The organism is Pseudomonas sp. Ag1 (genome assembly GCF_000278565.1).
Taxonomy (GTDB): Bacteria; Pseudomonadota; Gammaproteobacteria; order Pseudomonadales; family Pseudomonadaceae; genus Aquipseudomonas.
This window is the reverse complement of record NZ_AKVH01000104.1, coordinates 113,647-201,310: the sequence shown is the minus strand read 5'-3', so window position 1 is coordinate 201,310 and position 87,664 is coordinate 113,647. Positions and strand designations below refer to the sequence as shown.

The 87,664-nt window shown below is 62.2% G+C and carries 83 protein-coding genes (1 of these 83 cut by a window edge); 34 read left to right on the top strand and 49 right to left on the bottom strand.

Translation table 11 applies throughout. The features are described 5' to 3' along the window. Positions 1-208 precede the first annotated feature (208 nt). Complete coding sequence (locus tag A462_RS11365; RefSeq protein ID WP_008436636.1) at positions 209-1,450, top strand: MFS transporter; 1,242 nt, start codon at positions 209-211, stop codon at positions 1,448-1,450. On the opposite strand, the gene A462_RS11370 is transcribed toward A462_RS11365, so the two are convergent. From A462_RS11370 to A462_RS11385, 4 genes are all read right to left on the bottom strand, one after another. Then, positions 1,447-3,630 (bottom strand): xanthine dehydrogenase family protein molybdopterin-binding subunit, encoded by a 2,184-nt coding sequence (locus tag A462_RS11370; RefSeq protein WP_008436635.1) that lies wholly within the window; start codon positions 3,628-3,630, stop codon positions 1,447-1,449. The genes A462_RS11365 and A462_RS11370 overlap by 4 nt on opposite strands. Beyond that, on the bottom strand, positions 3,627-4,616 hold the full coding sequence (locus A462_RS11375) for an FAD binding domain-containing protein (protein WP_008436634.1): 990 nt from the start codon (positions 4,614-4,616) through the stop codon (positions 3,627-3,629). Before A462_RS11375 ends, A462_RS11370 begins: the two co-directional genes overlap by 4 nt. Further along, positions 4,613-5,137 carry a (2Fe-2S)-binding protein gene (locus tag A462_RS11380; RefSeq protein ID WP_008436633.1) on the bottom strand — a complete coding sequence of 175 codons (525 nt, stop codon included), beginning with the start codon at positions 5,135-5,137 and terminating at the stop codon, positions 4,613-4,615. Before A462_RS11380 ends, A462_RS11375 begins: the two co-directional genes overlap by 4 nt. Positions 5,138-5,243: 106 nt before the next feature. Further along, on the bottom strand, positions 5,244-5,696 hold the full coding sequence (locus tag A462_RS11385) for a DUF4879 domain-containing protein (RefSeq protein WP_008436632.1): 453 nt from the start codon (positions 5,694-5,696) through the stop codon (positions 5,244-5,246). 200 nt (positions 5,697-5,896) lie between these two features. Between A462_RS11385 and A462_RS11390 the strand changes: the two genes are divergently transcribed. After that, positions 5,897-7,192 (top strand): NCS2 family permease, encoded by a 1,296-nt coding sequence (locus A462_RS11390; RefSeq protein ID WP_003215557.1) that lies wholly within the window; start codon positions 5,897-5,899, stop codon positions 7,190-7,192. Beyond that, positions 7,189-8,268 (top strand): tRNA (uridine(54)-C5)-methyltransferase TrmA, encoded by a 1,080-nt coding sequence (gene trmA, locus A462_RS11395; RefSeq protein ID WP_003215555.1) that lies wholly within the window; start codon positions 7,189-7,191, stop codon positions 8,266-8,268. Before A462_RS11390 ends, trmA begins: the two co-directional genes overlap by 4 nt. A gap of 163 nt (positions 8,269-8,431) precedes the next feature. On the opposite strand, the gene A462_RS11400 is transcribed toward trmA, so the two are convergent. The 7 genes from A462_RS11400 to A462_RS11430 all read right to left on the bottom strand — a co-directional run bounded on the left by A462_RS11400 (position 8,432) and on the right by A462_RS11430 (position 18,192). Next, positions 8,432-9,760: a TolC family outer membrane protein gene (locus tag A462_RS11400; protein ID WP_032899520.1), complete on the bottom strand. Its 1,329-nt coding sequence runs from the start codon at positions 9,758-9,760 to the stop codon at positions 8,432-8,434. Then, a complete protein-coding gene (locus A462_RS11405; protein WP_003215553.1) occupies positions 9,757-11,088 on the bottom strand; it encodes an HlyD family type I secretion periplasmic adaptor subunit in 1,332 nt (443 codons plus the stop codon). The genes A462_RS11400 and A462_RS11405 overlap by 4 nt, the downstream gene beginning before the upstream one ends. Then, on the bottom strand, positions 11,085-12,827 hold the full coding sequence (locus tag A462_RS11410; RefSeq protein ID WP_008436620.1) for a type I secretion system permease/ATPase: 1,743 nt from the start codon (positions 12,825-12,827) through the stop codon (positions 11,085-11,087). The genes A462_RS11405 and A462_RS11410 overlap by 4 nt, the downstream gene beginning before the upstream one ends. Positions 12,828-13,003: 176 nt before the next feature. Continuing rightward, positions 13,004-13,624, bottom strand: coding sequence for a heme acquisition protein HasA (locus A462_RS11415; RefSeq protein WP_003215551.1), 621 nt, complete (start codon positions 13,622-13,624; stop codon positions 13,004-13,006). A gap of 108 nt (positions 13,625-13,732) precedes the next feature. Next, the gene (locus A462_RS11420) at positions 13,733-16,483 is read right to left on the bottom strand and encodes a TonB-dependent receptor (RefSeq protein ID WP_008436619.1); all 2,751 of its coding nucleotides are present in this window, start codon (positions 16,481-16,483) and stop codon (positions 13,733-13,735) included. 134 nt (positions 16,484-16,617) lie between these two features. Continuing rightward, positions 16,618-17,607 (bottom strand): FecR family protein, encoded by a 990-nt coding sequence (locus A462_RS11425; RefSeq protein ID WP_008436618.1) that lies wholly within the window; start codon positions 17,605-17,607, stop codon positions 16,618-16,620. A 63-nt stretch (positions 17,608-17,670) separates the two neighbouring features. Next, the gene (locus A462_RS11430) at positions 17,671-18,192 is read right to left on the bottom strand and encodes an RNA polymerase sigma factor (RefSeq protein WP_003215543.1); all 522 of its coding nucleotides are present in this window, start codon (positions 18,190-18,192) and stop codon (positions 17,671-17,673) included. Between the two features lie 205 nt (positions 18,193-18,397). Here A462_RS11430 and aroQ point away from each other — a divergent pair, with 205 nt between their 5' ends. Both aroQ and A462_RS11440 read left to right on the top strand, forming a co-directional pair. After that, complete coding sequence (aroQ, locus tag A462_RS11435; protein ID WP_003215541.1) at positions 18,398-18,838, top strand: type II 3-dehydroquinate dehydratase; 441 nt, start codon at positions 18,398-18,400, stop codon at positions 18,836-18,838. Beyond that, positions 18,835-19,701: a shikimate dehydrogenase gene (locus A462_RS11440; protein WP_177325578.1), complete on the top strand. Its 867-nt coding sequence runs from the start codon at positions 18,835-18,837 to the stop codon at positions 19,699-19,701. The genes aroQ and A462_RS11440 overlap by 4 nt, the downstream gene beginning before the upstream one ends. A gap of 122 nt (positions 19,702-19,823) precedes the next feature. Here A462_RS11440 and A462_RS11445 read toward each other — a convergent pair whose 3' ends face one another. Then, positions 19,824-20,489 carry a TetR/AcrR family transcriptional regulator gene (locus tag A462_RS11445; RefSeq protein ID WP_003215538.1) on the bottom strand — a complete coding sequence of 222 codons (666 nt, stop codon included), beginning with the start codon at positions 20,487-20,489 and terminating at the stop codon, positions 19,824-19,826. A 71-nt stretch (positions 20,490-20,560) separates the two neighbouring features. Next, complete coding sequence (gene quiC / locus A462_RS11450) at positions 20,561-22,459, bottom strand: 3-dehydroshikimate dehydratase QuiC (RefSeq protein WP_008436616.1); 1,899 nt, start codon at positions 22,457-22,459, stop codon at positions 20,561-20,563. Between the two features lie 254 nt (positions 22,460-22,713). Between quiC and A462_RS11455 the strand changes: the two genes are divergently transcribed. Beyond that, positions 22,714-24,048 (top strand): MFS transporter, encoded by a 1,335-nt coding sequence (locus tag A462_RS11455; RefSeq protein WP_008436614.1) that lies wholly within the window; start codon positions 22,714-22,716, stop codon positions 24,046-24,048. 5 nt (positions 24,049-24,053) lie between these two features. Here the strand turns inward: A462_RS11455 and A462_RS11460 are convergent, their stop codons facing one another. After that, on the bottom strand, positions 24,054-24,932 hold the full coding sequence (locus A462_RS11460; RefSeq protein WP_003215531.1) for a DMT family transporter: 879 nt from the start codon (positions 24,930-24,932) through the stop codon (positions 24,054-24,056). A 186-nt stretch (positions 24,933-25,118) separates the two neighbouring features. Here A462_RS11460 and A462_RS11465 point away from each other — a divergent pair, with 186 nt between their 5' ends. The 3 genes from A462_RS11465 (at position 25,119) to A462_RS11475 (ending at position 27,519) form a co-directional block, all read left to right on the top strand. Continuing rightward, positions 25,119-25,535 carry a hypothetical protein gene (locus A462_RS11465; RefSeq protein ID WP_008436613.1) on the top strand — a complete coding sequence of 139 codons (417 nt, stop codon included), beginning with the start codon at positions 25,119-25,121 and terminating at the stop codon, positions 25,533-25,535. Between the two features lie 115 nt (positions 25,536-25,650). Next, on the top strand, positions 25,651-26,541 hold the full coding sequence (gene ypfJ / locus A462_RS11470) for a KPN_02809 family neutral zinc metallopeptidase (protein WP_003215526.1): 891 nt from the start codon (positions 25,651-25,653) through the stop codon (positions 26,539-26,541). Further along, the gene (locus tag A462_RS11475; RefSeq protein WP_008436612.1) at positions 26,542-27,519 is read left to right on the top strand and encodes a hypothetical protein; all 978 of its coding nucleotides are present in this window, start codon (positions 26,542-26,544) and stop codon (positions 27,517-27,519) included. A 134-nt stretch (positions 27,520-27,653) separates the two neighbouring features. On the opposite strand, the gene A462_RS11480 is transcribed toward A462_RS11475, so the two are convergent. Genes A462_RS11480 through A462_RS11490 form a run of 3 tightly spaced genes read right to left on the bottom strand, consistent with a single transcriptional unit; the run spans position 27,654 to position 29,718 of the window. Then, the gene (locus A462_RS11480; protein WP_008436611.1) at positions 27,654-28,241 is read right to left on the bottom strand and encodes an HAD family hydrolase; all 588 of its coding nucleotides are present in this window, start codon (positions 28,239-28,241) and stop codon (positions 27,654-27,656) included. After that, positions 28,238-29,107 (bottom strand): acyl-CoA thioesterase II, encoded by an 870-nt coding sequence (gene tesB / locus A462_RS11485; RefSeq protein WP_003215520.1) that lies wholly within the window; start codon positions 29,105-29,107, stop codon positions 28,238-28,240. The genes A462_RS11480 and tesB overlap by 4 nt, the downstream gene beginning before the upstream one ends. Before the next feature lie 41 nt (positions 29,108-29,148). After that, positions 29,149-29,718 carry a GNAT family N-acetyltransferase gene (locus A462_RS11490; RefSeq protein WP_003215518.1) on the bottom strand — a complete coding sequence of 190 codons (570 nt, stop codon included), beginning with the start codon at positions 29,716-29,718 and terminating at the stop codon, positions 29,149-29,151. A 76-nt stretch (positions 29,719-29,794) separates the two neighbouring features. Here A462_RS11490 and A462_RS11495 point away from each other — a divergent pair, with 76 nt between their 5' ends. Together A462_RS11495 and A462_RS11500 are read left to right on the top strand one after the other, a co-directional pair. After that, positions 29,795-30,715, top strand: coding sequence for a histone deacetylase family protein (locus A462_RS11495; protein ID WP_008436610.1), 921 nt, complete (start codon positions 29,795-29,797; stop codon positions 30,713-30,715). A gap of 172 nt (positions 30,716-30,887) precedes the next feature. Beyond that, on the top strand, positions 30,888-32,132 hold the full coding sequence (locus A462_RS11500; protein WP_008436609.1) for a TIGR03862 family flavoprotein: 1,245 nt from the start codon (positions 30,888-30,890) through the stop codon (positions 32,130-32,132). A gap of 43 nt (positions 32,133-32,175) precedes the next feature. On the opposite strand, the gene A462_RS11505 is transcribed toward A462_RS11500, so the two are convergent. The 3 genes from A462_RS11505 to yedA form a co-directional block, all read right to left on the bottom strand. Beyond that, positions 32,176-32,703 (bottom strand): hypothetical protein, encoded by a 528-nt coding sequence (locus A462_RS11505; protein WP_238544249.1) that lies wholly within the window; start codon positions 32,701-32,703, stop codon positions 32,176-32,178. A 132-nt stretch (positions 32,704-32,835) separates the two neighbouring features. Then, a complete protein-coding gene (locus tag A462_RS11510) occupies positions 32,836-34,173 on the bottom strand; it encodes a DEAD/DEAH box helicase (RefSeq protein ID WP_003215511.1) in 1,338 nt (445 codons plus the stop codon). A gap of 48 nt (positions 34,174-34,221) precedes the next feature. After that, positions 34,222-35,118, bottom strand: a complete 897-nt coding sequence (gene yedA, locus A462_RS11515) for a drug/metabolite exporter YedA (protein WP_008436601.1) — start codon at positions 35,116-35,118, stop codon at positions 34,222-34,224. Positions 35,119-35,278: 160 nt separating this feature from the next. On the opposite strand from yedA, the gene A462_RS11520 reads away from it, so the two are divergent. Next, a complete protein-coding gene (locus A462_RS11520; RefSeq protein WP_003215506.1) occupies positions 35,279-35,740 on the top strand; it encodes an Lrp/AsnC family transcriptional regulator in 462 nt (153 codons plus the stop codon). Between the two features lie 409 nt (positions 35,741-36,149). Here A462_RS11520 and A462_RS11525 read toward each other — a convergent pair whose 3' ends face one another. From A462_RS11525 to A462_RS11535, 3 genes are all read right to left on the bottom strand, one after another. Beyond that, the gene (locus A462_RS11525) at positions 36,150-36,761 is read right to left on the bottom strand and encodes a 3'-5' exonuclease (protein ID WP_008436599.1); all 612 of its coding nucleotides are present in this window, start codon (positions 36,759-36,761) and stop codon (positions 36,150-36,152) included. A gap of 24 nt (positions 36,762-36,785) precedes the next feature. Continuing rightward, complete coding sequence (locus A462_RS11530; protein ID WP_003215502.1) at positions 36,786-37,262, bottom strand: NYN domain-containing protein; 477 nt, start codon at positions 37,260-37,262, stop codon at positions 36,786-36,788. Between the two features lie 129 nt (positions 37,263-37,391). Then, positions 37,392-38,162, bottom strand: a complete 771-nt coding sequence (locus A462_RS11535; RefSeq protein WP_008436594.1) for a DUF2076 domain-containing protein — start codon at positions 38,160-38,162, stop codon at positions 37,392-37,394. Positions 38,163-38,341: 179 nt separating this feature from the next. Here A462_RS11535 and A462_RS11540 point away from each other — a divergent pair, with 179 nt between their 5' ends. Both A462_RS11540 and A462_RS11545 read left to right on the top strand, forming a co-directional pair. Continuing rightward, positions 38,342-39,001, top strand: a complete 660-nt coding sequence (locus tag A462_RS11540) for a YciC family protein (protein ID WP_003215498.1) — start codon at positions 38,342-38,344, stop codon at positions 38,999-39,001. A 40-nt stretch (positions 39,002-39,041) separates the two neighbouring features. Next, positions 39,042-40,130, top strand: coding sequence for an endonuclease/exonuclease/phosphatase family protein (locus tag A462_RS11545; RefSeq protein WP_008436593.1), 1,089 nt, complete (start codon positions 39,042-39,044; stop codon positions 40,128-40,130). Positions 40,131-40,268: 138 nt separating this feature from the next. On the opposite strand, the gene hrpB is transcribed toward A462_RS11545, so the two are convergent. Further along, positions 40,269-42,776 (bottom strand): ATP-dependent helicase HrpB, encoded by a 2,508-nt coding sequence (gene hrpB / locus A462_RS11550; protein ID WP_008436592.1) that lies wholly within the window; start codon positions 42,774-42,776, stop codon positions 40,269-40,271. A 250-nt stretch (positions 42,777-43,026) separates the two neighbouring features. Between hrpB and A462_RS11555 the strand changes: the two genes are divergently transcribed. Together A462_RS11555 and A462_RS11560 are read left to right on the top strand one after the other, a co-directional pair. Further along, a complete protein-coding gene (locus tag A462_RS11555) occupies positions 43,027-43,446 on the top strand; it encodes a hypothetical protein (RefSeq protein WP_008436591.1) in 420 nt (139 codons plus the stop codon). A 15-nt stretch (positions 43,447-43,461) separates the two neighbouring features. Further along, positions 43,462-44,355, top strand: a complete 894-nt coding sequence (locus A462_RS11560; RefSeq protein WP_008436590.1) for a cation diffusion facilitator family transporter — start codon at positions 43,462-43,464, stop codon at positions 44,353-44,355. Here A462_RS11560 and A462_RS11565 read toward each other — a convergent pair. After that, positions 44,352-45,479, bottom strand: coding sequence for a DUF6515 family protein (locus A462_RS11565; RefSeq protein WP_008436589.1), 1,128 nt, complete (start codon positions 45,477-45,479; stop codon positions 44,352-44,354). The genes A462_RS11560 and A462_RS11565 overlap by 4 nt on opposite strands. A 414-nt stretch (positions 45,480-45,893) precedes the next feature. Between A462_RS11565 and A462_RS11570 the strand changes: the two genes are divergently transcribed. Together A462_RS11570 and A462_RS11575 are read left to right on the top strand one after the other, a co-directional pair. Next, entirely contained in the window at positions 45,894-46,373 is a 480-nt protein-coding gene (locus A462_RS11570; protein WP_003194418.1) for an Lrp/AsnC family transcriptional regulator, read from the top strand. A gap of 228 nt (positions 46,374-46,601) precedes the next feature. Further along, complete coding sequence (locus A462_RS11575; protein WP_026077819.1) at positions 46,602-46,811, top strand: DUF2788 domain-containing protein; 210 nt, start codon at positions 46,602-46,604, stop codon at positions 46,809-46,811. Here A462_RS11575 and A462_RS11580 read toward each other — a convergent pair. The 4 genes from A462_RS11580 to A462_RS11595 form a co-directional block, all read right to left on the bottom strand. Next, a complete protein-coding gene (locus A462_RS11580; RefSeq protein ID WP_003215483.1) occupies positions 46,806-47,447 on the bottom strand; it encodes a pseudouridine synthase in 642 nt (213 codons plus the stop codon). The two genes, A462_RS11575 and A462_RS11580, sit on opposite strands and share 6 nt — an antisense overlap. 71 nt (positions 47,448-47,518) lie before the next feature. Then, complete coding sequence (gene amn, locus A462_RS11585; RefSeq protein WP_172834544.1) at positions 47,519-49,018, bottom strand: AMP nucleosidase; 1,500 nt, start codon at positions 49,016-49,018, stop codon at positions 47,519-47,521. 170 nt (positions 49,019-49,188) lie between these two features. Beyond that, on the bottom strand, positions 49,189-50,841 hold the full coding sequence (locus tag A462_RS11590; protein ID WP_008436588.1) for an acyl-CoA dehydrogenase family protein: 1,653 nt from the start codon (positions 50,839-50,841) through the stop codon (positions 49,189-49,191). A gap of 88 nt (positions 50,842-50,929) precedes the next feature. After that, the gene (locus tag A462_RS11595) at positions 50,930-53,308 is read right to left on the bottom strand and encodes a hybrid sensor histidine kinase/response regulator (RefSeq protein WP_008436587.1); all 2,379 of its coding nucleotides are present in this window, start codon (positions 53,306-53,308) and stop codon (positions 50,930-50,932) included. 286 nt (positions 53,309-53,594) lie between these two features. Between A462_RS11595 and A462_RS11600 the strand changes: the two genes are divergently transcribed. From A462_RS11600 to A462_RS11615, 4 genes are all read left to right on the top strand, one after another. Then, a complete protein-coding gene (locus A462_RS11600; protein ID WP_003215474.1) occupies positions 53,595-54,392 on the top strand; it encodes a hydroxymethylpyrimidine/phosphomethylpyrimidine kinase in 798 nt (265 codons plus the stop codon). An 18-nt stretch (positions 54,393-54,410) separates the two neighbouring features. Continuing rightward, positions 54,411-55,034: a thiamine phosphate synthase gene (gene thiE, locus A462_RS11605; protein ID WP_008436586.1), complete on the top strand. Its 624-nt coding sequence runs from the start codon at positions 54,411-54,413 to the stop codon at positions 55,032-55,034. Between the two features lie 17 nt (positions 55,035-55,051). Next, complete coding sequence (gene hemL / locus A462_RS11610; RefSeq protein ID WP_003215470.1) at positions 55,052-56,335, top strand: glutamate-1-semialdehyde 2,1-aminomutase; 1,284 nt, start codon at positions 55,052-55,054, stop codon at positions 56,333-56,335. Positions 56,336-56,560: 225 nt separating this feature from the next. Next, entirely contained in the window at positions 56,561-57,115 is a 555-nt protein-coding gene (locus A462_RS11615) for a tetratricopeptide repeat protein (protein WP_008436585.1), read from the top strand. A 129-nt stretch (positions 57,116-57,244) separates the two neighbouring features. Here the strand turns inward: A462_RS11615 and A462_RS11620 are convergent, their stop codons facing one another. Then, positions 57,245-57,571, bottom strand: coding sequence for a DUF1820 family protein (locus tag A462_RS11620; RefSeq protein WP_003215457.1), 327 nt, complete (start codon positions 57,569-57,571; stop codon positions 57,245-57,247). Positions 57,572-57,703: 132 nt separating this feature from the next. On the opposite strand from A462_RS11620, the gene miaB reads away from it, so the two are divergent. The 5 genes from miaB (at position 57,704) to lnt (ending at position 63,114) form a co-directional block, all read left to right on the top strand. Further along, positions 57,704-59,029: a tRNA (N6-isopentenyl adenosine(37)-C2)-methylthiotransferase MiaB gene (gene miaB / locus A462_RS11625; protein ID WP_008436584.1), complete on the top strand. Its 1,326-nt coding sequence runs from the start codon at positions 57,704-57,706 to the stop codon at positions 59,027-59,029. Between the two features lie 218 nt (positions 59,030-59,247). After that, positions 59,248-60,249 (top strand): PhoH family protein, encoded by a 1,002-nt coding sequence (locus tag A462_RS11630; protein ID WP_003215453.1) that lies wholly within the window; start codon positions 59,248-59,250, stop codon positions 60,247-60,249. Then, positions 60,242-60,715 carry an rRNA maturation RNase YbeY gene (gene ybeY / locus A462_RS11635; protein WP_003215452.1) on the top strand — a complete coding sequence of 158 codons (474 nt, stop codon included), beginning with the start codon at positions 60,242-60,244 and terminating at the stop codon, positions 60,713-60,715. Before A462_RS11630 ends, ybeY begins: the two co-directional genes overlap by 8 nt. A gap of 27 nt (positions 60,716-60,742) precedes the next feature. Then, positions 60,743-61,582 (top strand): HlyC/CorC family transporter, encoded by an 840-nt coding sequence (locus A462_RS11640; protein WP_003215451.1) that lies wholly within the window; start codon positions 60,743-60,745, stop codon positions 61,580-61,582. A gap of 8 nt (positions 61,583-61,590) precedes the next feature. Further along, positions 61,591-63,114 carry an apolipoprotein N-acyltransferase gene (gene lnt, locus A462_RS11645; protein ID WP_008436579.1) on the top strand — a complete coding sequence of 508 codons (1,524 nt, stop codon included), beginning with the start codon at positions 61,591-61,593 and terminating at the stop codon, positions 63,112-63,114. A gap of 123 nt (positions 63,115-63,237) precedes the next feature. Here lnt and A462_RS11650 read toward each other — a convergent pair whose 3' ends face one another. Next, entirely contained in the window at positions 63,238-63,999 is a 762-nt protein-coding gene (locus A462_RS11650; RefSeq protein ID WP_008436576.1) for a YdcF family protein, read from the bottom strand. A 103-nt stretch (positions 64,000-64,102) separates the two neighbouring features. Beyond that, positions 64,103-64,420: a hypothetical protein gene (locus A462_RS11655; protein WP_008436575.1), complete on the bottom strand. Its 318-nt coding sequence runs from the start codon at positions 64,418-64,420 to the stop codon at positions 64,103-64,105. 261 nt (positions 64,421-64,681) lie between these two features. Here A462_RS11655 and leuS point away from each other — a divergent pair, with 261 nt between their 5' ends. The 5 genes from leuS to A462_RS11680 all read left to right on the top strand — a co-directional run bounded on the left by leuS (position 64,682) and on the right by A462_RS11680 (position 70,697). Further along, a complete protein-coding gene (leuS, locus tag A462_RS11660; protein ID WP_008436573.1) occupies positions 64,682-67,288 on the top strand; it encodes a leucine--tRNA ligase in 2,607 nt (868 codons plus the stop codon). Positions 67,289-67,378: 90 nt separating this feature from the next. After that, positions 67,379-67,984 (top strand): LPS-assembly lipoprotein LptE, encoded by a 606-nt coding sequence (locus A462_RS11665; protein ID WP_008436571.1) that lies wholly within the window; start codon positions 67,379-67,381, stop codon positions 67,982-67,984. Between the two features lie 39 nt (positions 67,985-68,023). Further along, on the top strand, positions 68,024-69,061 hold the full coding sequence (gene holA / locus A462_RS11670) for a DNA polymerase III subunit delta (RefSeq protein WP_008436560.1): 1,038 nt from the start codon (positions 68,024-68,026) through the stop codon (positions 69,059-69,061). An 84-nt stretch (positions 69,062-69,145) separates the two neighbouring features. Beyond that, the gene (gene arfA, locus A462_RS11675) at positions 69,146-69,310 is read left to right on the top strand and encodes an alternative ribosome rescue factor ArfA (protein ID WP_003176285.1); all 165 of its coding nucleotides are present in this window, start codon (positions 69,146-69,148) and stop codon (positions 69,308-69,310) included. A gap of 61 nt (positions 69,311-69,371) precedes the next feature. Next, the gene (locus tag A462_RS11680; protein WP_003215443.1) at positions 69,372-70,697 is read left to right on the top strand and encodes a lytic murein transglycosylase; all 1,326 of its coding nucleotides are present in this window, start codon (positions 69,372-69,374) and stop codon (positions 70,695-70,697) included. A gap of 133 nt (positions 70,698-70,830) precedes the next feature. On the opposite strand, the gene A462_RS11685 is transcribed toward A462_RS11680, so the two are convergent. The 13 genes from A462_RS11685 to A462_RS11745 all read right to left on the bottom strand — a co-directional run bounded on the left by A462_RS11685 (position 70,831) and on the right by A462_RS11745 (position 83,400). Beyond that, positions 70,831-71,766, bottom strand: a complete 936-nt coding sequence (locus A462_RS11685) for a S66 peptidase family protein (RefSeq protein ID WP_008436546.1) — start codon at positions 71,764-71,766, stop codon at positions 70,831-70,833. 233 nt (positions 71,767-71,999) lie between these two features. Next, a complete protein-coding gene (gene lipA, locus A462_RS11690; protein ID WP_003215441.1) occupies positions 72,000-73,019 on the bottom strand; it encodes a lipoyl synthase in 1,020 nt (339 codons plus the stop codon). A 2-nt stretch (positions 73,020-73,021) separates the two neighbouring features. After that, entirely contained in the window at positions 73,022-73,669 is a 648-nt protein-coding gene (lipB, locus tag A462_RS11695; protein WP_003215439.1) for a lipoyl(octanoyl) transferase LipB, read from the bottom strand. Beyond that, positions 73,669-73,944 (bottom strand): DUF493 domain-containing protein, encoded by a 276-nt coding sequence (locus tag A462_RS11700; RefSeq protein ID WP_003215438.1) that lies wholly within the window; start codon positions 73,942-73,944, stop codon positions 73,669-73,671. Before A462_RS11700 ends, lipB begins: the two co-directional genes overlap by 1 nt. Positions 73,945-74,028: 84 nt before the next feature. Further along, complete coding sequence (locus A462_RS11705; protein ID WP_003215437.1) at positions 74,029-75,186, bottom strand: D-alanyl-D-alanine carboxypeptidase family protein; 1,158 nt, start codon at positions 75,184-75,186, stop codon at positions 74,029-74,031. Positions 75,187-75,371: 185 nt separating this feature from the next. Continuing rightward, a complete protein-coding gene (locus A462_RS11710; protein ID WP_003215436.1) occupies positions 75,372-76,370 on the bottom strand; it encodes a septal ring lytic transglycosylase RlpA family protein in 999 nt (332 codons plus the stop codon). Continuing rightward, positions 76,370-77,383, bottom strand: coding sequence for a lytic murein transglycosylase B (mltB, locus tag A462_RS11715; RefSeq protein WP_003215435.1), 1,014 nt, complete (start codon positions 77,381-77,383; stop codon positions 76,370-76,372). The genes A462_RS11710 and mltB overlap by 1 nt, the downstream gene beginning before the upstream one ends. Before the next feature lie 17 nt (positions 77,384-77,400). Further along, positions 77,401-78,504: a rod shape-determining protein RodA gene (gene rodA / locus A462_RS11720; RefSeq protein WP_050442794.1), complete on the bottom strand. Its 1,104-nt coding sequence runs from the start codon at positions 78,502-78,504 to the stop codon at positions 77,401-77,403. A 31-nt stretch (positions 78,505-78,535) separates the two neighbouring features. Continuing rightward, complete coding sequence (gene mrdA, locus A462_RS11725) at positions 78,536-80,434, bottom strand: penicillin-binding protein 2 (RefSeq protein WP_003215433.1); 1,899 nt, start codon at positions 80,432-80,434, stop codon at positions 78,536-78,538. Between the two features lie 15 nt (positions 80,435-80,449). Then, the gene (rlmH, locus tag A462_RS11730; RefSeq protein WP_003185785.1) at positions 80,450-80,917 is read right to left on the bottom strand and encodes a 23S rRNA (pseudouridine(1915)-N(3))-methyltransferase RlmH; all 468 of its coding nucleotides are present in this window, start codon (positions 80,915-80,917) and stop codon (positions 80,450-80,452) included. A gap of 9 nt (positions 80,918-80,926) precedes the next feature. Further along, on the bottom strand, positions 80,927-81,421 hold the full coding sequence (gene rsfS, locus A462_RS11735; RefSeq protein WP_003215432.1) for a ribosome silencing factor: 495 nt from the start codon (positions 81,419-81,421) through the stop codon (positions 80,927-80,929). A 69-nt stretch (positions 81,422-81,490) separates the two neighbouring features. Beyond that, the gene (gene nadD / locus A462_RS11740) at positions 81,491-82,135 is read right to left on the bottom strand and encodes a nicotinate-nucleotide adenylyltransferase (RefSeq protein WP_003215431.1); all 645 of its coding nucleotides are present in this window, start codon (positions 82,133-82,135) and stop codon (positions 81,491-81,493) included. Then, a complete protein-coding gene (locus tag A462_RS11745; RefSeq protein ID WP_008436545.1) occupies positions 82,135-83,400 on the bottom strand; it encodes a glutamate-5-semialdehyde dehydrogenase in 1,266 nt (421 codons plus the stop codon). The genes nadD and A462_RS11745 overlap by 1 nt, the downstream gene beginning before the upstream one ends. Positions 83,401-83,576: 176 nt before the next feature. Here A462_RS11745 and A462_RS11750 point away from each other — a divergent pair, with 176 nt between their 5' ends. Both A462_RS11750 and A462_RS11755 read left to right on the top strand, forming a co-directional pair. Further along, positions 83,577-84,260, top strand: a complete 684-nt coding sequence (locus A462_RS11750; protein ID WP_008436544.1) for a DNA-3-methyladenine glycosylase — start codon at positions 83,577-83,579, stop codon at positions 84,258-84,260. A gap of 113 nt (positions 84,261-84,373) precedes the next feature. Then, positions 84,374-85,690: a bifunctional DedA family/phosphatase PAP2 family protein gene (locus A462_RS11755; protein ID WP_003215428.1), complete on the top strand. Its 1,317-nt coding sequence runs from the start codon at positions 84,374-84,376 to the stop codon at positions 85,688-85,690. On the opposite strand, the gene A462_RS11760 is transcribed toward A462_RS11755, so the two are convergent. From A462_RS11760 to A462_RS11775, 4 genes are all read right to left on the bottom strand, one after another. Beyond that, positions 85,687-85,893 (bottom strand): hypothetical protein, encoded by a 207-nt coding sequence (locus A462_RS11760; RefSeq protein ID WP_003215427.1) that lies wholly within the window; start codon positions 85,891-85,893, stop codon positions 85,687-85,689. The genes A462_RS11755 and A462_RS11760 overlap by 4 nt on opposite strands. Positions 85,894-86,005: 112 nt before the next feature. Beyond that, positions 86,006-86,596 carry an LON peptidase substrate-binding domain-containing protein gene (locus A462_RS11765; RefSeq protein WP_003215426.1) on the bottom strand — a complete coding sequence of 197 codons (591 nt, stop codon included), beginning with the start codon at positions 86,594-86,596 and terminating at the stop codon, positions 86,006-86,008. Between the two features lie 21 nt (positions 86,597-86,617). Further along, the gene (locus tag A462_RS11770) at positions 86,618-87,334 is read right to left on the bottom strand and encodes an LrgB family protein (protein ID WP_003215425.1); all 717 of its coding nucleotides are present in this window, start codon (positions 87,332-87,334) and stop codon (positions 86,618-86,620) included. Further along, positions 87,331-87,664, bottom strand: the 3' portion of a protein-coding gene (locus A462_RS11775; protein WP_008436537.1) for a CidA/LrgA family protein. The gene runs 29 nt beyond the window's last position; 334 of the gene's 363 nt are visible here — the last part of the coding sequence; its start codon lies beyond the right edge, outside the window; it ends in the stop codon at positions 87,331-87,333. Before A462_RS11775 ends, A462_RS11770 begins: the two co-directional genes overlap by 4 nt.

Sequence of the window (87,664 nt, the reverse complement as noted above, 5' to 3'; positions counted from 1 at the left end):
GTGGTGGGGCAAAGACCTTTTGGTTACTTTTGGGGCGTTTGCCAAAAGTGACCCGCTGTAAGAGCGGAACCATAAGTGGCCGTTACCGAAGAAACGGATATGTACTCAGCCAGACTGAACATATCTCATACCCCCCAACCCACCACGCAACTATTGGTTACAAGTTGGTGATAACCTCACCGTTCCCCCACCCAGACCCGTCTCCCCGATGCCCAGTGAACCCGCGCTGCTGTTACGTCACCACCGCCCTTTCATCGCGTTCTGGCTGGCGCGGATCTTTACCGCCAGCGGTTTCCAGATGCTCACCGTGGCCATCGGCTGGAACCTCTACCAACTGACCGGCAACGTGCTGGACCTGGGTTTGGTCGGCCTGGTGGAGTTCGTACCGCGGGTACTGTTCATGCTGCACACCGGCCATGTGGCCGACCGCTATGAACGGCGCAAGGTCGCAGCCATCTGCCAGACCGTTCAAGCGTTGATCGCGCTATCCCTGGCAATCGGCGGACTGACCGGCAATGTCACCCGCGAGATGATTTTTATCCTGGCATTCCTGCTGGGCGCAGCCCGCTCGTTTGAAATGCCCACCACCCAGGCCCTGCTGCCGAGCATCGTGCCCACTGCACTGTTTCCCCGCGCCGTGGCGTCGTCGCAGTCGGCGCAGCAATTGGCCACCATCGTGGCGCCGGCGCTGGGCGGTCTGCTGTACGCCTTTGGCAGTGTCTGGGTGTACGGCCCCACGGTGGTGCTGTACCTGATCGCCTGCGTGTTGACCCTCAACCTGCCCGCGCGCCAGACGCCGCTGAACAAGGCCAAGGCGACCATGGATTCGTTGCTGGCCGGGATTCGTTTTATCCGCAGTCGGCCGGACATCCTTGGCGCGATTTCCCTGGACCTGTTCGCCGTATTGCTGGGCGGCGCCACGGCCTTGCTGCCGGTGTTCGCCAAGGACATTTTGCTGACCGGGCCGTGGGGCCTTGGGCTGCTGCGCTCGGCGCCAGCGGTCGGGGCGTTGTTGATGTCGTTGTGGCTGGCGCGGTTTGCCGTCGACCGGCATGTGGGGCGGATCATGTTTACGGCGGTCGGGGTGTTTGGCGTAGCCACCATCGCGTTCGGCCTGTCGACCTCGTTCTGGTTCTCCCTGGCGGTGCTGGTGGTACTGGGCGCAGCGGACATGATCAGCATGGTGATCCGCGCCTCGTTCGTGCAACTGGAAACCCCGGACGAAATGCGCGGCCGGGTAAGCGCGGTCAACGGGCTGTTTATCGGCGCGTCGAATCAGTTGGGCGAGTTCGAGTCCGGGATCACCGCCTACTGGTTCGGCACCGTGCCCGCCGTGGTCATGGGCGGCATCGGCACGCTGGTGGTGACCGGGGTCTGGATCAAACTGTTCCCGACCCTGGCCAACCGCGACCGCATGCATGTGCCGGTGGAAGAACCCGCCAAGGTTTAGAAGACCTTGTCGAGGGTGACGGGAAAGTCCCGCACCCGCTTGCCGGTGGCGTGATACACCGCGTTGGCCACCGCCGCCGCAACCCCGACTATCCCGATCTCGCCGACGCCCTTGGAACCAAGGGCGTTGACGATCTCGTCGTGTTCTTCGACAAACAGCACATCTATCTCGCCGATATCCGCGTTTACCGGAATGTGGTATTCGGCCAGGCTGTGGTTCATGGAGCGACCCAATGCGTGATCGACCTGGGTCTCCTCATGCAACGCCATGCCGATGCCCCAGACCACACCGCCGAGAATCTGGCTACGGGCCATCTTCGGATTGACCACCCGCCCGGCCGCAATCGCACTGACCACCCGGCTGACCTTGATGGTGCCCAGGTCCTCATCCACCCGCACTTCGACAAACACCGCCGAATGCGTGGCAGAGGCATAGCCTTCGCGCTGTTTGCCCGGCTCGCAATCCACCTGCACTTCCAGCGCCTGCTCGCCGCTGTCTTGCACCAATTGCGCCAGGGAGATGCGCTGGTCACCGGCGTGCATCTGGCCGTTCTCAAACCGCGCCGACTCAGCGTCTTTGAACGCCGGGTACGTCTTGCGCGCAATGTCCAACAGCTTGGCGTTCAACGCTTCACAGGCCTGTTGCACCGCGCTGCCCACCGACGACACGGTAAACGAGCCGCCCTGCAACGGCGCCGTCGGCAGCGATGAATCCCCCAGCAGGAACGTCACATCGCCTACCGGCACGCCGCTGGCCTGGGCGGCGATCTGCGCCATGACCGTGTAAGTGCCGGTGCCGATATCGGTGGTGGCACTGCTGACCGTGAGCTTGCCGAGGTGGTCGATGCGTGCCTTGGCGCTCGCCTTCATTTGCAGGGCCTCCCACACGCCACCGGCCATGCCCCAACCGATCAGTTGGCGACCATCGCGCATGCTTCGCGGCTCCGGGTTGCGCTGGCTCCAGCCAAAACGCTCGGCACCTTCGCTGTAGCATTCGCGCAACGCTTTGCTGGACCAGGGCTTGTCTTCGTTCTGATTGCGCTCGGCATAGTTGATCAGCCGCAATTGCACCGGGTCGATGCCCAGGGCGCAGGCCAGTTCATCCATCGCGCATTCCAGGCCGATCACCCCCAGCGCTGCGCCGGGGGCGCGCATGTCCAGCGGTGTGAACACGTCCAGCGGCACCAGCTTGTAGGTCAGCAGCACGTTATCGCAGTGATAAAGCATGCCGCTCCATTCCACCACGTGTTCGCTGAAGTCCTCGAAGCGCGAGGTCTGGCCGATGGCGGTGTGGCCCAGGGCAAGCAAGCGGCCATTGGCGGCAGCACCCAGTTGCAGGCGCTGCAAGGTGCGCGGGCGATAACCGAAGGTGAACATCTGCTGGCGCGTGAGGGTGACGCGCACCGAACGCTTCAGGGCCAGCGATGCCATCACTGCCAGCGGCAACTGGTACTGCGGGCGCAGACCGGAACCAAAGGCGCCGCCGACGAACGCGGCGAAGATCCGCACCTGGCTTTTATCCAGGCCGAAGACTTTCTGCACATAGGCCTGGCAGTTCTGCGGGCCCTGGGTCTTGTCGTGGATATGCAGGGTGCCGTCCGGCTGATACAGCACGGTACTGGCGTGGGGTTCCATGGGGTTATGGTGTTCGATGGGCGTGCTGTAGTGCAGGTCCAGGCTCGTGGCGGCGCCGGTCCATTCGGCCTGGAAGTTGCCGCGCGGCTTGGGCGGTGTTTGCGGCGACGGGTGCGCCTGCTCCTGCAAGGCCAGCAGATCGGTCTCGGCAGGCTCGGCGGCGTATTCGATCTGCACCAGGGAACCGGCGTGGCGCGCCAGCTCCAAGTTGTCGGCAATCACCAATGCCAACGGCTGGCCGCTGTAGAGCACGCGGTCGTTGTACAGCGGGCGAAACGGCGAGCCGTCGGCAGCATCGGCATCGGCGTAGCTGTCGTCGTAGCTGGCCAGTTTCGGGCGGTTGAGGTGATCAAGCACCATCACCACACCGGGCAGCGCCAGGGCTTGGGACGCATCAATGCGGATGACCCGGCCCTTGGCGATGTTGCTCGACACCACGCTGCCGTGCAGCAAGCCATCCTCGGGAAACTCACCGGCATAGCGCGCTTGCCCGGTGACCTTGAGCAGACCGTCGACCCGGTCCAACGGTTTGCCGATTGCGCTCATGACGTGGCTCCTGCAACAGCGGCATCGCTCAGGGCGCGAATGATCGCGCGGCGTGCCAGTTTGATCTTGAAGCCGTTGTGCTCCAGCGGCTCGGCGTCTAGGAGCAGGGTTTCGGCGGCAGTGCTGAAAGTTTCGCGGCTGACGGACTGGCCGATCAGCGCGGCTTCCACCGCGCGATCACGCCATGGCTTGTGGGCGACGCCGCCCAGGGCCAGGCGGGCGTCGACGATCACATCGCCATCCAGCTCCAGCGCCGCCGCGACGGATACCAGGGCGAAGGCGTAGGAAGCCCGGTCACGGATTTTAAGATAGTGACTGTGGGCAGCCAGGTGGTCGGCAGGCAACTCGATGGCGGTGATCAGTTCGTCGTCGGCCAACTGGTTATCCCGCTGGGGTGCATCGCCCGGCAGCCGGTGAAAGTCGGCGAACTCGATGACCCGCGCACCACCCCGGCCCTGCACATGCACCCGCGCATCCAGGGCGGCCAGGGCCACGCACATGTCCGAAGGATGGGTGGCGACGCACTGGTCGCTGGCGCCGAGGATCGCGTGGATGCGGTTCAAACCGACCCGCGCCGGGCAGCCACTGCCGGGCTCGCGTTTATTGCAGGGCACGGCGGCGTCATAGAAGTAGTAGCAACGGGTGCGTTGCAGCAGGTTGCCGCCGGTACTGGCCATATTGCGCAATTGCGGCGAGGCGCCGGCGAGGATGGCCTGGGACAGCAGCGGGTAACGTTCCTCGATCAGCGGGTGCCAGGCCAGGTCGGCGTTGCTCACCAGGGCACCGATCATCAAGCCGCCCTCGGGAGTTTCTTCCACGTCGCGAAGTGGCAGCCCGGTGATATCAATCAGGTGCTCCGGGCGGCTGATGTTCTCTTTCATCAGGTCCAGCAGGTTGGTGCCACCGGCGATAAACCGCGACGCCGGGCTGACCAGGTGCACCGCCTCCTGCACGTCGGCCGGCTTGCTGTAATGGAAGGGATTCATTGCTCACCTCCCTGCACGCGGCACGCCGGCAAGGCTTCTTCGATGGCATCGCGGATGTTGTTGTAGGCGCCGCAGCGGCACAGGTTGCCGCTCATCAGTTCCTGGATCTGCGCGGTGTCGTGGGCGCGGCCTTCACGGGCCAGGCCCACCGCCGAGCAGATTTGCCCCGGCGTGCAGTAGCCACACTGGAAGGCATCGTGCTTGATAAAGGCCTGTTGCATCGGGTGCAGGTCTTCGCCCGAGGCCAGGCCTTCGATGGTGGTCAAATCGGCACCGTCACACATCACCGCCAGGGTCAGGCAGGCGTTCACCCGCTTACCGTTGAGCAACACGGTGCAGGCGCCGCACTGGCCGTGGTCGCAGCCCTTCTTGGTGCCCGTCAGGTCCAGTTGCTCGCGCAGCAGGTCCAGCAGGGTGGTCCAGGGCAATACATCCAGTTGGATGGGGTCCCGATTGAGGGTCAGGCGTATCGGATGACTGACGAACGGCTTGGCCGCCGCGCCATTGGGAGTTGCGCTCATAAACACCTCACGGATTGGTGTGCAATCGCGGCGTTCAGAAAAGTCGCCGTCTTAGCGGTCCGACTTCCGGAGTTTATGAGCGTTCAAGGCAATTGATGGGTGGCGATCAGCGAATGCCGAGGGTGGTGACCAACTGGTTGCGCGGTGGGTTGATCGAGGTGTTGCTGTACTGGAACGTGCCGCCGGCTTCGACATTATCCAGCTGGAACGTATAGATGTAGCCCATCAACGTTCCCGCGCCGCTGCATGGCTGGCTGATGGAACCCACCTGGCAGATGGCGGTGGTGCTGATACGGGGCACCGACGCGCCGTCGAAAAATGCCTGTGGGCTGTTGCCCAGGCCGACTTCCATCACGTACACCAGTGTCTGCCCGCGGTGCGTGCACATCTGGGTGCTGTCGGCCCGCTCGGGAATGGTTTCAGTGCACTTCGCCGACTGAACCTTGAATACCCGCACCTCGCTCAACGCCGGTGCAGGCGCGCCCCACGCCGGTGCCGCACCGAGCCACAGGCCGATGCAACCGAACAGAGCTAGACTCCAGGCGCTGGCTTTTTTCATGCTGTCGATGACCCTGTAATAAACGTCGGCGCAGTATGCCTCAAGGCCATGATCAAGCCTATGCGCCACTGGCCCTCGGCTGCTGGTATGATGCGCCGCTTTTTCCGATCCTCTCTGGAACCACAGGCGCTTGGCGCAGTTTGTGCTTTGACTTAGAGGTCAACAAATAACGACGCAAAATAGCGTCACAGGGAGCAGGCATGCTGGAAAAGCTGTTTCAACTCAAGGCACACAACACGAATGTGCGCACCGAGATTCTCGCGGGCGTCACCACCTTCCTGGCCATGGCCTACATCCTGTTCGTCAACCCGAGCATTCTCGGCGAGACCGGCATGGACAAGGGCGCGGTCTTTGTCGCGACCTGCCTCGCGGCGGCCATCGGTTCCACCGTGATGGGCCTGATCGCCAACTACCCGATTGCCCTGGCACCGGGCATGGGCCTCAACGCATTCTTCACCTACACCGTGGTCCTGCACATGGGCCACACCTGGCAAGTGGCGCTGGGTGCGGTGTTCATCTCGGCGGTGCTGTTCTTCCTGCTGTCGATCTTCCGCATCCGCGAATGGATCATCAACAGCATCCCGCTGCCCCTGCGCTCGGCGATTGCGGCGGGTATCGGCCTGTTCCTGGCGCTGATCGCCCTGCACAACGCCGGCATCGTGGTCAGCAACCCGGCCACCATGGTGGGCCTGGGCGACCTGAAACAACCCGCGCCGATCCTCGCCACCCTCGGCTTCGCGCTGATCGTTGCGCTGGAAGCCCTGAAAGTGCGCGGCGCGGTATTGATCGGCATCCTGGTGGTGACCATCGCCTCCATCGTGCTGGGCTTCACCCCGTTCGGCGGCGTGATGTCGATGCCACCTTCGCTGGCCCCGACCTTCCTGCAACTGGACATCAAAGGCGCCCTGGACATCGGCCTGGTGAGCGTGATTTTCGCGTTCCTGTTCGTCGACCTGTTCGACAACTCCGGCACCCTGATCGGCGTCGCCAAGCGCGCGGGTCTCATGGGCAAGGACGGCCACATGCCGAAAATGGGCCGTGCGCTGATCGCTGACAGTACGGCGGCCATGGCCGGCTCGCTGCTGGGCACCTCGACCACCACCAGCTACATCGAATCGGCGGCGGGCGTGAGCGCCGGTGGCCGTACCGGTTTGACCGCCGTCGTGGTCGCGATCCTGTTCCTGCTGGCGCTGTTCTTTTCGCCACTGGCGGCCAGCGTCCCGGCCTTCGCCACCGCACCGGCGCTGCTGTTCGTCGCCGTACTGATGACCTCGGGCCTGGCCGAAATCGACTGGGACGACATCACCGTCGCCGCACCGGTGGTGATCACCGCCCTGGCGATGCCATTCACTTATTCCATCGCCAACGGCATTGCCTTCGGTTTCATCGCCTGGACCGCCATCAAGCTGCTTTCGGGCCGCTACCGTGAGCTGAACCCGGCGCTGGTGATCCTGTCGATTCTGTTTGTGATCAAGCTGGGCTGGTTCAACGCATGACTTTTGACGCCGCAAGCTACACCGTTCAACTGGAAGAAAAGGTCACGCGCCTGCGTGACCTGCTGGCGCCGTTCGACGCGCCAGAGCCTCAGGTTTTCGACTCGCCGTTGCAGAACTTCCGCCTGCGGGCGGAGTTCCGCCTGTGGCGCGAAGAGGGTCAGCGCCACTACGCAATGTTCTCCCAGGACGACAAGCGCACACCGATCCTCATTGAAGAGTTTCCGATTGCCAGCCTGCGCATCAACCAGTTGATGCCGCAACTCAAGGCCGCCTGGCAAGCCAGCGCCGCCCTGAGCCACAAGCTGTTCCAGGTGGAGTTCCTCACCACCCTGGCCGGCGACGCGATGATCACCCTGTGCTATCACCGCCCGCTGGACGAGCATTGGCATACGGCGGCGAACAAGCTGGCGGCAGACCTGAACGTCAGCATCATCGGGCGTTCCAAGGGCAAGCGCGATGTGATCGGCCGCGATTACGTGGTCGAGAAACTCGACGTTGGCGGTCGCACCTTCAGCTATCGCCAGCCTGAAGGCGCGTTCACCCAGCCCAACGGCACGGTGAACCAGAAGATGCTCAACTGGGCATTCGAAGCCCTGGGCGATCGCAGTGACGACTTGCTGGAGCTGTACTGCGGCAACGGCAACTTCACCCTGCCCCTGGCCACTCGCGTGCGCAAAGTGCTGGCCACCGAGATCAGCAAGACTTCGGTGAACGCGGCGCTGAGCAACCTCGATGAAAACGCGGTGGATAACGTCACCCTGGTGCGTTTGTCTGCCGAAGAGCTGACCGAGGCCTTGAATGAAGTGCGGCCGTTCCGCCGCCTGCACGGCATCGACCTCAAGAGCTACGAGTTTGGCAGCGTGTTCGTCGACCCGCCGCGTGCCGGCATGGACCCGGACACCTGCGAGCTGACCCGGCGCTTCGAGAACATCCTGTACATCTCCTGCAACCCGGAGACGTTGGCGGCGAACATTGCGCAACTGCATGACACGCACCGGATTACCCAGTGCGCGATGTTTGACCAGTTCCCGTGGACGCACCACATGGAATCGGGTGTGTTGCTGACCCGGCGTTAAATCCCCAGCACTGCAAAGATCAAAATGTGGGAGCCGTCGAGCTTTAGCGAGGCCGCGATGGCGGTGGGTCAGACAGAAAAATGTCATCAGTCCCGCCGCCATCGCAGCCTCGCCAAGGCTCGACAGCTCCCACAGTGGATCGGTGTGTTAGCCGATATAGCCATCATGCCGATGGCTGGAAATATCCCGCCAACGCCCGCAGATCCTGCTCGTTGAGCAACCCTGCAAAATACTTCAGTTGTATCCGCGCCAGCAGATACGCATGCCGCGCATCCGCCAGGTCGCGGCGTGCCGTGAACAGTTGCTGCTCGGCATCCAGCACATCGAGGTTGACGCGCTCGCCACCGGTCACGCTTTTCTTCGTCGCCGTCACCAGGGCGGTGGCCGAGCTGACCGCCATTTCATACGCCCGCACTTTGGCCGCGCCGCTGGTGTTGAGGTTGAATTGCTTGCGCAGTTCGATCAGCGTCCTGGCGGTCTGCGCGTCCAGTTCATATTGGGCCTGGGACAGTTGATTGGCGGCCTGACGGGTTGACGCCGACACCGAGCCACCGGCGAACAGCGGCAGGCTGACCTGGATGCCGACGCTGTTGGTGTCGTACTTCTGGTTGTAGCTGCTTTCCGAATCCGAGCTGGTCTGGCGGCTGCTCGCATACAGGCTGACCTTGGGCATGTGCCCGGCGCGCTTGCGCTCCACTTCGTATTCGGCGACGTCCAGCGCGTGGTGCTGGGATTTGAGCTCCGGGTTGTTGGCCATCGCTATTTCCCGCCAGGTCTCGAAACGGTTGGGCTCCAGCGGCGGGATCTCGAACTGGCGAGTCAGCGGCGCCAACTCGTCTATCTGCAACGGCTGGCCCACAATCGCTTCCAGCTCGCGCAAGGCTGCGTCCTGGGTGTCCAGGGATTCGATCTCTTCGGCCTGGGCCAGGCTCAGGCGTGCCTGGGTTTCCAGCACATCGGTGCGGGTGCCCTCGCCGCCCTTGAGCAGCCGTTCATTGAGTTGCAGGCGCTCGGCATACGCGCGTTTCTGGGCGCGGCTCAGCTCGATCCGCTCCTGGGCCAGCAACGCCTGGCTGTAGGCGCTCAACACCCGCACGGCCAGTTCCTGGCTCTTGCTGCGAAAGCGTTCATCGGCAAACAGCGCCTGCGCTGCACCCTGGCGATAGCGCGCATAGGCTTCGTAATCGAGCAGCGGTTGTTGCAGGGTCAGGGTCGAGGCATAGCTGCGGTAATCGCGGTCGCTGGTGACGTTGCCCACCGCCGTCGACTGGGTGACTTCGGACTCATTGCGCGAGTTGCTGTAGCTCCAGGACAGGTTCGGCAACAGCCCGGCGCGGCCGATGATGCGGTTTTCCTCGCCGGCCTCGCGCTCCTGGATTGCCGCCTGAAACGTCGGGTCGTTGCGCAGGGCCAAGTCATAGGCGTCGAGCAATCCCAGCGCCTGAACCGATCCACTGCAGGCACAACACAGACCGAATAACAGCGCCTTCATTCTTCCACCAACGCCATGTGAGTCCGATCCAGCAAGGGTTTGAACAGGTAGTTGAGCATCGAGCGCTCACCGGTTTTGACGAACGCTTCCACCGGCATGCCCGGGCGAATCTGCAAGCCGTCGAGCTGGCGCATGCCAGCTGCACTGACCTGGGCGCGCAAGGTGTAATACGGCTCATCGGTGCGCTCGTCGACCTGACGGTCGGCCGACACCAGCGTCACTTCACCGGCAATGCGTGGGGTGGTGCTCTGGTTGAACGCCGAGAACAGCAACTCCACCGGCAAGCCCGGGTGCACCTTGTCGACCATCTGCACCGGCACCCGCGCTTCCACCAGCAGTGGTTCGCCCTGGGGCACGATGTCCATCAGCGCCTGGCCGGGCTTGATCACGCCGCCTTCGGTGTACACCTCCAGCCCCACCACCACGCCAGCCGCCGGCGCGCGCACCAGGCTGTTGGCCAGTTCGAATTCGGCCGAGGCCAACCGGTTGCGCAAGTCGTCGCTGCGGGTGCGGGTTTCGGCCAGTTGGCCGCGCAGGTCTTTCTGGAAGTCTTCGCCGAGCTGGCGGATGCGCAGGCGCAGTTCAAGGACTTGCCGTTGCAACTGGCCGATGCGGCCGAAATCCTCGGCAATCGCACCGTCGAGCTGGGCATACAGCCGTTCATTTTCCAGCAGCCGATTGCGCGGAATGTAGCCGTCCCGCGCCAGCTCGCGCAGGCCTTGCAGTTGTTCATTCATCGCGGTGCGTTGCAGCACTTTGCTGGCCTGGGATTCCCGGGTGCCGCGCAATTGTGCCTCGGCCCCGGCGATGGTTTCCCGCAGGCCTTGCTGCTCCGTGGCCAGGGCCTGGGCGCGACTGCTGAACAGTTGCCGTTGCAGGCTCAAGGTGGCGGCGGCCTCAGGCTCGTTCAGCAGTTCGGGACCGAAGACGATGGCCGACAAGCCTTCGCTCTCGGCACTCAAGCGCGCTTCGCTGGCCCGGGACGCAATGAACTGGCTGCGCAAAGACTGCATCTGCCCGCGCAACGGGGTTTCCTTCAGGCGGATCAATACCTGGCCGGCGCTCACCACCTCGCCATCGCGCACCTCGATCCGCTCGACGATCCCGCCCGCGGGGTGCTGCACCGTCTTGCGGTGCCCCGACACCATGACCTTGCCGGACACCGCCACGCCCTTGTCCAACGGTGCCAGCGCGGCCCAGCCCAGGAACCCGGCAAACCCGCCGAGCACCAGCAACCAGCCCAGGCGCGCGTATTTTTTATCGTCCAGCGCCAGCACGTTGTTCACCGGCGGCACGCTGTTGTCCGTCACAAGCACAGGTCGGCTCATGCTTTTTTTCCTTCACCGAGGCGGTAGCTCATGCTCATCGCCGACACCGGTTTGGGCGGCGCGGCCGCCGGTTTCTGCGTGGCCTCCAGCACCCGCGCCGTGGGCCCGAACGCCTGCAACTGGCCGTCCCGCAGAATCAGTAATTGGTCCGTCAACGCCAGCACAGGGGTCTTGTGGGTGATCAGCACCAGCGTGCGACGCTGCGCCTTGAGCAAGGTGATGGCATGGAGCAAGGCCTGCTCGCCGGCCTCATCGAGATTGGAATTGGGCTCATCCAGTACGATCAGCGCAGGCACGCCGTACAGCGCTCGCGCCAGCGCGACACGTTGCTTCTGCCCGCCGGACAACCCGGCACCGTCCTCCCCCAGTTGGGTGTCGTAGCCTTGGGGCAACTGCAGGATCAGTTGATGCACGCCGGCCATTTGCGCGGCAGCGAGCACCTTGTCCGAATCCACGGTGCCGAAACGCGCGATGTTGTCGGCGATGCTGCCGGCGAAAAGCTGGATGTCCTGGGGCAGATACCCAATGTGCGGGCCGAGTTGCTGCTTGTCCCATTGCGCCAGGTCCGCGCCGTCCAGCCGTACCTTGCCGGCCAAGGGCGCCCAGGCCCCCACCAGCAACCGCGCCAGGGTCGACTTGCCGCAACCGGAAGGCCCGATCACGCCCAGCACGTCACCGGCAGGCAGGCTGAACCCGAGGTTGGCCAACGCGGGCCGACGACTGCCGGGCGCACACGCGCTTACCTGTTCGACCGTCAACTGGCCGCTGGGCGCCGGCAAGCTCATGCGCTCGGTGCGCGCCGGGTTGGCCGCCAGCATCAGGGTCAATCGCTCATAGGCCAGGCGCGCCGAACTCCACTGTTTCCACACGCCGATCAGCTGGTCGATAGGGCTCAGTACCCGCCCCATCAGGATCGAGCCGGCGATCATCATGCCCGGCGTAATAGCCCCCTGCACCGCCAGCAATGCGCCCAGACCGAGGACCAATGACTGCAACGCCAGGCGTACGCCCTTGGACCAGGCACTGATGGCAGCGGTCTTTTCACTGGCCAGGTTCTGCGCCGCCAGAAACGCCTGGTGCTGGGCAAACCAGCGCGCACGCAGGGTTGCCAGCATGCCCATGGCTTCGATGGCTTCGGCATTGCGCAGGTTGGCCGTGGCCTGCTGGCTGGCGCTGATCGACAGCTGATTGGCCTGAGTCAACGGTGCCTGGCAGATGTGCTGGTTGGCCCACGCCAGCGCCATCAGCATCAGCGCACCGGCCAGCGCCAGGACGCCGAGCCAGGGGTGGAACAGGAAGATCACCAGCAAGTACACCGGAAACCACGGCGCATCAAAAAATGCGAACAGCGCCTGGCCGGTGGCGAACTGGCGCAAGGTCGTCAGGTCGCTCAACGCCTGCCCGGCCGCCTGGGTACCGCCCTTGAGTTGCGCCTCGAACGCGGCGTCGTAAACCCGCTGGTTCAGGCGCATGTCCATCTGTGTGCCAAGGCGGATCACCACCTGGCTGCGCACCCACTCCAGCGCGCCCATCAAGCCGAACAAGCCAAGGATCATCAGCGTCAGCATCAACAGGGTCATCGAGTTGCCGGAGGCCAGCACCCGGTCGTAGACCTGCAACATGTACAGCGCCGGGGCCAGCATCAACAGGTTGATCACTGCCGAAAACAGGCCAATGTTGAGGAAGCCACTTTTATAGGCCGTGAGAGCGGCCAGGGTTTCGTTGCCGGCATGGCGCATCGAGGGAGTCTCATGGGGGAAATCGGGAAGCGCCGCCCGCGTTTGACACGCCGCGCGCCGCTGCGCAGAATTTGTCACCGCCGTCGCCCTGGCCTTCGAAACTCACGGCGACGACGGGGTTTACGCAGCGAATGGGAGAGCGATCTTCCATTCGCTTTTTTCATTGCACAGCCACATCAGGCAGCGAGTGCCCAGTCCTGTGCAACGTCCTGCACGCCTACCAGGGCGACGTCGGTGGTGGTTGCCGTAGCGTGTGCTGCCAGGCCGGCCGAGATCTCGTCGAAGGTGTTGGCGGTGGACAGGCCGAAGTCGTCCAGCAGGTTGTTGAGCACGGTTTCCAGTGCCGAGGTGTTGCCTTGCATCAGGCTGTAGATCACGTTCTGAACGTCGTTGCCGACGCGGCCTGCACCTTGTGCCGCGCTCAAGTCAAGGCCGTTGAAAGCCACTTTGAACGCATCGAGGGTGAAGTCGCTGCCATTGCCGCCGCCCAGGCCGGTGCCCAGTTGAACGTTATCCAGGTTGCCCCACAGGTAGTGGTTTTCGTTGTGGCTGGCTGGCAGCGCCGGGTTGAATACGTAGTGCAGGCCGTTGCTGGTGTTGCTGTCGGCAATGAACGCGTAGTCGGAATTGTTGGCGCCGTGGGTCGAATACTGGTCGCCGCTCAGGGAGCCGTTGCTGAAGCCGCCGGTGTTGCTGCTGCCGTGACCCGCAGTGTTGAACCCCAGTGCCCAGTCGGTCAGGTAGTCCGAGACGGAGTAAGCACCGAGCGCAGCTTCGTAACTAACAGAAATAGTCATCACTTAACCTCGTTATAAACAACACGATTGATCAGCACGCTCATACAGCGCACTTTTTGCCCACCCTTGGGCAAAACCGTTGGTTGATAAAGTGCCGTGGCACCTTGATCAGAACTTGTATTCGAGCATCCCGCTCAACGTTCGCCCGCGCGCCAGGCTCAGGTTATTGGCGTCCCCCATCGCAACGAAGTAGGCCTCATCGGTGGCGTTTTCCAGCGCCAGGGCGATGTTCAATTGGTCGGTCATCCAGTAGCTGGCGTACAGGTCATAGAGGGTGTACTGGGGCCATAGCGCCTGGTCGATGAAGTCATAACCTTGTGAGTCGAGGTTCTCGCCATTGCCTGAGCTGTAGCGCACGCGGACGCCCATATCGAGTCGCTTTTCCAGGAAGCGCGCGCCCAGGGTCAGCGAGCCGCGATCAGCCGGCATATAGGTGGCGTTGCCCATGATCCGGCCACAGCTTTCCTTGTTGTTGGCGATATCGTCGTCCAGCACCTCATACGTGGTCACCGGGCGCAGGCCGGTCGTGCCGTTTGGCCGGGTGTAGCGTTCATAGCGTGTGGTGGACGGCCCGTTCTTCTTCGCCCCGCCCATGTAATAGTTCTTCGAGCAGAACTCATTACTGCCGATCATGTGGGTGTAACTAAGGTTGGCGTACGCCCGCCCCATGTCGTAGTTGAGCTGGTACTCCACCCCCCGAAAGCGCGTGGGGTTGGTGTTATTGACGTACGCCATCGTGCCGAGAAAACCGCCGACGGAGGTCTCCGGCAAACTGACGCTGTGATTGAGGAAAGAGAAGTTCTCGATCCGGGTATCGAAGTAAGCCACCTTCATGCCCAGGCGGTCGTCACCGAACAGCAGTCCCTCTTTGAATACGTTCACGCCCATTTCCCAGTCCCGCGACTCTTCGGGTTTCAGGAACGGGTTGGGAAACACCCGCTCTGATGAGCTGCCACCGTGAGGACGCCCGGTCATGAAGGTTTCCGTCACCGCCGGCGGGCGCCAGCCCTTGCCCCAGCGGGCGTAGAGTTGCATCCAGTCCAGCCCCGGCTTTATGCCGATACCGAACGTGGGAGAGAACTGACCCTCTTCTCTATCAATGTCGAACACTTCCTCGACACGCTTGGCACCTACCGTGCTGCTGTAGAACCGATCGCGCCGGTAGAGCGTCATCCCGGTGACCCCTTCCAGCCGATAGCGGTCGTACCGCAAGCCCGCATCCAGCGTCAGCCAGTCGCCATATTCGTACTGCAGGTTGTTGAACAGGCTGGCGATGGTGCGTTTGCCACCGGGCGTCCCGCCTTCAACGTAAGGCAACAGGCCGGAAAGGTTGGTGGCCTCGACCTTGTTGGTACTGGGCTTGAACTTGTCTTGATACACCTCCACGCCGTAGTTCCAACTCACATGACCCAACGCATCGAAGTCGAACCGCGATGTGTTGTCGCCCTGTACACCCCAGGTATCGGTCTGAAAATGATCCGTGTAGCCCGCCACATAGTTGCCGGAGGTCAGCGACGCGGTGTTGGGCGCATTGTCCCGGTCCATCTGTGTGGTGACGTAGTAGACCTTGGCCTTGAAATCGATCAGCGGGTTATCCGGCGTGTAGCGATAATCCAGTCCGACGTTCCTGGCATTGAGGTTGTTCTTGCTGACGCGCTGGTAGTACACGCTCTGGTTATCCGGGGCGGTGTAGGCCCACGCGTCATTGCTGTCGCTGTCACTTTCCAGGTAGCTCAGTTGCACCCGTTGGTCATTGGGCAGGTTCAGGCCGAACTTGACGATTTGCGAGCGGGTCACGCTGCCGGTGTCACCGACCTCACTGTTCAGCCAATCGTCGAAGGCCGCAGGCTGGGAGTCACGGGCGCGCAAATGAGTACCCAGTTTCTGGTCGTTGTGGGTACCGGCGCGGTAGTCGCCAAAATGCCGTTCGCTGTACCCCAGCAGCACGTCGCCGCGCTCGTCGCCAAAGGCAAACACACCGCTGCCGTTGAAATAGGTGCCGTTACCCAGTTCACCAATCCCGCTACCGGCACGCAGACGCCCGCCATAGTCCTTGCCATCGGCCAGGAACTCACTGGCCTCCAGGGTCTTGAAGGATGCAATCCCGCCCAACACGGCAGCACCGCCCTGCCCGGACTGGCTGCCCTTGTCGATTTCGATGCTGGAGATGAATTCCGGGTCGATCAACATCGTGCCGTTGCGCTGCTGGTGGCCGTTGACGTTGAAGTTCTGGCGCATGCCGTCGATGTTCATGTTGACCCGGCCGTAGTCCTGCACGCCGCGGATGTTCACCGACAGGCCCGGGTCACGCTGGTTGACGGCGGTGTACACGCCGGCGGTTTCTTCGAGCATGTCGGCGGCATGGCGTGGTGGGCGTTTGTCGATCTGCTCGCGACTGATCACGGCCACCGAGCGCGGTGTGTCGTACACCCAGTCGCTTGGCTTGCCGTTGGTGTTGCCGGTGATGGTGGTGGTGCCCACGGTCAGCGCACCGTCATGGTCGGCGCCGACGCGAGTCAGCGTCACCTGCCGGTCCCCGGTAAAGCGGTATTCCACCGGTGCACTGCCCACCAATCGGCCGAGGCCTTCCTGGGCGCTGTAACGGCCCTTGAGCGCGGTGCTGGTGAGGCCTTGCAGGCGCGCGCTGTCGAACAACACTTGCAACCCGGCCTGGTCGGCGAACGTCAGTACGGCAAGGCCCAAGGGTTGCGCCGCAATATCAAACGTCAACGTGACAGGCTGTGATTCACCGACTGGCGCCTCGGCGGCCTGCACCTGGCAGGCGGAGGCTAACAGCCCCAGGTGGATGGCAAGGGCCAACCGGCTACCGGTGTTGCGCCCCTTGGTGATTGCAGACATCGACGTTATCCCTTCGCTGACCATTCTTGTTTATGCGAATACTTCTCACTTAACAGGACGTGTCAGGCGTCGGAACTCAGTAAGGTTTTTTTGAAAGTTTTTTCGAAGGGCGTAAACGGGGCCCGGCGACCCCATCAATAGATCAGGCTCAGCCCCGCCAGATCAAAGCGCTGCACCTGTAATTCTTCGGTCAGGGTGCCGAGGGCCGTGTCGAGCATATCGAGGCGGAACACGCCGCTGACTTCACGGGTGCCGAGGTCGGCATTGGTCAGCACCACCTTGCCCGGCCGGTAGCGGTTGAGCTGTTCGATGACCTTGGCCAGCGGCAAGCGGTCGAAGATCAGCACACCGCGACGCCAACTGGTGGCGCGCTCCAGGTCGAAGTCGTCGAGGGCGACCACGCCGTTCTCCGGGCTGTAGCGCGCAGCCTGGCCTTCCTTGAGCACCGTTGCTTTCTGCGGCAGCGCCTGCAGCGTGACGGCCACACTGTGCTGCAACACTCCGACCCAGGCCTGCCGGTCGTCCTCACGCTCGACCACAAACCGCGTGCCCAGGGCACGGGTTTGCCCGCTGGCGCTGTGCACCACGAACGGCCTTTTTTCCTCACCGGCCATGGGCGCCACATCAAAGATCGCCGAGCCTTTGATCAGGCTGATGCGCCGCTGCACACCGTCAAAATCCAGCTTGATCGCACTCGCAGAATCCAGTTGCACGCTGCTGCCGTCCGCCAGGTGCACGGTGCGCACTTCGCCTTTTTGGGTGAAGTAATCGGCCTGCACCTGCAGCAGCGCCTCAGGCCCGCGCACCCAGCCGACGCCCGCCACCACCAGCAACAGCGCAACACTCGCCGCCATGCGCCACGGCCTGCGCCGACGAGGGCCGCGCACCGGCGCAGCGGTGGCGGGCGGCCGCTGGCGATGCAGCGTCTCATCGCGATGCACCTCGCCCAGCGCCGCCCACGTCTGCTCGGCAAAACGCAGCGCCGCTTCATGGCGGCTGTCTCTGGCGATCCATTGGCGCAGCTCGGCCTGCTCCTGATCGGTCAGGGCGCCGGCGTGCAGGCGCACCGCCCAATCGGCAGCCGCCTCGGTAATGCTGTGCTGTTGCGGACCCGGGCTATTCACGTGTGAATCTCGAATTTTTCGTTATATAACGCTGTGACGTCTGACCCCAGGTTTGTCGGTAATTCATTCGTCGGACGGCCCCGCCTCACCTTCCTGCAAACGCTGCATGACATACGCCAGCGCCTTGGCCAGGTGCTTTTGCACTGAGCTGTCGGAAATGCCCAGGTGGCGCGCGACCTGGGCATGGGTCATGCCCTCGATCCGGTTGAGGCGGAAAATCTGCCGGGTACGCTCCGGCAATTCCGCCAGTGCCTGCTTCAATGCCTGCCGCTGTTGCTGCGCCATCGCCTGAGCCTCCAACCCGGCCATTTCATCTTCAATCTCGGCCAGCGCCTCATGGGGCACGGAGTCGGTCTTGCGCCGCGCCTCCTGGCGGATATGGTCGATCAGCAGATTGCCGGCCGTGCGATAGAGATAGCCCTGGGAGTTGTCGATGCGCTCGCCGGCCGGCTTTTGCGCCAGGCGCAGGAAACTCTCCTGCACCAGGTCTGCGGCCAACTGCGGGTCCCGTACCTTGCGTGCGAGATACCCGCGCAGGGTATCGGCGTGCTTGAGAAACAGGCCTTTGAGATCCACGTCCGACAAACCGACTCCCTGGAATGTTAAGGAAACAGGCGGGCATCTTAAGCGTTGTCGAGAATGATTTTCAATTGATATCAACTCTGATCCACACAACGGTGGTTTTCATTCTGCGTTCGGTAATCGAACGGTTCCCACCCACGCGATTGACCAAATTAACCATTCAGTACATTTTATCGACATACATAAAAACAACAGTGGAGAACCCTCTATGCCGCCCATCGTGCTGGTGCTCAACGGCCCCAACCTCAACCTGCTCGGCACTCGCGAGCCCGCCACTTATGGCCATGAAACCCTGGCCGACCTTGCTGCCCTGTGTGGCCGCAGCGCCGAGCAACTGGGCCTGAAAGTCGAATTCCGCCAGACCAACCACGAAGGCGAATTGCTGGACTGGATCCACGGCGCCCGCGCCCGTTGCGCCGGCATCGTGATCAACCCGGCAGCCTGGACCCACACTTCGGTGGCGATCCGCGACGCGCTGGTGGCCAGTGAAGTACCGGTGATCGAGGTGCACTTGTCCAACGTGCATGCCCGGGAAGCGTTCCGTCATCACTCGTTCGTGTCGCCGATTGCCAAGGCGGTGCTGGCCGGGTTTGGCAGCCACGGTTATCACCTCGCCCTCGAACATTTCAGCAAGAACTTGAAGGGATGAGCGCGGTGTCCAAACGTCGAATTCTGGCCGGCCTGATAGGCGCCGGCATCCAGGCTTCCCGCACCCCGGCCCTGCATGAGCATGAAGGCGATGCCCAGGGCCTGCGTTACCTCTATCGCCTGGTCGACCTCGACCGGCTACAGGTGGATACCCGCGCCCTGCCCGACCTGTTGATGGCGGCCGAACAGATGAACTTCACCGGCTTGAACATCACCTACCCGTGCAAGCAGGCGATCCTGCCGCTGCTGGACGAACTGTCGCCCGAAGCGCGGGGCATCGGCGCGGTGAATACCGTGGTGCTTTGCGACGGTAAACGCATCGGCCACAACACCGACTGCCTGGGCTTTGCCGAAGGCTTTCGTCGCGGCTTGAATGATGTGGCTCGCAAGTTCGTGGTGCAGATGGGCGCGGGCGGCGCCGGGGCGGCAGTCGCCCATGCGCTGCTGGGTGAAGGCGTGGAACGCTTGAGTATTTTCGACATGGACGCCGAACGTGCCCGCAGCCTGGCGAACAACCTCAACCAGCATTTTGGTACCGGCCGGGCGCAGGCCGGCAATGACCTGGAAAGCGCCATGGCCGAGGCCGATGGCCTGGTGAATACCACGCCGATGGGCATGGCCAAGCTGCCGGGCATGCCCGTGCCGTTGGGCACCTTGCGCGCCGACTTGTGGGTAGCGGAGATCGTGTACTTCCCACTGGAAACCGAACTGCTGCGCAACGCCCGCGCCCTGGGTTGCCGCACCCTGGATGGCGGCAACATGGCGGTGTTTCAGGCGGTGAAGGCGTTTGAGTTGTTCACTGGCGAAGTGGCGGATGCAGAGCGCATGCTCGCGCACTTCCAGAGCATGACCACCCAACTGTAGAAACCGGATTAGAAATGTGGGAGCGGGCTTGCTCGCGAATGCGGAGTGTCAGCCACCGGATGTTTTACTGACCCACCGCATTCGCGAGCAAGCCCGCTCCCACATTTTGCTCGGTGTTGAACTCAAGCCTGCAGGTAGCGCAACACCGACTCGCAGATCATCGCCCGATGCCGCTGCTTGACCGCCTCATCCGACAACTCGATCTGAAAGATCTCGCTGAAGGTGTGGCGGTTCGACACCCGGTAAAAACTGAACGAGTTGATCAGCAGGTGCACGTCCAGCGGCTCCAGCCCTTCCCGGAACAACCCCAACTCGGCGCCCCGGCGCAACGTGGTGCCAAGGGCTTCGAGGATGTTGCTGTTCATCGCCTTGATCGACGTCGACTGCTTTACATACTCGGCGTTGTGGATGTTCTCGATGCTCACGATGCGCACAAAATCCACGTTCTGATCGTGGTGATCAAAGGTGAATTCCACCAGCCGGCGGATCGCTTCCCGGGGCTCCAGGGCCGTCAGGTTCATCCGTGTCTCGGTGTTGCGAATGTCGCCGTAGAGTTTCTCCAGCACCTCGACGTAGAGCTGTTCCTTGCTGCCGAAGTAGTAATAGATCATGCGCTTGGAGGTCTGGATACGCTCCGCGATCGCGTCCACCCGGGCGCCGGAAAGGCCCTGAGTGACAAACTCGACGATGGCTTCCTGGAGAATGTTCTCGCGGGTCTTTTCCGGGTTGTTCTTGCGGCTCTTGCGCGGTGCGGTGGCCGCGGCGGGAAGCTCGGAGGTCAGGGTCATGGTGCGCTCACGGCCTTAGGTGCAGGCGCTGATTATGGGCCGCGCCGCACGCCGAAGGAAGCGCCGGCACCTTACAACCTGGCCTGGCGCACCGCACCGCTGCGGGACTTGGCCATGGCCGCCAGGCGCACCGCCACGTTGGCCGCACCGTAGCCGGCGTAACCGTTCTTGCGCTGGATGATCTCGAAGAAAAACCGGCCCTCGAACGGTTCGGTATAAACGTGAAACAGTTCACCGCCCTGGGCATCGCGGTCGTACAGCACGTTGTAATACGCGAGCTGGCTGAGGAACTCGTCATCGAAATCAAACCGCGCCGCCAGGTCATCGTAATAGTTCAGCGGGATATCCAGCAGCGGCACGCCCGCATCCTTGGCCCGGCTGACCTCGGCGAAAATGTCCGCGCAGTCGAAGGCAATGTGGTGCACGCCCGAGCCGCGATAGCTCGACAGCGCGTGGGAAATCGCGGTGTTGCGGTTCTCGGAAATATTCAGCGGCAGGCGAATTGAGCTGCAACGGCTGCGCAGTGCCCGGCTTTTCACCAGGCCATAGGGGTCCGGCAGCACCACTTCGTCGTCGGCTTCGAAATCCAGCAAGCTTTTGTAGAACAACACCCAACTGTCGAGGCTGTCGGCGGGCAAGGCCATGGCCATGTGGTCGATGCGCAGCAGGCCGCCGCTGGCGGCGTTCGCCGGTTGCAGGTTGAAGTCGGTGTCGTAGAGGCCGCCTTCGTGCTGGTCCACCAGGTAGATCAGGCTGCCATCCGGTGCGCGCACCGCTGCCAGCTCCAGCTCGTTGGGGCCGACCAGCCCACGATACGGCTGGCCCTTGTAGGCCACCGCCCGCTCCAGGGCCTTGGCGCTATCCTTTACCCGGATCGCCGTGGCGCACAACGACGGCCCGTGGGCCTCGAAGAAGTTATGGGCGAAGGAATAGGGTTCGCAATTGAGGATCAGGTTGATATCGCCCTGGCGCAACAGGCTGACGCTCTTGGATCGATGCTGCCCGGCCTTGACGAAGCCCAGGCGCTCCAGCCATGAAGTGAGCTTGGCACCGAGGTTTTCATCCACGGCAAATTCCAGGAATTCGATGCCGTCGTATTCGCTGGCGGCCGGGGTTTCAAACAGGATCTCGGGGACCGGCGTCGCTTCTTGCTCCAATCGCTGGCGGGTTTTCTCTTCGAGGTACAGCAGCGAGCGCAGGCCGTCGGCGGCATTCGCCCGGGTCGGCGCGGCGCGGAAGCCGTCGTTGAAGATTTCCAGGGACAACGGCCCGGTGTAGCCACTCTTGATGATCGGGGCGAGAAAGCCCGCCAGGTCGAACTCGCCCTGGCCTGGGAAGCAGCGGAAATGCCGGCTCCATTCCAGTACATCCATCGCGAGGATCGGTGCATCGGCCATCTGCACAAAGAAAATCTTGTCGCCGGGAATCTCGGCAATAGCACTCGGGTCGCCCTTGAGAGACAGGGTGTGGAAGCTGTCGAGCAACACGCCCAGGCTCGGATGATCGATCTTGCGCACCAGGTTCCACACCTGCTGCCAGGTGTTGACGTGCCGGCCCCAGGCCAGCGCTTCATAGCCGATGCGCAAGCCCCGGCGGCCAGCGTGTTCGGCCAGCAGGCTCAAGTCATCCAGCAGAATGCTTTCATCGCCCACGGAATCGGCTGACGCGTTACTGCACACCAGCACCAGGTCGGTGCCCAGCTCCTGCATCAAGTCGAACTTGCGCTCGGCCCGCTCCAGGTTGCGTGTCAGGCGGTCGCGGCGGCAGCCCTCAAAGTCCCGGAACGGCTGGAACAAGGTGATGGCAATGCCGAGGTCGGCGCACATTTGCCTAACTTCACGCGGACTGCCGTCGTAATACAGCAGATCGTTTTCGAAGATTTCCACGCCATCAAACCCGGCAGCCGCGATGGCTTCGAGTTTTTCCGGCAAGGTTCCGCTCAAGGAAACGGTGGCGATGGAGCGTTGCATGGGGCGACTCCCGGCATTGAGGCATGTCTTGTTTACGGCAAATTATTGGCCGCCAGGTTCATCACAGCAATTGAAATGTACGAACCGGTTAGTTTTATGGGCGATTATCGAACAGAATGGCAATCGGCGAATTGACGATTTTTTAGCCGCTGCGCACCATCGACAGCACATTGAGCCCCGCTTCCATTGAGCGGCCTCGGTTAACCAAGACCCTGAACACACCATAAAAATTTCAAAAAAACGGGTACTTCCTCATGCCTTCGCAAAATCCCGCCGTGGCCGTGGGCCACAGCAATCCCCATAGCGGCATCGGTGACAAAATCCGTGGCGCCATGGCTGTCGGTAAAACCCGCTGGGGCATGCTGGCCCTGGTGTTTTTTGCCACCACCCTGAACTACATCGACCGCGCCGCCCTCGGCGTGATGCAACCGATCCTGGCCAAGGAAATGAGCTGGACGGCGATGGACTACGCCAACATCAACTTCTGGTTCCAGGTGGGTTACGCCATCGGCTTTGTGCTGCAAGGCCGGTTGATCGACCGGGTCGGCGTCAAGCGCGTGTTCTTCTGCGCAGTGCTGCTGTGGAGCCTGGCCACCGGCGCCCATGGCCTGGCCACCTCGGCGGTGGGCTTTATGGTCTGCCGGTTCATTCTCGGGCTGACCGAAGCCGCCAACTACCCGGCCTGCGTCAAGACCACCCGCCTGTGGTTCCCCGCTGGCGAGCGTGCCGTGGCCACCGGGATCTTCAACGCCGGCACCAACGTCGGCGCGATGATGACGCCGATGCTGCTGCCGCTGATCCTCCACGTGTGGGGTTGGCAGGCGGCGTTCCTGTGCATGTCGGCACTGGGCGGGATCTGGCTGGTGCTCTGGGGCTTGAAGTACTACAACCCGGAAGACCATCCAAGCGTGAAGCAATCGGAACTGGACTACGTGCAACAGGAAGTCGAACCGGAACAACCCCGCGTACCGTTCAGCCGGATCCTGCGCATGCGCGGCACCTGGGCCTTCGCCCTCGCCTACTCGATGACCGCGCCGGTGTTCTGGTTCTACCTGTACTGGCTGCCGCCGTTCCTGAATCAGCAATACAACCTGGGCATCAACGTGACCCAGATGGGCATCCCGCTGATCATCATTTACCTGACGGCGGACTTCGGCAGCATCGGCGGCGGGATCCTGTCTTCGTTCCTGATCGGACGCGGGATGAACCCGATCAAGGCGCGGCTGCTGTCGATGTTGCTGTTTGCCTGCTGCATCGTCGGAGTGATCATGGCCGCCGGCTCCAGCCACCTGTGGGTCGCGGTGTTTGCGATTTCCCTGGCCATTGGCGCGCACCAGGCCTGGACCGCCAACATTTGGAGCCTGGTGATGGACTACACGCCCAAGCACATGATGAGTACGGTGTTTGGTTTTGGCGGCATGTGCGCGGCCATCGGCGGGATGTTCATGACCCAAATCGTCGGCCATATCCTGACCGTGACCAACAACAGCTACACCGTGCTGTTCACCCTGATTCCGGCGATGTACTTCATCGCGCTGATCTGGATGTACTTCATGGCGCCGCGCAAGATTCCGACCGTCGAGGTCTGAGTTTCCTACCTGCGCCGCTGCTGCCAGGCAGCGGCCAACCCGCTCAGGCAAATCACCCCGATCCCGACCACGGTGGTCAGGTCCGGGGTGTGGTTGAACACCAGCCAGCCCAACAACCCCGCAAACACGATCTGGCAATAGCCGAACGGCGCCAGCAGGGCCGGCGCTGCGAAGCGGAAGGCCTGGGTCAGCATCAAGTGTGCGGTCATCCCGCAAGTGCCCAGCGCCAGCATCAGCACCCCGTGCCACAGGCTCGGCACCTGCCAGAAGAACGGCACCAGCGCACTCATCACCAAGGTGTTGCACAGCCCGGCGAAGAAGTTGCTGGTGGTGGGTGTGTCGTACTTGCTGAGGATGCGGGTGAGCAGTTGGTAGAAGCAGAAGAACAACGCCGACGTCAGCGGCAACAACACCGCGGGGGTGAACAGCTCACCCCCCGGGTGCACAATGATCAGCACCCCGATAAACCCGCAAATCACCGCCAGCCATTGGCCGCGGGTCACGTGTTCGCCTAACAGCGGCACCGACAACGCGGTGACCAGGATCGGCGCAAGAAAGTTGACCGCCGTGGCCTCGGCCAACGGGATAAAGTGCAGCGCCGCCGTAAAGAACAGGCTGGTGCCCAGCAGGCACAACGCCCGCGCCACTTGCAGTAAAGGGCGTTTGCTGCGCAGTACCCGCAGGCCCGATTGCGGCAGGAAGATCCCGGCCATCAACAGCGTGTGCACCAGGTAGCGGGCCCACACCACCATCACGATCGGGTAGAACCCGGCCAGGTATTTGGACAGCGCGTCGTGGCTGGAAAACAGAAAGGTCGCCACCACAATCAGCAAAATGCCTTTGAGCGGGTGGTTGACGCCGGAAAGTGGGGTACTGAGGGTCATTGCATTCTCTTGAGTGGCAGGCTGAAATGACCGCCGCATACCGCGGCATAATCTAGAACGGGTAAAGCGCCTCGCTCAAGAGCATAACCAAACACTGTTCGAACAGCGCACTAAATTGCGGTTTTCCAGTCCAACGCTTCACGCCGCCCCGCCCACTGCGCGTTTTTTAACCAAGGCCTTCTCACCATGAAAAAAACCCTGTTGATTCTTTCGACCCTGACGCTGCTCAGCGCCTGCGACAAGCAAGCCGAGACCGCCAAGGCGCCCGCCCCGCCGTCTGTCCAGGCAACGTTGGTACCGCAAGTGCTGCCCACCGACAAATGGGTCGGCAAGTGGATTGGCGTCGAAGGCCTGAACCTGACCATCGCCAAGGACGACAGCATCGGCCGCGGCCACTATGTACTGACCATGAAATACGGCCTGGATGACGACGATTCCGGCACCTTCAAGGGCCAGGCATCCGAAGACGGCATCACCTTTGAACGCCCGGACGGCCCGCAGATCCTGAGCGCTGGCGACGGCGAAGCCACTGGCCTGAAATGGCTGGCCGACAAGAAGGACTGCCTGATCGTCGACACCGGCGAAGGGTATTGCCGCGACTGACACAAGCTTCATACAGATCGGACGACGCAGCGTTTAGCATCGTCAGACAGCCGGACTGGCGCCAACCCTACACACCAACAACACTGAGCTGCAGGTTCACAAAGAGGATTGCCACATGCTATGGAAAAAAGGCCGACGCAGCGACAACGTGGTAGACGCCCGCGATGACAGCGGCGGCGGTGGCGGTGGCATGCGTTTTGGGGGCGGCAAGGGCCTGAGCCTGACGGCCATCGTGCTGATCGTCGGCATCGGCTGGCTGACCGGCCAGGACCCGATGCAGATCCTCGGGCAACTCAGCGGCCAGCTCACCGAGCAAGCGCCCTCCGTCAGCCCGCAAACCCGCCAGGCGCCGCCGGCCAATGATGAACAAGCCGACTTCGTGCGCGCCGTACTCGGCGACACCGAAGACACCTGGGCCCAGGTGTTCCAGGAAAACGGCCTGACCTACAAGAACCCCAAACTGATCCTGTTCCGCGGCCGGGTGAACTCCGCCTGCGGTGGCGCCACGTCCGCCAGCGGGCCGTTCTATTGCCCGGCAGACCAACAGGTCTACCTGGACCTGGATTTCTTCCGGGAAATGTCCCAGCGCTTCAAGGCCGCCGGCGACTTCGCCCAGGCCTACGTGATCGCTCATGAAGTCGGACATCACGTGCAGACGCTGCTGGGCATCTCGGCGAAGATTCAGGCAGCCCGCCAGCAAGGCCGGCAGATGCAAGGCGACGGCGGCCTGCTGGTGCGCCAGGAGCTGCAAGCCGACTGCTTCGCCGGGGTGTGGGCCAACCGCGCGCAAAAGCGCCTGAACTGGCTGGAGCCCGGCGACATTGAAGAAGCACTGAATGCGGCCAACGCGATTGGCGATGACCGCTTGCAGCAACAGGGCCAGGGCCGCGTGGTGCCTGACTCGTTTACCCACGGCACCTCGGCACAGCGGGTTCGCTGGTTCAAGACCGGCTTCGCCCAGGGCCAGATCACTCAATGCGACACCTTTACCGCCAAGAGCCTTTAAATGAATAAACGACTGGGTCTGCTGTTAGGTTTGTTGATCACCTGTTCCTCCTCTACCTGGGCTGCCGAACATGGCGTCAAGGTGGTCAGTCCCGATCGTTTTCACCTGGATGCCGGCGACCTGAGCGTCGGCTTGAGCCAGGACTGGCGCCAGCCGCTGCCTCAAGTTACCCGCGCGCTGATCATCGTGCATGGTCGCCTGCGCAACGCGATGACCTACCTGGACAGCGGCGAAAAAGCGGCCGAAGCCGCAGGACAAAACGCCAATACCCTGGTGATTGCGCCACAGTTCCTCAACCAGACCGACCTCAAGCGCAACCAGATCGACAGCCAGACCCTGCGCTGGAACAGTAACGACTGGATGGCCGGCGAGCCGTCCACAGGCCCGGGCCAGATCAGCTCCTACGGCGCGCTGGACCAGATCATCAAGCACCTGGGCAACCGCAAGCTGTTCCCGAACATGAAGGAAATCGTGGTGGCCGGCCATTCCGGTGGCGGCCAAGTGGTGCAGCGTTTTGCGCTGACCGGGCATGATCACCCGCTGCTGCAAACCGAGGGCATCAGCCTGCGTTATGTGGTGGCCAACCCGTCGTCCTACGCGTACTTCAGCCCACAGCGTCCGGTGAAATTCGATGTTGCCAGTTGCCCGGGCTTCAACGACTGGAAGTACGGCATGCAAAACCTGCCGGCCTACGCCAAGGGGCAAAGTGCCGAGCAGCTGGAGCAGGCTTACGTTTCGCGTAATGTCACTTACTTGCTGGGCCAGCAGGACACCGACCCGAATCACCCGGCGCTGGACAAGAGCTGCGGCGCTGAAACCCAGGGCGCGTATCGCTTGATTCGCGGGCACAATTATTTTGACTACCTCAAGCAGCGGCACCCGCAGTTGGGCCACAAGCTGGTGGAAGTGCCGGGGGTTGGGCATAACGGGGACAAGATGTTTACGTCGCCTGAAGGGCAGAAAGTACTGTTCCAATAACCACTGAAGAAACCGGATCAAAAATGTGGGAGCGGGCTTGCTCGCGAATGCGGTGGATCAGTCAGCCTATGTATTGACTGACACACCGCGTTCGCGAGCAAGCCCGCTCCCACATTGGATTTTCATCGACCGGACTAAATCATCCGGCGCAATACCGCGCAATCTTCAGCATGCCAATCTGCCAGCTCCGGCCACGGGTTTTCCGGCAGATTGACCAGCACAGTCTTCGTCCCCGCCGCCCGCCCGCAATCCAGATCAAACCGGTAATCACCGACCATCACCATCTCTTGCGGCGCCACTTCCCACGCTCGCGCCAGCTTCAACAAACCACCCGGGTCAGGCTTGGGCGGCGCATCATCACGCCCCAACACATCCTCGGCCGCAAAGCAGTCCGCCAGGCCGATCGCCTGCAATGTCACATGGGCCAGCTCCCGCGCATTGCGCGTCAGGATGCCCAGGCGATAACCCCGCCCGGCCAATTCCCGCACCAACTCCACGGCACCGGTAGCGGCTACCGAACCCAGCGCCAACTCGCGCTCATGCGCGAGCAACCACGCATGCTTGGTCGCTGCTTCATCGGCGGGCAACGCCGCCAGGTGCGTAAGAATGTCGTCAGTCGCCGGAATATCCAGGGCCACGCGGATCGCCGCAAAATCATGCACGGCCACCGTCAGGGTGCCATCCATGTCGAACACCCAGTGCTTCACATCACTGAGGCTCATGCCCAATCCTTGCGATGACGAATCAAGCCTTCCTGGGTGACCGATGCCACCAGTTGTCCGGCGCGGTTGTACACGCTGCCCCGGGAGAACCCACGGGAATTGCCGGCCCATGGGCTGTCCATGGCGTAGAGCAACCAGTCATCGGCACGCAGGTCGGCGTGGAACCACAGCGCGTGGTCGAGGCTGGCGACTTGCATGTCTTTCTGCCACACGGTCTTGCCGTGGGGCAGCAGCGAGGTGGTCAGCAGGCCGAAGTCCGAAGCGTAGGCCAGCAGGTATTTGTGCAGCGCCGGCGAGTCGGCCAGGGCGCCGTCCGCACGAAACCACACGTATTTGACCGGGTCGGACGGCTGCGGGTTGTACGGGTCTTTCTCGGTCACCGGCCTTACTTCGATTGGCTTGGGGCACAGCAGCTTTTCGCGCATGTGCTCGGGAATCAGGTGCGCGCGCTGCTGGGTCAGCTCCAGCTCCGACGGCAGGTTCTCCGGGCCGACCACCACGGGCATGGTGGTCTGATGCTCGAAGCCTTCTTCGTCGTACTGGAACGAAGCGCTGCAGGTGAAGATCGGGTTGCCCTTCTGGATCGCCGTCACCCGGCGCGTGCTGAAACTGCCGCCATCGCGCACCCGGTCAACCGAATACACCACCGGCAACGCCGCATCGCCGGGGCGCAGGAAGTAACCGTGCAACGAATGCACATGCCGCGCCTCTTCAACGGTCTGGCTGGCCGCCGACAGCGACTGGCCGAGCACCTGGCCGCCGAACAGCTGGCGAAAGCCCAGGTCCTGGCTGCGGCCGCGAAAGAGGTTTTCCTCGATCGGTTCCAGGGTCAGCAGGTCCACCAGATCTTCCAACACTTGGCTCATAGAGCATCTCCTACAACAATCTATTGGGCATTCCGGGCTGCTTATCCGTGCAGCGTGTCCAACCATTGGGCGCGGGTGATGCGATACAACACATGATGCCGCAAGGGGTCATCCGCTGCGACCTTGGGGTGTTCAAAATCTGCCAGGGGATCGTAATGCATACCGATGGCCTGCATGACTTTTTGTGATGGCAGATTGGCTTCAGTGGTAAACGAAACGATTTCGTCCAGCTTCAGCCGGTCGAAACCACAGCGCAGGGCAGTCCAGGCGGCTTCGCTGGCGTAACCCAGGCCCCAATGTTCCCTGGCCAGGCGCCAGCCGATCTCCACCGCCGGAGTGAACGGGGCCTCGAAGCTCACATTCAGCAAGCCGGTGAGGCCGATGAACTCGCCGCTGTCCTTGCGCTGCAAGGCCCACAGGCCAAAACCGTACTCGGCAAAATGGCCGCGAATACGCCCGATCAGCGCGGCACTTTCCAGGCGGCTCAAGGTGGCCGGGAAATACCGCATCACCTGCGGGTCGGCGCACATGCGCGCAAACTCCGGCAAGTCGGCATCGCTCCATTGGCGCAGCACCAGGCGTGCGCTTTCCAATTGCAGTATCGGCTCCATTGGTCCCCCTCCCTTGCCATGTGCGTGAGTGTAACGCGCTGTTAAGATCCGTCGCTGGTTCCCGTCAGAAATCGCCATGCCCTTGCCATTGATCTACCACGACGACTACAGCCCCGAGTTCCCGGCAGACCACCGCTTCCCCATGGATAAATTCCGCCTGCTGCGTGACCACCTGGTGGAGAGCGGCCTGACACGGGACAGCCAACTGCTGCGCCCGGAACTCTGCCCCGCCGAGATTCTGGCCCTGGCCCATGAACCTGGGTATATCGAACGCTACATGAGCGGCGAGTTGTCGCGCGAAGACCAACGGCGCCTTGGCCTGCCTTGGAGCGAAGCCCTGGCCCGACGCACCGTGCGCGCGGTGGGCGGTTCGTTGCTGGCCGCCGAGCAGGCCCTGGAACACGGCCTGGCCTGCCACCTGGCCGGCGGCACCCACCACGCCCACTACGATTACCCGGCGGGTTTCTGCATCTTCAATGACCTGGCCGTGATCAGCCATTACCTGCTGGCCAGCGGGCGGGTCAACCGGGTGCTGATCTTCGACTGCGACGTGCACCAGGGCGACGGCACCGCACGCATCCTCCACGACACCCCGGATGCAATCACCGTGTCCCTGCACTGCGAAAAGAACTTCCCCGCGCGCAAGGCGCAAAGCGACTGGGACATCCCGCTGCCGATGGGCATGGGCGACGCGGACTACCTCAAGGTGGTCGACGATGCCCTCAACTACCTGCTGCCGCTGTATCAGCCCGACCTGGTGCTGTATGACGCCGGCGTGGATGTACACAAGGACGACGCCCTCGGCTACCTCAAGCTGACAGACCAAGGCGTCGCCGCCCGCGATGAAAGCGTGATGCGCCACTGCCTGGGCCGCGATATTCCGGTGGTCGGGGTGATCGGCGGCGGCTACAGCAAAGACCGTCCTGCCCTGGCCCGTCGCCACGGGATCCTGCACCACAGCGCGCAGCGCGTCTGGACGTCATCAGGCTGTCATTGAGTTATGCGCGTTACCCACAATCGCTGTGGAACTGCCTGTGGATAACCTGAGTGAAAGCCCCTGCAGGCCATAAGCCGCCTGGCCTGCAGAAGGCTGTATGTTTTTTGATCAGGCAGCATGAGCATCCTCGGGTAGAATGCTCGGCCTACTTTGCCGAACCGCAGTTATCCCCATGCCCCAGACTCAAACCCCATCTCAACACGTCATCATCATCGGCGGCGGCCCGGCGGGGCTGATGGCTGCCGAAGTGTTGAGCCAGGCCGGGATCCGGGTCGACCTGTACGACGGTATGCCCTCGGTAGGCCGCAAGTTCCTGCTGGCGGGCGTGGGCGGCATGAACATCACCCATTCCGAACCGTACCCGGCGTTTCTGGCGCGCTATGCCGAACGGGCGCCGTGCATGGCGCCGTTGCTGCGTCAGTTCGGTGCCGAAGCGTTGTGCGAATGGATACACGGGCTGGGGATTGAAACCTTTGTCGGCAGCTCCGGCCGGGTGTTTCCTACTGACATGAAAGCCGCCCCGCTGCTGCGGGCCTGGCTCAAGCGCCTGCGCGACCAGGGCGTAGTTATCCACACCCGCCATCGCTGGCTGGGCTGGAATGCCGACGGCAGCCTGCTTATCCACAGCCCCGAGGGCGACAAAAGCGTACGCGGTGATGCGGTGTTGCTGGCCTTGGGCGGCGGCAGTTGGTCGCGCTTGGGCTCGGATGGGGCGTGGCTGAAGTTGCTGGAAGACAAAGGCGTGCCTTACGCGGCGTTGCAACCGAGCAACTGTGGCTTCGAGGTGTCGGCCTGGAGCGAGTTGATGGTCAGTAAATTCGCCGGGGCACCGCTGAAAAACGTCGCCATTGGCCTGGCAGACGACAAGCCACGGCTGGGGGAATGTGTGGTCACCGCCACGGGCATCGAAGGCAGCCTGATCTATGCGTTGTCGGCACCGATTCGTGAGGCGATCAACCGGGATGGATCGGCCACAGTGCACATTGACCTGTTGCCGAGTAAGCCACTGGACAAGGTGATCGCAGCGCTGAGCAAGCCGCGCGGCTCGCGCTCGATGAGCAAGCATTTGCACAGTCAGTTGGGATTGGATGGGGTGAAGGCGGCGCTTTTGCGCGAGCTGTCACCGGCGGAGCACTTCAATGATCCGGCGCAGCTGGCGGTGGATATCAAGGCGCTGCCGCTGACGCTGGTGAAAACCCGGCCAATGGATGAAGCCATCAGTACCGCAGGCGGCGTGCCGTTTGAGGCGCTGGATGAACGCTTGATGATCAAGCAATTGCCGGGCGTTTTTTGCGCAGGCGAGATGCTGGACTGGGAAGCGCCGACGGGCGGGTATTTGCTGACGGGGTGTTTTGCCAGCGGGCAGGCGGCAGGGCGCGGTGTTCTTGAGTGGTTGAGGCCGGCCACCCCGGCATGACCCACTCACCCCATCACCGCCCGGCAGCAAAGTTACCTCTGACTCAACTGGCTGTTAGATCGGGATAGGCACGTTTAAAAGCTGTTACTTGCTTCTGCAGGAAAGCATCCTCTTCAGGCAGTAAAATTTTCAGATTTTCTATATAACCTGAATACGCACTGAAGAGTCTGGAAGGATCGCCGTGTTTCAAATCGTTCCATTCCTGCTTGAAGGCGTAGCTGAGTTTCTGGCCCTCTTCCTGACTGGTATAAAGCATATCCTGTAGATACTTATCCAATGGCGCCCTTATCTCAGGACTGATCGAATAATTAGCCTCATACAACGACATCAACTCTCTGAACGAATGGATTGCCTGCCCATACTCGCCGCGCGCCGCATGATCTTCAACCCGGGACCTTAATTCGGCCACACGCAACTCTACCTGCTTGAAAGCTTTCTCGTCAGCGGCCTTGCCTTTCTTGATTTCGCCGTCTACAACAACGCCGCCGATAATGCCCGCCGCCGCCAGGACCGGCAAAACAAAAGGTACTAAAAACACAGCCATATCTACATCTCCATCTAAGTTCGTCATTCAGAAATCAGTTTCTGACTCAACCTCAGTGGAAATGAAGCATTTTAAGTTCCAGCACTTAAACACGGCGACACGAGCGGAATTGCTCCGCTCACGGTAGTCACTCTGCGTTTACTTGATAACCAACAAGCCCTACTTCTTTTTCCGCGGCCCGGTGTTAAACACGGGCACCTTACGCACTGGCTTGATCGAAGGCTCGACCGGCGTCGCCTCCCCGCTGTCCACCCACTTGCCCAGGTTGCGCTTGCCACCACCGCCGCCCGAAGCCTTGGGTTTCTTCGGCTTTTTCGGCTTCTTCACCACCTGACCAGTGGCATCGGTATCCGGCACACGGTGCTCCGGTTCGAAGTCCTGCTCCATCTTCCGGGTCAACGTTTGACGGGTCAGCATCTCGATGGCCGACAGCATGTTCACTTCATCGGCGCACACCAGGGAAATCGCCTCACCGGTGTTGCCCGCACGACCGGTACGGCCGATGCGGTGGATGTAGTCCTCGGCCACGATCGGCAGGTCAAAATTGACCACCAGCGGCAAGTCTTCGATATCCAGGCCACGGGCCGCCACGTCGGTGGCCACCAGGATCTGCACGTCGCTGCTCTTGAAGCGATCCAGCGCACGCTGGCGCGTGGCTTGTGGCTTGTCGCCGTGAATCCCGTCGGCATTGATGCCCAGGCCCTGGAGCTTTTCCACCAGCGCGTCCACACCGTTACGGGTCTTGGCGAACACCAGCACCTGCTTCCAGCGGCCCTTGCGCATCAGGTGCACAAACAGTTCCGCCTTGCGCTTCTTGTCCACCGGCACCACCCATTGCTTGACGGTGTTGGCAGCGACGTTGCGCGGGCTGACTTCGACAGTCAGCGGGTCGTTGAGCATCTGCCCGGCCAACTGGCGGATCTCGTCGGAGAAGGTTGCGGAGAACAGCAAGGTCTGGCGCTTTTTCGGCAGCATGCGGTAGATGTTCGCCAGTTCTTCGGAGAAGCCCAGGTCGAGCATGCGGTCGGCTTCATCCAGCACCAGGGTTTGCAGCTGGTTGAGTTTCAGCGCGTTCTGGCGGAACAGGTCGATCAGGCGGCCAGGGGTGGCGACCAGCACATCAACGCCTTTGCGCAGCTTCATCATCTGCGGGTTGATGCTCACGCCGCCGTACACGGCGTAAGTGGTCAGCGGCACGTTTTGGGCGTACTCGGCGACGCTCGCATGAACCTGCTCGGCCAGTTCGCGGGTCGGGCACAGGATCAGCGCGCGCACCGAATTGGCGCTGACTTTCGGCCCTTCCATGGTCAGCAGTTGCAGCAGCGGCACGGCGAAACCGGCGGTCTTGCCGGTGCCGGTCTGGGCCGCAGCCATCAGGTCACGGCCTGCCAGCACCGCCGGAATGGCTTGCGCCTGCACCGGCGTCGGGGTCTGGTAGCCAAGCGTCTCAAGGGCGCGCAGCAAGGGTTCGATCAGGCCAAGTGTGGCGAAAGTCATGGAAATACCGTAGGAAAAAGTCAGCGCAGGGTCGCAATGCGCGGCAGTTTACCTTATTTCCGGTTTTGGCTTTCGCCACTGTGGCAGGCTGATCAGCAGCACCGCGCTGATAATCACCAACATCGCCAGGGCTTCTTCCGTGCCGATGGTCTCACCGACAAACACAATCCCGAGCAACACCGCCACCGCCGGGTTGACGTAGGCATAGCTGGTGGCCGCCGCCGGGCGTACGTGCTTGAGCAGGTACATATAGGCATTGAAGGCGATGATCGAGCCGAACACGGTCAAGTACGCCAGGGCCAGCCAGCCTTCCAGCGGCGGCATGGCTTGGAGGTGTTCGCCGCTGACGGCACTGAGCAACAGCAGCACGAAACCTGCGATCAGCATCTCCGCCGCACTGGCCATCGCGCCTTGAGGCAGCGGCAAATGCTTGCTCCACACCGAACCAAAGGCCCAGGCCGCCGCCGCAAAGATCAGCAAGGCCGCACCGGTGGGGCTCGATTGCAGGTTGGAGCCCATATTGAGCATGGCGATACCGATAATCCCCAGCACCACCCCGGCCCATTCCAGACGGGTATTACGCGCGCCCCAGAAATAACCACAGAGCAAGGTGAACAACGGCACCGTCGCCACCGCCAACGCGGCCACCCCGGAAGCCACGCCCGTATGTTCTGCCACACTGACCGCACCGTTGCCGAAGGTCAGCAGCAAAATGCCGATCTTCGCGGCAGCCTTCCACTGCACCCACGTCGGCGCCGGCGCCCCGCGCCAGCGCAGGAAGGCATACATCAGCGCACCCGCTGTCATAAAGCGAATCCCCGCCAGCAACAGCGGCGGCCAGTACTCCACACCAATGCGAATCACCAGGTAGGTAGACCCCCAGATCACGTACAACGCAAAAAAGGCGGCGATCAACGGTAAGGGAAAGCGACGTGGGCCAGGCATTTGGCAGCTCTGTGGCAGGACAAGGGAGCGTTATTTTAGAAATCCCCGGCCTTAAACATAAGTTACAAAACCTGTTTAAAGCGCCAGTACACTTTTCAAAACATGGTTATCAAGGCTATAAACCGTGCTTTCGAAAGCTATGCATTCCCGGAGCCTTATCATGGACAAATACGACCGTATGCTTCTCAGCGCCCTGCTGGAAGACGGCCGCGCGTCCTACGCGCAACTGGCGCGCACCGTGAACCTGTCCGCGCCCGCCGTGGCTGAGCGAGTGGCGAAACTGGAAGCCAGTGGTGTGATTACCGGGTATCAGGCCAAGGTCGACCTGTCGAAGGTGGGGTTGCCGATCCAGTGCGTGATTGAGTTGCGGTTGACCAATCATGGGAGCCAGAAGGTTTACGACGCGCTGTCGGAAATTCCCGAGTTGACTGAATGCCATCGGGTGACGGGCGATCCGTGCGTGATCATGCAGGCGGCGGTGGGCTCGATGCCGGAGCTGGAGAACCTGATCAATCGGGTGGCGAAATTCGGGTTCAGCAAGACCTCGATCATCTTGTCGAGCGCGATAGAGCGGCGGGTGCCGTTGGGGCAGTTGGAGGGGAATGGGAAGAGTGGCAACTGAACACGCCGCTCTGCAGCTCGTTCCCACGCTCTGCGTGGGAACGCATCCGGTGACGCTCTGCGTCACGACTTCAAGAGCGGACGCAGAGCGTCCAGGGCGGCATTCCCACGCGGAGCGTGGGAACGTTCGCCATAGTTGACCGAGTTGCCTGAAACACCCTCGCTCAACTGTGGGAGCTGGCTTGCCTGCGATGACGTCAGTAGCTTCACTGATTCGAAGGTGGTGGTGGATCGGTCGCTGGACTGCTTACAGCCTCGATAACACCGCAAAACTAATGGGGGAGCGGGCTTGCTCGCGAATGCGGTGTGTCAGTCAGCGCATGTGTTTGCTGATACTCCGTATTCGCGAGCAAGCCCGCTCCCACATTTGGATCTTCGTCGTGTTGAAGATGGAGTTCTGCTCAAGCGACTTAGAACCCGCGATGCTTCTTCAGATGATCATTGATCTTCGCCGCCGGAACCTTCTGCAAGCTGCACAGCAATTCGTGTGACAACTCCCGCAACCCGTGGGTGCGACGCAGTTCCTCGGCCAGATGCGCGGTAAGGTTCGCCGCCATCTCCGCGTCCGCCATCGCCCGGTGAGCCTTGCCGGTGTGGGGCAGTTGGGCAAACGAGGTCAGGGTACCCAGCTTGTGGTTCGGCGCCGCCGGCATCAAGCGTCGCGCCAGCAATAGCGAACAGGCAAACTTCTGCAAACGCGTACGCCGGATCAACCCCAGCTCGAAATCCCAGAACTTCTGGTCAAACGCGGCGTTGTGGGCCAGCAGCGGCGTGGTGCCGACAAACTCGTTCACCTCGTTCATCACCCGCTCCGCCGACGGTGCGGTGCGCAGCATGGCGTTGCTGATGCCGGTCAGTTGCTCGATAAACCCCGGCACACGCACACCAGCGTTCATCAGGCTCTGGTAGCGCTCCACGATCTGGCCCTGCTCCAGGATGACCACGGCGATTTCCGTGGCCCGGCAGCTGCTGCTCGGCTGGATGCCGGTGGTTTCAAAGTCGATGACCGCTATACGTTCCAAACCTGTTCCAACTCCGTCAAAAATCTATTTAAGCAGCAACGCGCCTTCAATCGGCACGTAGCGGCTGGCGGCGCGTATCAATGAGTTGGCCGTCAGCCCCGGCACGCCGTAGGCCACGGCTTCGACGCCGTGCTTGCTGATGATGCGGTCCAGCAGCATGTCGAAATCACCGTCGCCGGAGGCCAGCACCACTTCGTCGACATGGGCGGCGGCGTCCATGATGTCGATGGTGATGCCCACGTCCCAGTCGCCCTTGGCCGAGCCGTCGCTGCGCTGGATGTAAGGCTTGAGCTTCACGGTAAAACCCAGGTTGCGCAGGATCTGCTGGAACTGCTGTTGCTTGCTGTCGCCACGGTCGATGGCATAGGCATACGCCTCGACAATCTGCCCGCGCTGGCTGATATCAGCCCACAGGGCGGCGTAGTTGAAGTGACAGCCGTACGCCTGGCGCACGGTGTAGTAGAGGTTTTGTACATCGGCGAACACGGCTATCTTTTTCACCGCAAATCCTCATGACACGCGCATGGACCCCGGACTCAAAGGCCCGGAAAGGTTGCCAGTATGCCAGCCACAAGGGAGTTTCCGAGAAAAATCAGCCCGGGGCGACGAAGCGCCCCGGTTGAGTGTGGGTCAGACGAAGGAATCGTCGTCGCCAAAGGAGGAGGAGTCGTCGGAATAGTCGTTGTCGGCGAAGCTGTCGGAGGCGTTGTCGCTGCCCCAGCTGTCGTTGCCGGCATATTTCTGGTCGTCGTTGCCCCAGTTGCCGTTGTCGCTGGCCGGGGCCGGCTCTTCGCGGATGATCTCTTCAACCACTTGCGGTTGTTGCGAGTTGTGGCTGAACAGGCTGCTGATGCCTTCTGCCAGCATCACACCACCGGCCACGCCAGCTGCGGTTTTCAGGGCGCCGCCGAGGAAACCGCTGCCAATCGGCGCTGCGGGTGCCTGTTGTGGCTGCTGATAGTTCTGCTGGGGAGCACCGTAGTTCTGCTGCGGCGCAGGTTGCCCGCCAAACGACGGACGCGCTGGTTCACGCCAGCCACCGCCCGACGACGCAGGTGCGCTCTGGGTCGGCTGCGGGTCACGGGAACCGCCGCCGAAAATGCTCGACAGGAAACCGCCACTGCTCGGTGCAGGCTGCGCCGCCTGGGACCTGGCCTGTTGCAGTTGGTCCTGCAACTCCTGGATCTGCTGGGCCTGCTGCTTGTTCTGCGCATCGAGGCTCTTGATCGCGTGCTCTTGCACCAGAATCGACTGGGTCATGTAGTACGCAGCGGCCGGTTGGCGAGTGACGTGTTCCTTGATCCGCGCTTCAGCCTGGGCGTCGCGGGGGGCTGAGTCCGTTTCGGCTTGCTGCAACCGTGAAAACAGTCCGTCGATCAGGGTTTGTTCTTCGCTGTTCATGGCGACCTCGTTAGATTGCCGGTAGAAATCTTCGCCTTGCGCACGATGTGCAAGGTACAACCCAGTTATGGGGCTGTTGCTGATTGTTTCAATGGTCTTTACGCAAGGTTTACGTTTGCTTGCATCTGCTCATGATCGGTTAAAGTAACGCCCTTGCTTTTCGGCCTGTGAAGACCCTGATGAATCCGTTAGACGTATTGCGCGACTCCTTCTTCTTTTTCAAGCGCAACCTGGGCGCCATCGTGCAGTTGTGCCTGCCACTGGTGATCCTCGAAGCCCTGCTGCAACAGGTGCTCGACCACACGCTCGGCCCAGATGCGTTTCCCGGTTACAGCGTGGTGATCGGGCTGCTGGTGTACCCGCTGTACACCGGCGCACTGATCCTGTTCCTCGACGCCCGCACCCGGGGAGAATCGCCGCGCACCCTGGATGTGCTGGCCATGGCCCTGACCCTGTGGCCGCGCTTTGCCCTGCTGACGGCAATCAGCACGCTGCTGATCCTGCTGGGCCTGTCGCTGTATTTCCTGCCCGGCCTGTGGCTGATGGTGGTGCTGGCTTTCGCCGAATACCTGCTGGTGCTGCGGGGCATGTCGGCGCTGTCGGCCATGAAGGAAAGCCTGCGCCTGACCCGTGGGCATTTCTGGCGGATCCTGGTGTGCCTGCTGTGCGTGATGACCCCGCTGTGGTTGCTCAAGGGCGCCAGCGTGGCGGTCTATCCGGACCCGAACCCGCTGCTGGGCCTGCTGATCGACAGCGCACAAAGCTTCCTGCAACTGTTCACCAGCGTGGTGTTGTTCCGCCTGTTCATGTTGATTGGTGGCGACGCCGACGCGCGGTGATATGCTCCGGGCCTGTCCTGCAACGCCATAAGCCGAGCCGATGACCCGACTACTGCGCATTACCTTGCTGGGCCTGCTGATCCTCGCGGCCCTGCTGACCGGCTTGATCTACAGCCTGACCTGGCGCCCTGCCGACAAGGAAACCCTGCCCATCCGCTGCGTCGCGCCCCGTGCGCCGACCCTGCTGCCTGGGCAGGCGCTAAAGGTCATGACCTGGAACGTGCAGTACCTGGCGGGCAAGAACTACGTGTTCTGGTACGACACCCCGGACGGCAGCGGCCCGGACGACCGCCCGACCGTTGAAGACATGGCTTCAAGCCTCGACGAAGTGGCGCGGGTGATCCGCGACGAGCAGCCCGACATCCTGCTGTTGCAGGAAGTCGACGAAGGCGCCAAGCCTTCCAGCTACCAGGACCAACTGGCCTTGCTCCAGGAGCGCCTGGCCGACCTCTACCCGTGCAGCGCCCAGGCCTTCGACTGGAAAGCCGACTTCGTGCCCGACCTGCATATCTTCGGCAGCGTCGGCCGCAAGCTGGTGACCATGAGCCGCTACCAGATCGAACACGCCGAGCGCCTGCAATTGCCGGTGGCACGCGCCAACCTGATCAGCCGTCAGTTCCAGCCCAAGCCCGCGTTATTGCTGACCTACCTGCCGTTGAGCGATGGCGGCCAGTTGGCCGTGCTCAATACTCGCCTGGACGGCGCGGCCCCCGGGCACAACGCCGTGCTGGAACAGGTGCAGGCGACCGTCAAGCTGGTGGATAAATTCGAGAGCCGTGGCACGCCATGGCTGATGGGTGGGGATTTCAACCTGCTGCCGCTCGGGCAATTCCTGCGCCTGGACCCCGGCAAGCGCGGGCAATACTCGCCGGACAGTGAGCTGCACCTGCTGTGGGAAAAGTACCCGATGATCCCGAGCAACAGCCAATCCAGCGGGATTGACCGGGACCAGTGGCTGACGTATTTCCCGAATGACCCAACCGTAGAGGGGCCGGATCGTACGGTGGATTACCTGTTCCACAGCTCGCGCATCAAGAAGGTTGAGAGCAAGGTGCGCCAGAGCGATACGGTGCGTATCTCCAATCATTTGCCGGTGATTGCGCGGTTCCTGTTGCCCGCCGCGCAGTAAGCCACGCGGCGAAACAGTGTGGGAGCTGGCTTGTGTGGGAGCCGGGCTTGGCCGCGATGCAGACACCTCGGTCTATCCGACAGACCGAGGTGATGCCATCGCAGGCAAGCCAGCTCCCACATTAGATCTGCGATGTACTTACTTTCTCGGCTTGATCCGGGCAGTCGGTTCAGCAATCAACGGATCATCCGGCCAGTAATGCTTGGGATATCGCCCCTTCAAATCCTTCTTCACCTCGGCGTAAGTACTGCGCCAGAAGTTCGCCAGGTCCTGCGTCACCTGCACGGGCCGTCTGGCCGGTGACAACAGGTGCAGCTTGACCACCTGCCGCCCGCCGGCAATCCGTGGGGTGTCCGCCAGCCCGAACAATTCCTGCAAGCGCACCGCCAGAATCGGCGGCTGCTCGCTGTAGTCCAGCCGCACCGACGAGCCCGACGGCACCTTCAGATGGTGCGGCGCCAGCTCGTCCAACCGCGCCGGCAACGGCCACGGCAGCAGGTTATGCAGGAAGCTGGAAATATCCAGACTGGCGAAATGGCTCAGGCGCGACACCTTGCCCAGGTAAGGCATCAACCAGTGTTCCAGGCTGGCAAGCAAGGCGCTGTCGCTGACATCCGGCCATTCACTGGCCTTGCCGCTATCCAGACCACGCAGCAGCATCACCCGCGCCTGCCATTGGCGCAGCTCCGGGGTCCAGGGCAGCAGTTCCAGGCCTTTGCGCCGCACCAGGTTGACCAGCGCCTGGCTGCGGGCGGATTCGTCGAGGCCGGTCAGCGGCTCGCGGCTGAGCACCAGTTCGCCGACCTTGCGCTGGCGTTCGGCCCGCAGCACGCCTTCGCGCTCATCCCAGTCAAGCTGGTCGACATTACGCACCTGCTCGGCCAATACCGAGTCGAACAACGCCGGATCAAAATCCGCCGCGAGGTAAATCCGTTCTTCACGCTGGCCCTGGCGGCTGCCCAGATCGGCAATCACCAGCCAGGGTTGTTTCATCAGGCTGTCGGCTTCGGCGAACAACGCGGCACGGCCGTTGGCGAGGCGGTATTCGGCACCGCCCGCCCGCCGTTGCTGGGCGACGCGGTCCGGGTAGGCCAGCGCCAGCAACGCGCCGAGCCAGCGCGGATGATCGGGATCAGCCACCGGCTGCTCTGCCTTGCCTCTTAAATAGCCACGGTATTGCCGCGCCAGTTGGCGGGCACGCTGCACACCGCCCTGGGTGCCACGGGCCTTTTCTTCACCGGATAACAGGGCCAGGCGGCTGTGCAAATCCGCACCGGCACCACGCAGGATATCGCGCTCACCCAACAGTGCCGCCACGTCACAGGCCATGCTCGCCAGGCCCAGATCCTGACCACGCAGCAGCAAATGAGCGATTCGCGGGTGCGCCGGCAACCCGGCCATTTTCTGGCCGTGGGCGGTCAGCTTGGTATCGCTCAACGCCCCGAGGCGCTCGAGCAAATCCTGGGCCTGTGCATAAGCCGCGGTGGGCGGAACGTCGAGCCATACCAACTGAGTAGGCGCCACGCCCCAGCGGCCCAATTGCAGGGCCAAACCGGAAAGATCCGCCGAGAGAATTTCCGCACTGGAATACGCCGCCAGCCCTTCATGTTGGTCTTCGGACCACAACCGATAACACACCCCCGGCTCCAGGCGCCCTGCCCGGCCGGCACGCTGGGTGGCGCTGGCGCGGGAGATGCGCTGGGTGTCGAGACGGGTCATGCCGCTGCCCGGGTCGAAACGCGGGACCCGCGCCAACCCGGCGTCGATCACCACGCGCACGCCGTTGATGGTCAGGCTGGTCTCGGCAATGTTGGTGGCCAGCACCACTTTGCGCTTGCCGGCGGGCGCCGGGTCGATGGCGGCGCGCTGGGCGGCCAGGTCCAGTTCGCCGTGCAGCGGGCATAGCAGCACATCGGGGTTATCGCCCAGCGCGTCAGCCAATTGCTGATTAACCCGACGAATCTCGGCCTGCCCCGGCAGGAACACCAGCACGCTGCCGGCTTCATCATGCAGGGCTTCAAGGATGGTCTGCACCAACCGTGGCTCGATAAACTCGCCGGGCTGGAATGGCCGGCCCCAGCGCATCTGCACCGGGTACATGCGCCCTTCGCTGCGCAGGATCGGCGCGTCGTCCAGCAACCCGGCCAGGCGCTCGCCTTCCAGGGTGGCGGACATCAGCAGGATCTTCAGTGGCTGCTCGTCGCGAAACAGGTCTCGACCATTGAGACTAAGGGCCAGCGCCAGATCGGCGTCCAGGCTGCGTTCGTGGAACTCGTCGAAGATCAACAAACCCACGCCGTCGAGTGCCGGGTCATCCTGCAGGCGCCGAGTGAGGATGCCTTCGGTGACCACTTCGATGCGGGTGTCGGGGCCGACCTTACTGTCCAGGCGAATGCGGTAGCCAACGGTTTCGCCGACCTTTTCCCCCAACTCGCTGGCCAGCCTTTCTGCCGCTGCACGGGCGGCCAGGCGGCGGGGCTCGAGCATCAGGATGGTTTGCCCGGCCAGCCAGGGTTCATTCAACAGCGCCAATGGCACCCGTGTGGTTTTACCGGCGCCGGGCGGTGCTTCGAGCACGGCTTCATGGCGCGTCGCCAGGGCGTCACGCAGGGCAGGTAAAACATCATCGATTGGCAACGAATTCATACTGGCTCCAAAGCAGAGCGGCGAGTATAACGGCGAACTGCCGGGTGTCGGTGGTGGTCTCAACGACACGGCCCCGTACTGACTGGAATGCGGTCAAAGGTGGGAGCGGGCTTGCCTGCGATAGCGGTGTGTCAGCCAACACCCCTGATACTGAACCACCGCCATCGCAGGCAAGCCAGCTCCCACACTTGATCATCGTCGCCTTGTAGACTGGCTTATAGTCACTTTCATTATGTTCAAGGAGAGTCCCATGCGTGTTGCTTCCCGTGTCATCGGCGGTGTTCTGGCCGTCACCCTGCTGAGCCAGTTGACGGCCTGCGGCTCGATTTTCTACCCCGACCGCCGGGGCCAGATCGACGGCAAGATCGACCCGGCAATTGCCGTGCTCGATGCGGTCGGCCTGCTGTTCTACGTGATCCCGGGCCTGATCGCCTTTGGTGTCGACTTCGCCACCGGCGCGATCTACTTCGAGCCGGGCAAAACCGCCCAGGTAGCTCCGGAAAAACTCCAGCAAGCCATCGGCGCCGACGGCAATGTCGACAACGCCAAGCTGCAAACCATCATCCAGAAAGAAACCGGGCATAACCTGCCGCTGGACGACCCGCGCATGATCCAGTTCAAGGGCAGCGTGCAACAACTCGCCACCCTGGGCCTGCAACCCGCCGCTTAAGGACTGACCCGCCCCATGACCACCAGTCCCGAACACGCCCGGCTGTTGCGCCTGGCCACCCGCGCTTCCGTCGGCGTGGCCTGTGTGCTGATTGTGACCAAGGCCATCGCCTGGTGGCTCAGCGGCTCGGTGAGCATGCTCGCCGGGCTGACCGACTCGCTGCTCGACGGCGTTACCTCGCTGCTCAACTTGCTGGCCGTGCACTACGCGTTGCGCCCGGCGGATGACGATCATCGTTATGGCCATGGCAAGGCGGAATCCCTGTCGGGCATGGCCCAGGCGTTGTTCATCGCCGGCAGTGCGGTGTTGATCGCCTTCCAGGCGTTCCAGCGTTTGCAGCATCCGGAACCTGTGGGCGCGCCATGGCTGAGTATTGGCGTGATCGTTCTGTCCCTGGCGTTGACGGCGGCGCTGCTGATCCTGCAATACCGGGTGATCCGCGAAACCGGCTCCAACGCCATCCGCGCCGACTCGCTGCACTATCGCTCAGACATGATGCTCAACGGCAGCATCCTGGTGGCGCTGGTGCTGGCGGCGTTTGGTTTTCATCAGGTGGACGCCTGGTTCGGCCTGGGCATCGCGGCCTACATTTTGTGGAGCGCCATCCAGATCGCCCGGGAAAGTTTTTCGGTGCTGATGGACGAGGAACTGCCGCCGGATGTCAGCCAGCACATGCTCGAACTGGCGTGCAGCGTGCCCGGTGTATTGGGTGCCCATGACCTGCGCACGCGGATTTCCGGCAGCCACTGGTTCGTGCAGTTGCACCTGGAGTTACCGGGGGAATTGAGTTTGTCCGTGGCCCACGGCATCAGCGATCAAGCCGCCGATGCCATCCACAAAGCCTACCCGCGAGCCGAAGTGCTGGTGCACGCCGACCCGCAGGAAGTGGTCAAGGGCGCGAAGGCCTAGTACTGCACCTGATACCCGCGACTGCTCAGGCAGTTGCCCTGGGCCTGGCGGTAGGTTTGCACCACGGCCGGGTCGGGGGCGTAGGTGACGGTCCTTGGGTCAAAGCCACTTTGTTGCACCGCCCAGCGATAGCAGTCGTAACCATCCTGCTGGACCTGCGCCGGTGACTGGCCGTTGGTCGGGTAAGCCACCACGTCATAACCATTGCCCTGGGGCACGGGCTGCGGCGCTGGCGCGGCGGGTGGCGGCTGCACCACAACGTACTGCTGGCTGCTTTCTTCGTAGGTGTAATAGGCACCGGCGGCGAGGAAGAACAGCGCACTGCCCACCCACACTTCCCGCGCGTAGTCGGGCAGGTATTGCACGCGAATCCCGTAAGGCGGCGTCACGACGACATAGCGCGGGCCTTGTGGGCGATACCAGTAGCCACCCGAGAAGAAGTAGTCCTGGCCGCGATACGGCACGCGGTAATTGCGGTCGGGGAAGCGGTCGACGATGTAACCCGGACGGTATTGCGGGCCTGGGCCCCAACCATTGCCGTGCCCGTCGGGGCGGCCTGGCCAGCGGTGATCGTTGGGGTGGTTATTGCCACCGCCGTTACCCCCGTTGAAGCCGGGCCGGCCCGGGCCACCCTGGCCGCCATTGCCGGCCTGCCAATGCTGGTTGCCGTCGTTGCGACGCGGGATGTCCTGGTAATTGCCCTGACGCGGTTCCTGGGTCTGGCGCACGGTATCCGGGCGACCCTGGATCGGCAGGTTATTGGCCGGCTGCGGCGCCGGGTGCGGAGGTTGCTGTTGATTGCCTTGCGGGCGACCTTGCCACTGGCCACCTCCGTTCGGGCGCTCAATGTTCTGGTTCTGCGGCCGTGGCTGATTGTTTTCGAAATGCTGATTCTGCGGACGCGGCTGATTGTTCTCGGGCCGAGGGGCTTCAGGACGCGGTTGATTATTTTGTGGTCGCGGTTGGTTGTTCTGCGGCCGAGGCTGATTATTGCCTGGATGCCCTTCCGGGCCTCTTTCATGCTGACCACCGCCTTCCTGGCGTGGCGGGTCGTCGGCCATCACTTGCGCACCAACGCTCATCATCAGCAAACCAACACCTGCCAAACGCCAGATGCGCTTCATGCTATTCCTCACTGCGGATTAGGGCCTACACGTAAGACTGGAAAACCGGGGCCCGGTTCTGCGAGAGGTTATCAGTCACGAGAACTATTTTCGCAGGCAATAAAAAGGGGCGACCCGTCGGTCGCCCCTTGAGAACTTCGTCCTGGCTCAACGCTTTTGACGTTGGCTCACCTCACGCCATCTTGTGGACAGTGTGCAGCCCGGGGGCCGGGGCAACCCTGTGAGGTTGGCGGCCGCAGCCGGCCTTATTGGCGGGCTGCAGTGGACTGTATGTCCGGGCAGTGATTCTGTTGATAACTCTACGCCTCGGCCTCGGGCAGATGATTGCGAAGATTGCGTCAATAAACAGTGCTTGCGCAATTTTTAACCCTGGATAGATAATTCACCGCAATAGTTACGACAAAGGCCAGCCCCATGAGCAAACTTGACCGATACGACCTGAGTATTTTGGCGGAATTGCAGCGCGACGCGAGGATCTCCAACCAGGAGTTGGCCGAGCGCATCGGCCTGTCGCCTTCGCCGTGCTCACGCCGGGTCAAGCAACTCGAAGACGACGGCTACATCGCCCGCCAGGTCGCCTTGCTCGACCGCAAGATGCTCGGCCTGAGTCTCACGGCCTACGTGCTGATCGGCATGGACCGACACACCCCCGAACGTTTCGAGAACTTCGAAGCGGCCATCCGCACCTTGCCGCAAGTGCTGGAATGCAGCCTGGTGACCGGGATGGACGCCGACTATCAGCTGAAAGTGGTGGTGCCAGACATGGATCACTACCAGAAGCTGCTGCTGGGCCACCTGACCCGCATCGAAGGCGTCACCAGCGTGCGTTCAAGCTTTGTGCTGAACCAGGTGCTCAACAGCACCGAGCTGCCGCTGACCCACCTGCGCACTTAAGACCAGCGCGGAACAAATGTGGGAGCGGGCTTGCTCGCGAATGCGGTGTGCCAGGCACCGAATGTGCTGACTGATCCACCGCATTCGCGAGCAAGCCCGCTCCCACATTTTGACTGTGTTCCCGCAGGGTGGTAAGTCTGCGGCAGACCGACGCAGGTCAATGTCGCGCCGATTGCCCTGGCGTATAATCGGCGCCCTGCCCCAGCCGGAAACGACCCGATGAACTCGATTGATCCCGCCGTGTTTGAAGAATGGATGATGACCGGCCTGGTCAGCATCCTGATCATTTTCATGGGCTTTATCGTCTGGGACCTGGCGAAGAAATCCAAGGCCGGGCGCTTTGGCTCGATGATCCTGTTCTTCGTGCTGGGCCTGGGCGTTGCCGCGTTCATCATCAAAAGCGTGGTGATCGGCCTGATCGAGTCCGGCGCCTTATAAGCGCGCCGGCACTTCTTTCCATTGGCCTTGGTCCAGGCCGTCGATCGACCAGTCACCAATCCGCACCCGCACCAGACGCAGCGTCGGCAACCCCACTGCCGCCGTCATGCGCCGCACCTGGCGGTTACGCCCTTCACGAATCACCAACTCCAGCCAATGGGTCGGCACGCTCTTGCGAAACCGCACCGGCGGGTTGCGTGGCCACAGTTGTGGCTCGTCCAGTTGCCGGGCTTCGGCGGGCAGGGTCATGCCGTCGTTGAGCTCCACACCGTCGCGCAGGCGTTGCAGCTGTTCCTCGGTCGGTTCGCCTTCCACCTGCACCCAATAGGTTTTCGCCAGCTTGTGCTTGGGGTCCGCGATGCGCGCCTGCAATTGGCCGTCGTTGGTCAGCAGCAACAGGCCTTCACTGTCACGGTCCAGGCGCCCGGCCGGGTAAATGCCGGGGATGTCGATGAAATCCTTGAGGGTCGCCCGCCCGCCTTCATCGCTGAATTGGGTCAGCACATCGAAGGGTTTATTGAACAGGATCAACTTGGGATCGGCCGGTGGCGCCTTGGCGACACGACGCGGGGCTGACGAGGTTTGCGGACTTTTCACACCGGGGCGGCGGGAAACAGGACGGGCAGGACGGGACATGGCAAAGGAACATCTAACGGTCAGGACCGACAATGCTAGTGGCCTGACCGTTAAATAACCATCCCAACCGTTTAGCGGAACGGCGGCTCGTCGAAGCTGCGCAGTTTGCGCGAGTGCAGCGAGTTGAGTTCGGTGCGCAACAGATCCACCGCCTCGATGCCGATCTTCAAGTGCTGGCTGACCGCACGCTCATAGAACGCGTTGGCCGATCCCGGCAGCTTGATCTCGCTGTGCAGCGGTTTATCCGACACACACAGCAACGTGCCGTACGGCACCCGCAGGCGGTAGCCCTGGGCGGCGATGGTGCCGCTTTCCATATCCACGGCCACGGCGCGGGACAGGTTGATCAGCGGACGTTCCTGGGCCCAGCGCAGCTCCCAGTTGCGGTCGTCGTAGGTCAGCACGGTGCCGGTGCGCAGGCGTTTTTTCAGCTCTTCGCCTTTCTCGCCGGTGACGTTGGCCGCGGCTTGCTGCAAGGCCATCTGCACTTCGGCCAGGGCCGGGATCGGAATGTTCGGCGGCACTACCCGGTCGAGAATCCCGTCGCGACGCATGTAGGCGTGAGCCAGCACGTAGTCACCGATGGTCTGGGATTGACGCAGCCCGCCGCAGTGACCAATCATCAGCCAGCAATGCGGACGCAATACGGCGAGGTGGTCGGTGATGTTCTTGGCATTGGACGGGCCGACGCCGATGTTCACCAGGGTCACACCATGGCCGTCGCTGGCCTGCAAGTGGTAGGCCGGCATCTGATAACGGTGCCAGACCACGCCGGCAGCAATGGCAGACGCCTCGCCGTGGTCCATGCTCTTGTCGATGATCACATTGCCCGGCAGCACCATGCGGATAAAGCGCGGGTCGCTGCGCAACTGTTCCAGGCCATGCACGATGAACTGGTCAACGTAGCGGTGGTAGTTGGTCAGCAAAATCCACGGCTGCACATGGCGCCAGTCGCTGCCGGTGTAGTGCACCAGGCGGCGCAGGGAGAAGTCGACGCGGGCGGCATCGAACAATGCCAATGGCAGCGGGTCGGTGTTTTCCCAGTCGTACAGGCCGTCGGCGATGCCATCGGTGGCGGCAGACAGGTCGGTACTCGGGAACACCCGCGCCAGCGTGGCGGCAGTTACACCGGAGCCGGCCAGTTCGTCACCCTGCTCCACCACGTACGGGTAGGGAATGTTCTGCTGGCTGACGCCCACTTCCACCGTCACGGTGAAGTCGTGCATCAACGGCACCAGTTGCTCCAGCAGGTATTTGCGGAAGGCCGACGGATGGGTGACGGTGACGCTGTAGGTCCCCGGCAACTGAACCTTGGCATACGCCCGGGTGGTCTGTGGGACTTCGCCCTGTACCAAGTAGGTCAGGCGCAGTTCCGGGTAGCGAAACATCGCACGTTGTTCAGCGTCGGGTTCGACGCGGTCTTTGAGGTAGCGCTTGAGGGCTTGATTGAGCGCGCCGGTAGCACGCTCATGGAGAGCCGCCAGCCGATCCACGGCTTCTTCGGCGGTTTGAACGACAACAAAAGCTTCGGTCACGGTAAGCATCCTGTGTTCTGACTTGCAGGCCTTCATCTTGCCTGTATCCCTGGCGCACTGGAACACCGGAATTGGAATGCGATCAATAATGTGGGAGCGGCGGTGCGACGATTCGACTTGCTCGCGAATGCGGTAGGTCAGCACATGTATTGGCTGATCCACCGCCTTCGCGAGCAAGCCCGCTCGCACATTTTGCCCGCATTCATTCAGAGGATTTGAGGTGTCGACCGGGCGACGATGGCCTCCACATCCACACCGCGCGGCAAGGTGCCATAGACCCGGCCCGACGACTCGCCCAGTCGGCTGGCGATAAAGCCATCACTCACACTGGCATTGCCCGCCTCCAGCAACAACTTGGCCTGCAGTGCCACGGCAATGTCCTCGGTCAGTTGTCGGGCACGGTACTGGATGTCCTGGGTGTCCATAAAGGCCGACTTCAACTGCTCGATGTGCCGCGCCAGGTGCTTGTGACCGTGGCCATCCCCCAGCTCGAAAAACAGCGCTTCCAGCACGCCCGGTTCTTTCGACAAGGCCCGCAGCACATCCAGGCACTGCACATTGCCGGAACCTTCCCACGTCGAGTTGACCGGCGCCTCACGGTACAAGCGCGGCAGGATACTGTCCTCGACATACCCCGCACCGCCCATGCACTCGGCGGCTTCGTTGATCATCGCGGGCGCGCGCTTGCAGATCCAGTACTTGCCCACCGCCGTCACCAGCCGGGCGAATTTGGCTTCCTGTTCGTTATCCAGATGGTCCAGCGCGCGCCCCATGCGCATGCTCAAGGCCAGGGACGCCTCGCTTTCCAGGGCCAGGTCGGCCAGTACGTTCTGCATCAACGGTTGCTCGCTGAGCACCCGGCCACCTACCAGGCGGTGAGCGCAATGATGGCTGGCCTGGGTCAGCGCCTGGCGCATCAGGGCGCTGGAGCCGACCATGCAATCGAAGCGGGTCATCGCCACCATCTCGATGATGGTCGGTACGCCGCGCCCTTCTTCACCGATCATCCAGGCCAGCGCGCCACGAAACTCCACTTCGCTGGAAGCGTTGGAGCAGTTGCCGAGCTTGTTTTTCAGGCGCTGGATGTAGAACTCGTTGCGGGTGTCATCCGGGCGGTGCCGGGGCAGCAGGAAACAGGTCAGGCCCTTGTCGGTCTGGGCCAGGGTGAGGAAGCCATCGCACATCGGCGCGGAGCAGAACCACTTGTGCCCCACCAGCTCATACGCCTGGCCCGGGCCGCCAGCGCCCACCGGGTAAGCGCGGGTGGTGTTGGCGCGCACGTCGGTGCCACCCTGTTTCTCAGTCATGGCCATGCCGATGGTGGCGCCGGCCTTGTGGGCGATGCCGACGTTGCGCGGGTCGTATTCGGTGGCGAGGATTTTCGGCAGCCAGGTTTCAGCCAGGTCTGGCTGCAGGCGCAGGGCCGGGACGCAGGCGAACGTCATGGTCAGCGGGCAGCCGGTGCCGGCTTCGGCCTGGCTGTGCAGGTAGGTCATCGCCGCACGGGCCACATGGGCGCCGGATTGCGGATGGGCCCACGGCAACGACGGCAGGCCGTGTTCGACGGCGGTGCGCATCAGCTCGTGGTAGGCCGGATGAAACTCTACCAGGTCGATGCGATGGCCAAACCGGTCATGGCTGTTGAACACCGGTTTGTTCTGGTTGGCCAGGAACCCGGCTTCCATCAGCGGCCCGCCCGCCAGCGCACCATAGGTGTCGATGCGCTGCTCGGCCCAGCCGGCGCCGAAGCGCCGCGACCAGTCTTGCAGCGGCAAGTCGATACGGTACAGATTGGTGCCGTCCAGGGACGGTGGCTGGTTGGTGACGTCGTGGGTTTCGGCGAACTGGTGCAGGTGCATGACGGGCCTCCTGAAAAAAGGCCACGTTCATTGAGGCCTGAATTTCAGTTAAGCACCGTCACCCGGGTTAAAAAAGTGGCATAAACGCCTAATTGGCGGCGCTTTCACCCTCAACCATATGCAACAACCGCAGTTGCAGCACCCGTTGCAGGGCCTCGAAACGTACCGGTTTGGCCACTCGGTCGGTGATACCCACGCCGTGGCAGCGCTCGCGTTCCGGGGCTTGTAACGAGGTGCTCAAGGCGATCACCGGCAGCTCACCACAGCCGGGCAACGCACGGATCTGGCAGCACAGCGAAAAGCCGCCCTCGGGCACATCCAGCAACACTGCGTCGAAGGTTTGGCTCTGCAGCAACGCCAGGGCGGCCGGCCCATTGTCGACGGTTTTCACCCGATAACCGAGCTTGAGCAACATGCCGCGCACCACCAGTTGCGCCACGCTGTTGTCGTCCACCAGCAGCACCGTGCACTCCTGCGGCGTGCGTTGCGCCTGCGGTACTCGCCGCACGGCAGCCGGTTCTGGCTGGACGGGGCTGACTGCAAGTTCCAGCTGGAAGCGACTGCCGCGCCGCGGCTCGGAATTGTGGGTGAGGCGCCCACCGAGCAACTCGATCAATTGCCGGCAGATCGCCAGGCCAATGCCCATGCCGCCGTATTGGCGAGTGGTCGAGCCATCGAGCTGGAAGAAGCGCTGATACAGGGTCGCCTCATCGAGGTAGGCGAAGCCGATGCCGGTGTCAGTGACAATGAAGGTCAGGCGCAGCGTTCCATCCGCCTGGGGTACACCGACCACCCGCACACGCACCGAGCCCTCGTGGGTGAACTTGAAGGCATTGTCCAACAGGCAATCCAGGCATTGCGCCAGCTTGCCGGGATCACCGTTGATGCGGTCCGGCAGGTCTTCTGCCAGATCAATGGAGAACGCCAACCCTTTGTTCTGGGCGCTGGCCGCGAACTGCTGGCGCAAGGTGTCGAGCAGCCCACGCAGGCTGAACACTTGGGGTTGCGGGCTGAGGCGCCCGGCCTGCAATTCGGTGAGGGTGAGGATGCCGTTGACCATGCGCATCATCTCGCGGGCCGCACCGGAGGCGGTTTGATGGTACTGCGCGAGGTCGCCTGGCAGCGGCTCGGTCTGCATCAATTCCAGGGAGCCGATCACACCGTTCATCGGCGTGCGCAGCTCGTGGGTCAAGGTGGCGAGGAATTCATCCTTGAGCTGGTTGCTGTGGGCCAGTTGCGTGTTGAGCACTTCGAGTTTCTGGCTGGCGTCGAACAGGATTTGCGCCTGTTGCTCGCGCATCGAATTGATCCGGTCGGCCAGCGCCAGGGACAGCAAGGCCACTTCCAGTGCCGAGCCGATCTGGCTGGCGTACATCGTGAGGAACACATTGGGCAGGTAGCCCAGCACCATCATCGTATTGACTACACCGCCCAGCAGGAACGCGGTCCAGGCGATGATGAAGTAGCGCGCCATGCGCTGGCCGCAATACCAGGCCTTGATGGCCGCGACGAAGATGGTCACGGTAAAGACCAGCGCCAGGGCGGTGGCCAGGCGCAGCGCCAGCGCATAACTGGTGAACAATGCCAGCACCATCACCACCCCGCCGCTGACCGCCAGGGCCAGCAACAGCCGGTTGATCCAGCGACTGTAAAGCGCGGTGTGCAGGAAACTGCGGGCAAACAGGCTGCCGAACAGCGCCGCCGAACCGATCAGGAAGGGCACCGCCGCGTTCGCCCACCACGGGTTATTCGGCCAGAAATACTGCACGGCGACGCCGTTCACCGACAGCTGATACAGGCCGAACGAGGCGATATAGAGGATGTAATAGAGGTAGCTGGTGTCGCGCACGCTCAGGTAGATGAACAGGTTGTAGATCAGCATGCCGAGCAACACGCCGTAGATCACACCCAGCACGTACAGGCGCAATGGCTGTTCTTCGAGGTACGCGGTGGTGGACCAGAGGGTCAGCGGTGCCTGGATCGAGCCCTGGCTTTGCAGGCGCAGGTACAGGGTTTCCTGCTGGCCAGGGACGAAGTCGAGCTTGAACAGGTAGTTGCTCTGGCGGATTTCGCGGCTGGAAAACGGCAGGATGCTGCCGGTGCGCGACACCAGTCGATAGTTGCCGACACTGTCAGGCTCGTACAGCTCCAGTTGGTTCAGCGGCGGGTAAGCCAGTTCCAGCAGCCAGCGGCGCGGGGCATCCGGGCGCTGTGCGCGGTAATGCAAATCGACCTTGAGCCAGAACACCGAGCGCGAATAGCCGGCATTCAATGTGGCTTTGTCGTGGGTCTTGAAACGACTGGCGAGGACCGGCGAGCTGATATCGCCAATGGTCAGGGCGCCACTGGGGTCCTCAAGGACTTGCATCACTTGGCCCAGGGGCAACCGCGTGGTGGTCTCGTTGAACTCGACTGCGCCGGCCAGCATCGGCAGCCCGGTCAACAGTAACATCAGCAAATAGCGCATAGAGCCCCAGCGTGACCTGTCCGGTTATGTCAAAAGCCTCCATTCCTTTTGAGCAGACGTAAACCGGCGATACAGTTATTGGTTTGAATCCACTCTAGCATAGCCATTACAGGCCAAAAGACACCATTGAAATAATTTTTTGAAAGGCTCTAGAGCGCGCATTACAGGGCATTTGACCTGTATTTCACGATGATAGCAAACAGCCACTTCCGCCGTCCCCTCCGCTAAAAATTCAACCATCGCCCGACAGCCACCCAAAAAGCGTTTGGTGGTAAGCTCGCGCACCATGAATATCTACAGCTCTCGCCCCGTTGTCCTCTGTCTCTCCGGCCATGATCCCAGTGGTGGCGCCGGCTTGCAGGCAGATATCGAAGCCCTGCTCGCCCAGGGCTGTCATGCGGCCCCGGCCGTCACCGCGCTGACTGTGCAGAACACCGTCAACGTCAGCGATTTCCGCGTGCTGGATCGCGAGTGGGTGCTGGCCCAGGCCAACGCCGTGCTCGGTGACTCCGAAGTGGCCGCGGTGAAACTGGGCATGCTCGGTTCCCTGGAGATGGTCGACACCGTGGTCGAACTGCTCAAGGCGCACCCGCATTTGCCGGTGGTCTGCGACCCGGTGCTGCGTGCCGGCGGCGGTGGCAGCCTGGGCAAGGACGAGGTCGGCTACGCCATGCGCGAGCGGCTGTTGCCGCTGTCGCTGATCGCCACCCCCAACCTGCCTGAAGCACGCATCCTCGCCGAATTGCCCGAGGGCACGGCGGACGAATGCGCAGCGAAACTGCTGCCGTTCATCAAGCACCTGCTGATCACCGGCGGCCATGGCGACGAGCACGAAGTGCACAACCGCCTCTACAGCCGCGACGGCACGCACCAGACCTTTACCTGCCAGCGCCTGCCCGGCAGCTACCACGGTTCGGGCTGCACCCTGGCCAGCGCGCTGGCCGGTCGGTTGGCACAAGGCGAAGGGTTGGTCAGCGCGGTGCAATCGGCCCTCAACTACACTTGGCGCACCCTGCGTGACGCTGAACAACTCGGCCAGGGGCAATTCGTGCCTCGTCGTCTGCCGTTGGATTTCTGCTCGTAACACCAAGAGGCCTGCCCGATGAAACTACGTGGCCTTTATGCCATTACCGACAGCCAACTGTTGGCCGGCAAGTTCCTGGCCTACGTCGAAGCGGCGTTGGACGGTGGCGTGACCCTGCTGCAATACCGCGATAAAAGCAGCGACGAAGCGCGCCGCCTGCGGGAAGCCGAAAAACTGCGGGAGCTGTGCTCGCGCTACAAGACCCAACTGATCATCAACGATGACGCCGAACTGGCCGCACGCCTCGGCGTCGGCGTGCACCTGGGCCAGACCGACGGCCCGCTGACCCCGGCCCGTGCGCTGCTCGGTTCCAAGGCGATCATCGGCTCCACCTGCCACAGCCAGATCGAACTGGCCGAGCAGGCTGCCCGCGAAGGTGCCAGTTATGTCGCCTTCGGCCGCTTCTTCAATTCCAACACCAAGCCCGGCGCGCCGGCAGCCACCGTTGAACTGCTGGCCCAGGCGCGCGCGCGGTTGCACCTGCCGATCTGCGTGATCGGCGGCATCACCCTGGAAAATGCCAAACCGCTGGTGGCCCACGGTGCCGACTTGCTGGCAGTGGTCCACGGCCTGTTTGGTGCCGACAGCCCCCAGGAAGTCACGCGCCGCGCCCGCGCTTTCAACGATCTTCTAAAATCTTGAATTCAGAGAACATGATCATGTCCCGTTCCGAAACCCTGTTTGCCAATGCCCAGAAACACATCCCCGGCGGTGTGAACTCTCCCGTGCGAGCGTTCAAGAGCGTTGGCGGCACCCCACTGTTCTTCAAGCATGCCGAAGGCGCCTACGTCACCGACGAAGATGACAAGCGCTACGTCGACTACGTGGGTTCGTGGGGCCCGATGATCCTCGGCCACAGCCATCCGGAAGTACTGGACGCGGTGCGCCAGCAGCTGCAACACGGCCTTTCCTATGGCGCACCGACCGCCATGGAAACCGAGATGGCTGACCTGGTGTGCTCCATCGTGCCCTCCATGGAGATGGTGCGGATGGTCAGCTCCGGCACCGAAGCCACCATGAGCGCGATTCGCCTGGCCCGTGGGTTTACCGGCCGCGACAGCATCATCAAGTTCGAAGGCTGCTACCACGGCCACTCCGACAGCCTGCTGGTCAAGGCCGGTTCCGGTGCGCTGACCCAAGGCGTACCGAGCTCCGCCGGGGTGCCGGCCGCGTTTGCCAAACATACCCTGACCCTGCCGTTCAACGACATCGCTGCCGTCGAGCAGATGCTCAGCGAAGTCGGCCAGGAAGTGGCGTGCATCATCGTCGAGCCGGTGGCCGGCAACATGAACTGCGTGCCGCCGGCGCCGGGCTTCCTGGAAGGCCTGCGGGAACAGTGCGACAAGCACGGCGTAGTGCTGATTTTTGATGAAGTGATGACCGGCTTCCGCGTTGCCCTCGGCGGCGCCCAGGCTTACTACGGCGTCACGCCGGACCTGAGCACCTTCGGCAAGATCATCGGCGGCGGCATGCCGGTGGGCTGCTTCGGCGGCAAGCGCGAAATCATGCAGCACATCGCGCCGCTGGGCCCGGTGTACCAGGCAGGCACCCTGTCGGGTAACCCGCTGGCCATGGCCGCCGGCCTGACCACCCTGCGCCTGATCAGCCGCCCGGGCTTCCATGCCGAGCTGACCGACTACACCACTCGCCTGCTGGACGGCCTGCAACAGCGCGCCGATGCCGCCGGCATTCCGTTCGTGACCACCCAGGCGGGCGGCATGTTCGGCCTGTACTTCAGCGGCGCCGACGACATCGTCACCTTCGACGACGTGATGGGCAGCGATGCCGACCTGTTCAAGCGCTTCTTCCACCTGATGCTGGAAGGGGGCGTGTACCTGGCACCGAGCGCCTTTGAGGCCGGCTTCACCTCGATCGCCCATGGCGACGCCGAGCTGAAACTGACCCTCGATGCTGCCGAACGCGCCTTCGCCGCCTTGAAATAAGCGGATCAAAAATCAGGCGCCGCCCCTGGCGGCGTCAGATTTGCTACTTTGCTTACAGACATTTCCGTCTTTTTTCGAGAATTCACCTGCAATCCGGCAGATAACTTGCCCACGCAGCAGAAAAACGAGTAAAGACTTTGTAAGCAGGTGCCTGCTTATTTCATAATGCGCGCTTATTGGATCCCCCCGTGGGTCCCGCGCCCCGTCAGAGGTAAGTCGATTCCCATGAAACGCACCGGCCGCACCCTGGTTCTGGGCTGCCTGTTGCTCCTTCAGCCGCTGCTGGCGTATGCCCAGGCAGGCGGCAACTCGTTGTTAATCCCAGCGATGGGTCGTTGCACCCTCAATACCCAGCCGGAAAGCCAGGCCGAGGCCCTGAGCGCGTGCCAGAAACAGGCCGATGGCGGGGATGCGCAGGCGCAATACGAGTTGGGCGAGTACTTCTACGACAGTAAAAACCCCGCACGCGACCTCAACAAAGCCTTGAGCTACTTCGAGAAAGCCTCGTTGCAGGGCCACGCGCAGGCGCAATTCCAGCTGGGCACCATGTTTTTCCACGGCGAAGGCGTACCGGCCAATAACGTCCAGGCGTACATCGTGCTGAAAATGGCAGCGGTGAACGGCGCCGAAGATGCACTGGACACGGCCGACGAAGTGGCCGAACACATGCAGCGCGACGAACTGGAAGTGGCTACCCAAGTGCTGGGACAGATTTTCCGCAACTACCTGCAGGAACTGCAGAGCGCAGATGGCAGCTCGCCGTTTTCCCCGCTGCCCTGAGTTTTGTAGCGCCTTTACTACCGCCTTCGCGAGCAAGCCCGCTCCCACATTCGACTGTATTCCAAAGGTGGAACTCGGTCGAATGTGAGAGCGGGCTTGCTCGCGAAGGGGTCGGCGCGGTGTTAAGCCTTACTTCTCAGGCATCGGCATCGGAAACGGCATGACATTGCTCATGCCCCGGGCCTCGCTGATTTTCGGCGTGCCCAGGCGCTCGACTTCGTCGATGCGCACGATCGAATGCATCGGCACAAAACTGCGCACCACGCCTTCGAACTGAGCCTTGAGTTTTTCCTCGCCCGGGTCGACGACCAGCTGTGTGCGCTCGCCAAAGACGAACTCTTCCACTTCCAGGAAGCCCCACAGATCACTTTGATAGATCTGCTTGGCGTACATTTCGAACACCTGGCCCTGGTTAAGGAAAATCACCTTGTAGATTGGAGCTTCACGTTTGGTCATGGTGGGCGGGTAACACATCGGGGGATTTAAAAGAGGGCGCGAACTATAGCATGGCGTCCGATGCACAGTGCTAGGAACCTATCGGCATGCCCCCTATAATGCGCGGTTCTTTACCACCAGTTGACGATCCCCATGGCCAAGAAGCTTTACATCGAAACCCACGGTTGCCAGATGAACGAGTACGACAGCTCGCGCATGGTCGATCTGCTGGGTGAACATCAGGCCCTGGAAGTCACCGCTCGCGCTGAAGACGCCGATGTGATCCTGCTCAATACGTGCTCGATCCGCGAGCGGGCCCAGGACCGGGTCTACTCGCAGCTGGGCCGCTGGCGTGAACTGAAACTGGCCAACCCGGACATGGTGATCGCCGTCGGCGGTTGCGTGGCCAGCCAGGAAGGCGCCGCCATTCGTGACCGCGCACCGTACGTCGACGTGGTCTTCGGCCCGCAGACCCTGCACCGCCTGCCGGAAATGATCGACGCCGCGCGCATCACCAAGCTGCCGCAAGTCGACGTCTCGTTCCCGGAAATCGAAAAATTCGACCATTTGCCCGAGCCGCGCATCGACGGCCCAAGCGCTTATGTGTCGGTAATGGAAGGCTGCAGCAAGTACTGCACCTTCTGCGTGGTGCCATACACCCGCGGCGAAGAAGTCAGCCGCCCGTTCGACGACGTGCTGGCAGAGATCATTCACTTGGCCGAGAACGGCGTGCGTGAAGTGACCCTGCTGGGGCAGAACGTCAACGGCTACCGTGGCCAGACCCACGACGGGCGCCTGGCGGACCTCGCAGAGTTGATCCGCGTAGTGGCTGCCGTCGACGGGATCGAGCGGATTCGCTACACCACCTCGCACCCGCTGGAGTTCTCCGACAGCCTGATCCAGGCCCACGCCGAAGTGCCGGAGCTGGTCAAGCACCTGCACTTGCCGGTGCAATCGGGCTCGGACCGCATTCTCTCGGCCATGAAGCGCAACCACACCGCCCTGGAATACAAATCCAAATTGCGCAAATTGCGTGCGGCGGTGCCGGGGATCTGCATCAGCTCGGACTTTATCGTCGGCTTCCCGGGCGAAACCGAGAAAGATTTCCAGCAGACCATGAAGCTGATTGAAGACGTCGGGTTCGACTTCTCCTACTCGTTCGTCTACAGCCAGCGCCCGGGCACCCCGGCGGCGGATCTGGCGGACGAGACTCCGGAAGCGTTGAAGAAGGAGCGTTTGAACGCCCTGCAGCATCGCCTCAATCAACAAGGCTTCGAGATCAGCCGACAGATGGTGGGCTCGACCCAGCGCATCCTGGTGACCGACTACTCGAAAAAAGACCCTGGCGAATTGCAGGGCCGGACCGAGAACAACCGGATCGTCAACTTCCGCTGCGATAATCCGACGCTGATCGGGCAGTTCGCCGACGTGCACATCGACGCGGCACAACCGCACTCGCTGCGCGGTTCGCTGGTGTAACAATAATTCGGCCACCGGGAACCAATGTGGGAGCGGGCTTGCTCGCGAAGGCGGTGTATCAGGCAACGAACAGGCTGACTGCCCCATCGCATTCGCGAGCAAGCCCGCTCCCACATTAGAACGGTACCAGCTTCGGGCTATATAAGTGCTTTCGCACGCAGCCTGCTGGCGTTATCCTTGATTTCATCTTAATTGCCCCAGGGCGGCTAAAAACGACCTTGAACGCACCCATAGAACCACATCGTTTTCTCCTCGAGCCCTTTGAGGCTCGCCGTTTCGCCAATCTGTGCGGACAGTTCGACGAGCACCTGCGCCTGATCGAACAACGCCTGAGCATCGAGATCCGCAACCGCGGCAATCAATTCGAGCTGATTGGTGAACCCCAGCACACCACCTCGGCAGAAAACCTTCTGCGCCGCCTCTACCGGGAAACCAAAGGTAGCGAGCTGTCGCCGGAAACGGTGCACCTGTACCTGCAGGAATCCGCCGTGGAGGACCTGGCCAACAACCCGGTAGCCGAAGCCAGCGTCGCGTTGCGCACCAAGAAAGGCATGATTCGCCCTCGCGGCTTGAACCAGCAGCGCTACGTCAAAGAGATCCTGGGCAACGACATCAACTTCGGCATCGGCCCTGCCGGTACCGGCAAGACCTACCTGGCCGTGGCCTGCGCGGTCGACGCCCTGGAGCGCGAGCAGGTGCGACGCATCCTGCTGGTGCGCCCGGCGGTGGAAGCCGGCGAGAAGCTGGGCTTTTTGCCCGGCGACCTGGCCCAGAAGATCGACCCGTACCTGCGCCCGCTCTACGACGCGCTCTACGAGATGCTCGGCTTCGAATACGTGGCCAAGCTGATCGAGCGCCAGGTGATCGAGATCGCCCCGCTGGCCTACATGCGTGGCCGTACGCTGAACAACAGCTTCATCATTCTCGACGAAAGCCAGAACACCACCGTTGAGCAGATGAAGATGTTCCTGACCCGGATCGGTTTCGGCTCCACCGCCGTGATCACCGGCGACGTCACCCAGGTCGACCTGCCCAAAGGCACCAAGTCGGGCCTGGCCCAGGTGATCGACGTACTCAAGGACGTGCCGGGGATCAGCTTCACGCACTTCATGCCCAAAGACGTGGTACGTCACCCGTTGGTGCAGCGCATTGTCGAAGCCTACGAGCGCTTCGAACACCGCGACGACCAACCGGCCAAGGACACTCGCCGCGATGCTTGAGCTTGACCTGCAGCTGGCCACCGAAGCGCCCGCCCCCAGCGAAGAACAGTTCCGCCAGTGGTGCACCCTGGCCCTGCGCCAGCGCACCGCCGACTCGGAGCTGACCATTCGCCTGGTGGACGAGCCCGAAGGCCGTGAACTGAATCACACCTGGCGACAAAAAGACTACGCGACCAACGTGCTGTCGTTTCCCGCCGACGTACCCGATGAGCTGCTGGATATCCCGTTGCTGGGCGACCTGGTGATCTGCGTCGAAGTGGTCGAGCGTGAAGCAAAGGAACAGGGCAAGGAACTTGAGGCCCATTGGGCCCATCTAGTCATCCACGGCTGCTTGCATCTCTTGGGTTACGACCATATAGACGATGACGAAGCCGAAGAAATGGAAGCACTGGAACGAACGTTGCTTGCAGAACTGGGTCATCGTGACCCGTATGCAGACGACGAAATTGCAACTACACCTAACTGAAACAATAAAGGATTTAGAGTAATCGCTATGAGCGAAGACCGATCGAGCAACGGGCAAAAGTCATGGCTGGGGAAACTCACCCAGGCCTTTGCCCACGAGCCGAAAAACCGCCAGGAGCTGCTGGAGCTGCTGCGCGAGGCGCATCAGAACAAGTTGCTGGACAGCGAAGCGCTGGCCATCGTCGAAGGCGCCATCCAGGTCGCTGACCTGCAAGTACGGGACATCATGGTTCCGCGCTCGCAGATGGTCAGCATCAAGGCGACCCAGACCCCACGGGAATTCCTCCCGGCCGTCATCGATTCGGCGCACTCGCGCTACCCGGTGATCGGCGAAAGCCATGACGACGTCATGGGCGTCCTGCTGGCCAAGGACCTGCTGCCGCTGATCCTCAAGGAGAACGGCGACAGCTTCAACATCAAGGACCTGCTGCGTCCTGCCACCTTCGTCCCTGAATCCAAGCGCCTGAATGTGCTGTTGCGCGAATTTCGTGCGAACCACAATCACATGGCCATCGTCATTGACGAATACGGCGGTGTGGCCGGCCTCGTGACCATCGAAGACGTGCTGGAACAGATCGTCGGCGACATCGAAGACGAGCACGACGTCGAAGAAGACAGCTACATCAAGCCGCTGCCCAGCGGTGATTTCCTGGTCAAGGCCCTGACGCCGATCGAGAACTTCAACGAGTTCTTCGACAGCGAATTCTCCGACGATGAATTCGACACGGTTGGCGGCCTGGTGATGAGTGCGTTCGGGCACCTGCCCAAGCGTAACGAGACCACCGAGATCGGTGCCTATCGCTTCCGCATCCTGAATGCCGACAGCCGCCGTATTCACTTGATCCGTTTGACACCTATTGCCCGCTAAGGACTGACATGCGCCGTATGATTGCACCCGGCTGGCCCGGTAACTTGCTGGCCGTGGTGGCCGGCGCCATCACCACCCTGGCGCTGGCGCCGTTCGACCTCTGGCCGTTTGCGCTGGTGGCGGCCGGGTTCTTTTATGCGGGATTGCGTGAACTGACACCGCGCCAGGCCTTGTGGCGCGGCTGGTGTTTCGGTTTCGGCCTGTTTGGCGCCGGTACCAGCTGGATCTACTACAGCATCCACCACTTCGGCGGCGCTTCGGTGTTGCTGGCGGGCATGCTGATGCTGGCGTTTACGGCGGCCATTGCCTGGTTCTTTGCCCTGCCCGCCTGGCTGTGGGCGCGCTGGCTGCGCCGCAACGAAGCGCCACTGGCCGATGCCCTGGCCTTCGCGGCCTTGTGGGTTGGCCAGGAAGCGTTTCGCGGCTGGTTCCTCACCGGTTTTCCCTGGCTCTATTCCGGTTACAGCCAGCTCGACGGTCCTCTCACCGGCCTCGCGCCGCTGGGCGGGATGTGGCTGATATCCTTTGCCCTGGCGCTGACCGCCGCACTGATCTGCAACCTGCCGCGTCTGCTGGCGGCTAAGCGCAACCTGTTCATCGGTGCCGGCTTGCTGTTGTTGGTGGCGCCATGGGCCATCGGCCTGGCACTCAAGCATCATGCATGGACCACCCCCGCCGGCGCGCCGCTGACGGTGGCGGCTATCCAGGGCAACGTCGAACAAAGCATGAAGTGGGACCCCGAGCAGCTCAATGCGCAGCTCGCGCTGTACCGCGACATGAGCTTCAGCTCCAAGCCTGTCGACCTGCTGGTATGGCCGGAAACCGCCGTGCCGGTGCTCAAGGAATCCGTGGAGGGTTACCTGGGCATGATGGGCAAGTTCGCCGCTGACCGGCACACTGCGCTGATCACCGGTGTACCGATCCGCCAGGAAGTGCATCACCACAAGCGCTTCTTCAACGGCATCACGGTGGTGGGCGAAGGCGACGGCACCTACCTGAAGCAGAAGCTGGTGCCGTTTGGCGAGTACGTGCCGCTGCAGGACATGTTGCGCGGCTTGATCGCGTTCTTTGACCTGCCGATGTCGGACTTCGCCCGCGGGCCGTCAGACCAGGCACTGCTGCAAGCCAAGGGCTATCAGATTGCGCCGTTCATTTGCTATGAAGTGGTGTACCCGGAGTTCGCCGCCGGCCTATCGGCCCGCAGCGATTTGTTGCTGACCATCAGCAACGACACCTGGTTCGGCCGCTCCATCGGCCCGCTGCAACATTTGCAGATGGCCCAGATGCGCGCCCTGGAAGCCGGTCGCTGGATGATCCGCGCCACCAACAACGGCGTCACTGGCCTGATCAACCCGTACGGGCAGATCACCGTGCAGATCCCGCAGTTTGAACGCGGGATTCTCTACGGCGAGGTCGTGCCGATGCACAACCTCACGCCTTACCTGGAATGGCGTTCGTGGCCGTTGATCATCCTGTGCCTTGGCCTGTTTGGCTGGGCGCTGTTGGCGGGCCGGATGTCCAAAACGGTTTAACAGAAATACTCGGACAACAATGTGGGAGCGGGCTTGCTCGCGAATGCGATCTGTCAGTTAAAGCACCAGTGACTGACACACTGCATTCGCGAGCAAGCCCGCTCCCACATTTGCCCTGCGGTATTACCTGTAAAACATCCGGTAGCCCACCTGCCCCACCGCTTCATTCAGCAACTGCCCGCTCTGCCATACCGACTTGAACTCCGGCATCCAGCCCCCCAATGGCCGGGCATTGTCCAAACCAAGAAATCCCACTGGCGCCGGAACAACCGTGAACCCGGCCTTTTCGAAGCTCCAGCGCGAGCGCGGCATATGCCAGGCCTGAGTCACGACCACCACACGCTTGATCCCCTGCGGCAGCAGAATCTCGGCACTCATCTGCGCGTTTTCCCACGTGGTACGGCTGCGCTCTTCCTTCCAGCGCACGCTCACGCCAAAGTCATCCTGCATCGATACCGCCATCAACTCCGCCTCGCTGGGCGGTGTGCCGTAGTGCAAGCCGCCGGTGGTCAGCACCGGCAAGCCCGAAGCCTTGGCCAGGCGGGCTGCATAGCGCTGGCGCTCAAGGCCGATACCCGTCGGCTGATCGGAGCCCCACGCCGGATCCCCGCGCTCACGCCCCGAGCCCAACACCACGATGGCATCAGCCCGCTGCGCCAGGGTCGCCCATTCATCACGGGCCAGAGGCGGCTCGGTCTCCAGGGCCTTTGCGCCCCATTGAACCGCCACCGGCAGGCTCATCAGCCACATCCCGCCAAACCCCAGGGCAAAGCACACGGCCGCCAGCCGCGGTCGGCTGCGACGAAACCACCAGGCAAGGGCCAGCAACAGCAACAGGATGCCGGGCGGCAACAACAATTGTTTAATGAAATAGCGAATAGGCATCGGGCATCTCCAAAGATGCCCGAAGCCTAAGGTGTAACGGGGTTAAGCGACAATCTTTACAGGAACAGACGCTGAGAAGGCTACAGATCACTAACGCGGTACTTCACTTGAAACGCACGGACCGGAGTTTTTCCGGGCTGCGACCGGCCGAAAAATCCTTGAGCCATACCACCTTGGCCGATCGCGAAAACTCCTGGGCTGGCGGGGAGGCCATGCCATGGGACGCGCGATGCTCATTCAATTCCAGATACACCCTGATCACGTCCAGCTCTGCCTGGCTCAAGCCACGCAGTTCCAACTCCAGAGGCCGTTCATCACACAATCGGCCTGCGGTTTTTGCTGCATCCAGTGCTCGACCCAAACGGTCGATCAGTCCTTCGTACACCTGCGGTTTCGTTAAAGTTCGCTGCGAATCAACCATCCCTCACCTCATTGAAGATAAGACTCACTCCCCACTAAACAGCGTAGTCCTGCTTGCCCTGCCTGCCTGGCGCCGCGACCAACGGCCTCGGCGGCGCAATCAGGGTTTCCCTCGATAGAGTGGGGTCATGTATGCTACGGCGCTTCCTGTAACTCCACTTCCCGCAGGGTTTGGGCACGGACGCGCCGCTTTTTGGTGTCGATCAACCTGAACGTTGCACCGAAGAGGATTAGGCCACCCCTATTCAGTTCAAAAGTAGCCATGCACGAACAATATCAGCCCCGTGAAATAGAAAATGCCGCCCAGTCGTTCTGGGATGAGCAAAAGTCCTTTGAAGTCAGTGAACAGCCAGGCAAGGAGACTTTCTATTGCCTATCGATGTTCCCTTACCCCAGCGGCAAGCTACACATGGGGCATGTGCGCAACTACACCATCGGCGACGTCATCTCCCGCTACCAGCGCATGCTGGGCAAGAACGTCCTGCAACCCATGGGTTGGGACGCCTTCGGCATGCCGGCGGAAAACGCCGCGATGAAGAACAACGTAGCGCCCGCCAAGTGGACCTACGAAAACATCGCCTACATGAAGACCCAGCTGCGCAGCCTGGGCCTGGCGGTGGACTGGTCCCGCGAGGTGACCACCTGCAAGCCTGATTACTACCGCTGGGAACAATGGCTGTTCACTCGCCTGTTCGAAAAAGGCGTGATCTACAAGAAGAGCGGCACCGTGAACTGGGACCCGGTGGACCAGACCGTACTGGCCAACGAACAAGTGATCGACGGCCGCGGCTGGCGTTCCGGCGCGCTGATCGAAAAGCGCGAAATCCCGATGTACTACTTCAAGATCACCGCCTATGCGGATGAACTCCTGTCGAGCCTCGACGATTTGCCGGGCTGGCCCGAGCAGGTCAAGACCATGCAACGCAACTGGATCGGCAAGTCCCGTGGCATGGAAGTGCAGTTCCCCTACAACGTCGACTCCATCGGCGCAGAAGGTGTACTGAAAGTCTTCACCACCCGTCCGGACACCCTGATGGGCGCGACCTACGTCGCCGTGGCCGCCGAACACCCGCTGGCCACCCAGGCTGCACAGAACAACCCTGAGCTGCAGGCGTTCATCGCCGAATGCAAGGGCGGCAGCGTCGCCGAAGCCGACGTCGCCACCCAGGAGAAAAAAGGCCTGCCGACCTCGTTGTTCGTCGAGCACCCATTGACCGGCGAGAAGCTGCCGGTGTGGGTCGCCAACTACGTGCTGATGCACTACGGTGATGGCGCAGTAATGGCTGTGCCGGCCCACGACGAGCGCGATTTCGAATTTGCCGTCAAGTACAACCTGCCGATCAAGTCCGTGGTGCGCACCAGTTCGGGCGACACCAACCCGGCTCCGTGGCAGGACGCGTACAACGAACACGGCACACTGATCAATTCCGGCGAGTTCGACGGCCTGGATTTCGAAGGCGCCTTCGACGCCATCGAAGTGGCGCTGATCAAGAAAAACCTCGGTGCCTCGCGCACCCAGTTCCGCCTGCGTGACTGGGGCATCAGCCGCCAGCGCTACTGGGGCTGCCCGATCCCGATCATCCACTGCGAAACCTGCGGTGACGTGCCGGTACCGGAAGACCAACTGCCGGTCGTATTGCCCGAAGACGTGGTGCCGGACGGTGCTGGCTCGCCATTGGCGCGCATGCCCGAATTCTACGAGTGCACCTGCCCGAACTGCGGTGCCCCGGCCAAACGCGAAACCGACACCATGGACACCTTCGTGGAGTCTTCGTGGTACTACGCCCGCTACGCCTCGCCGCACTATGAAGGCGGCCTGGTGGAAAAATCCGCGGCCGACCACTGGCTGCCGGTAGACCAGTACATCGGCGGTATCGAACACGCCATCCTTCACCTGCTGTACGCGCGCTTCTTCCACAAGCTGATGCGTGACGAAGGCCTGGTGAGTTCCGACGAGCCGTTCAAGAACCTGCTGACCCAGGGCATGGTGATTGCCGAGACTTATTACCGCCGCGAAGCCAATGGCGCCTACACCTGGTTCAACCCGGCAGATGTCGAGCTGGAGCGTGACAGCAAGGCCAAGGTGATCAGCGCCAAGCTGAAATCCGACGGCCTGCCGGTGGAAATCGGCGGCACCGAGAAGATGGCCAAGTCGAAGAACAACGGCGTCGACCCACAGTCGATGATCGACCAGTTCGGCGCGGACACCTGCCGCCTGTTCATGATGTTCGCCTCGCCGCCTGACATGAGCGCGGAATGGTCGGACTCCGGCGTCGAAGGTTCGCATCGCTTCCTCAAGCGCGTCTGGCGCCTGGCGCACGCCCATGTCAGCCAAGGCTTGCCGGGCAAGCTGGACGTGGCGACCCTGAGCGATGAGCAAAAAGTCATTCGCCGCAGCACCCACCTGGCCATCAAGCACGCCAGCCAGGACGTGGGCCAGCACCACAAATTCAACACCGCCATCGCCCAGGTGATGACGCTGATGAACGTGCTGGAGAAAGCGCCGCAGGCCACCGAACAGGACCGCGCACTGGTACAGGAAGGCCTGGAAACGGTCACCCTGCTGCTGGCGCCGATCACGCCACACATCAGCCACGAACTGTGGAACCAGTTGGGCCACAGCGGTGCCGTCATCGATGCCGGCTGGCCGGTACAGGATGACAGCGCCCTGGTACAGGACACGCTGCAACTGGTAATTCAGGTCAACGGCAAGCTGCGTGGCCAGATCGACATGCCGGCCAGCGCCAGCCGTGAAGACGTCGAAGCCGCCGCCCGTATCAATGAGAACGTGCTGCGCTTCACCGAAGGCCTGACGATCCGCAAAGTGATCGTGGTGCCCGGCAAACTGGTCAATATCGTCGCTAGCTAATCGGATCGGGCGCCGAGGGAATAACCCTGGCGCCGAACAAAACCTCCAGGGCCTCGATAAGGCCCACATGGTTTCAAGGGGAGCATCAAAATGATCAAACGCAATCTGCTGGTTATGGGCCTTGCCGTGCTGCTGAGCGCTTGCGGCTTCCAGCTGCGCGGCACCGGCACCACCGAACTGGCGATCAAGGAACTGGACGTCACCGCCCGCAACTCCTACGGCGAGACAGTGCAACAGCTGCGCCAGGTCCTGGAAAACAGTGGCGTCAAAGTCTATTCAGGCGCGGCTTACAAACTGAACCTGGTGGATGAAAAAGAAGAGCAGCGCAGCCTCAGCTACGCCAGCGCCGGGCGTGCTTCGGACATTGAGCTGAGCACCACGCTCTTCTTCGAAATCCAGGGCCATGACCACCTGCCGCTGATGGGCGACAAGATCCAGATACAGAAAGTCGTGAGCCACGACGGCAACAACCTGGTGGGTTCGGACTCCGAAACCATCCAGGTGCGCAAGGAAATGCGTCGTGAACTGGTGCAGCGCATGGTCCTGCGCCTGCAACTGATCACGCCGGAGCAACTGGATAAGCTGCAGCAAACCGCAGATGCCAAGGCCAAGGCAGATGCCGATGCGCTGAAAGCGGCGCAAGAGTATGAAGACAGCCAACCTAAACAGTCGCCTGTCGAAGTTCCTGTCGAGTAAGCCAGACGGGGCGCCCCAGGCGCCCCGTTCACCCTGCCTATGAAACTCGCCCCCGCCCAACTCGCCAAGCACCTGCAAGGCAGCCTTGCGCCCGTCTACATCGTCAGCGGTGATGACCCGCTGCTGTGCCAGGAGGCTGCGGACGCAATTCGCACCGCCGCCCGCCAACAGGGCTTCGATGAACGCCAGGTATTCAGCGCCGACGCCAGTTTCGACTGGGGTACGCTGCTGCAAGCCGGGGCGAGCATGTCGCTGTTCGCCGAAAAACGCCTGCTGGAACTGCGCCTGCCTTCGGGCAAGCCCGGCGACAAAGGCGCGGCGGCGTTGATGGAATACTGCGCACGCCCTGCCGAAGACACGCTGCTGCTGATCAGCCTGCCCAAGCTCGATGGCAGTGCGCAGAAAACCAAGTGGGGCAAGGCGCTGGTGGAAGGTGGCCAGACTCAGTTCATACAGATCTGGCCGGTGGACAGCAGCCAACTGCCGCAGTGGATTCGTCAGCGCCTGTCGCAATCCGGGCTGAGTGCCAGCCAGGATGCGGTGGAGCTGATCGCGGCGCGGGTGGAAGGCAACCTGTTGGCCGCCGCCCAGGAAATCGAAAAGCTCAAGCTGATGGCCGAGGGTGGCCAGATCACCGTCGAAACCGTACAAGGCGCCGTGGCGGACAGCGCGCGCTTTGACGTATTTGGCCTGGTGGATGCGATCCTCAACGGCGAACCCGCCCACGCCCTGCGCATGCTCGAAGGGCTGCGCGGCGAAGGCGTCGAGCCGCCGGTGATTCTCTGGGCCCTGGCGCGAGAATTACGGCTGCTGGCCAATATTGCCCTGCAGTACAGCCAGGGCATCCCACTGGACAAGGCCTTCAGCCAGGCGCGGCCACCGGTATGGGACAAGCGCAAACCACTGATCAGCAAAGCCCTGCAACGGCACTCGGCGCAACGCTGGGCGCAATTGCTGCTGGAGGCCCAACGCATTGACGCGCAGATCAAGGGCCAGGCGGCTGGATCGCCGTGGATGAGCCTGAGTCGTTTGTCACTTTTGATGTCAGGACAGCGCTTGGCGCTGCCTGCTGAATAGTCCTACGTATCGCTGGGCTGGACAGAATCCAAACTTCGGCAGATGATTCGCACCGCATCATCAACCTGCCAGAGAGTACCCATCATGAGCAAAAAGCCATCCAAGCATGGCCCCAACAAGGCCAAATCCATCATCGCCCAGCCGTTGTTCCGCAGTCGCCAGGAACGAGCCGGCAAAGGCAAAGGCAGCTACCGCCGCGAAGCCTTCCAGTCTAATAGCTGGGAGGCTTCTTACTTTCTGGCTGCCTGAAGGCAAGCGCCCCTCCGGCATGATAAGGTCTGTACCTGATTCGTATTCCCTGGACCTGTGCATGCCCTCTAGTCTTTCCCGTCGTTGGCACCTTCGCCAACTGATCGCTGCCTCCAGCCTCATTCTGTTAGTCGCCTGCGCGGAAAAACCCACCGCTGCCGATGCCCAACCCCTGCCCCCGCTCCAGACTGCACCGGTAGCTGCGCCTGCCGTCGTTGCGCCACTGGTGGCAGACAATCTTGATATCCAGCCGACCCAGACCTTTGCCGAATGGCAGGCGGGGTTTCGCGTGGAAGCCTTGAAGGCCGGTATCACGCCGCAGGTTTTCGACACGGCCTTTGCCAATGTCGTACCCGACATGGCGGTGATCCGCGCCGACCGCAGCCAGCCGGAGTTCTCCCGGCCGGTATGGGAATACCTCGATGGCGCGCTGTCGCCGCTGCGGGTGCGCAATGGCCAGTCGCTGCTGGTGAAGTATGCCGACATTCTGCAACGCATTGAGGACCGTTACGGCGTCGACCGCCAGGCGCTGGTCTCGGTGTGGGGCATGGAGAGTAACTTCGGCCAATTCCAAGGCAACAACTCGGTGATCCGCTCACTGGCGACCCTGGCCTATGAAGGCCGTCGCCCGGCCTTCGCCCAGGCGCAGCTGCTGGCGGCGCTGCAAATCATCCAGCATGGCGATATCGCCGCCGACCAGATGAAAGGCTCCTGGGCCGGGGCCATGGGCCAGACCCAGTTCATCCCGACCACCTATAACACCCACGCCGTGGACTTCGACGGTGACGGCCGCCGCGATATCTGGAACAGCCCGGCCGACGCCCTCGCCTCCACCGCGCACTACCTGCAAAGCTCCGGCTGGCAGAAAGGCCAGCCCTGGGGCTTCGAGGTGCAGCAACTGCCGTTGAATTTTGATTACGCCCTGGCCGATGGCAGCGTACGCAAGACCGTTGGCGAGTGGCTGAAACTGGGAATCCAGGTGCCGCCGGGCGCCAGTGTCCCGGCCAACGTCGACCAGCTTTCCGCCGCCCTGTTGCTGCCGGCCGGCTATCGTGGCCCGGCGTTCCTGGTGCTGGATAACTTCCGCGCGATCCTCAAGTACAACAACTCGTCGTCCTACGCGTTGGCAGTTGGCTTGTTGTCGGAACGCTTCGGGGGCGGTGGCTTGATTCGTGGGAGCTGGCCGAAAGATGAACTGCCGTTGACTCGCTCGCAGCGAATTGACTTGCAGACGGTGCTCAGTGCCAATGGTTACGACGCGGGCAACCCGGACGGGATCATCGGTGCGAATACCCGCAAGGCGATTCGTGCCGCGCAGCAGTCCCTGGGCTGGCCGGCGGATGGGTATCCGACGGTGAAGTTGCTGGAGTCGCTGCAAAGCCGATAGATCGGCGTATGGCTGCTACCGCATTCGCGAGCAAGCCCGCTCCCACATTTTGACCGTGCACTTCCTGAAGGAACGCGATCGAAATGTGGGAGCGGGCTTGCTCGAGAAGAGGCCTTTATCGGCGCTACAAAGTTCAGGCCTTAAACACCACATCCTGTTCCAACACCAACCGCTTCTCCCCCGCATCCAGCCGCACCCTGGCGCCCAACGGCAAGGTCAGGTTCGGGTTGCAGTGCCCGCTGCGCCAGCCGGACAGCACAGGAATGCACAACGGCTCGAAGGTCTGCTTCAGCAAGCGCTCAAGCGCAAGGCTATCAACCCCAGCCACATCCCCCACCACCACGCCCGCCACCTGGGCCAGCTTGCCCGCCAGGCGCAAATGGGTGAGCAACCGGTCAATGCGGTACAACGGCTCGTTCACATCTTCGATAAACAGAATGATGCCCTCGGCATCAATCTCGTAAGCCGTGCCCATCACTGCTGCGATCATCGATAGATTGCCGCCCAGCAGCCGCCCACAGGCGATGCCTGGCTCGACGGTGGTCAGCGGGTAGGCCACAGGGTGAGCCAGCTGGCTACCGGCTTTCACTTGCCCACGCAGCATGCTGAACAGCGACGACTCGGTAGGCTGTTGCTTTTCACCTAACAGGTCAGCGTTGAACATCGGACCATGGAAGGTGACGAAACCGGCATACCGGTTGATCGCCAGGTGCAGGGCGGTGATATCGCTGTAGCCTACGAATGGCTTGGGGTTGGCCCGCAGCAGGTCAAAGTCCAGGCGGTCCAGCAGGCGTGGCGTGCCGTAGCCGCCGCGCAGGCAGAAAATCGCGTCGATGGTCGAGTCGGCGAACGCCGCGTGCAGGTCATCAAGGCGTACCTCATCACTGCCGGCCAGATAGCCATCCCGCTGGCTCACGCCCGGAAAGATCCGCAGTGTGTAGCCCCGGGCGCGCATCCATTGCGTGGCCGTGTCGATATCCAGCTCGGCCGGCCCGGCAGGGGCAATCAGCCCGATCACGCCTTCGGCGCGCAGCGCAGGTACCGCACAAGTGGTCAATTGAGTCGTCATCCATGGTTCTCCTCGTGTGGATTGCCCAAGGCACTCTAAACAGCAATGGTTGCAAACAGAAGAGGAAGAGTCAGTAGCAAATGTGGGAGCGGGCCTGGGTGGGAGCGGGCTTGCTCGCGAAGACGGTCAGTCAGTCACCGGACAGGTCAACTGATCCAACGCATTCGCGAACAAGCCCGCTCCCACTCAAGCCGGCTCCCACATGGGTCCTGCAGTGTCCGGCGTTCCGCGTATCAGGACACCAGGCTGGCCTTGACCAGTTTCGCCTGCTCGTCGGCGTGGTACGAGGAACGTACCAGCGGGCCGGAAGCGACGTTCTTGAAGCCCATCTTGTAGCCTTCTTCGGCAAACCAGGCGAACACATCCGGGTGCACGAAGCGCTGTACCGGCAAGTGGCTGCGGGACGGCTGCAGGTACTGGCCAAGGGTCAGCATGTCGATGTCGTGTTCGCGCATGCGCTTCATGACTTCGATGACTTCTTCGTCGGTTTCGCCCAGGCCCAGCATCAGGCCGGATTTGGTCGGAATGTGCGGCATCATCTGCTTGAATTTCTGCAGCAGGGTCAGCGACCACTGGTAGTCCGAACCCGGGCGCGCAGCCTTGTACAGGCGCGGTACGGTTTCCAGGTTGTGGTTGAACACATCCGGCGGCTCGGCGGCAGTGATTTCCAGCGCCACGTCCATACGCCCACGGTAGTCCGGCACCAGGGTCTCGAGCATCACGTTCGGCGACAGCTTGCGGATCTCGCGGATACAGTCGGCAAAGTGCTGGGCACCGCCGTCACGCAGGTCGTCGCGGTCTACCGAGGTAATCACGACATACTTGAGTTTCAGGTCGGCGATGGCGATGGCCAGGCTTTCCGGCTCGTTGACGTCCAGTGGCTTCGGCCGGCCGTGGCCAACGTCGCAGAACGGGCAACGACGGGTGCAGATGTCACCCATGATCATGAAGGTCGCGGTGCCACCGGAGAAGCACTCGCCCAGGTTCGGGCAGGACGCCTCTTCGCACACGCTGTGCAGCTTGTGTTTGCGCAGCAGGGCCTTGATGCGGTCGACTTCCGGCGAAACCGGGATACGCACGCGAATCCAGTCAGGCTTTTTCGGCAGTTCGGTGGTCGGAATGATCTTCACCGGGATGCGTGCAACCTTCTCGGCGCCGCGCAGCTTGACGCCGGCTTCTACCTTGGCACGCGGGGCCGGACGCTCGGTAACATCCAGCGTCGGGATCATGGTTTGCACTGCATCAGTAGTCATAATCAGTCGATTCCGCCCGTTAGGGTCGTCTGCTCAGCATAGTCGAGGTGTTTGACGAGCTGCGCGCGCAGCCGGGCACTTACCTCGGCAAATTCTAGTGGTGTTGCGTGATCGCTCAACTGGGTCATCGCCAAACCGGCGTAGCCGCAGGGATTGATCCGTCGAAACGGCGCCAGGTCCATGTCCACATTCAAGGCCAGGCCATGAAAGGAACAACCGTGGCGAATCCGCAAGCCCAGGGAGGCGATTTTCGCGCCATCAACATAAACCCCCGGTGCATCCGGCTTGGCCGCGGCGGTCACACCGTAGCTGGCCAGCAGCTCGATCAGGCATGACTCCATGCGACTGACCAGCTCACGTACGCCAAAACCCAGCCTGCGCACGTCCAGCAACAGATAAGCCACCAATTGACCTGGGCCATGGTAAGTCACCTGCCCGCCGCGGTCGACCTGCACCACCGGGATTTCTCCCGGCAGCAGCAAATGCTCGGCCTTGCCGGCCTGGCCCTGGGTGAAAACCGGCGGGTGCTCCACCAGCCAGATTTCATCCGGGGCTTCAGTGCCGCGCTCGTTGGTGAACCGCTGCATGGCGTGCCACACCGGTTCGTAAGCCATTTGGCCGAGCTCGCGAAAGCCCAGGGTCTGTGACATCACAACACCATGTGCACGAAGCCGGTAGCCCGCAGTTCGCTGTTGATGTTGTAGAGCTGGTCCTGATCAGTCGCCACGATGTGCAACTGAATAGTGGTGTACTTGCCGTTGGTGCTTTGACGCTCATCCACACGGTCATGGTTGATCGTTGCGTGTTTCTTGACGATCTCGATGATCTTATCCTTGTTGCCCACGCCCGTATCGCTGATCACCTTGACGGGATAGTCCACGTTTGGGAATTCGATCTTTGGCGCCTTTACTTCGGTATCGGTCATGGCGTAACGGCCTCGTAAGCGTAAGCCGTGGCGACGGGCATAACCCCGCGCCGGATCAGCGCGGGGTCATGCAGGTGCACACTATCAGTTGAACAAGCTGTAGAAGAATAGACGGATGCTATCCCACACGCGTCGGAAGATACCACCTTCGTCGACGGCGTCCAGAGCGATCAGATCGGCGCTGTGCACCACCTTGTCGTCCAGCTTCACTTCGACTTTACCAATCACATCGCCCTTGGCGATCGGTGCGACCAGTTGCGGGTTCATGGTCATGCTGGCAACCAGCTTCTTGAGCTGGCCTTTAGGCATGGTCAGGGTCAGGTCTTCAGCCAGGCCGGCCTTGACTTGATGGGTCGCGCCTTTCCACACAGGGGCCTGAGCCAGCTCGGTGCCTTTCTGGTAGAAGGTCTGGGTTTCGAAGAAACGGAAGCCATAGGTCAGCAGCTTTTGCGTCTCGGCCGCACGGGCCTGCTCGCTGTTGGTACCGAATACCACGGCAATCAGGCGCTGGCCGTCACGGACAGCGGACGACACCATGCAGTAGCCGGCTTCTTCGGTGTGGCCGGTTTTCAGGCCATCGACGGTCTTGTCACGCCACAGCAACAGGTTGCGGTTAGGCTGCTTGATGTTGTTCCAGAAGAACTCTTTCTGGGAGTAGATCGCGTAGTGCACCGGGTCGACACGAATGATCGCGCGAGCCAGGATCGCCATGTCGTGAGCCGACGAGTAGTGCTCAGGGTTCGGCAGGCCGGTCGGGTTCATGAAGTGGCTGTTGGTCATGCCCAGGTCGGCCACGGTTTTGTTCATCATGTCGGCGAACGCATCTTCGCTGCCGGCGATGTGCTCGGACAGGGCTACGCTGGCGTCGTTACCCGACTGGATGATGATGCCGTGCAGCAGGTCGCTGACGGTCACTTGCGATCCGACCTTGATGAACATCCGCGAACCGCCGGTGCGCCAGGCGTTTTCGCTGACGGTCACCGGATCGTTTTCGCCGATCTGGCCGCGACGGATTTCCAGGGTCGCGATGTAGGCGGTCATCAGCTTGGTCAGGCTGGCTGGGGGCAGGCGCTGGTCACCGTTGTTCTCCACCAGCACGTTGCCGCTGGCGGCGTCCATCAGGACCCAGGCCTTGGCAGCCAGTTGCGGGGAAGCTGGCACCATTTCAACCGCCCAAGCGGCCGGGGTGATGATCAGCGAAAGAAGCAGGCACGTGCGTTTGGCTAAGGTGGTGATGTTCATCCGTCTCTCGAAATTGCTTATGGAAACTTGCCCTCGCGGGCAAAACTATTCAGACAGCCCGTCGCCAGACTGTCGCGTGTTCGGTTGCATGCCCACCCCTTGCCCCTGGGTTTTTATTGTTCAACGAGCCAACAACCAGGGCTCAAACCCGCATGCGAGCCTGAGCCATCAATCCTTTGTACTGCTTACTCGGCGGTGACCACGCTGGGTTGCCCCAGGTTGGCCAGGCGCACGCTGTTCTGCACTTGCGCAACTTCACTCGGCGAGCCGATCGGCCCCATGCGCACACGGTGCAGGGTCTGCTGGTTACGCACAATAGAGCTGATAAAGACTGGCGCGCTGACCATCCCGCTGAGCTTGGACCTTAGCAGCTCTGCCGCGTCCGGGTTGGCGAAAGCGCCGACTTGCAGGTACTGGCCGCCCACGGTAGAGGCTCCCGGTGCTGCATGCGGAATGACGACCGTGTCCGGGGCGTGCTGCGCCGGCGGCGGGGTCCACTGTTCGATCTTGCCGGCCGAGGCCGTGACTTGCGGTTGCGGGGTTTGCGGTTCGTTGAGCATCAACGGCGCCGGCTTGCCACGCTGGGCCCAGTACTGGGCCGGGTCGATACCTTCGACCTTCACCCGGGCGGTGCCGATTTCGGCATACCCGAGTTTCTTGGCGGCGGCGTAGGACAAGTCGATGATCCGGTCCGAATAGAACGGCCCACGGTCATTGACCCGCAGGATTACCGAGCGGTTGTTGTCCAGGTTGGTCACGCGTACATAGCTGGGCAGCGGCAGGGTCTTGTGCGCCGCGCTCATGCCGTACAGGTCATAGACTTCGCCGTTGGCGGTGTTCTGGCCGTGGAACTTGGTCCCGTACCAGGACGCCGTACCTGATTGCACGTAGGTCTTGGAGTCTTGCAGCGGGAAGTAGTTTTTGCCCAGCACGGTATAGGGGTTGGCCTTGTAAGGGCCGGTGTGCAGGGTCGGCGTGGCATCCGGGATCTTCGAAACATCCACATCCCACCACGGCGCGCCGTCTTTGTGGGCGCGGTTGATATCCAGCCCCGGCTGGGAGCGGATCGCCGTGCCAGCGGTTTTTTGCACCGGTGCACGACTGGTGGAGCAACTGACCACCAATAACGACAATGCGGCGTACGCCAACAGCTTCAGGGGTTTGTACATCGGTGATACCGGCATTACTTGACGCCCCGTGCTTGGACCAGCATGTCTGACAGTTGATGCACGGCCATGGCGTACATCACGCTGCGGTTATAACGCGTGATTGCGTAGAAATTCTTCAGGCCCATCCAGTATTCGGGGCCATTTTCGCCTTCGAGGCGGAACGCCGTCACCGGCATATCATCGCGTGGCGCATTCTGACTCGACCAGCCCAACGCCCGCAACTCCCCGACCGTCTTGACCGGCTCGATACCCTGGGTCAGGCCTTCATCGGCGCGCTCACCGGTCACATCGGCGCGAATCACCACCGGCTCGCCGGCTACCCAGCCGTGACGCTTGAAATAGCTGGCGACGCTGCCGATGGCGTCATCGGGGTTGCTCCAGATATTGATATGGCCGTCGCCGTCAAAATCCACGGCGTAGGCGCGAAAGCTGCTCGGCATGAACTGCGGCAAGCCCATGGCCCCGGCGTAGGAGCCCTTGAGGGTCAACGGGTCGACCTGTTCTTCACGGGCCAACAACAGGAACTCGCGCAGCTCTTTGCGGAAGAATTCGGCGCGTGGCGGGTAGTCAAAGCCCAGGGTCGACAAGGCGTCGATCACCCGGTAGCTGCCGGTGTTGCGGCCGTAGAAGGTTTCGATGCCGATGATTGCCACGATCACCTGGGCCGGTACGCCGTATTCCTGCTCGGCGCGGGCCAGCACCGCTTCGTGCTGGCGCCAGAAGTCCACGCCCCGCGCCACGCGGGCGTCGGTCAGGAACATCGGGCGATATTCCTTCCACTGCTTCACGCGCTCGGCGGGCCGGGAGATGGCGTCGAGGATCGCCTGCTTGCGCTGGGCCTCGCGGAACACGCCCATCAGCTGTTCACCGGCGAAACCATAGTCACGGGTCATCTCACCGACAAACTCGGCGACCTGGGGCGAACCGTCGTAGTCGCCGGCCTGCGCTTCCTGCACAGCGGCTCCCAGCAGGCCCAACAGGCCCATCCAGGACACGTGCCGGGCAGCCCAGCCGCGCATTACTTGCATTGACATCTTCACCTTATTCAAACCTGTGCGATCCACTTACGATGGGTATGGATCGACATCAAAACCCCAAACGCTGACAGCAATGTCACCAGCGAAGTTCCGCCGTAGCTAATGAACGGCAACGGCACCCCAACCACCGGCAACAGGCCACTGACCATACCGATGTTGACGAAAACGTAAACAAAAAACGTCATGGTGAGGCTGCCGGCGAGCAATTTGCCAAACAGGGTTTGCGCCTGGGCAGTAATCACCAGGCCGCGCCCGATCAGCAGCAAGTAAATCAGCAACAGTGCGCAGATGCCCACCAGGCCGAACTCCTCGCCCATCACCGCGATAATGAAGTCGGTGTGGCTTTCCGGCAAAAAGTCCAGGTGCGACTGGGTGCCCAGCAGCCAGCCCTTGCCGAATACGCCGCCGGAACCGATGGCCGCCTTGGACTGGATGATGTTCCAGCCGGTGCCCAGCGGATCGCTCTCCGGGTCGAGGAACGTGAGGATTCGCTGCTTCTGGTAGTCGTGCATGAAGAAGAACCACATGGCCACGGCCACCGGCACGGCCGCGGCCAGCACGCTGAGGATCCAGCGCCAGCGCAGCCCCCCCATGAACAGCACGAACGCGCCGCCCGCCAGGATCAGCAGCGAGGTGCCGAGGTCGGGCTGGCGCACGATCAGGATGAACGGCACGCCGATCAATATCAGGCTGATGCCCACGTGCTTGAGCTGGGGCGGCAGTGTGCGTTTTGACAGGTACCAGGCGATGGTCGCCGGCATCAAAATCTTCATGAATTCCGACGGCTGGAAGCGAATCACCCCCGGGATGTTGATCCAGCGCGTCGCACCCATGGCGTTGTGGCCCATGACATCCACCACCACCAGCAGCAACACGCCGGCGACATACCCCAGCGGCACCCAGCGCGCCATGAAACGCGGCTCCAGCTGGGCGATCACCACCATCGACAACAGACCCAGGCCAAACGACGACGCCTGTTTGATCAGCAAGTCCCAGTTCTTGCCACTGGCCGAATACAAAACAAACAGGCTGCCGGCGGCCAGGGTCAGCAGCAGGATCAGCAACGGGCCATCAATGTGCATGCGCTGCAGCAAAGTGGCGCGGCGGCGCATCACATCCTCGCTGGAGAGGATGCGGTCAAAATTACTCTTCAAGGGCCGTAGCCTCCACACTGGATGGGGTGCCGCCATATTCGGGCTTGAGCTTGCCGTCTTCGGTCAACAGCCAGGCATCCATGATCTGACGCACCACGGGCGCTGCTACGCCGGAACCGGATTCACCGTTCTCGACCATCACCGCCACGACGATCTTCGGGTTGTCGGCCGGAGCAAAGCCGACGAACAAGGCGTGGTCACGGTGGCGTTCCTGAACCTTGGAGCGGTCGTATTTCTCGCCCTGCTTGATCGCGACCACCTGAGCCGTACCGCTCTTGCCGGCAATCCGGTATTGCGCGCCGGCTGCCGCTTTACGAGCGGTACCCCGGGCGCCGTGCATCACTTGCTGCATGCCGTGGTTGACCTTGGTCCAGTCGGACGGGTCGCGCAGCACAATGTCGGGAATCGGGTTTTCGTCCACCGGGCGTTCACCCTCGATGGTCTTGGCCAGGTGCGGGCGGTTCCACACACCCTTGTTGGCCACCAGCGCGGTGGCCTGAGCCAGTTGCAGCGGCGTGGCCTGCATGTAGCCCTGGCCGATCCCCAGGATCAGGGTTTCGCCCGGGAACCACGCCTGGCGCCGGGTCGCACGCTTCCACTCGCGGGACGGCATCAGGCCGGGGGATTCTTCGAACATGTCCAAGGAGACTTTCTGACCAAGGCCGAACTTGCCCATGTAGGCCGACAGCCGATCAATCCCCAGCTTGTGGGCCAGGTCATAGAAGTAGGTGTCGTTGGAACGCATGATCGCCGTATCCAGGTCCACATAACCGTCGCCGGTGCGGTTCCAATTACGGTATTTGTGATCGTAGTTGGGCAGCATGTAGTAGCCGGGGTCGAACACCCGGCTCGATGCCGTGACCACGCCCGAGTCCAGGCCGGCAATCGCCACCGCCGGCTTGATGGTCGAGCCCGGCGGATACAGGCCGCGCAATACGCGGTTGAACAGCGGCCGGTCGATGGAATCACGCAACTCGGCGTAGGCCTTGAAGCTGATCCCGGTGACAAACAGGTTCGGGTCAAAACTTGGCTGGCTGACCATCGCCAGCACTTCGCCAGTGCTCGGATCCAGTGCCACCACGGCACCCCGACGCCCGCCCAGGGCCATCTCCGCCGCTTCCTGCAACTTGATGTCCAGGCTCAGCACGATGTCCTTGCCGGGCACCGGGTCGGTACGCTTGAGCACCCGCAGCACGCGGCCACGGGCGTTGGTCTCGACTTCCTCGTAACCCACCTGGCCGTGCAGTTCCGGCTCGTAGAAACGCTCGATGCCGGTCTTGCCGATATGGTGGGTGCCGCTGTAGTTGACCGGGTCGAGGGTCTTGAGCTCTTTCTCGTTGATCCGGCCCATGTAGCCGACCGAATGCGCAAAGTGCGCCCCTTGCGGGTAGTGCCGCACCAACTGCGCCACCACTTCCACACCCGGTAGACGGAACTGGTTCACCGCGATCCGGGCGATCTGCTCTTCGGTCAGCTCGAACAGGATCGGCACCGGCTCAAACGGCCGGCGCCCCTGTTTCATGCGCTTTTCGAAAATCACCCGGTCTTCCGGCGTCAGTTGCAGCACCTCGACGATCACATCGAGGATCTGCTGCCAGTCACCGGAGCGTTCGCGGGTCATGCTCAGGCTGAAGCTGGGCCGGTTATCCGCTACCACCACGCCATTGCGGTCGAAAATCAGCCCACGGGTCGGCGGAATCGGCTGCACGTGCACCCGGTTGTTTTCCGACAATGTGGAGTGATAGTCGTACTGGATCACCTGCAGGAAATACAGGCGCGCAATCAGCACCCCCAGCAATGCCACCACCAAAATCGCGCCAAAGACCACCCGCGCGCGTACAAGACGTGCGTCTTTCTCGTGGTCCTTGATGCGGATCGGCTGGGTCATCAGGCAGGGCGCAGATTATTTGTGGTAAGGGTGCCCGGACAGAACTGTCCAGGCGCGATACAGCTGTTCACCGATCAGAATTCTTACCAGCGGGTGCGGCAGTGTCAGGGGCGACAGCGACCAGCGCTGGTCCGCCCGCGCGCACACTTCCGGCGCCAGCCCCTCGGGGCCGCCGACCATGAAGTTGACCGTGCGCGAATCCAGGCGCCAGCGATCCAGTTCCACCGCCAACTGCTCGGTGCTCCAGGGCTTGCCGTGCACTTCGAGGGTCACGATCCGCTCGTTGGGCCCGACCTTGGCCAGCATGGCTTCGCCTTCCTGACGGATAAAGCGGGCCACGTCGGCATTCTTGCCCCGGGTATTGAGCGGTATTTCCACCAGTTCCAGCGCCAATTCGGATGGCAGGCGCTTGGCATATTCATGCCAGCCTTCTTCCACCCACTTGGGCATGCGTGAACCGACAGCGATCAGACGCAGGCGCACAGCCGTTCCTTATTCCTGGTCTTTGTTGAGCTTGTCGAAGTGCGCGTGGCCGACTTCAGGGCTGTGGTGCTTGCCATCGGCGGCACGGCTCTGCTCGGCGCCTTTCCACAGACGCTCCAGGTCGTAGAACTGACGGGCGTTGCTGGTCATCATGTGAACGATCACGTCGTCCATGTCCAGCAGTACCCAGTCGCTGTCGCCCTTGCCTTCTTCACCCAATGGCTTGACGCCCTGGGCTTTGACCGCTTCGCGAACCTTGTCCAGCATCGCGCCGATCTGGCGGTTGGAGGTACCGGTGGCGATGATCATGAAGTCGGTGATGCTCTGCTTGTCGCGCACGTCCAGGACCTGGATGTCCTGGGCCTTCACGTCTTCCAGGGCAGCCACGGCAACCTTCACCAGCTCTTCGCCGGCCAGCTCAGGGCCGGTGTGGGCTTCTACTGGCAGAGGAGCGCTCTTGAACGTGCCTTTGCGCTTAACTTTGCTTACGTCTTTGTTCGTCATATAAAACTCGTTTTGCTCGTATGTTCGGGCGCTCGCTGCACGACTGTTCGTGCGTTCAAGCGCGCCTTTTCAGTTCGACGCACGGTAAAGCCCGTGCGCATCGATGTAGGCCAGGACCGCGTCAGGCACCAGGAAACGTACCGACTTCCCGCTGGCCAGCAGTTGACGGATCTGGGTGGCAGACACCGCAAGCGGGGTTTGCCAGACGAATGCAATATTCCCGCTCGGCCCGGTCAGGGCCAAAGGGTCACTTACCGACCGCGCCGCCAGCAGGTTGCGCAAGGCATCCGGCGATTCTGCGTCGGCATCCGGGCGTTGCAGCACCAGGATGTGGCAATGCTGGAGCAACTCTTCCCAGCGATGCCAAGTGGGCAGGCCGCAAAACGCGTCCCAGCCCAAAAGTAGAAATAACTGGTCATCCGCGGCCAACTCGGCCCGCATCAGTTCCAGGGTGTCGACAGTGTAGGACGGTTTGTCGCGCTTGAGTTCGCGGTCGTCCACCACCAGCGGTGCAATGCCGGCCACAGCAAGGCGGACCATCTCCAGGCGCTGCTGCGCAGACACCTGCGGCGTATCGCGATGCGGCGGCCGGGCATTCGGTGCCAGGCGCAGTTCATCCAGCCCGAGGGCGTCCGCGACTTCCAGTGCACTGCGCAAATGGCCGATGTGCACGGGGTCGAAGGTGCCGCCGAGCAGCCCGATGCGTTTACCCATCAAGTGCGCACATGACCGTCACCGAACACCACGTACTTCTCGCTGGTCAGCCCTTCCAGGCCAACCGGGCCGCGTGCGTGGAGCTTGTCGGTGGAGATACCGATCTCCGCCCCCAGGCCGTACTCGAAGCCATCGGCAAAGCGCGTCGAGGCGTTGACCATCACCGAAGCGGAATCCACTTCGTTGAGGAAACGCCGGGCATCGCTGAAATGCTCGGTGACAATGGCGTCGGTGTGCTTGGAGCCGTATTGATTGATGTGTTCGATGGCCTGGTCCAGGTCGTCGACGATGCGGATCGACAGGATCGGCGCCGTGTATTCGGTGTACCAGTCCTGCTCGGTGGCCTCGATCACGTCGCTGCCGAGGATCGCCCGGGTACGCTCGCAACCACGCAGTTCAACGCCCTTGTCGCGGTAGATGGCAGCCAGCGGCGGCAGCACGCGATCGGCAATGCCGACGTGCACCAGCAGGGTTTCCATGGTGTTGCACGGGGCGTAGCGGTGAGTCTTGGCGTTGTCGGCAATGCGGATCGCCTTGTCGAGGTCGGCGGCGATGTCGATGAACACGTGGCAGACGCCGTCCAGGTGCTTGATAACTGGCACCTTGGCATCACGGCTCACGCGTTCGATCAGGCTCTTGCCACCCCGTGGCACGATCACGTCGACGAACTCAGGCATGGTGATCAGTGCGCCAACGGCGGCTCGGTCAGTGGTCTCGACCACCTGCACCACTTCGGCGGGCAGCTCGGCCACGGCCAGGCCCTGCTGAATGCACGCGGCGATGGCACGGTTGGAATTGATGGCCTCGGAACCGCCCCGCAGGATGGTGGCGTTGCCCGACTTGAGGCACAGGCTCGCGGCGTCGATGGTCACGTTCGGGCGTGACTCATAGATGATGCCGATCACGCCCAGGGGCACGCGCATCTTGCCGACTTGAATGCCGGAGGGCAGGTAGCGCATGTCGCGGATTTCACCGATGGGGTCAGGCAGCTTGGCCACCTGACGCAAGCCTTCGATCATGTCGTCGATCCGCGCCGGCGTCAGCGCCAGGCGATCCAGCAATGCAGCCTCCAGGCCATTGGCGCGACCGTTGGCCAAATCCTGTTCATTGGCGGCGCTCAGCTCGGAGCGCGAAGCATCCAGAGCGTCGGCGGCCGCCAGCAAGGCGCGGTTCTTCTGCGCAGTGCTCGCACGGGCGATCAACCGCGAGGCCTGACGGGCAGCGCGACCCAGGCGGGTCATGTAGTCAAGAACGGACTCAGTCATGGTCTGGTGGGGTCTTGGCAAAGAGGAAAGCGGCAGATTATAGCTGTGACGCCGTCCTACGGACAGCGGTGAGGGGCGGATGGTCGAAATGAACTGTAAAAACCCGACGTTCAGCGGGAATTAAGGCTGGAGTTGTTATCATCCTGTCACATTTAGCCGTACTACCTTTGATCGCCATGTCCAGTTTCTCGCCGCTGATCCCCGCCAACGCCCTGCCCGACGGCTTTTTCGACCGTGACGCGCAACTGCTCGCGCGCGAATTGCTCGGAAAAGTCATTCGCCATCGTGTTGGTGATTTGTGGCTGTCGGCACGAATTATCGAAACCGAAGCGTATTACCTCGCCGAAAAAGGCAGCCACGCGTCCTTGGGCTACACAGAAAAGCGTAAGGCTTTGTTTCTGGATGGCGGGCACATCTATATGTACTACGCCCGTGGCGGTGATTCGCTGAACTTCAGCGCCCACGGTCCGGGCAATGCGGTGCTGATCAAATCAGCCTATCCGTGGGTCGACGAAGTCTCCGGCCCGGCCAGCCTGGCGCAGATGCTGCTGAATAACCCGGACGCCAGCGGCAGGCCACGGCCCTCGCAAAAGCTGTGCGCCGGCCAGACCTTGCTGTGCAAGGCGCTGGGTTTGAAGGTGCCGATGTGGGACGCCAAGCGCTTTGACCAGGAACTGCTCTACGTGGAAGACGTAGGGCTGGCGCCAGCGCAGATCATCCAGACCACCCGCCTGGGCATTCCCGGTGGGCGCGATGAACACCTGATGTACCGCTTCCTCGATGCCGGTTATGCGCCGTATTGCACACGGAACCCGCTGCGCCGGGGCCAGGTCGAAGGCCGCGACTATTTTTTGATTTGAAAACATACATAAACCTGTAGGAGCCCGGCTTGCCCGGCGATAGCGGACTCAAGGACGCCATCGCCGGCAAGCCGGGCTCCCACAAGGACGATCTACAAAAGGGAGTTGATTGTATGGGCCCATGGCTCGATAGCATTACCGGCTGGCTGACCCTGAACCCGCAATGGCTGGCCGTGGCGGTGTTTATCGTGGCGTGCGTGGAGTGCCTGGCCATTGCCGGCCTGATCGTACCTGGCACGGTATTGCTGTTTGCCATCGCCGCCCTGGCCGGCAGCGGCGCACTGTCCCTGGGAGAAACCCTGTTGCTGGGCTTCCTCGGCGGCGTGTTGGGCGATGTTGTTTCCTACTTCCTCGGTCGCCATTTCCACCAGAACATCCGGCGCCTTCCCGGCCTGCGGCATCACCCGGAATGGATGAGCGGCGCCGAGGCTTACTTCCAGAAGTACGGCATCGCCAGCCTGTTGGTAGGCCGCTTCATTGGCCCGCTGCGGCCAATGTTGCCGATGGTTGCGGGCATGTGCGACATGCCCTTCCCACGTTTTGCCGCCGTGAGCCTGCTGGCCGGCGCAGGCTGGTCGGTGGCGTATCTGTTGCCGGGTTGGGCCACCGGCGCGGCCTTCCGCCTGCCATTGCCCGAAGGCTTCTGGCCGGAGGCCGGGATTGTCGCCGCCTGTCTCGCAGTGTTGATCGGCGTAAGCCTCAACAGCAGCCTGCGCGGCCATCGGCGCGCCACCCTATGGATTGGCTGCATCGGCGGCACACTGTTGATCGCGTTGTTTATCGGCTATCCCTACCTCAACGACTTTGACCAGGGCTTGATGGCACTGGTGCAGGAACACCGCGGCCCGGCGATCGACCGGGCGATGGTGATGGTGACCCAGCTCGGCGAGTTCAAGAAGATGTTTGTCGCCAGCGCGGTGCTGACCGGCCTGCTGGTGGTGGCGCGGCAATGGCGCCAGGCAATCTTTGTCGGCGCCACCCTGCTGGGCGCGGCGCTGATCAATACCGGGACCAAGCTGTTTTTTGCGCGGATGCGCCCCGAAGTGCTGACCGACCCACTCACCAGCTTCAGCATGCCCAGCGGCCATGCGTCCGGCTCGTTTGCATTCTTCCTGGCCTTGGCAGTGCTTGCCGGTCGCGGTCAACCGACACGACTGCGCCTGACCTGGCTGGTGCTTGGCTGCATTCCCGCCGCCACCATCGCGATTTCCCGGGTGTACCTGGGTGCACACTGGCCGACGGACATCCTGGCCGGCACCCTGCTGGCAATGACGGTGTGCGCCTTCAGCCTGACGTTAAGCCAGCACCGCAGCCTGTTGCCACCGATGCCGCCGAGAGTCTGGTGGCTGATCCTGCCGGTGTGTGGCGCGGTGCTCGGGTTCATTGCGTTTACCGGCACTTCCCACGCGCTGCTGAGGTATGCCTACTAGGCAGGCCCCAGCCAATCCAGGGGTGCAGCGCGGCGTTCGACGCTGCGCTCGCGCCGCTCCAGAAGCATTTCGTCAGCCATCTCCGCGGCGCGTTCGGCGATGTACTCCGCGCCGCGACCGTCGTTCATATGAAGAATTTGCGTGGTGACGGCCATAAAAAACGCATCCCACACGACTTGCTCCGATTGCGAAAGCCGAATCATCCTTTCCCCCTGATCATCGTTACGTGACTGCCAACTATTTCAGGCAACGGGATCAGGACAACCACGGAAAATCTGAAGACCGGGAAGGACAAGTCCGAGTGACACTCGCGGGTCAGGTGAACAGCTCGCCCTGCAACTCATCCAGCAGCAACTGGATCGCGTCCAGGCGCTGTTGCGGGTCATCGAGTTGCAACAGGTCGATCTTGTCGGCCTCGGTAAAGGGCAGCAGATAGGCCAACTGATTACCCAGGGCTTGCTGGCCATCGGCGTGGGTGCCCATATCCAGGGACGCCACCATCGGATGCTCGGCCAGGGCATGAAGCAACGCCAGCAAGTCAGCGTCTTCCTCTTCCAGCGGTTGCTCGGGATGCTCGTGCAGCCATTGCACCTCGGCCACCAGCAACTGGTCCTTCTGCACACCGGCATCACGCACGCGGAAACGCCGGCCACCCTCGACCCGAATCCCCAGCAGGCCATTGTCCTGCTGCTTGAAGTCGCGGATCAGCGCCTCGCAGCCAATCAACGCATAGCCATCCGGCGCCAGCCCCACTTCCTTGCCGTCGAGGATGCACACCACGCCAAAGCTTTCGCCCTTTTTCATGCAGCGGCTGATCATGTCCAGGTAACGCGCCTCGAACAGCTGCAGGTCGAGGGTGCACCCGGGAAACAGCACGGTATTGAGCGGGAAAAGCGCCAGACTCATAAAGGTTTCCTTAAACCCGACTTAAATAACCAGCGACACGGCCAACGGCAGGAACACCGCCGTGGCCACGCCCATCAGACTCATGGCCAGCGCCGCAAAGGCGCCGGTCTCTTCGCTTTCCTGCAAGGCCACCGACGTACCTACGGCGTGGGCGGTCATGCCCAGCGCCATACCGCGCGCTTCGGGGCTGTGCACGCCCAACCGTGACAGATACGCCGGACCGATCATCGCGCCGATCACCCCGGTGATCAGCACGAACACCGCCGCCAGTGCCGCCACGCCGCCGATCTGCTCGGCCACCAGCATCGCAATCGGTGAGGTCACGGACTTGGGTGCCATGGTCATCAGCATCATGTGTTCGGCGCCAAACCACCAGCCCAACAGCACGCACAGGCCGGTGGCCAATACGCCTCCCACCACCAGCGTAGTAAAAATCGGCCAGAACAATTGGCGAATTCGTCGCAGATTCAGGTAAAGCGGCACCGCCAGGGCTACCGTCGCAGGGCCCAGCAGGATGCTCATGATCTCGGTGCTCTTGCGGTACTCGACGTACGTCAGGCCACAGCCGAGCAACACGCCGATCACCAACAGCATCGACACCAGCACCGGTTGCAGGAAAATCCAGCGGGTTTTCTCGAAACCGGCCAGCACCAGCTGATAGGCGCCGAGGGTGATGCCGATGCCGAACAACGGGTGATGAATCACGGCGGCCCAGGCGCCCTGCCAGTCCAGTGTCATTGGCCGTCCTCCCGCTGCGCCTGGCGCTTGACCAGTTTCTGCATCAGCACGCCGACAAAGCCCATGGCGATCACCAGCGACAACACCAGCGCGCCGACGATGGCCCAGAAGTCGGCGGCGATGTCCTTGGCATACACCATAACGCCGACCGCAGGCGGCACCAGCAGCAATGGCAAATAACGCAGCAGGCTGCTGGCCGCCAGGTTCAGGGGCTCACCGACTTCGCCGCGCCATACCAGGAAGGCCAGCATCAGCAGCAGCCCGATAATCGGCCCCGGCAGCACCGGGACAAACAAATGATTGATCGCCGTGCCGAGTAATTGAAACAGC

Bases quoted from the DNA above. Each gene is read 5' to 3' on its own strand.
- A462_RS11365 (WP_008436636.1), top strand. From the start codon at position 209: ATGCCCAGTGAACCCGCGCTGCTGTTACGTCACCACCGCCCTTTCATC.
- A462_RS11370 (WP_008436635.1), bottom strand. From the start codon at position 3,630: ATGAGCGCAATCGGCAAACCGTTGGACCGGGTCGACGGTCTGCTCAAG.
- A462_RS11375 (WP_008436634.1), bottom strand. From the start codon at position 4,616: ATGAATCCCTTCCATTACAGCAAGCCGGCCGACGTGCAGGAGGCGGTG.
- A462_RS11380 (WP_008436633.1), bottom strand. From the start codon at position 5,137: ATGAGCGCAACTCCCAATGGCGCGGCGGCCAAGCCGTTCGTCAGTCAT.
- A462_RS11385 (WP_008436632.1), bottom strand. From the start codon at position 5,696: ATGAAAAAAGCCAGCGCCTGGAGTCTAGCTCTGTTCGGTTGCATCGGC.
- A462_RS11390 (WP_003215557.1), top strand. From the start codon at position 5,897: ATGCTGGAAAAGCTGTTTCAACTCAAGGCACACAACACGAATGTGCGC.
- trmA (WP_003215555.1), top strand. From the start codon at position 7,189: ATGACTTTTGACGCCGCAAGCTACACCGTTCAACTGGAAGAAAAGGTC.
- A462_RS11400 (WP_032899520.1), bottom strand. From the start codon at position 9,760: ATGAAGGCGCTGTTATTCGGTCTGTGTTGTGCCTGCAGTGGATCGGTT.
- A462_RS11405 (WP_003215553.1), bottom strand. From the start codon at position 11,088: ATGAGCCGACCTGTGCTTGTGACGGACAACAGCGTGCCGCCGGTGAAC.
- A462_RS11410 (WP_008436620.1), bottom strand. From the start codon at position 12,827: ATGCGCCATGCCGGCAACGAAACCCTGGCCGCTCTCACGGCCTATAAA.
- A462_RS11415 (WP_003215551.1), bottom strand. From the start codon at position 13,624: ATGACTATTTCTGTTAGTTACGAAGCTGCGCTCGGTGCTTACTCCGTC.
- A462_RS11420 (WP_008436619.1), bottom strand. From the start codon at position 16,483: ATGTCTGCAATCACCAAGGGGCGCAACACCGGTAGCCGGTTGGCCCTT.
- aroQ (WP_003215541.1), top strand. From the start codon at position 18,398: ATGCCGCCCATCGTGCTGGTGCTCAACGGCCCCAACCTCAACCTGCTC.
- A462_RS11440 (WP_177325578.1), top strand. From the start codon at position 18,835: ATGAGCGCGGTGTCCAAACGTCGAATTCTGGCCGGCCTGATAGGCGCC.
- A462_RS11445 (WP_003215538.1), bottom strand. From the start codon at position 20,489: ATGACCCTGACCTCCGAGCTTCCCGCCGCGGCCACCGCACCGCGCAAG.
- quiC (WP_008436616.1), bottom strand. From the start codon at position 22,459: ATGCAACGCTCCATCGCCACCGTTTCCTTGAGCGGAACCTTGCCGGAA.
- A462_RS11455 (WP_008436614.1), top strand. From the start codon at position 22,714: ATGCCTTCGCAAAATCCCGCCGTGGCCGTGGGCCACAGCAATCCCCAT.
- A462_RS11460 (WP_003215531.1), bottom strand. From the start codon at position 24,932: ATGACCCTCAGTACCCCACTTTCCGGCGTCAACCACCCGCTCAAAGGC.
- A462_RS11465 (WP_008436613.1), top strand. From the start codon at position 25,119: ATGAAAAAAACCCTGTTGATTCTTTCGACCCTGACGCTGCTCAGCGCC.
- ypfJ (WP_003215526.1), top strand. From the start codon at position 25,651: ATGCTATGGAAAAAAGGCCGACGCAGCGACAACGTGGTAGACGCCCGC.
- A462_RS11475 (WP_008436612.1), top strand. From the start codon at position 26,542: ATGAATAAACGACTGGGTCTGCTGTTAGGTTTGTTGATCACCTGTTCC.
- A462_RS11480 (WP_008436611.1), bottom strand. From the start codon at position 28,241: ATGAGCCTCAGTGATGTGAAGCACTGGGTGTTCGACATGGATGGCACC.
- tesB (WP_003215520.1), bottom strand. From the start codon at position 29,107: ATGAGCCAAGTGTTGGAAGATCTGGTGGACCTGCTGACCCTGGAACCG.
- A462_RS11490 (WP_003215518.1), bottom strand. From the start codon at position 29,718: ATGGAGCCGATACTGCAATTGGAAAGCGCACGCCTGGTGCTGCGCCAA.
- A462_RS11495 (WP_008436610.1), top strand. From the start codon at position 29,795: ATGCCCTTGCCATTGATCTACCACGACGACTACAGCCCCGAGTTCCCG.
- A462_RS11500 (WP_008436609.1), top strand. From the start codon at position 30,888: ATGCCCCAGACTCAAACCCCATCTCAACACGTCATCATCATCGGCGGC.
- A462_RS11505 (WP_238544249.1), bottom strand. From the start codon at position 32,703: ATGACGAACTTAGATGGAGATGTAGATATGGCTGTGTTTTTAGTACCT.
- A462_RS11510 (WP_003215511.1), bottom strand. From the start codon at position 34,173: ATGACTTTCGCCACACTTGGCCTGATCGAACCCTTGCTGCGCGCCCTT.
- yedA (WP_008436601.1), bottom strand. From the start codon at position 35,118: ATGCCTGGCCCACGTCGCTTTCCCTTACCGTTGATCGCCGCCTTTTTT.
- A462_RS11520 (WP_003215506.1), top strand. From the start codon at position 35,279: ATGGACAAATACGACCGTATGCTTCTCAGCGCCCTGCTGGAAGACGGC.
- A462_RS11535 (WP_008436594.1), bottom strand. From the start codon at position 38,162: ATGAACAGCGAAGAACAAACCCTGATCGACGGACTGTTTTCACGGTTG.
- A462_RS11540 (WP_003215498.1), top strand. From the start codon at position 38,342: ATGAATCCGTTAGACGTATTGCGCGACTCCTTCTTCTTTTTCAAGCGC.
- A462_RS11545 (WP_008436593.1), top strand. From the start codon at position 39,042: ATGACCCGACTACTGCGCATTACCTTGCTGGGCCTGCTGATCCTCGCG.
- hrpB (WP_008436592.1), bottom strand. From the start codon at position 42,776: ATGAATTCGTTGCCAATCGATGATGTTTTACCTGCCCTGCGTGACGCC.
- A462_RS11555 (WP_008436591.1), top strand. From the start codon at position 43,027: ATGCGTGTTGCTTCCCGTGTCATCGGCGGTGTTCTGGCCGTCACCCTG.
- A462_RS11560 (WP_008436590.1), top strand. From the start codon at position 43,462: ATGACCACCAGTCCCGAACACGCCCGGCTGTTGCGCCTGGCCACCCGC.
- A462_RS11565 (WP_008436589.1), bottom strand. From the start codon at position 45,479: ATGAAGCGCATCTGGCGTTTGGCAGGTGTTGGTTTGCTGATGATGAGC.
- A462_RS11570 (WP_003194418.1), top strand. From the start codon at position 45,894: ATGAGCAAACTTGACCGATACGACCTGAGTATTTTGGCGGAATTGCAG.
- A462_RS11580 (WP_003215483.1), bottom strand. From the start codon at position 47,447: ATGTCCCGTCCTGCCCGTCCTGTTTCCCGCCGCCCCGGTGTGAAAAGT.
- amn (WP_172834544.1), bottom strand. From the start codon at position 49,018: ATGAAGGCCTGCAAGTCAGAACACAGGATGCTTACCGTGACCGAAGCT.
- A462_RS11590 (WP_008436588.1), bottom strand. From the start codon at position 50,841: ATGCACCTGCACCAGTTCGCCGAAACCCACGACGTCACCAACCAGCCA.
- A462_RS11595 (WP_008436587.1), bottom strand. From the start codon at position 53,308: ATGCGCTATTTGCTGATGTTACTGTTGACCGGGCTGCCGATGCTGGCC.
- A462_RS11600 (WP_003215474.1), top strand. From the start codon at position 53,595: ATGAATATCTACAGCTCTCGCCCCGTTGTCCTCTGTCTCTCCGGCCAT.
- thiE (WP_008436586.1), top strand. From the start codon at position 54,411: ATGAAACTACGTGGCCTTTATGCCATTACCGACAGCCAACTGTTGGCC.
- hemL (WP_003215470.1), top strand. From the start codon at position 55,052: ATGTCCCGTTCCGAAACCCTGTTTGCCAATGCCCAGAAACACATCCCC.
- A462_RS11615 (WP_008436585.1), top strand. From the start codon at position 56,561: ATGAAACGCACCGGCCGCACCCTGGTTCTGGGCTGCCTGTTGCTCCTT.
- A462_RS11620 (WP_003215457.1), bottom strand. From the start codon at position 57,571: ATGACCAAACGTGAAGCTCCAATCTACAAGGTGATTTTCCTTAACCAG.
- miaB (WP_008436584.1), top strand. From the start codon at position 57,704: ATGGCCAAGAAGCTTTACATCGAAACCCACGGTTGCCAGATGAACGAG.
- ybeY (WP_003215452.1), top strand. From the start codon at position 60,242: ATGCTTGAGCTTGACCTGCAGCTGGCCACCGAAGCGCCCGCCCCCAGC.
- A462_RS11640 (WP_003215451.1), top strand. From the start codon at position 60,743: ATGAGCGAAGACCGATCGAGCAACGGGCAAAAGTCATGGCTGGGGAAA.
- lnt (WP_008436579.1), top strand. From the start codon at position 61,591: ATGCGCCGTATGATTGCACCCGGCTGGCCCGGTAACTTGCTGGCCGTG.
- A462_RS11650 (WP_008436576.1), bottom strand. From the start codon at position 63,999: ATGCCTATTCGCTATTTCATTAAACAATTGTTGTTGCCGCCCGGCATC.
- A462_RS11655 (WP_008436575.1), bottom strand. From the start codon at position 64,420: ATGGTTGATTCGCAGCGAACTTTAACGAAACCGCAGGTGTACGAAGGA.
- leuS (WP_008436573.1), top strand. From the start codon at position 64,682: ATGCACGAACAATATCAGCCCCGTGAAATAGAAAATGCCGCCCAGTCG.
- A462_RS11665 (WP_008436571.1), top strand. From the start codon at position 67,379: ATGATCAAACGCAATCTGCTGGTTATGGGCCTTGCCGTGCTGCTGAGC.
- holA (WP_008436560.1), top strand. From the start codon at position 68,024: ATGAAACTCGCCCCCGCCCAACTCGCCAAGCACCTGCAAGGCAGCCTT.
- arfA (WP_003176285.1), top strand. From the start codon at position 69,146: ATGAGCAAAAAGCCATCCAAGCATGGCCCCAACAAGGCCAAATCCATC.
- A462_RS11680 (WP_003215443.1), top strand. From the start codon at position 69,372: ATGCCCTCTAGTCTTTCCCGTCGTTGGCACCTTCGCCAACTGATCGCT.
- A462_RS11685 (WP_008436546.1), bottom strand. From the start codon at position 71,766: ATGACGACTCAATTGACCACTTGTGCGGTACCTGCGCTGCGCGCCGAA.
- lipA (WP_003215441.1), bottom strand. From the start codon at position 73,019: ATGACTACTGATGCAGTGCAAACCATGATCCCGACGCTGGATGTTACC.
- lipB (WP_003215439.1), bottom strand. From the start codon at position 73,669: ATGTCACAGACCCTGGGCTTTCGCGAGCTCGGCCAAATGGCTTACGAA.
- A462_RS11700 (WP_003215438.1), bottom strand. From the start codon at position 73,944: ATGACCGATACCGAAGTAAAGGCGCCAAAGATCGAATTCCCAAACGTG.
- A462_RS11705 (WP_003215437.1), bottom strand. From the start codon at position 75,186: ATGAACATCACCACCTTAGCCAAACGCACGTGCCTGCTTCTTTCGCTG.
- A462_RS11710 (WP_003215436.1), bottom strand. From the start codon at position 76,370: ATGCCGGTATCACCGATGTACAAACCCCTGAAGCTGTTGGCGTACGCC.
- mltB (WP_003215435.1), bottom strand. From the start codon at position 77,383: ATGCAAGTAATGCGCGGCTGGGCTGCCCGGCACGTGTCCTGGATGGGC.
- rodA (WP_050442794.1), bottom strand. From the start codon at position 78,504: ATGCGCCGCCGCGCCACTTTGCTGCAGCGCATGCACATTGATGGCCCG.
- mrdA (WP_003215433.1), bottom strand. From the start codon at position 80,434: ATGACCCAGCCGATCCGCATCAAGGACCACGAGAAAGACGCACGTCTT.
- rsfS (WP_003215432.1), bottom strand. From the start codon at position 81,421: ATGACGAACAAAGACGTAAGCAAAGTTAAGCGCAAAGGCACGTTCAAG.
- nadD (WP_003215431.1), bottom strand. From the start codon at position 82,135: ATGGGTAAACGCATCGGGCTGCTCGGCGGCACCTTCGACCCCGTGCAC.
- A462_RS11745 (WP_008436545.1), bottom strand. From the start codon at position 83,400: ATGACTGAGTCCGTTCTTGACTACATGACCCGCCTGGGTCGCGCTGCC.
- A462_RS11750 (WP_008436544.1), top strand. From the start codon at position 83,577: ATGTCCAGTTTCTCGCCGCTGATCCCCGCCAACGCCCTGCCCGACGGC.
- A462_RS11755 (WP_003215428.1), top strand. From the start codon at position 84,374: ATGGGCCCATGGCTCGATAGCATTACCGGCTGGCTGACCCTGAACCCG.
- A462_RS11760 (WP_003215427.1), bottom strand. From the start codon at position 85,893: ATGATTCGGCTTTCGCAATCGGAGCAAGTCGTGTGGGATGCGTTTTTT.
- A462_RS11765 (WP_003215426.1), bottom strand. From the start codon at position 86,596: ATGAGTCTGGCGCTTTTCCCGCTCAATACCGTGCTGTTTCCCGGGTGC.
- A462_RS11770 (WP_003215425.1), bottom strand. From the start codon at position 87,334: ATGACACTGGACTGGCAGGGCGCCTGGGCCGCCGTGATTCATCACCCG.